General features: G+C 60.2%; 103 protein-coding genes and 3 tRNA genes. 49 read left to right on the top strand and 57 right to left on the bottom strand.

The features are described 5' to 3' along the window. The coding region (locus tag VWY34_RS12190) for a hypothetical protein (RefSeq protein WP_416544382.1) at positions 1–556 on the top strand (556 nt) is incomplete at its 5' end. 191 nt (positions 557–747) lie between these two features. On the opposite strand, the gene VWY34_RS12185 is transcribed toward VWY34_RS12190, so the two are convergent. The 4 genes from VWY34_RS12185 to VWY34_RS12170 all read right to left on the bottom strand — a co-directional run bounded on the left by VWY34_RS12185 (position 748) and on the right by VWY34_RS12170 (position 3697). Then, positions 748–1575, bottom strand: a complete 828-nt coding sequence (locus VWY34_RS12185; RefSeq protein ID WP_416544381.1) for a calcium-binding protein — start codon at positions 1573–1575, stop codon at positions 748–750. A gap of 113 nt (positions 1576–1688) precedes the next feature. Beyond that, positions 1689–2393: an SOS response-associated peptidase gene (locus VWY34_RS12180; RefSeq protein ID WP_416544380.1), complete on the bottom strand. Its 705-nt coding sequence runs from the start codon at positions 2391–2393 to the stop codon at positions 1689–1691. 419 nt (positions 2394–2812) lie between these two features. Continuing rightward, positions 2813–2889 (bottom strand) — tRNA-Arg (locus VWY34_RS12175). Positions 2890–3127: 238 nt separating this feature from the next. After that, positions 3128–3697 (bottom strand): YcbK family protein, encoded by a 570-nt coding sequence (locus tag VWY34_RS12170; protein WP_340545596.1) that lies wholly within the window; start codon positions 3695–3697, stop codon positions 3128–3130. Between the two features lie 389 nt (positions 3698–4086). Between VWY34_RS12170 and VWY34_RS12165 the strand changes: the two genes are divergently transcribed. The 4 genes from VWY34_RS12165 to VWY34_RS12150 are packed head-to-tail and all read left to right on the top strand — an operon-like array spanning position 4087 to position 8358. Beyond that, positions 4087–5706 carry a L,D-transpeptidase family protein gene (locus VWY34_RS12165; protein ID WP_416544379.1) on the top strand — a complete coding sequence of 540 codons (1620 nt, stop codon included), beginning with the start codon at positions 4087–4089 and terminating at the stop codon, positions 5704–5706. 38 nt (positions 5707–5744) lie between these two features. Continuing rightward, positions 5745–6818 (top strand): UDP-3-O-(3-hydroxymyristoyl)glucosamine N-acyltransferase, encoded by a 1074-nt coding sequence (lpxD, locus tag VWY34_RS12160; RefSeq protein WP_416544378.1) that lies wholly within the window; start codon positions 5745–5747, stop codon positions 6816–6818. A 48-nt stretch (positions 6819–6866) separates the two neighbouring features. Further along, positions 6867–7121, top strand: coding sequence for an acyl carrier protein (locus VWY34_RS12155; protein WP_340545593.1), 255 nt, complete (start codon positions 6867–6869; stop codon positions 7119–7121). Positions 7122–7149: 28 nt separating this feature from the next. After that, positions 7150–8358, top strand: coding sequence for a beta-ketoacyl-[acyl-carrier-protein] synthase family protein (locus VWY34_RS12150; protein ID WP_340545592.1), 1209 nt, complete (start codon positions 7150–7152; stop codon positions 8356–8358). A gap of 103 nt (positions 8359–8461) precedes the next feature. Here the strand turns inward: VWY34_RS12150 and VWY34_RS12145 are convergent, their stop codons facing one another. Next, complete coding sequence (locus tag VWY34_RS12145; RefSeq protein WP_416544377.1) at positions 8462–9106, bottom strand: invasion associated locus B family protein; 645 nt, start codon at positions 9104–9106, stop codon at positions 8462–8464. A gap of 545 nt (positions 9107–9651) precedes the next feature. Between VWY34_RS12145 and VWY34_RS12140 the strand changes: the two genes are divergently transcribed. Further along, the gene (locus VWY34_RS12140; RefSeq protein WP_416534926.1) at positions 9652–11196 is read left to right on the top strand and encodes a helicase HerA-like domain-containing protein; all 1545 of its coding nucleotides are present in this window, start codon (positions 9652–9654) and stop codon (positions 11194–11196) included. 111 nt (positions 11197–11307) lie between these two features. Here VWY34_RS12140 and VWY34_RS12135 read toward each other — a convergent pair whose 3' ends face one another. The 6 genes from VWY34_RS12135 to VWY34_RS12110 form a co-directional block, all read right to left on the bottom strand. After that, complete coding sequence (locus tag VWY34_RS12135; protein WP_416544376.1) at positions 11308–12630, bottom strand: ABC transporter permease subunit; 1323 nt, start codon at positions 12628–12630, stop codon at positions 11308–11310. Continuing rightward, positions 12627–13637 carry a branched-chain amino acid ABC transporter permease gene (locus VWY34_RS12130; protein ID WP_416544375.1) on the bottom strand — a complete coding sequence of 337 codons (1011 nt, stop codon included), beginning with the start codon at positions 13635–13637 and terminating at the stop codon, positions 12627–12629. The genes VWY34_RS12135 and VWY34_RS12130 overlap by 4 nt, the downstream gene beginning before the upstream one ends. Further along, a complete protein-coding gene (locus VWY34_RS12125; RefSeq protein WP_416544374.1) occupies positions 13637–13915 on the bottom strand; it encodes a hypothetical protein in 279 nt (92 codons plus the stop codon). Before VWY34_RS12125 ends, VWY34_RS12130 begins: the two co-directional genes overlap by 1 nt. A gap of 216 nt (positions 13916–14131) precedes the next feature. Beyond that, a complete protein-coding gene (locus VWY34_RS12120) occupies positions 14132–14962 on the bottom strand; it encodes an ABC transporter ATP-binding protein (RefSeq protein WP_416544373.1) in 831 nt (276 codons plus the stop codon). Next, positions 14959–15747 (bottom strand): ABC transporter ATP-binding protein, encoded by a 789-nt coding sequence (locus VWY34_RS12115; protein ID WP_340545586.1) that lies wholly within the window; start codon positions 15745–15747, stop codon positions 14959–14961. Before VWY34_RS12115 ends, VWY34_RS12120 begins: the two co-directional genes overlap by 4 nt. 99 nt (positions 15748–15846) lie before the next feature. Then, positions 15847–17040 (bottom strand): ABC transporter substrate-binding protein, encoded by a 1194-nt coding sequence (locus VWY34_RS12110; RefSeq protein WP_416534929.1) that lies wholly within the window; start codon positions 17038–17040, stop codon positions 15847–15849. Positions 17041–17526: 486 nt separating this feature from the next. Between VWY34_RS12110 and VWY34_RS12105 the strand changes: the two genes are divergently transcribed. Beyond that, positions 17527–18633, top strand: coding sequence for a PQQ-dependent sugar dehydrogenase (locus VWY34_RS12105; protein ID WP_416544372.1), 1107 nt, complete (start codon positions 17527–17529; stop codon positions 18631–18633). A gap of 60 nt (positions 18634–18693) precedes the next feature. Here the strand turns inward: VWY34_RS12105 and VWY34_RS12100 are convergent, their stop codons facing one another. After that, entirely contained in the window at positions 18694–19698 is a 1005-nt protein-coding gene (locus VWY34_RS12100; protein ID WP_340545583.1) for a GlxA family transcriptional regulator, read from the bottom strand. A 181-nt stretch (positions 19699–19879) separates the two neighbouring features. Between VWY34_RS12100 and VWY34_RS12095 the strand changes: the two genes are divergently transcribed. Then, positions 19880–21250 carry a class II 3-deoxy-7-phosphoheptulonate synthase gene (locus VWY34_RS12095; protein ID WP_416534932.1) on the top strand — a complete coding sequence of 457 codons (1371 nt, stop codon included), beginning with the start codon at positions 19880–19882 and terminating at the stop codon, positions 21248–21250. A gap of 304 nt (positions 21251–21554) precedes the next feature. Here VWY34_RS12095 and VWY34_RS12090 read toward each other — a convergent pair whose 3' ends face one another. Continuing rightward, positions 21555–22388: a PAS domain-containing protein gene (locus tag VWY34_RS12090; RefSeq protein WP_340546320.1), complete on the bottom strand. Its 834-nt coding sequence runs from the start codon at positions 22386–22388 to the stop codon at positions 21555–21557. A gap of 245 nt (positions 22389–22633) precedes the next feature. Here VWY34_RS12090 and VWY34_RS12085 point away from each other — a divergent pair, with 245 nt between their 5' ends. The 11 genes from VWY34_RS12085 to phoB all read left to right on the top strand — a co-directional run bounded on the left by VWY34_RS12085 (position 22634) and on the right by phoB (position 33524). Continuing rightward, the gene (locus VWY34_RS12085) at positions 22634–23530 is read left to right on the top strand and encodes a YicC/YloC family endoribonuclease (protein WP_416544371.1); all 897 of its coding nucleotides are present in this window, start codon (positions 22634–22636) and stop codon (positions 23528–23530) included. Between the two features lie 46 nt (positions 23531–23576). After that, positions 23577–24218, top strand: a complete 642-nt coding sequence (gmk, locus tag VWY34_RS12080) for a guanylate kinase (RefSeq protein ID WP_416534934.1) — start codon at positions 23577–23579, stop codon at positions 24216–24218. Beyond that, the gene (locus VWY34_RS12075) at positions 24215–24736 is read left to right on the top strand and encodes a gamma carbonic anhydrase family protein (RefSeq protein ID WP_416538750.1); all 522 of its coding nucleotides are present in this window, start codon (positions 24215–24217) and stop codon (positions 24734–24736) included. Before gmk ends, VWY34_RS12075 begins: the two co-directional genes overlap by 4 nt. A gap of 27 nt (positions 24737–24763) precedes the next feature. After that, positions 24764–25921 carry a trans-sulfuration enzyme family protein gene (locus tag VWY34_RS12070; protein WP_416544391.1) on the top strand — a complete coding sequence of 386 codons (1158 nt, stop codon included), beginning with the start codon at positions 24764–24766 and terminating at the stop codon, positions 25919–25921. 49 nt (positions 25922–25970) lie between these two features. Continuing rightward, positions 25971–27011 carry a sensor histidine kinase gene (locus VWY34_RS12065; protein WP_340545577.1) on the top strand — a complete coding sequence of 347 codons (1041 nt, stop codon included), beginning with the start codon at positions 25971–25973 and terminating at the stop codon, positions 27009–27011. A gap of 223 nt (positions 27012–27234) precedes the next feature. Continuing rightward, positions 27235–28290, top strand: a complete 1056-nt coding sequence (locus VWY34_RS12060) for a substrate-binding domain-containing protein (RefSeq protein ID WP_340545576.1) — start codon at positions 27235–27237, stop codon at positions 28288–28290. A gap of 144 nt (positions 28291–28434) precedes the next feature. Then, entirely contained in the window at positions 28435–29913 is a 1479-nt protein-coding gene (gene pstC / locus VWY34_RS12055; RefSeq protein ID WP_340545575.1) for a phosphate ABC transporter permease subunit PstC, read from the top strand. Next, positions 29913–31292 carry a phosphate ABC transporter permease PstA gene (pstA, locus tag VWY34_RS12050; protein WP_416540171.1) on the top strand — a complete coding sequence of 460 codons (1380 nt, stop codon included), beginning with the start codon at positions 29913–29915 and terminating at the stop codon, positions 31290–31292. The genes pstC and pstA overlap by 1 nt, the downstream gene beginning before the upstream one ends. Positions 31293–31306: 14 nt before the next feature. Beyond that, positions 31307–32104: a phosphate ABC transporter ATP-binding protein PstB gene (gene pstB, locus VWY34_RS12045; protein WP_416544370.1), complete on the top strand. Its 798-nt coding sequence runs from the start codon at positions 31307–31309 to the stop codon at positions 32102–32104. Between the two features lie 17 nt (positions 32105–32121). After that, positions 32122–32832, top strand: coding sequence for a phosphate signaling complex protein PhoU (gene phoU, locus VWY34_RS12040; RefSeq protein WP_061049310.1), 711 nt, complete (start codon positions 32122–32124; stop codon positions 32830–32832). A 2-nt stretch (positions 32833–32834) separates the two neighbouring features. Further along, positions 32835–33524 (top strand): phosphate regulon transcriptional regulator PhoB, encoded by a 690-nt coding sequence (gene phoB, locus VWY34_RS12035; protein WP_061049309.1) that lies wholly within the window; start codon positions 32835–32837, stop codon positions 33522–33524. 74 nt (positions 33525–33598) lie between these two features. On the opposite strand, the gene VWY34_RS12030 is transcribed toward phoB, so the two are convergent. Continuing rightward, a complete protein-coding gene (locus VWY34_RS12030; RefSeq protein ID WP_061049308.1) occupies positions 33599–34510 on the bottom strand; it encodes a LysR substrate-binding domain-containing protein in 912 nt (303 codons plus the stop codon). A 102-nt stretch (positions 34511–34612) separates the two neighbouring features. Between VWY34_RS12030 and VWY34_RS12025 the strand changes: the two genes are divergently transcribed. Together VWY34_RS12025 and VWY34_RS12020 are read left to right on the top strand one after the other, a co-directional pair. Beyond that, on the top strand, positions 34613–35833 hold the full coding sequence (locus VWY34_RS12025; RefSeq protein ID WP_340545573.1) for an acyl-CoA dehydrogenase: 1221 nt from the start codon (positions 34613–34615) through the stop codon (positions 35831–35833). 753 nt (positions 35834–36586) lie between these two features. Further along, positions 36587–37363, top strand: a complete 777-nt coding sequence (locus VWY34_RS12020) for an SDR family oxidoreductase (protein ID WP_416544369.1) — start codon at positions 36587–36589, stop codon at positions 37361–37363. 8 nt (positions 37364–37371) lie between these two features. Here VWY34_RS12020 and VWY34_RS12015 read toward each other — a convergent pair whose 3' ends face one another. From VWY34_RS12015 to VWY34_RS11990, 6 genes are all read right to left on the bottom strand, one after another. After that, positions 37372–38238 (bottom strand): acyl-CoA thioesterase, encoded by an 867-nt coding sequence (locus VWY34_RS12015; protein ID WP_340545571.1) that lies wholly within the window; start codon positions 38236–38238, stop codon positions 37372–37374. Between the two features lie 78 nt (positions 38239–38316). Continuing rightward, positions 38317–39528: a serine hydrolase domain-containing protein gene (locus VWY34_RS12010; protein WP_416544368.1), complete on the bottom strand. Its 1212-nt coding sequence runs from the start codon at positions 39526–39528 to the stop codon at positions 38317–38319. A 31-nt stretch (positions 39529–39559) separates the two neighbouring features. Next, on the bottom strand, positions 39560–40312 hold the full coding sequence (locus VWY34_RS12005) for an enoyl-CoA hydratase/isomerase family protein (RefSeq protein ID WP_416544367.1): 753 nt from the start codon (positions 40310–40312) through the stop codon (positions 39560–39562). Positions 40313–40455: 143 nt separating this feature from the next. Next, entirely contained in the window at positions 40456–41250 is a 795-nt protein-coding gene (locus VWY34_RS12000) for an IclR family transcriptional regulator (protein ID WP_340545568.1), read from the bottom strand. Positions 41251–41274: 24 nt separating this feature from the next. After that, on the bottom strand, positions 41275–42264 hold the full coding sequence (locus VWY34_RS11995) for a phosphotransferase family protein (RefSeq protein ID WP_416548954.1): 990 nt from the start codon (positions 42262–42264) through the stop codon (positions 41275–41277). 92 nt (positions 42265–42356) lie between these two features. Next, the gene (locus VWY34_RS11990) at positions 42357–43379 is read right to left on the bottom strand and encodes an NAD(P)H-dependent flavin oxidoreductase (RefSeq protein ID WP_416544366.1); all 1023 of its coding nucleotides are present in this window, start codon (positions 43377–43379) and stop codon (positions 42357–42359) included. 164 nt (positions 43380–43543) lie between these two features. Here VWY34_RS11990 and VWY34_RS11985 point away from each other — a divergent pair, with 164 nt between their 5' ends. From VWY34_RS11985 to VWY34_RS11975, 3 genes are all read left to right on the top strand, one after another. Next, a complete protein-coding gene (locus VWY34_RS11985; RefSeq protein ID WP_416544365.1) occupies positions 43544–44545 on the top strand; it encodes an NADPH:quinone oxidoreductase family protein in 1002 nt (333 codons plus the stop codon). A 264-nt stretch (positions 44546–44809) separates the two neighbouring features. Beyond that, positions 44810–45259 (top strand): type II 3-dehydroquinate dehydratase, encoded by a 450-nt coding sequence (aroQ, locus tag VWY34_RS11980; RefSeq protein ID WP_416544389.1) that lies wholly within the window; start codon positions 44810–44812, stop codon positions 45257–45259. Then, positions 45256–46011 carry a helix-turn-helix transcriptional regulator gene (locus VWY34_RS11975; protein WP_416534941.1) on the top strand — a complete coding sequence of 252 codons (756 nt, stop codon included), beginning with the start codon at positions 45256–45258 and terminating at the stop codon, positions 46009–46011. The genes aroQ and VWY34_RS11975 overlap by 4 nt, the downstream gene beginning before the upstream one ends. 493 nt (positions 46012–46504) lie before the next feature. Here VWY34_RS11975 and tsf read toward each other — a convergent pair whose 3' ends face one another. The 5 genes from tsf to VWY34_RS11950 all read right to left on the bottom strand — a co-directional run bounded on the left by tsf (position 46505) and on the right by VWY34_RS11950 (position 50316). Beyond that, complete coding sequence (gene tsf, locus VWY34_RS11970) at positions 46505–47380, bottom strand: translation elongation factor Ts (RefSeq protein ID WP_340545563.1); 876 nt, start codon at positions 47378–47380, stop codon at positions 46505–46507. A gap of 79 nt (positions 47381–47459) precedes the next feature. Next, on the bottom strand, positions 47460–48233 hold the full coding sequence (gene rpsB / locus VWY34_RS11965) for a 30S ribosomal protein S2 (RefSeq protein WP_340545562.1): 774 nt from the start codon (positions 48231–48233) through the stop codon (positions 47460–47462). Between the two features lie 188 nt (positions 48234–48421). Further along, on the bottom strand, positions 48422–49267 hold the full coding sequence (locus VWY34_RS11960; RefSeq protein WP_416544364.1) for a lysophospholipid acyltransferase family protein: 846 nt from the start codon (positions 49265–49267) through the stop codon (positions 48422–48424). After that, positions 49264–50025, bottom strand: a complete 762-nt coding sequence (locus tag VWY34_RS11955) for a GNAT family N-acetyltransferase (protein WP_416544388.1) — start codon at positions 50023–50025, stop codon at positions 49264–49266. Before VWY34_RS11955 ends, VWY34_RS11960 begins: the two co-directional genes overlap by 4 nt. Before the next feature lie 105 nt (positions 50026–50130). After that, positions 50131–50316 carry a DUF3553 domain-containing protein gene (locus tag VWY34_RS11950; RefSeq protein WP_061049281.1) on the bottom strand — a complete coding sequence of 62 codons (186 nt, stop codon included), beginning with the start codon at positions 50314–50316 and terminating at the stop codon, positions 50131–50133. A 28-nt stretch (positions 50317–50344) separates the two neighbouring features. On the opposite strand from VWY34_RS11950, the gene VWY34_RS11945 reads away from it, so the two are divergent. Beyond that, positions 50345–50941, top strand: a complete 597-nt coding sequence (locus tag VWY34_RS11945; RefSeq protein ID WP_340545560.1) for a histidine phosphotransferase family protein — start codon at positions 50345–50347, stop codon at positions 50939–50941. Between the two features lie 78 nt (positions 50942–51019). On the opposite strand, the gene VWY34_RS11940 is transcribed toward VWY34_RS11945, so the two are convergent. The 7 genes from VWY34_RS11940 to VWY34_RS11910 form a co-directional block, all read right to left on the bottom strand. Continuing rightward, on the bottom strand, positions 51020–52285 hold the full coding sequence (locus tag VWY34_RS11940; RefSeq protein WP_340545559.1) for a glutamate-5-semialdehyde dehydrogenase: 1266 nt from the start codon (positions 52283–52285) through the stop codon (positions 51020–51022). A 74-nt stretch (positions 52286–52359) separates the two neighbouring features. Further along, a complete protein-coding gene (proB, locus tag VWY34_RS11935) occupies positions 52360–53466 on the bottom strand; it encodes a glutamate 5-kinase (RefSeq protein WP_416544363.1) in 1107 nt (368 codons plus the stop codon). Continuing rightward, complete coding sequence (gene obgE / locus VWY34_RS11930) at positions 53454–54488, bottom strand: GTPase ObgE (RefSeq protein WP_340545557.1); 1035 nt, start codon at positions 54486–54488, stop codon at positions 53454–53456. The genes proB and obgE overlap by 13 nt, the downstream gene beginning before the upstream one ends. A gap of 108 nt (positions 54489–54596) precedes the next feature. Beyond that, positions 54597–55136 (bottom strand): GNAT family N-acetyltransferase, encoded by a 540-nt coding sequence (locus VWY34_RS11925; protein WP_340545556.1) that lies wholly within the window; start codon positions 55134–55136, stop codon positions 54597–54599. Positions 55137–55327: 191 nt separating this feature from the next. Beyond that, positions 55328–55597, bottom strand: coding sequence for a 50S ribosomal protein L27 (rpmA, locus tag VWY34_RS11920; RefSeq protein WP_340545555.1), 270 nt, complete (start codon positions 55595–55597; stop codon positions 55328–55330). 11 nt (positions 55598–55608) lie between these two features. Then, complete coding sequence (locus VWY34_RS11915; RefSeq protein WP_340545554.1) at positions 55609–56199, bottom strand: 50S ribosomal protein L21; 591 nt, start codon at positions 56197–56199, stop codon at positions 55609–55611. A 263-nt stretch (positions 56200–56462) separates the two neighbouring features. Beyond that, entirely contained in the window at positions 56463–57281 is an 819-nt protein-coding gene (locus VWY34_RS11910) for a DUF2059 domain-containing protein (protein WP_416534945.1), read from the bottom strand. 152 nt (positions 57282–57433) lie between these two features. Between VWY34_RS11910 and VWY34_RS11905 the strand changes: the two genes are divergently transcribed. After that, positions 57434–57523: transfer RNA gene (locus VWY34_RS11905), tRNA-Ser, on the top strand. A 239-nt stretch (positions 57524–57762) separates the two neighbouring features. Here VWY34_RS11905 and VWY34_RS11900 read toward each other — a convergent pair. From VWY34_RS11900 to VWY34_RS11860, 9 genes are all read right to left on the bottom strand, one after another. Continuing rightward, complete coding sequence (locus VWY34_RS11900) at positions 57763–58983, bottom strand: cysteine desulfurase (protein ID WP_416544362.1); 1221 nt, start codon at positions 58981–58983, stop codon at positions 57763–57765. Further along, positions 58976–59557: a YIP1 family protein gene (locus tag VWY34_RS11895; RefSeq protein ID WP_340545551.1), complete on the bottom strand. Its 582-nt coding sequence runs from the start codon at positions 59555–59557 to the stop codon at positions 58976–58978. The genes VWY34_RS11900 and VWY34_RS11895 overlap by 8 nt, the downstream gene beginning before the upstream one ends. Then, a complete protein-coding gene (locus VWY34_RS11890; RefSeq protein WP_340545550.1) occupies positions 59554–60039 on the bottom strand; it encodes a YIP1 family protein in 486 nt (161 codons plus the stop codon). Before VWY34_RS11890 ends, VWY34_RS11895 begins: the two co-directional genes overlap by 4 nt. Further along, positions 60039–61319, bottom strand: a complete 1281-nt coding sequence (sufD, locus tag VWY34_RS11885; RefSeq protein ID WP_416544361.1) for a Fe-S cluster assembly protein SufD — start codon at positions 61317–61319, stop codon at positions 60039–60041. The genes VWY34_RS11890 and sufD overlap by 1 nt, the downstream gene beginning before the upstream one ends. Continuing rightward, complete coding sequence (sufC, locus tag VWY34_RS11880; protein ID WP_340545548.1) at positions 61320–62075, bottom strand: Fe-S cluster assembly ATPase SufC; 756 nt, start codon at positions 62073–62075, stop codon at positions 61320–61322. A gap of 67 nt (positions 62076–62142) precedes the next feature. Then, positions 62143–62457 carry a YbjQ family protein gene (locus tag VWY34_RS11875; protein ID WP_340545547.1) on the bottom strand — a complete coding sequence of 105 codons (315 nt, stop codon included), beginning with the start codon at positions 62455–62457 and terminating at the stop codon, positions 62143–62145. Positions 62458–62495: 38 nt separating this feature from the next. After that, positions 62496–64019 (bottom strand): Fe-S cluster assembly protein SufB, encoded by a 1524-nt coding sequence (gene sufB, locus VWY34_RS11870; RefSeq protein WP_340545546.1) that lies wholly within the window; start codon positions 64017–64019, stop codon positions 62496–62498. Between the two features lie 15 nt (positions 64020–64034). Beyond that, the gene (locus tag VWY34_RS11865) at positions 64035–65078 is read right to left on the bottom strand and encodes a cysteine desulfurase family protein (RefSeq protein ID WP_416544360.1); all 1044 of its coding nucleotides are present in this window, start codon (positions 65076–65078) and stop codon (positions 64035–64037) included. A 122-nt stretch (positions 65079–65200) separates the two neighbouring features. Then, complete coding sequence (locus tag VWY34_RS11860; RefSeq protein ID WP_340545544.1) at positions 65201–65659, bottom strand: Rrf2 family transcriptional regulator; 459 nt, start codon at positions 65657–65659, stop codon at positions 65201–65203. A gap of 188 nt (positions 65660–65847) precedes the next feature. Between VWY34_RS11860 and VWY34_RS11855 the strand changes: the two genes are divergently transcribed. From VWY34_RS11855 to VWY34_RS11830, 6 genes are all read left to right on the top strand, one after another. Beyond that, the gene (locus VWY34_RS11855) at positions 65848–66501 is read left to right on the top strand and encodes an alpha/beta hydrolase (protein ID WP_340545543.1); all 654 of its coding nucleotides are present in this window, start codon (positions 65848–65850) and stop codon (positions 66499–66501) included. After that, positions 66501–66749, top strand: coding sequence for a hypothetical protein (locus VWY34_RS11850; protein WP_416535948.1), 249 nt, complete (start codon positions 66501–66503; stop codon positions 66747–66749). The genes VWY34_RS11855 and VWY34_RS11850 overlap by 1 nt, the downstream gene beginning before the upstream one ends. After that, entirely contained in the window at positions 66742–67914 is a 1173-nt protein-coding gene (locus VWY34_RS11845) for an HD domain-containing protein (RefSeq protein WP_416544359.1), read from the top strand. Before VWY34_RS11850 ends, VWY34_RS11845 begins: the two co-directional genes overlap by 8 nt. A 57-nt stretch (positions 67915–67971) precedes the next feature. Further along, positions 67972–68307 (top strand): DMT family transporter, encoded by a 336-nt coding sequence (locus VWY34_RS11840; RefSeq protein WP_340545540.1) that lies wholly within the window; start codon positions 67972–67974, stop codon positions 68305–68307. Between the two features lie 147 nt (positions 68308–68454). Then, positions 68455–70275, top strand: a complete 1821-nt coding sequence (gene typA / locus VWY34_RS11835; RefSeq protein ID WP_340545539.1) for a translational GTPase TypA — start codon at positions 68455–68457, stop codon at positions 70273–70275. Positions 70276–70393: 118 nt separating this feature from the next. Further along, positions 70394–70975, top strand: a complete 582-nt coding sequence (locus tag VWY34_RS11830) for a VOC family protein (RefSeq protein ID WP_416535950.1) — start codon at positions 70394–70396, stop codon at positions 70973–70975. A gap of 108 nt (positions 70976–71083) precedes the next feature. Here VWY34_RS11830 and VWY34_RS11825 read toward each other — a convergent pair whose 3' ends face one another. The 3 genes from VWY34_RS11825 to recA form a co-directional block, all read right to left on the bottom strand. Continuing rightward, positions 71084–71371, bottom strand: a complete 288-nt coding sequence (locus VWY34_RS11825) for a DUF1330 domain-containing protein (RefSeq protein ID WP_340545537.1) — start codon at positions 71369–71371, stop codon at positions 71084–71086. Positions 71372–71449: 78 nt separating this feature from the next. Continuing rightward, entirely contained in the window at positions 71450–74101 is a 2652-nt protein-coding gene (gene alaS / locus VWY34_RS11820; protein ID WP_416544358.1) for an alanine--tRNA ligase, read from the bottom strand. Positions 74102–74325: 224 nt separating this feature from the next. Continuing rightward, positions 74326–75393, bottom strand: a complete 1068-nt coding sequence (recA, locus tag VWY34_RS11815; protein ID WP_340545535.1) for a recombinase RecA — start codon at positions 75391–75393, stop codon at positions 74326–74328. 204 nt (positions 75394–75597) lie between these two features. On the opposite strand from recA, the gene VWY34_RS11810 reads away from it, so the two are divergent. Next, complete coding sequence (locus VWY34_RS11810; protein WP_416540188.1) at positions 75598–76191, top strand: gamma-glutamyl kinase; 594 nt, start codon at positions 75598–75600, stop codon at positions 76189–76191. Positions 76192–76255: 64 nt separating this feature from the next. Here VWY34_RS11810 and VWY34_RS11805 read toward each other — a convergent pair whose 3' ends face one another. The 3 genes from VWY34_RS11805 to guaB all read right to left on the bottom strand — a co-directional run bounded on the left by VWY34_RS11805 (position 76256) and on the right by guaB (position 81387). Next, entirely contained in the window at positions 76256–78565 is a 2310-nt protein-coding gene (locus VWY34_RS11805) for an ATP-binding protein (RefSeq protein WP_340545533.1), read from the bottom strand. A 93-nt stretch (positions 78566–78658) separates the two neighbouring features. After that, positions 78659–79870, bottom strand: a complete 1212-nt coding sequence (locus VWY34_RS11800) for an RsmB/NOP family class I SAM-dependent RNA methyltransferase (RefSeq protein WP_416544357.1) — start codon at positions 79868–79870, stop codon at positions 78659–78661. Between the two features lie 68 nt (positions 79871–79938). Continuing rightward, positions 79939–81387: an IMP dehydrogenase gene (gene guaB, locus VWY34_RS11795; RefSeq protein ID WP_340545531.1), complete on the bottom strand. Its 1449-nt coding sequence runs from the start codon at positions 81385–81387 to the stop codon at positions 79939–79941. Between the two features lie 249 nt (positions 81388–81636). Between guaB and VWY34_RS11790 the strand changes: the two genes are divergently transcribed. From VWY34_RS11790 to VWY34_RS11775, 4 genes are all read left to right on the top strand, one after another. Then, the gene (locus tag VWY34_RS11790; protein ID WP_416544356.1) at positions 81637–82812 is read left to right on the top strand and encodes a CaiB/BaiF CoA transferase family protein; all 1176 of its coding nucleotides are present in this window, start codon (positions 81637–81639) and stop codon (positions 82810–82812) included. Positions 82813–82962: 150 nt separating this feature from the next. Continuing rightward, positions 82963–85059, top strand: a complete 2097-nt coding sequence (locus VWY34_RS11785) for an ASKHA domain-containing protein (protein ID WP_416538735.1) — start codon at positions 82963–82965, stop codon at positions 85057–85059. 87 nt (positions 85060–85146) lie between these two features. After that, positions 85147–85220, top strand: a tRNA-Gly gene (locus VWY34_RS11780). Between the two features lie 135 nt (positions 85221–85355). Further along, entirely contained in the window at positions 85356–85832 is a 477-nt protein-coding gene (locus VWY34_RS11775) for an acyl-CoA thioesterase (RefSeq protein WP_416540193.1), read from the top strand. Between the two features lie 25 nt (positions 85833–85857). On the opposite strand, the gene pgl is transcribed toward VWY34_RS11775, so the two are convergent. The 3 genes from pgl to VWY34_RS11760 form a co-directional block, all read right to left on the bottom strand. Next, positions 85858–86529, bottom strand: coding sequence for a 6-phosphogluconolactonase (pgl, locus tag VWY34_RS11770; protein WP_416544355.1), 672 nt, complete (start codon positions 86527–86529; stop codon positions 85858–85860). Next, positions 86526–88010: a glucose-6-phosphate dehydrogenase gene (gene zwf / locus VWY34_RS11765; RefSeq protein WP_340545526.1), complete on the bottom strand. Its 1485-nt coding sequence runs from the start codon at positions 88008–88010 to the stop codon at positions 86526–86528. The genes pgl and zwf overlap by 4 nt, the downstream gene beginning before the upstream one ends. 278 nt (positions 88011–88288) lie before the next feature. Further along, positions 88289–88558, bottom strand: coding sequence for an usg protein (locus VWY34_RS11760; protein WP_340545525.1), 270 nt, complete (start codon positions 88556–88558; stop codon positions 88289–88291). A gap of 223 nt (positions 88559–88781) precedes the next feature. Here VWY34_RS11760 and gyrA point away from each other — a divergent pair, with 223 nt between their 5' ends. Together gyrA and VWY34_RS11750 are read left to right on the top strand one after the other, a co-directional pair. Continuing rightward, on the top strand, positions 88782–91514 hold the full coding sequence (gene gyrA, locus VWY34_RS11755; RefSeq protein ID WP_416544354.1) for a DNA gyrase subunit A: 2733 nt from the start codon (positions 88782–88784) through the stop codon (positions 91512–91514). Positions 91515–91637: 123 nt separating this feature from the next. Then, positions 91638–91988, top strand: coding sequence for a DUF6614 family protein (locus VWY34_RS11750; RefSeq protein WP_340545524.1), 351 nt, complete (start codon positions 91638–91640; stop codon positions 91986–91988). 94 nt (positions 91989–92082) lie between these two features. Here the strand turns inward: VWY34_RS11750 and VWY34_RS11745 are convergent, their stop codons facing one another. The 3 genes from VWY34_RS11745 to VWY34_RS11735 all read right to left on the bottom strand — a co-directional run bounded on the left by VWY34_RS11745 (position 92083) and on the right by VWY34_RS11735 (position 95541). Continuing rightward, the gene (locus tag VWY34_RS11745) at positions 92083–93552 is read right to left on the bottom strand and encodes a carboxypeptidase M32 (RefSeq protein ID WP_416544353.1); all 1470 of its coding nucleotides are present in this window, start codon (positions 93550–93552) and stop codon (positions 92083–92085) included. Between the two features lie 2 nt (positions 93553–93554). Next, on the bottom strand, positions 93555–94703 hold the full coding sequence (gene ctaA, locus VWY34_RS11740) for a heme A synthase (protein WP_340545522.1): 1149 nt from the start codon (positions 94701–94703) through the stop codon (positions 93555–93557). 91 nt (positions 94704–94794) lie between these two features. Continuing rightward, the gene (locus tag VWY34_RS11735; protein ID WP_340545521.1) at positions 94795–95541 is read right to left on the bottom strand and encodes an RNA methyltransferase; all 747 of its coding nucleotides are present in this window, start codon (positions 95539–95541) and stop codon (positions 94795–94797) included. Between the two features lie 207 nt (positions 95542–95748). On the opposite strand from VWY34_RS11735, the gene VWY34_RS11730 reads away from it, so the two are divergent. Then, complete coding sequence (locus VWY34_RS11730) at positions 95749–96384, top strand: thiamine phosphate synthase (protein WP_340545520.1); 636 nt, start codon at positions 95749–95751, stop codon at positions 96382–96384. A gap of 64 nt (positions 96385–96448) precedes the next feature. On the opposite strand, the gene VWY34_RS11725 is transcribed toward VWY34_RS11730, so the two are convergent. Continuing rightward, on the bottom strand, positions 96449–97672 hold the full coding sequence (locus tag VWY34_RS11725) for a HupE/UreJ family protein (protein WP_416544352.1): 1224 nt from the start codon (positions 97670–97672) through the stop codon (positions 96449–96451). On the opposite strand from VWY34_RS11725, the gene VWY34_RS11720 reads away from it, so the two are divergent. The 4 genes from VWY34_RS11720 to VWY34_RS11705 all read left to right on the top strand — a co-directional run bounded on the left by VWY34_RS11720 (position 97671) and on the right by VWY34_RS11705 (position 101214). Then, entirely contained in the window at positions 97671–98516 is an 846-nt protein-coding gene (locus VWY34_RS11720; RefSeq protein ID WP_416544351.1) for a DUF4198 domain-containing protein, read from the top strand. The genes VWY34_RS11725 and VWY34_RS11720 overlap by 2 nt on opposite strands. A gap of 48 nt (positions 98517–98564) precedes the next feature. Next, positions 98565–99527: a PfkB family carbohydrate kinase gene (locus tag VWY34_RS11715; protein ID WP_416544350.1), complete on the top strand. Its 963-nt coding sequence runs from the start codon at positions 98565–98567 to the stop codon at positions 99525–99527. A gap of 5 nt (positions 99528–99532) precedes the next feature. After that, complete coding sequence (locus VWY34_RS11710; RefSeq protein WP_416544349.1) at positions 99533–100438, top strand: pseudouridine-5'-phosphate glycosidase; 906 nt, start codon at positions 99533–99535, stop codon at positions 100436–100438. 83 nt (positions 100439–100521) lie between these two features. After that, positions 100522–101214, top strand: a complete 693-nt coding sequence (locus VWY34_RS11705; RefSeq protein WP_416538728.1) for a DUF502 domain-containing protein — start codon at positions 100522–100524, stop codon at positions 101212–101214. Positions 101215–101258: 44 nt separating this feature from the next. Here the strand turns inward: VWY34_RS11705 and VWY34_RS11700 are convergent, their stop codons facing one another. Both VWY34_RS11700 and VWY34_RS11695 read right to left on the bottom strand, forming a co-directional pair. After that, positions 101259–102287: a patatin-like phospholipase family protein gene (locus tag VWY34_RS11700; RefSeq protein WP_416544348.1), complete on the bottom strand. Its 1029-nt coding sequence runs from the start codon at positions 102285–102287 to the stop codon at positions 101259–101261. Between the two features lie 135 nt (positions 102288–102422). Beyond that, positions 102423–103196, bottom strand: a complete 774-nt coding sequence (locus tag VWY34_RS11695) for a 3-hydroxybutyrate dehydrogenase (protein ID WP_416544347.1) — start codon at positions 103194–103196, stop codon at positions 102423–102425. A 416-nt stretch (positions 103197–103612) separates the two neighbouring features. Here VWY34_RS11695 and VWY34_RS11690 point away from each other — a divergent pair, with 416 nt between their 5' ends. The 5 genes from VWY34_RS11690 to VWY34_RS11670 all read left to right on the top strand — a co-directional run bounded on the left by VWY34_RS11690 (position 103613) and on the right by VWY34_RS11670 (position 107958). Continuing rightward, on the top strand, positions 103613–105439 hold the full coding sequence (locus tag VWY34_RS11690; RefSeq protein ID WP_416544346.1) for an extracellular solute-binding protein: 1827 nt from the start codon (positions 103613–103615) through the stop codon (positions 105437–105439). Between the two features lie 111 nt (positions 105440–105550). Next, the gene (locus tag VWY34_RS11685) at positions 105551–106390 is read left to right on the top strand and encodes a helix-turn-helix domain-containing protein (RefSeq protein WP_416544345.1); all 840 of its coding nucleotides are present in this window, start codon (positions 105551–105553) and stop codon (positions 106388–106390) included. A 16-nt stretch (positions 106391–106406) separates the two neighbouring features. After that, on the top strand, positions 106407–106883 hold the full coding sequence (locus VWY34_RS11680) for an arsenate reductase ArsC (RefSeq protein ID WP_416535969.1): 477 nt from the start codon (positions 106407–106409) through the stop codon (positions 106881–106883). Then, positions 106880–107536: an aquaporin gene (locus VWY34_RS11675; protein ID WP_416544344.1), complete on the top strand. Its 657-nt coding sequence runs from the start codon at positions 106880–106882 to the stop codon at positions 107534–107536. Before VWY34_RS11680 ends, VWY34_RS11675 begins: the two co-directional genes overlap by 4 nt. Positions 107537–107727: 191 nt before the next feature. Continuing rightward, positions 107728–107958 (top strand): hypothetical protein, encoded by a 231-nt coding sequence (locus tag VWY34_RS11670; protein ID WP_014874610.1) that lies wholly within the window; start codon positions 107728–107730, stop codon positions 107956–107958. A 143-nt stretch (positions 107959–108101) separates the two neighbouring features. On the opposite strand, the gene VWY34_RS11665 is transcribed toward VWY34_RS11670, so the two are convergent. Next, a complete protein-coding gene (locus tag VWY34_RS11665) occupies positions 108102–108725 on the bottom strand; it encodes a helix-turn-helix domain-containing protein (protein ID WP_340545508.1) in 624 nt (207 codons plus the stop codon). Positions 108726–108781 lie beyond the last annotated feature (56 nt).

The following is a 108781-nucleotide window of genomic DNA, read 5'->3' as shown; positions in this document are numbered from 1 at the left end:
TGCTGGACAGACAGTTTATTTGTCGGTTTGGCGTCTGCGTCGGCCACTATCTGTTTTCGGTGCCCTTGGAAGTCGTCGAATGTGGAGCCTCAATACAAGGTTCTCCCCGGAGCAAAAGGACTATTATCGCTTTTCTTTGGAGAAATTCACTGAGAAAGTAGGAGATGATTTCTCTTATAGATATAAGCTAACTGCAGCATTTGCAGAACTTTATGCCAATGGATGGGATCCGCTTGAGGACCACATTCATACGACGGGGAAGGTTGGTATAACCTACCGATCTGTAGCTCATCGCGGGTTTCAGCAGAATGTTGCGCTAAGTAGAGAAATCTATCTGGATTATTACGAACCCATACAGTGCGTTGAGCTTTCCATTACTGATCAAATTTCTAAAAATCCCGCCGGTTTTCGCCTTACAGGGCTAGCGGATATCGTTCCAGGATATACGGGTTTTGCGCTGCATTGGAAGGACGCAATACGCTCTGATGAATGCATCCAAGCGCTGTCGCTAATTGTCAGCGTTATCGATCATCACGATGGGCCGTTAGACGATTGAATTGCAGCGCTCGGCTCGCTTTGTGCTGACGGCTGATCGACTTGGAGATCTGACCTACGCACGGCCAGTTCTCAAACCTGTCTGGGGAAGCGCGGGCGTGGCTGCACCTCTGAAAGCTCTGACAGTTTTGGTATCCCGTTACGCTGGTCGATTACGAGGGCTGATCAAAACTGTGCGTGGAGGCATCATTCCTACCAAAATACAATCGAGTCCGCGATTTCATCTGTAGTGAATGAGCCCAGAATGACAATTATCTCGATGGAGTCTGCGTTGTTAACGCGCAGCGGATCGTCAAAGTCAAACACCACTCGATCATCTTGGAAACTCGCAAATCTGTCCACCAATTGCTCAGGCGAAAGAGGCTGGAAATTCCAAAGTTCCAAATTTAGGGATAGCCTGTCGAAATTCGCGTCGAAGTCGCGAATGACGTCACGTCCGAAGTCATTGAAGAAGATGAAGTTGTCTGATCCGCTCCCTCCCCAGAATTGATCGTTTCCATCATGCCGCCCAGCATCAGTGCTTTTTCCGGTCCAGAAGGAGTCGTCTCCGCGACCGCCGCGCTGAGTGTCGTTACCTATTCCGCCACGAAAAACATCGTCGCCCCGTCCCCCGATGAGCAGGTCGTGCCCTTTGCCGCCGCTCAGTTGATCGTTGCCATAGCCGCCTTCTAGTCGATCTCTACCGCTTCCGCCGCGCAGGTTGTCATCTCCTGAGCCACCGTAGAGCCGGTCGTTCCCCCCATATCCGAAGAGGGAATCGGCCTCTCGTTTTCCTATGAACACATCCTGCAGCTGACCACCGTGAAGGATGTCGCGCCCGACCGTTCCAGTGATTGAGTATTTTTCAAATCCGTCGACATCAAAAAACGCGCTGTGCAGCGTGGTGTTTTGGAATGTGACTGCAACCGAAGTGTCTGTTTGTGCGTGAAATTGTACTGTTCCAGGGGTGAATCCGAGATAGTCACTATGGTAGTCTAAAATTAACCAGTCAACTCCGGGACCACCTGTAAGATCCTCCAATAGGTATCCTGCGTTCGTTCTAGTTACCGTCACCGGCATTTGAAGTCCCCCCAAGATTACTGAAACTGAGATCACAGTATTGACGGTCGTAGCTTCTGTCACTTTTTATCTAACTAGTGGCAGTGCGAGAAAAACTCACCAAATGGCTCGATCAGTTCCGGCCCATCGTCATCGCGCCCAAAGGGGGCAACTTTATGCGCTCTCATTCGGTCGTTCCAGGCTAGCCCTAGTTTCTGTGCTTCGTCGGCCTCTGGGGCCGCTGAGAGCCAAGGGTCGATCTGATCATCCGCAAGGATCACCGGGGAGCGTGCGTGTATCTCGCTGATCTGGGGCAACGCCGATCGCGTCAGAATAGTGCACGTGTGCAGGTCATCTCTCGGGCGCGAATAGAGCCCGGCAAAGAACAGGGCAGGGGCGTTGCTATCGGTCGTGATCCACCAGGGTTGTTTATTGCCCTTTGGTCCGGTCCATTCGTAGTAGCCTGCTGCCGGGATGATGCATCGCTGTGAACGCCACGCATTGCGGAAACTCGGCAGACTGGCCGCTGTCTCGATCTTCGCGTTGAAGGTGGTGCGCTTCCAGTCCTTTACATCACCGCGATGCCAGCTAGGCACGAACCACCAGCGGGCCGTCGTACTGAACAGCTGCTCTCCATTCAGATAAGCGATATCCACCAGCTGAGTAGGCTTGACATTCCAACTCGCAGATAGCTCAACAGCATTAGGATCGCGCACCGGTATAGGCGGGCCGAGAAAGCGGCGCTCCAACTCATATAGCTGTCGCCATGTAAGGTCTGGCCTGCCCAATCTTCCACACATGAAGTTTGTACCTCTAGCCTACCGGGTGCTGTGAGACACGATAGACCGATACTTGAATTTTGCAATTTGTTCCCGTAATGTTCCTCACGGCTAATGGAGGCGTTGAGGTGCCGCACGTAATGCATATGTGGTGTGTCTGCGGCCATGTCGGGACAATAGAGGTGTCTTATAGGGCTGATCCTGCCCCTGTTTGTGCCCGCGTGCGATGTACAGTTTGCGGGCGCCTGGGGCAGATTGAAGACATACGCATTGGCTGGACTGATGATGCGTCTTGGGAGCGGAGAAAGCGCAACAAAGGCAATGGGCTGAGCGAGGGTCCGACTAGCGATTCCAATAGGCCAAAATATGTGAAATAGCCTAGTTTCTGTTACTAGTAACAAAAACCGCAAATCTCATGACATTCTAAGTGATTGATTTTATGGCGCACCTGAGAGGATTCGAACCTCTGGCCTCTGCCTTCGGAGGGCAGCGCTCTATCCAGCTGAGCTACAGGTGCCTATATGCGTCGTATAGCTGCCGCGCGGTGGCTCTGCAATGGCAAAAAACATGGGAACCATAATTCAATTCAGGCGTTTGTGATCTGTATGATTATGCAGAGTATGGACATTGGACAGACTATGGTGCGCGCGGGAAACTCGCTGAATTCAGACGTCAGAGCACAGCAAAAAACCCATGTTGTCGGGCAACATGGGCTTGCAAAGGCTCGGGACACGAGAACAGGCGGGGCAGGCTATTTAGCCGTTCCAGCTGCGGACAACACCGCAGTCCATATGAACGAAATTCGAGCCGCTGTATTTGCCAACGCCACCGGCACGGCAGGCCATTGCGGCTTTCGCCATCTGCGATACGGAGCGCGAGGAGAGCCGCAGGTCAGCGGCCTGACCCCGCATGTGAAGCGAGTTCTTCGCAACCCCGCGCGAGCGGCTGCGCAGCATCGCGTTGGTTTTCGGGCTGCGGTAGCCCGACAGCATCATATAGGGTTCATTCACATCAAGAAGATTGTGGGAGGCGGCCATGATGTCGATCGTACGCAGGTCGATTTCCTTGACCTGATCGTTGCGCCAGTCGCGCATGAAGTGGTTCACTTCCTTGATCGCATCCTTGATGTATTTGCCGTCGATCCAATACACCATGTCGATCCGCTCACCGGTGCGGCCTGAGTACATCCGGATCCGCCGGATATCACCTGCGCCGCGCAGGAAGCCCGCTGCATTGGAGAAGGTCGGAGCGGCGACCATGGTTGTTGCCGCGAACGCACCCAATAGAGCACGACGGGAGAAACCCGATTTTTCAGTTTTAGCCATTGTCACTGCGCTGTCCCGTACGCCTGATGTCTCTGCCTGTGCCCGATGTTACGGACAGGGTGTGGTCCTGTTTCCACGCGAGAACTGTATTGCACATACAGAATCGCGCGCCAAGTTTTGAATGTTGCAGCTCGACATGAACTGTGATTTTCGGCAATTTTTTGCGCAAAAGGGAAATAAATGGTTAATTTCCCCTCAATGTGTCGTGGCGATCACGGCCCGAGTGGCGGTAATTGAGACCGATAGGACGCAGGTGCCTGTTGCCTGTTTGCGCTGTTTAAAATGTGAATGGACAGCGGGGGCTGGCGTTCACCAGTATTTCATGTAGGCAACTGCAGACTGTGAAAAGCAATTCATTTGAGGACCGTACCCATATGTCGCCTGTGTTGATGACCCGTGCCATTTCGACCGTTGGCCCGACGCTGAAGGCGGGAGTTTTTGCACTTGCACTGGGCGGGGCTGCCCTTGCCATGCCCTCCGGTGCCAGGGCAGAGGTGACGGCGTTCAAACAGGCGGTTGCCGAAGCGGCCTCAGCGAGCGACCCGGTTGCCGCGTTTTACCGCGAAACGGGCTATGCTGCGATCTGGACCGGCAGCGATGATGCCGCGCGCATCCGGCGCGCAGCTCTGTTTCGCGCCCTGCAGGAGGCCCCGGTTCACGGGCTTCCGGATCGCAGCGCCGAAATAGATGCGCTGATGGAGCTGCTGAGCCAGGTTCGGACCACCCGTGACCTCGGTCGTGCCGAAGTCGCGATGAGCCGCGCGCTGGTGGGCTATGCCAGCGACCTGCAAACAGGTCTGCTTGAACCGCGCCGGATCGACGACGGTATCGTCCGCGAGAAACACCAACCGGATTTCGCCGCCTATCTGATCGGGATCCGTGATCAGTCTCCTGTGGCCTATCTGCGCAGCCTGGCGCCGCAAAGCGCCCAGTATCAGGCGCTGCTGCGTGAGAAGATGCGACTGGAAAAGCTGCAGGCGGCCGGCGGCTGGGGCCCACGGGTTGCGGCACAGAAACTGGAACGTGGCGACAATGGCCCGGCGGTGATTGCCCTGCGCAATCGTCTTATTGCGATGGGGTATCTGCCACGCAGCGCAGCGCGCAGCTACGATGGCGCGCTGGAGCAGGCCGTGCAGGCGTTCCAATCCGATCACGGGCTGACCGCCGATGGGGTCGCCGGTGGCGGGACAATCGCGGAAATCAACAAACCGGTTTCGGACCGGCTCAAATCCGTTCTGGTAGCGATGGAGCGCGAACGCTGGCTGACCCCGGATCGCGGCAACCGTCATATTCTGGTCAATCAGACCGATTTCACCGCAAAGATCATCGACAATGGCGAAGTGACCTTTGTGACCCGCTCTGTCATCGGCAAGGACAATGCCGACCGACGCTCGCCGGAATTCTCTGACGAGATGGAGCATATGGTGATCAATCCCAGCTGGTACGTGCCCCGGTCCATCGTGACCAAGGAATATCTGCCCAAGCTGCGCAGCAACCCCAACGCGGTGAGCCATATCGAAATCACCGACAGCCGGGGCCGCAAGGTGAATCGCGCAACCGCTGATTTCTCCAAATATACCGCGCGCACCTTCCCCTTTGCCATGCGCCAGCCACCCAGCAGCAAGAACGCGCTGGGGCTGGTGAAGTTCATGTTCCCGAACAAATACAATATCTATCTGCATGACACACCGCAGAAGAGCCTGTTCCAGCGTGAGGTCCGCGCCTTCTCGCATGGCTGCATCCGGCTCGCGCAACCATTTGAATTCGCTTACGCTTTGCTGGCTCGCCAGACTGAAAACCCAAAGGATTTCTTTCACCGTATTCTGAACAGCGGCAAGGAGACCAAGGTGGTCCTTGATCAGAAGGTTCCGGTGCATATCATCTATCGGACCGCCTTTGTGTCCTCAAAAGGGCAGCCCGAATACCGTCGCGACATCTACGGTCGTGACGCCAAGGTATGGGCCGCGTTGGAACGGGCAGGGGTGGTGTTGCCGGGCGTACAAGGGTAATCCTCGGGCCCAAAGGCAACAGACCGGAAGGGCCCGACATGTTTACAGTCCGCGAAATCGCCGCCTCTCTTCAGGCAGAGGCCGCAGGAGATCTGGAACTGGTGGTGCAGCGCGCCGCTGAACCGCAGGATGCAGGCCCCGATGATCTGGCCATGGCCATGGCTCCGAAATACGCCGAAACCCTGAACGAAGGCAGCGCCCGCGTCGGATTGGTCTGGGAGGGCGCCGACTGGCAGGCGATGGGGCTGAAGGCCGCCATCTTTGCCCCGCGCCCGCGCCTCGCGATGGGCGGTGTGACCCGGCTGCTGGACCGGGGACAGGGATTTGGCGATGGAATTCACCCCAGCGCTGTGATCGACCCCTCCGCAGAACTGGGCGAGAGTGTCTCCGTCGGCCCTCTGGCGGTGATCGCCGCGGGTGCGCGGATCGGCACAGGGTCAGTGATTGGCCCGCAGTGCTACATCGGGGCGGATGTCACCATCGGCACCGAGGCCCAGCTGCGCGAAGCTGTCAGCATTGGCGCCCGTGCCATCATCGGTGATCGCTTTCGCGCCCAGCCCGGCGCACGGATTGGCGGCGACGGGTTTTCCTATGTGACACCGGAGGTCTCCGGCGTGGAGACCGCGCGCAAAACCATGGGCGATCAAGGCGATAGCAAGGCGCAGAGCTGGCTGCGGATCCATTCGCTCGGCGCAGTCGAGATTGGCGATGACGTCGAACTCGGCACCAATTGCACCATTGATAATGGCACCATCCGCAACACCGTGATCGGCAGCGGCAGTAAGCTCGATAACCTCGTTCATATTGGCCATAACACCCGTGTCGGCCGGGACTGTCTGCTTTGTGGTCAGACCGGAATTTCAGGCTCCGTCGATATTGGCAACAACGTGGTTCTGGGCGGTCAGACCGGGGTTGCCGACAATATCTTTATCGGTGACGGGGTGATTGCCGGGGGCGGAACCAAGATCCTGTCAAACGTTCCCGCAGGCCGTGTGGTGATGGGCTATCCCGCTGTCAAAATGGAGACACATACCGAGATGTATAAGGGGCAGCGGCGTCTTGGCCGTCTGATGCGCGACATCGAGGCGCTGAAGAAGGCGGTTTTCAAATAACGGCGCACCACTTACATGACGCAAAATACCACTGATCAGGGATCCCTCATGAGCACGCAGGACAAGGTCATCGCCATCATCGCCGAACAGGCTGTGCTGGAACCATCGGATGTGACACTCGACAGCACATTGGAAGACCTCGGTATCGATAGCCTTGGCCTTGTCGAGAGTATCTTTGCCATTGAGGAAGAGTTCGACATCACCATCCCCTTCAACGCAAATGAACCGGACAAGAGCGATTTCGACATCTCCAATGTCGCTGCGATCATCGTCGGCATTGATAAGCTGATCGCCGAAAAATAACGATGTTCAGCGGGGTTGGAGGCACAAGATGAACCGGGTTGTCATCACTGGCATGGGGACAATCAATGCCCTTGGCCATACGGTGGCCGACACGCTGGCCTCAATGGCCGAAGGTCGCTGTGGCATCGGAGAACTCGATTTTCGCGACGTTGACCGCCTGTCGATCCGCATCGGCGGACAGGTGCGCGGGTTTGAGGCCGAGGGCCGGTTCAACCGGCAACAGATGAGCCTTTATGATCGTTTCACCCAATTCACGCTGACCGCCGCAAAAGAGGCGATTGAGCAGTCGGGGCTGGAGTTTCACGGCGAGCTGTCGCAGAAATCCGGCGTGGTGCTTGGGACGGCCGGCGGCGGGGTCTCGACCTGGGACGACAATTATCGCTCGGTTTACGAGGACGGCAAAAACCGGGTCCACCCCTTTGTCGTGCCCAAGCTTATGAACAATGCCGCAGCCAGCCATGTCTCGATGGAACATAATCTGAAGGGGCCGAGCTTTACCGTCTCGACAGCCTGCGCCTCTTCAAATCATGCCATGGCCCAGGCGTTTCAGATGGTCCGCTCCGGGATGGCGCCGGTGATGATCACCGGTGGATCTGAATCGATGCTCTGCTTTGGCGGGGTCAAAGCCTGGGAAGGACTGCGGGTCATGTCACGGGATGCCTGCCGCCCGTTCAGCGCCAACCGCAACGGCATGGTGCAGGGCGAGGGGGCCGGGATCTTCGTTTTTGAAAACTATGATCACGCCCGCGCCCGCGGCGCCGATATCATCTGCGAGGTCATTGGCTTTGCCATGTCCTCGGATGCGGCAGATATCGTCATGCCCAGCAAACAGGGCGCCGCGCGCGCCATTGCCGGCGCGCTGCAGGACGCAAAGGTCAACCCCGAGGACGTCGGCTACGTCAACGCCCATGGCACCGGAACCGCCGCCAACGACAAAACGGAATGCGCGGCCGTGGCGGATGTCTTTGGGCCCCATGCGGATAATCTGATGATGTCCTCGACCAAATCCATGCACGGCCATCTGATCGGCGGCACCGGAGCGGTCGAACTGCTGGCCTGCATCATGGCGCTGCGTGACGGTATCGTTGCGCCAACCATCGGTTATGAGGAACCTGATCCGGAATGCGCGCTGGACGTGGTTCCGAATGAGGCACGGCAGGCCAATGTGACCGTCGCCCTCAGCAATGCCTTTGCCTTTGGCGGGCTGAACGCGGTGCTTGCTCTGCGCAAGATCTGAGCGATCGCCAGCCGCAGAGCCGAAAAAAACCGCCGCATCCTGATCCAGGGTGCGGCGGTGATCGTTTTCTGGACAGCGGCTTTCTGTTTGCCGCACCGGATGTTTATTGCTTCACAACGTCCACGACATTGTAACCGGCGGTAAATCCGCTGAGCGACAGCTCCATATTGATCACCTGATCCGGCGCTGGTGCGGGCCGCAGGCTCAGCGTGGCGATCTTGCCCTTTTTGAACGCGGCGATATCGGTCTCGGTCAGCCCGATCTGGGCGACGCAGCCCATTGGGCTACAGAAGGAATAATTATACCGCTTGCCGGGGGCGCCATCGATGGAAATGGTCAGCGCGGCCGGCAGCAAGGTTTCAAGCGGCACAATCACCGTCGCACCGGCGACAGCCTGGCTGCCTTCCTGATCAATCCGGAACAGCGAAAACTCCGCCATCGGATTGCCGCTGTCGTCGGACATGATCTGCAACAGCGAACAGGGATCGGTTTCTTCGTCGGTCTTGACGCAGGCCAGATCCCAATCGCCATGGGTTTCTTTGGAATAGCGCTGCCCCAGCTTGGGGCCATCCTGTACGGGCTGGCCAAGATCCAGAACCTCGTCGGCTTTTGGTGCCTCCGTGGCTGTGGCATCTGCGGCGGGCTGGCTCTCTTCGGTCTCGGCCGCCCCGGCGGTCTCCTGCGCCATCAGCGGCAGCGGCAGCGCCATCAGCGCGGCCAGGGTCATCGGGGTCAGGGACTTGATCATGATTGCCTCATCTATCCTGTGGTGTCGGATTCGATGTAGCATGGCCGAACCCCGGTGTCAGGCCAATAACCATGTTTGCCCGCTTCACTGGCGGGGAATTGACCGGATCGCGCGTCACGACTGGAAGCACTTGGAACAAAACAAAAAAGGGAGCATAACTGCCCCCTTCTTCGTATTTTTTCTCCCCGTCGGACTGGCCGACTTAGTTATTGGGAGGACGTTACGAAAGGGTCGGCCATCGGTCAACATGGAAAGAGAAAAAAATGTCGCAGTTGGTGGAATAATTGACGCCTACGCCCATAGCGCGCGCAATATGCACAAAACACCTGCCCGCAAGGCGCAGCTGATCGCCACGGGCCGGCCGCGAGCGCAAAAAAAAGGCCGTGCCCGAAGCACGGCCCAGTCTGACAGGGAGGAAATGTCCGCCGACACAACCGCATGATGGTCGACGGGCAATTATCACTCTCGCATTCAAAGGTTAATTTTGTATTTTCATTTGAGACCGATCGCATTTTTCGCGGGATCACAACAGTCAGGGGCAGATCATGCAGGACAAACTCTTTATCGGCGGCGGTGGCGAAGCCTATGCCGATCCACAGGCGCTGGCGCTGAAATATGCCAATCGTCACGGGTTGATCGCCGGAGCAACCGGCACGGGCAAGACGGTCACGCTACAGATCCTCGCCGAGAGTTTCTCCAATGCCGGCGTGCCGGTAATCCTGTCGGATGTGAAGGGCGATCTGTCCGGCCTGGCGAAATCCGGCAGCGCCGACCATAAGCTACATGATGCCTTTACCAGCCGGGCGACCAAGATCGGCTTTGATGACTACCGCTACCATGCCTGCCCGGTCACCTTCTGGGATCTCTACGGTGAGCAGGGGCATCCGGTCAGGACGACCGTGGCCGAGATGGGGCCATTGCTGCTGGCGCGGCTGTTGGAACTGAGCGAGGCACAGGAGGGCATCCTGAACATCGCGTTCCGTCTCGCGGATGAGGAAGGTCTGGCGCTGCTGGACCTGAAGGATCTACAGGCGCTGCTGGTCTGGGTGGGTGAAAACCGCGCGCAGCTATCGCTGCGCTACGGCAATGTCTCCACAGCCTCAATCGGGGCAATCCAGCGGCGGCTGCTGGTGCTGGAGAACCAGGGCGGGGCGCAGCTCTTTGGCGAGCCGGCCCTGGCGCTGAGCGACCTGATGCGCGGCACCGCTGACGGGCGTGGCATGGTCAATATCCTCGCCGCTGACAAACTGATGGCGGCGCCGGGACTATATGCAACATTCCTGCTCTGGCTGCTGAGCGAGCTGTTCGAGGAGCTGCCAGAGGTTGGCGATCCTGAAAAGCCCCGGCTGGTGTTTTTCTTCGACGAGGCGCATCTGCTGTTTGATGATGCCCCCAAGGCGCTCATCGACAAGGTGGAACAGGTGGCGCGCCTGATCCGCTCCAAGGGGGTGGGGATCTATTTCATCACGCAGAACCCCGCAGATGTGCCGGAGGACATTCTCGGCCAGCTTGGCAATCGCATCCAGCACGCGCTGCGGGCATTTACCGCGCGCGACCGGAAAAACCTTCGCATGGCGGCCGAAACCTACCGTGAGAATCCACGGTTCTCAACCGAGGAGGCGATCCGCGAGGTCGGCGTCGGTGAGGCGGTCACCTCGATGTTGCAGAAAAAAGGTGTCCCCGGCGTTGTTGAGCGCACGCTGATCCGCCCGCCCAGTTCTCAACTCGGCCCGATCACCGCTGAGGACCGCAGGGCAATCTTGCAGAGCTCGGACATGGCCGGGAAATATGACCAGACCACGGACCGGCGGTCCGCCTATGAAATCCTGGCGGAACGCGCCGCAAAAGCCGCCGCCGAGGCTGAGGCCGCAGAAGATTACGCCGAGGCGGCACCCGAACCGATGGCACGCGAATATAACGCCGGGCGGCGCTATTCTGGCAGCCGGGTCAGCCGGTCCTCCGCGCGGCGGGTAAAACCACGCGACAGTTTTGCCTCAGCCATGTCCGAGGCGGTCATCAAGGAATTGAAAGGAACCACAGGTCGAAGGCTTGTGCGGGGCATCCTCGGCGGTCTGTTCAAGGGGCGGTGAGCCGGCCCGACCTGCCAGAGCAAAACAAAACGCCGCCCGGGGAGCATATCCACGGGCGGCGTTTCGCGTTCCCATAGGTCCGATTGTCAGACCGGTCGCGGATCTGCGACCTCAGCGCTCGGGGATCAGGCCACGGGGGCTGAAGCGCAGCACCAGCAGCAGGATCAGCCCCATGGTCAGCAGGCGCATATGCGACGCGCTTTCCAGCAGATGAACCTTCAGCGCATTGGTGTCGGCCATGCCTGCGGTCAGGGTCTCGATCAACAGGATGCCCATCGGCTCAACCTTGATCCACAGGAACCAGATCAGCAGACCTCCCAGCACCGCGCCAAAGTTATTGCCGGAGCCACCGACAATTACCATCACCCAGATCAGGAAGGTGAAGCGCAAGGGATTATACGTGCCCGGCGTCAGCTGGCTGTCGAGCGTGGTCATCATAGCCCCGGCAATGCCACAGATCGCAGAGCCAAGGATGAAGATTTGCAGATGGCGGCGGGTCACATCCTTGCCCATCGCCTCGGCTGCCACCTCATTGTCGCGAATGGCGCGCATCATCCGGCCCCAGGGGCTCTTCAATGCCATCTGCGCCATCCACAGCAGCACCAGCAGCACAACGGTGAACAGCAGCGAGTAGCCCAGCTTGACATAGAGCGTGGAGGCCAGAACCGGATCCAGACCATAGTCCGCCGCCTTGGCGACAAACTCCGCATCATTCTGCAGATCGACCTCATAGGGCAGGGGCCGGGGCAGGCCGACGACATTTTTCACGCCGCGCGACAGCCAGTCCTCGTTCTTCAGCACCGAGATGATGATCTCGGCAATGCCAAGCGTCGCAATCGCCAGATAATCAGACCGCAGACCGAGGGCCGTCTTGCCGATCAGCCAGGCAACGCCGGCCGCCAGCAGACCGCCCGCAGGCCAGGCCAGAAGCACCGGCAGACCCAGCCCGCCTAGGTTGCCCTCCAGCGCCGGGTTGATCGCCTCGACCCCGGCAACCGCCGGATCGAAGATTGCGCGATACACCACAAAGCCGAGGATCAGCACCGCCAGCAGCACCGCAACGCGCAGCTTACCGGCAGGCACCATCCGCATGGTTGCAACGGCCGCGACCAGCGTCATCGCCCCCATGGCCAGTGCCATGATGATCCCGACACCGCCCTGGCTCCACGCGCCCGGTGTCGGAGCGGTAGAAACCAGCACAACGGCCAGACCACCAAGCGCCACGAAGCCCATGATGCCGACATTGAACAAACCGGCAAAGCCCCACTGAAGATTGACGCCAATCGCCATGATCGCAGAGACCAACCCCATGTTGAGGATCACCAGAGCCGAGTTCCAGGATCCGGAGAAAAACAGAAAGTTCGCGCTGCCCTCAAGCAGGATCAGAATACCAACAAACAGAAACAGCAGGGAGGTTTTGACTGTCTCGCTCATACCACTTTTCCTTTGAAAAGGCCCGTGGGCTTGAACAGAAGCACGACCACAAGGATCGCAAAGGACACGGCGAATTTGTAATCCGTGCTCAGAAGCTGGACGAGGCCATCAGGCTCGAACGACTCCGGCACAACATAGGTCAGCACTTTCTTCCAGGCATAGGTGATGGTCACCTCGGAGAACGCGATGATGAACCCACCAGCGATGGCCCCGACCGGGCTGCCCAGACCACCAACGATAGCGGCGGCAAAGATCGGCAGCAGCAGCTGGAAATAGGTGAAGGGTTTGAAAGACTTGTCCAAACCATAAAGCACGCCGGCAATGGTCGCGAGGGTCGCAACGATCAGCCAAGTATACATCACCACCCGCTCCGGGTTGATGCCCGAGAGCAGCGCCAGATCTTCGTTGTCGGAATAGGCGCGCATGGATTTACCGGTGCGGGTCTTGTTCAGGAACCAAAACAGCAGCGCGACAACCACCACTGCGGTGATCACGGTGATGCCTTGCGTGGTCTTGATCGCCAGCCCCTCACTCAGGCCGGTCATCGCCTTGAAATCCCGCGCGGAAATCAGAAAGCGTTCGCCGTCAGCAAACCGCTGATCGCCCGGCCCGATGACAAATCGCACAAGGCCATTCATCATGAACATGACGCCCAGCGACACCATGACAAAAATCACCGGCTTGGCTTTCTGTGTCCGGTAGAACCGATAAACGGTGCGGTCGGTGACCAGCATCAGAAGCATACAGCTCGCGATGCCAAGCGGCAGCGCCAGCAGCGCAGTCGGCAGCGGGCCAAAGCTGATGCCCATCGACTGCAACCACCAGGTCACGATGATGGTCACCATTGTGCCAAAGGCCATAGTGTCGCCATGGGCAAAATTCGAAAACCGCAGCACCGAATAAATCAGCGTCACACCCAGCGCACCAAGCGCCAGTTGACTGCCGTAAGCGATTGCCGGAACCCCGACAAAATTTGTAAGCGCCACAAGGGCGTTGAGGAAGTCCATTATTTATCCTCTTGGCAGGTGCCGGTATATGTCACTTGGGAGGGATACCTTCTGGCACTTTTTTCATCGAGTGAGACATTGTCGCCGCTCATGAGTATCATCCAGCTGTCTACGGATGTGTCGGCTGGAGGGACCTTTGCGAACCTTATGGACGAACCAAGCTCCAGAAACGGGGCAAGTGAAACAAACTCTTCCGAGTCTCCTTGTTTCCAAGCGAAACGAGCCAGACCGCCACCGGCACCCCTATCTTCTGAAAGCACCGCAAGGGTGATCTTCATTTCGATGGGATCGGCCGGACACCTTTGAACCGTCTTGCAGTCCGCAGCATCGTTGGTGGTGCATTCCAGAACAGAAGTGCACTTAGGTTCCAAGTAGCAGCTGAGGTTAGTCCCAGCTTGGTCAGCAAGAGCAGCAGCAGGGCTAAGTGCCGTACAGATAACGAGAGCTCGACTGTGGTTTATTACAGCCGATTTTCTTAGTAGAGGCATACTCGGTCACCCCCCCAAGAAAGATTTGCGCACTTCGGGATCGGCGAGCAGCTCTTGGCCGGTGCCGGTGTAGGCATTGCGGCCCTGTACCAGAACGTAACCTTTGTCCGCGATCTCAAGCGCTTGTTTGGCGTTTTGTTCGACCATCAGGATCGGCAGACCGGTACGGGCGACCTCAATGATACGGTCGAACAGCTCGTCCATGACGATGGGCGACACACCTGCTGTCGGCTCGTCCAGCATCAGAACCTTCGGCTTGGTCATCAGCGCGCGGCCGACGGCCACCTGCTGGCGCTGACCCCCGGAGAGTTCGCCCGCCGGCTGGTTGCGTTTTTCACGCAGGATCGGAAACAGCTCATAGACCTGCTCCATGGTGTCGGAAAAATCATCGGTGCGGATGAAAGCGCCCATTTCCAGGTTTTCCTCCACCGTCATCGAGGTGAAGATATTGCTGGTCTGGGGCACAAACCCCATGCCCTTGATCACCCGGTCCTGGGGGGTCAGCAGGGTGATATCCTCGCCGTCCAGACGCACGGCACCTGCGCGGACATCGAGCATCCCGAACACAGCTTTCATCGCGGTGGATTTCCCGGCACCATTGGGGCCAACGATAACGGCGATCTCGCCCTTATCGACGGCAATGGTGCAGTCGTGCAGGATATCCGGCCCTTTGCCGTAGCCGCCGGTCATCGTGTCACCGATCAGAAAGGGACCACCGTCCACCTTGCGTGTGGGGCCGCTTTTGCTGTGGGCAGGCTGCATCGTTCCAACACCATGCGGATTGGTGATCGAGGCATCACGATTGCCGTGATCGTTCTGGTAGGGATTGTCGCTCATGCTCCAGCCTCCAGTTTATCTTTGTTTTTCAGGCCGGTGCCGAGATAGGCTTCGATCACCTGCTCGTTGGCCTTGATCTGATCCAGCGTGCCTTCAGCCAGTTTCTTGCCCTCGGCCATGCAGATAACCGGGTCGCAGAGGCGCCCGATGAACTCCATGTCGTGCTCGATCACGACGAAGGTATAGCCGCGCTCCTCGTTGAGGCGCTTGATGGCATCGGCAATGGTATAGAGCAGGGTCCGGTTCACACCTGCGCCCACCTCATCGAGGAAGACGATCTTGGCGTCCACCATCATGGTGCGGCCCAGCTCAAGCAGTTTCTTCTGCCCGCCCGAGACCTGACCGGCCTTCAGATCGGCGATATGGCTGATGGTCAGGAATTCCAGAACCTCATCTGCCTTGGCCCGCAGCGCGCGTTCCTCATCCGCAATGCGCTTGCGGCCGAACCAGGTGTTCCACAGCGTCTCACCCGACTGCGCACTTGGCACCATCATCAGGTTCTCGCGGCAGGTCATCGACGCAAATTCATGCGCGATCTGGAACGTCCGCAGCAGCCCCTTGTGGAACAGCTCATGCGGCGGCAGGCCGGTGATGTCCTCACCGTCCATGGTGACCCGGCCAGAGGTCGGTTCAAGCACGCCTGCAATCACGTTGAAAAGAGTGGTTTTTCCGGCGCCGTTTGGCCCGATCAAACCGGTTATGGAGCCCTTAGCGATTTCCAGCGACGCGCCATCAACCGCATGGAACCCGCCGAAGTGCTTGTGCAAGTCCTCGACGACGATCATGTCATTTCATCCCCCACCGTCTTTTTGACGGCTTTTGAATTTGGAACAGCCCGGGCAAAACCCGGGCTGATCATCTTGGTTCGATCCGATTTTACGGGATCAGCGGAATTTCACTGTGGCGTTGGCGCCGTCCTTGACTTCGATCTCGCGGTAGGAGCCTGCGCTCTCACCGGGGCCGATCAGTTCTACGCCAGTCGCACCCTCATAGTCGATGTCGCCGCCATTCGCGAGGATTTCCAGGGCCTTGCCCAGCTCGCCGGGGTTGATCTTCTCACCGGGCGCATTGGCTACTTCAAGGATCTTGGAGCCATAGTCGGCCGGATCCTTGGAGTTTGCGGCCTGCATTGCCAGCATGAACAGCGCGGCAGCGTCATAGCTCTCCGGGGAATAGGCGGAGGTGCCGTCGAAACCTGCGGCTTTGGCCAGCTCAGCATAGATCGCCGCACCTTCGCTGTCGGAACCGGCAATCTGGCCAAAGGAGCCATCAAGATCCGGGCCGATGTTCTTGGGCAGGGTGTCACCGATCATGCCACCGGGCAGACCGAAGGTGTCATAGGCACCGGAGTCGAGCGAGGCCTGAATGATGCCCAGGCCGCCCTGATCCAGGTAGCCGGCAACAACCAGAATATCGCCGCCAGCGGACGCCAGTGCGGCGACTTCTGCGGAATAGTCGCCCTTGCCGTCTTCATGCGCGGTCACGATGGTGACTTCACCGCCGACTTCCTCAAAGGAGGTTTTGATCGCGTCGGCCAGACCTTTGCCGTAGTCGTTGTTGGTATAGGTCAGGGCGATGGAGTTGACGCCGCGCTCTTTCAGCACTTCGGCCATCACCTGGCCTTCGCGGGCATCGGAGGGCGAGGTGCGGAAGAACAGGTCGTTGTCTTCCATGGTCGACAGGCCGGGCGAGGTGGCCGATGGCGAGATCATCACCATGCCGTTCGGGATCGCGACGTTCTGCAGGATCGCGCCGGTCACGCCGGAGCAGTCACCGCCGATGATGCCGTTGACACCGTCAGCAACCAGCTTCTCGCCGTTTGCAGTCGCCAGACCATTGTCGATACAGCCGGTGTCTGCGCGCACCGGAATGACAGTCGCCGCATCAAGCAGCTTGCCGGATTTGGTCACTTCCTCCATCGCCAGCTCAGCGCCGGAACCCATGGCCGGGGCGAGGGATTCGATCGGCCCAGTAAAGCCGAGAAGCACACCCAGCTTCACTTCCTTGGCGTGGCCACCCGCAAACGCAGTGCCAGCAGTCAGGGCAGCGGCGGCTGTCGCCATCATCATTTTTTTCATTTTTGTGAACTCCCATTTGTTGGAACATATTTGTTCAAATCGGACCCTAGGCAAGCGTGGTAAAAAAGGGAAGTCCTCTAGCGCCAACATGTCGCAGGTTTTTTCGCCCCGGTTACGGAGAATGGAATGTTCCCAATGGGGTAGATGACCCAACGGCCGCTCGCCCCTTGGGCATCGGGGATCAGCGCACCGCAGCGCTCGTCGCAAGTCGCCAGATCCGCGTCGCATTTCATGCCGGGCGGCGCAAAAGCTGGCCAAATAGAAAATTCGCGCTAAATTCGGTCGAATAGCATGAATATGAGCCATTGGACCGCTCCCCCCAGGGTCTGATCACGGAATTGCGCAGGAGGCGTCATGCATATGGGGAGGTCTGTTATTAGAGTGCTCCAAGTCAACCCATCGTGTCAGGCGATGCGACCCCGGCGACGGCAATCGTCGGCTTGTCAGCCGGAAAGATCGACCAGCCAGACGCGACAGATCCGGCCGATGCTGGCATCCCTGGCACAGCGCTTTATCGCATTAACCCTGCTGGCCACCGTTGGCACCGCGGTCTCGGCACAGACGCTGAGCAGCGATCACGGAGTGTTGAAGATAGAGCGGATGGCCCACGGGCTGGATATCCCATGGGCTTTTGATTTCCTGCCTGATGGCTCGGTGCTGATCACTGAAAAAGACGGTGACCTGTTGCACCTGGCGGCGGGCCGTCTGACCCGCGTCAAAGGCACTCCGAAAGTGCTCGATCAGGGGCAGGGCGGGCTGCTGGACGTGTTGATTCCGCGCAATTTTGACAGAACCCGGCGGATATATCTCTCTTATTCGAAACGGCTTGGAAGAGGCTCTGCCACAGCGGTGGCCACCGGGCAGCTCGCCCGGCGCAACACCCAGCTTGAGGGGCTGCGGGACATCTTCGTCGCCGCGCCACCCGCCGACAGTGGGCGCCACTTCGGATCGCGGCTGGCAGAAGGGCCTGACGGAACTCTCTATGTCACCCTGGGTGATCGCGGCGACCGGCCATCTGCCCAATCCCTCACCTCACATCAGGGCAGCATTCTGCGTTTGAATCCCGACGGATCCGTCCCGCGCGACAACCCCTTTACCAAACAGAAAGGGGCGCAGCCGGAAATCTGGTCCTACGGGCATCGCAACCCCCAGGGACTGACCTTTGCCGCCGATGGCCAGCTCTGGTCTGTTGAACATGGCGCCCGTGGCGGGGATGAGGTCAATCTGATCGAGAAAGGCGCAAATTACGGCTGGCCGGTCATCGCCTACGGCCGGCATTATTCAGGGCTGAAAATCGGCGAAGGGACCACAAAGCCGGGCCTGAAGCAGCCGGCCCACTATTGGGACCCCTCGATGGCGCCCTCAAACCTGCTGGTGTATTCCGGCAGCATGTGGCCGGACTGGCGCGGGGATATCTTTGTCGGCTCGCTCAAGTTCGGCTATATCGCGCGGCTCTCCGGGCAACCACTGGCGGAGGTTGAGCAGATCAGGGGCGATGAGACAGGACGGATCCGGGACCTGCGCGAGGCCCCGGACGGTAGCATCTGGTTCCTGTCCGAGACCAATGGTGCGCTCTACCGCCTGTCGCGCTGAACCGGCGCGAACCGGACCCCGGGCCGATCCGGCATAGGCCTGATCCGACAGGGGCGCGGGTCACAACGTCGGCGGGGCCGATTTGCTGCCGCGTTCGCGATAAGGCGTCGTGTCGTAATGCGCCCGGTAGCATTTGGAGAAATGCGAAGGTGATGCAAACCCGCAGGCAAGCGCCACATTGATCACACTCATATCGGTCTGCATCAACAGGTTGCGCGCCTTCTGCAACCGCAGTTCCATATAATAGCGCTTGGGAGATCGGTTGAGATAGCGACGGAACAGCCGCTCCAGCTGGCGGGTCGACATGCCGACATTCTGCGCCAGAATGGAGGGGCTGATCGGCTCCTCGATGTTGGCTTCCATCATCTGGATCACCATAGACAATTTGGGGTGGCGCACCCCGATCCGGGTCGGGATCGACAGGCGCTGCGTGTCCTGATCGGTCCGAATCGATGAATAGATGAGCTGATCGGCCACCGAATTGGCGATATCCTCGCCGTGATCATTGGCAATCAGCTTCAGCATCAGGTCGATGGAGGAGGTACCGCCGGCTGTCGACATCCGGTTGCCGTCGATGACAAAGACCGATTTGGTCAGCTCGACCTCGTCAAACTCCTCATTGAAACTGTCGGCATTCTCCCAGTGAATCGTGGCACGTCTGCCATCCAGCAGGCCCGCGCGCGCCAGCGCATATGACGCCGTGCACAGCCCGCCAACCTTCAACCCCTTGCGCGCTTCGCGACGCAGCCACGACAGCAGTTTTTTTGTGGTGGCTTCCTGCACCGAAATACCGGAGCACAACAGAATTGTGTCATCGCGCTGGAGTTCGATCAGGTCGTCATCCACCTGAAAGGATGTTCCGGCCGAACAGCTGACCGTGCCGCCGCCTTCGGCCAAGAGCATCCAGGTGTAGACCTCGCGGCCAATCATCCGGTTGGCAATTCGCAGACATTCCAGCGCCGAGGCAAAAGACAGCATCGTAAAACGGTCAAGCAAAACAAAGGCATAACGCCGGGATTGGGGGCCTTTGGTCGGGCTTGGTGTTGGCTTGCTCTGCGTCTGCATGGCCAGCGTCCTCATTCAATATTTCTGTTCTTCGCAAGGGCGGATTTTGCGAAATTCGGGCACCGTGTTCATAGCTTCGCGGTGTCGTCAAGACTTTGCAAATCTAAACTGGTCAGCCGGAGTGTGATTTCGTATAGATGGCGTTCGTTAACTTTGAGACCTCTTATGCGGAGACACAGCTATGAGTGAGTGGCAAAAATCGACCTGGCGCCAAAAACCGCGGGTGCAAATGCCAGAATATACCAACGCCGACGCGCTGTCGGCTGTTGAGGCTCAGCTGTCAAAATATCCGCCGCTGGTATTTGCCGGTGAGGCGCGGCGGCTGAAACAACACCTCGGCGCGGCCGGCCGGGGCGAGGCATTCCTGCTTCAGGGCGGCGACTGCGCCGAAAGCTTCGACCAGTTCAGCGCCGATGCGATCCGCGATACCTTCAAGGTGATGTTGCAGATGGCGATGGTGCTAACCTACGGTGCCAAGGTGCCGGTGATCAAGGTCGGCCGCATGGCGGGCCAGTTCGCCAAACCTCGCAGCGCACCGACAGAGACCGTGAATGGCGTCGAGCTGCCCAGCTACCGCGGTGACATCATCAACGATCTGGCCTTCACCGAGGCCTCCCGCGTGCCGGACCCGCAGCGGATGCTGCAGGCCTATACTCAGGCCGCCGCGACGCTGAACCTGATCCGGGCGTTCTCGACCGGCGGTTATGCCGATGTGAACCAGGTCCATGCCTGGACGCTGGGCTTTACCGAGGGCGAGAAGGCCGAAAGCTATCGTGAAATGGCGAATCGCATCACCGATACGCTCGACTTCATGAAGGCGGCCGGCATCAACAATGATACCGCGCACACCTTGCAGTCGGTTGACTTCTACACCAGTCACGAAGGTTTGCTGCTGGAGTATGAAGAGGCGCTGACCCGTCTGGATTCGACCTCCGGCAAATGGCTGGCCGGCTCCGGCCACATGCTGTGGATCGGCGACCGGACCCGTCAACCGGATGGCGCACACGTGGAATTCTGCAGCGGCGTGCTGAACCCGATTGGTCTGAAATGTGGTCCGACCACAACGGCCGAGGATCTGAAGGTTCTGATGGCCAAGCTGAACCCGGAGAATGAGGAAGGTCGTCTGACCCTGATCGCACGCTTTGGCGCAGGCAAAGCCGGCGAACACCTGCCACGCCTGATCAAGGCGGTTCAGGAAGAGGGCGCCAAGGTGACCTGGGTCTGCGACCCGATGCACGGCAACACCATCAAATCCTCCACCGGCTACAAGACCCGCCCGTTTGAGAGCGTCCTGCGCGAGGTTCGCGACTTCTTTGCGATCCACACCGCAGAGGGCACCATCCCGGGCGGCGTGCATTTCGAGATGACCGGTCAGGACGTCACCGAATGCACCGGCGGCGTGCGCGCCGTCACCGATGAGGATCTCAGCGACCGTTATCACACGGCCTGCGACCCGCGCCTGAACGCCAGCCAGTCGCTGGAGCTGGCCTTCCTCGTTGCGGAAGAAGTCTCGCAGCTGCGCGCCCGCACCGCGGAGCGTCAAGCCGGCTGATCACCCACAGATCCACCCTGATCATCAGGATGGCACCTAGCAATGGACCCTCACCCCATCCGGGTGAGGGTCTTTTTATTCAAAGGGTTGGGAGAAGTTTCTGATGCACCTTAGCCAGAGTTTCGGCAGCGATCCGCAAGGCGCCACCAGCCCCGTGGGCGCAGTACCTTGAACATGGCGACAGGGTCGTTTGCGCATCTGACAAAAGGGAAACGCCCCGGACCTTCTGTCGCGGGGCGTCTGCTTTCTAGCTATGTCCAGTAGCGCGAAAGTATCTCGGGAATATGCTGTGCCGTCTCAGGCCTCAGTCTTTGCTGACCACCAGTCGCAGGTGGCTGCCGCGCTTCTTGGCGGGCTGTTTTTCGGCCTTTGGCGCCACGTCCTTCGCGCTCGACATCTGGCGGCTGCGCTCAATCAGCGAACGCGCTTCCGTCATCACGCTCGGCTCTGGCTCAAACCGCGCCTGGGTCTCGGCAAACCCCGGATTGGGTGTGTTGACGTCCTGCGGTTTACGCTGGGGTGCGACCGGATCAGCGGCGCGTGGCTTGGCCTTAAAGGGGGTGTCGCCCTTATGGCTGACCTGACGGATCTTTGTTTCGGTGATGGAGAACCGCTGTGACGTGCCGGTCGGGTTGCCTTCGGAGATGAAAACACCCAGCGCACGGCTGATGTCGCCCAGATCGCTGCGCAGCGGCAGCAGCAGCATCCGCGCCTCACGTGCACCGCGCAGACGGTTGTTTTCGGTCTGAAGCGTCAGTTCGATGATGGCGGGCGTGTCGAACATGGTTTCCATTGCCGCGCTCATCTGTTTGCGCGCCTCCGGTGTGAAGAAAGCGGTGATCGGCATGCCGCGCACTTCCATGCCAGCCATTTCATTCACCCGCTGTCCGGCAAGACGGAACCGGGCGATACCGGGCGCGATCCGTTCCAGAATAAAGGTCTGGGGCAGGATGTTCTCCAGCCCGCGCGGGTCAATCTGCGACCGGCTGGGAATGTCATCACCCCGGCGCAGGGCGGTCCAATAGGCCTCCGCCTGACGCATGGGCGACAGCGATCCCGCAGCACGGAACCGGTCCATTGCCACAACCTTAGTTTGACCATCGGTCTGATCGTTATCTTTGCGGCCGCCAAAAAACATCGCTGTCATCCTCGCTGGATCCGGCTGGGTCATGCGCCAAGCTAAAGTTGGTTGCCTAACGATTAATGCCGAATTGGTTATCCTGAAGTTAACATGCCACAATCTTATTCAATTTTGGACTACTTCTTTAATCAATGGTTAACACTTTAGGATAGGACCGCGCGCTTATGGACTTGTCGGCTGCCCGTTTGTAAACCTTTGACCACGCAAAACTGCGCCTTGGGCGCCTCGGAGGGCAGCAGGACATGACCATCCATTCAATGACGAGCTTTGCAGCGGGACAGGGCAGCATCGGCGCCCATAGCTGGTCGTGCGAATTGCGCTCGGTCAACGCCAAGGGGCTGGATCTGCGGCTGCGCATTCCGGACTGGCTGGAGGGGCTTGAGACCAACCTGCGTGGCCAATTGAGCAAGGCGCTGTCGCGCGGCAACGTCTCCATGACCCTGCGCATCAGCCGCAGCGAAGCCGCCGCAAGCGCGCTTGAGATCAACCAGCCGGCGCTGGCATCGCTGTTGCAGGCAATTGCCGAGGTGGAGCGTCAGGCTGATGCTGTCGGCATTGTGCTGGCACAGACCACGGCGGCCGATCTTCTGGCGCAGCGCGGCGTGTTGGAGCAGGCCAGCAGTGCCGATGATCCCGCCCCGATCGTGGCGGCACTGAGCGCAGATTTCGCCGCAATCCTGTCCGACTTTGTTAACATGCGCGCCAGCGAGGGCGCCGCGCTGAAGACCGTGCTGATGGACCAACTGGACCAGATCAGCACGCTGCGCGATGAGGCCGCACGCCGCGCCGAGGCGCGCAAGGATGAGGTTGCCGCAAACCTGCGGACCAATCTTGCGCGGGTTCTGGACAACAGCGACGGCGTCGATGAAACCCGTCTGGCACAGGAACTGGCGCTTCTGGCGGTGAAATCCGACGTCACCGAAGAATTGGACCGGCTCACCGCCCATGTTGCGGCAGCGCGTGACCTTCTGGCCAAGGGCGGGGCGGTCGGGCGCAAACTGGATTTCCTGATGCAGGAATTCAACCGCGAGGCCAACACACTCTGCGCAAAAGCACAGAACAGCGATCTGACGGCGGTCGGGCTTGAGCTGAAGGCGGTGATCGACCAGATGCGCGAGCAGGTCCAGAACATCGAATAACGACACAGAATAACAACAACGTCATAAGACATAAGGAGAGCACGCCATGGCAGATCGGCGCGGCCTGTTGATCATCCTTTCTTCGCCCTCGGGGGCCGGGAAATCCACATTGGCAAAACGACTGCGGTCCTGGGATCCCAGCATCGAATTCTCCGTCTCCGCCACCACGCGCAACCCGCGCCCGGGCGAGGTGGATGGGCAGGACTATCATTTTATCACCACCGATGCCTTCAAAACTGCGGTGAGCGAAGGCGACATGCTGGAACACGCTCATGTGTTCGGCAATTTCTACGGCTCGCCCAAGGGGCCGGTAAAGGCGGCGATTGATAGCGGGCGCGACGTGCTTTTTGATATCGACTGGCAGGGCGCCCAGCAGATCCGCAACTCGGATCTGGGCCAGCACACGCTGTCGATCTTCCTGCTGCCCCCCTCGATCTTGGAGTTGCGCCGTCGTCTGGAAAGCCGGGCGCAGGACGATGCCGCTACGATCACCCGCCGGATGGAGAAAAGCTGGGACGAGATCAGCCACTGGGGCAGCTATGACCACGTGCTGATTAACGATGACCTCGACGCAACCGAAACACAGCTGAAGACAATTATCACCGCCACCCGCCTGCGCCGGATCCAGCAGCCCCATCTGATGGACCATGTGCGCGGCCTGCAAAGCGAATTTGAGGAGCTGTCATGACCATCTATGCCCTGGGCGACAAGACCCCGAACATCCACGCCGACACCTGGGTCGCGCCCGACGCCAACCTGATTGGCCTTGTGGTGCTGGAGGAGGGGGCCTCGGTCTGGTTTGGCACCACCATCCGGGCCGATCACGAAGAGATCCGTATCGGTCGCGGCTCCAACGTGCAGGAAAACTGCGTCATGCACATTGACGCAGGCTACCCGCTGACCATTGGTGAAAACTGTACCATCGGCCACAAGGTAATGCTGCATGGCTGCACCATCGGCGACAACTCCCTGATCGGAATGGGTGCGACCATTCTGAACGGTGCCAGGATCGGCAAGAACTGCCTGATCGGTGCGGGCGCCCTGATCACAGAGAATAAAGAAATCCCAGATAACTCTCTGGTCATGGGCGCACCCGGCAAGATTGTCCGGGATGTTGACGAGGCTCTGGTGCAGTCGCTGCGCCAGAGCGCTGAGCACTACCAGGAAAACATGCGTCGTTTTCGCAACGAACTGACAGAGGTCTGACACGTGAGAAATTCCAAAGGGTCGCTGATGCGGCCAGATCCCTTGCCCTTCAGCGCGAGCCATCCGGTTGTGACACCGCTCAGCCCGTCGGTGGTCTATGCCAGCGAAACGCCAGATGCGCTTGATGACCAGTACGAAGGGCGGGTGCACGGCTATACCTACTCCCGCGAAGGCCATCCCAATGCCGATGTGGTCGCCAAACGGCTGGATGCGATGGAAGGTATGCCCGGCGGTGTCGTGACCGGCTCCGGCATGGCGGCGGTTTCGGCCGTTCTGCTGGGCCTGCTGAAAACCGGCGATCACGTGATTGGCGGCAATCAGCTCTATGGGCGGTCGATGCGCCTGATGGCCGAGGATCTGCCGCGTCTGGGCATTGAAACCACTTTGGCCAATCCCGGTGATGTGGCCGCAGTGGAGGCCGCGATCCGCCCCGAAACCAAGATGATCCTGGTCGAGGCGGTATCAAACCCGACGCTTGCCGTCGCCGATATCGACGGGCTGGCCCGGCTCTGCAAGGATCGCGATATTCTCTTGGTGGTGGACAATACCTTTACCACGCCGCGGGGCTTTCGTCCCTTTGACCACGGCGCCGATATCGTCATCCATTCAATCACCAAGCTGCTGGCCGGCCATTCCGATGTGATGCTCGGTTATGTCGTGGCCAAGGATCCTGAGATCAACACCCGTCTCAGCGTCTATGTGGTGACCACCGGCATGACGCCCAGCCCGTTCGACTGCTGGCTCGCCGAACGCGGTATGCTCTCGTTCGAGCTGCGGTTTGAACGCGCGCAGGCCACGGCGGTGACGCTGGCGGACCATCTGGCGGGGCTGCCGGGGGTGAAGCGGGTGATCTACCCGACCCGCAAGGATCATCCCGATCACGAGCGCGCAATGGCGCTGTTGGAGGGCAGGGGCTGCAATATGGTCAGCTTCGAGCTTGAGGGCGGGCGCGCTGCCGCCAATGCCTTTACCCGGGCGGCAGATGGGCTGAACTTTGCCCCGACCCTTGGCGATGTGGGCACAACGCTGTCGCATCCGGCCTCTTCCTCGCACCGCGCCCTCAGCGCGGAGGATCGCGCAAAACTGGGGCTGAGCGAAGGGTTCTTCCGCGTCTCGGTCGGGCTTGAGGATCCGGCAACGCTCTGCGCTGTCTTCACCGAAGCGGTCGCGGCTGCCATGTCATAGTTACAATTGATTTGTAACACGGCCGGCACAGCTAAAACGCGAGGGGCACATGACTGACGATCTGATTAACGGTTTCATGGAGGCCATCCCATTGCCAGCTGTGCTGGTCGATCAAAGCGAAAGGTTCATCGCCGCAAATGCGGCGGCGACCACGCTGCTGGGCGCCAATCTGGTCGGGCGCCATTTCGCCACCATCCTGCGCCAGCCCAATGTGGCCACGGCGATCGAAAGCTGCCTTTACGACCGCAGCGCCAAAACCGCGCGTCACCTGTCCAATGATGGCGCACAGGACACCACGTTTGAGGTGGCCCTGCGCTATGTGCCGGGCATCGGCGCCGTGAATGGCGGCGCGGCGCTGATCAGCCTCACGGATATCACCGAGCGCGAGCAGGCGAGCCAGATGCGGCGTGATTTTGTCGCCAATGTCAGCCATGAACTGCGTACGCCGCTCACTGCGCTTATGGGGTTTATCGAAACGCTGCGCGGTCCTGCACGCGATGATGCTGCGGCACGGGATCGGTTTTTGCAGATCATGCAGGATGAAGCCAATCGGATGAACCGGCTGGTTGGTGATCTTCTGTCGCTGAACCGGGTCGAAAGCGAGGAGCGGGTGCGCCCGCGCGAACAACTGGATCTCGGCGCTCATCTGGCCTCGACCCTGAAATCGCTGGAGCCGGTTGCAGAGGCCGCCGAGGTGCAGCTGACGCTCGACATACCGGAGACGCCAACCGCCGTTACCGGCGATCCAGACCAGTTGCAGCAGGTCTTCACCAATCTGGTTGAGAACGCGATCAAATATGGCGGTGATCACGTCACGCTGCGGTTGCGGACCCGTGATCGTGATCCAGCGGTCCGCGCCGCTGCTGTCAGGGTCGAGGTAATTGACAATGGCAGCGGGATAGACCCCGTGCATCTGCCGCGCCTGACCGAACGGTTCTACAGGGTGGATACCCACCGATCCCGAGAGCAGGGCGGCACCGGTCTGGGGCTGGCGATTGTCAAACATATCGTCAACCGCCATCGCGGCCGCCTGCGGGTTGAAAGCAGCGCCGCCACTGGCACCGTCTTTACCGTCATCCTGCCGCGCTGAGCCGGCCACCGGGGCGCCGATGTCGCCTAAGCCGCGCCAACAGCCGCCAGCGATTAACAAAAACCGGGGCACCCGGAGCGTTTTGTCACAAAAATCCGCCAGAAATCCGGGTTTGTCATACAGCTGTTACATAGCTGTCACAAAAGGCTCACGCGCCGCCCTTAGGTGAGGGCGCAAGATCATCACGGGATGATCCTGAAAATTGACACCCAAGGAGACACAGATGTCCTTTGTGAAACTCACCGCATCCGCCCTGGCCATTTCGGCTGTTTCTGCCACTGCTGCGGCAGCGCGCGATCAGGTTCAGGTTGCCGGTTCTTCGACCGTTCTGCCCTATGCCTCCATCGTGGCCGAAGCCTTCGGCGAGAACTTCGACTTCCCGACACCGGTTGTCGAATCCGGTGGGTCCTCGGCTGGCCTCAAGCGGTTCTGCGAAGGTGTTGGTGAAAACACCATCGACGTGGCCAACGCATCGCGCCGCATCAAGGACAAGGAAATCAAGGCCTGCGCCGAAAACGGCGTGACCGATATCATCGAAGTTCAGATCGGCTATGACGGCATCGTGTTTGCCAATGACATCAAGGGCAACGCCTTTGAATACACGCCGACCGACTGGTTCCTGGCGCTCTCCGACGAAATCCTGGTTGATGGCAAAATGGTCGCCAACCCGAACAAGACCTGGGCCGACGTCAACAGCGCCTTCCCGGCACAGAACATCCAGGCCTTCATCCCCGGCACCAAGCACGGCACCCGTGAAGTCTTCGAAGACAAGGTGATCCTGGCGGGCTGTGAAGCCACCGGCGCATTCGAACACCTGCTGGCCCACGCCGAAGGCGACAGCGACAAGGCCAAGAAGAAAGCCGCCGAGAAAGCCTGCATCTCGCTGCGCACCGATGGTGTGTCGGTGGACATCGACGGCGACTACACCGAGACCCTGGCGCGGATTGAATCCAACAAGGACGGTATCGGGGTCTTTGGTCTGGCGTTCTACGAGAACAACACCGACAAGCTGCAGGTTGCCACCATGTCCGGCGTGGTTCCCACCACCGAGAGCATTGCCGAAGGGGAATACCCGGTATCGCGTCCGCTGTTCTTCTACGTGAAGAAAGCCCATATCGGCGTGATCCCCGGCCTGAAGGAATATGCTGAATTCTTCGTCGCCGATGAAGTTGCCGGTCCCGATGGCCCGCTGGCGGAATACGGTCTGGTTGCCGACCCCGAGCTGAGCAAGACACAAGCCGTGGTTTCCGAAGAAGAGGTCATGGGCGGCAATTCCTGATCGCTCGGCCAGAATGAGACAACGGGCCGGGGCATCTAGGGTTGCCCCGGCCCATTTCACGACCACCAAATGAAATACCCCTGCATGTCGGCGCGTCCGACGCCGCAGGAGCGGAGTTTCCGCCCCACTCAAACGGAGTAGCTGATGCCGACAGTCTGGCTCGTTATTGCCCTGATCGCCCTTTCGGGGCTGGGCTTTGTGCTTGGGCGCAAGCGTGCGCTTGCTTCGGCCGGGGGCGACGCCAAGGCGTTGCATTCCCTGCCGGCCTACTATGGTCACAACGTGGCCTTCAGCGCGCTGGTGCCTGCCCTTGCCGTGTTGGCGATCTGGACATTGGCCCAGCCCATGGTGATCGAAAATCGCGTCTCGGCGATGATCCCCGCCGAGATGGTGCCGGAGAACTCCACTCTGGGTCTGGTGATGAGCGACGTGCGCCGTCTTGCCGACGGGCTGGATCAGGCGGTGGCGCAGGGGCTGCTCTCGCCGGATGAGGCGCGCAGCCTCGACAGCGGTGAAACGGATATTCGTGCCCGCCTCGGCGACATCGGCGTCGCCCTCGGGTCTGAAGTCCGCCCGGAGGTTCTGAGCGCGGCCCAGAGCTATCGCAGCCAGTCAAACAAAGGCCAGATCATCATGTCGGTGATCGTCGGTCTTCTGGCGATTGTCGGCTTTGCCTGGGCCTATGGCCGCACGCATAAGGATTTCCGCGCCCGCAATGTGGTGGAACAGGGGATCATGGCACTGCTGGTTCTGGCGGCCAGCCTCGCGATCCTGACCACGGTCGGTATCGTTTTCTCGATGCTGTTTGAGAGCATCAACTTCTTTGGCCTTCACGCCTGGTCAGATTTCTTCTTTGGCACCACATGGGCGCCAAATTTCCGCGGCGACAGCGATCTGTCGATCCTGCCGCTGCTGTGGGGTACGCTTTATATCTCTGCAATCGCCCTTGCTGTCGCGGTGCCTGTGGGCCTGTTTGCCGCCATCTACCTCTCAGAATACGCCGGAAGCACCACGCGCGCATTTGCCAAACCGCTGCTGGAAATCCTCGCAGGTATTCCGACCATCGTTTACGGCCTGTTTGCGCTGCTGACGGTTGGTCCGCTGCTGGTCAAGGTCTTTGGCCAGGGTGAGGATGGTCTGCTCGGCGTCGAATGGATGAGTGGTGCGACCTCGGTGCTGACCGCCGGACTGGTGATGGGCATCATGCTGATCCCCTTTGTTTCCTCGCTCTCTGACGACATTATCAACGCAGTGCCGCAGGCGATGCGTGATGGCTCGCTCGGGCTTGGCGCCACCAAATCGGAAACCATCCGCCAGGTGGTCCTGCCGGCGGCGCTGCCGGGCATCGTCGGCGCGGTGCTGCTGGCGGCCTCACGCGCCATTGGCGAGACGATGATCGTCGTGATGGGGGCAGGGGCGATTGCCAAGTTCTCGCTCAACCCGCTGGAATCAATGACCACGATCACCACCCGTATTGTCAGCCAGCTGACGGGTGATACGGATTTTGCCAGCCCCGAAACGCTGGTTGCCTTTGCTCTGGGGCTCACGCTGTTCGTGCTGACCCTCGGCCTGAATGTCCTGGCGCTCTATATCGTGCGCAAATACCGGGAGCAGTACGACTAATGACCGATATCAGCCAAAACACTCCGGGAAACACTCCTGGGCCAAACGCTGGTGCCGAACGGCGCCATGCAGGCTCGCTGTTGCAGCAATCGGATCGCACCCGCAAGCGCAACGCCGCCGAGCGCCGCTTTCGCGGCTATGGCATGGCCGCAATCGCGGTTGGCCTGCTGATGCTCGCTGTGCTGGTGTTCACCATCGTCAGCCGGGGCACCGGTGCCTTTCAACAGACTTTCATCACGCTTGAGGTGGAGCTGCTGGAAAGCAAGCTCGACAAATCCGGCACCCGTGATCTGGAGGCCATCAAGAAGGTGACCACCTTTGGCTACGCGCCGCTGATCAAGAACGCGATGGAAACCAAGGTGGCCGAGCTTGGCATCCAAACCGGTCTCAAGCCCAAGGAACTGGCGGGCCTCCTGTCCAAGGACGCCGCCGCGCAGCTGCGCAGCTTTGTGCTGGCCAACCCCGACCAGATTGGGGAAACGGTTGCGTTCCGCTTCCTCGCCTCCAGCCGTGTCGACGGCTACCTCAAGGGCCGGGTCAGCCGCGACAGCATCGCCAACGACAAGAGCATTTCCTCCGAACAGCTGGATCTGGTCGATGCCTTGGTTGCGGCGGGGATCGTGGCCAAGACCTTTAACCTGGATTTCATCACCGGTGCGGATGCGTCTGACGCGCGCCCCGAAGCCGCGGGCATGGGGGTTGCGATGATGGGGTCGCTGTTCATGATGCTGGTGGTGCTCGCGCTGGCGCTGCCGATTGGCGTAGCCGCGTCGATCTATCTTGAAGAATTTGCACCGAAGAACTGGCTCACCGACGTGATCGAGGTGAATATCTCCAACCTCGCGGCGGTGCCGTCCATCGTGTTCGGTATTCTTGGCCTTGCGGTGTTCATCAACTACATGCACCTGCCGATGTCGGCACCGCTGGTCGGCGGTCTGGTGCTGACGCTGATGACCCTGCCGACGGTGATCATCTCCACCCGCGCCGCATTGAAGGCTGTTCCACCGTCGATCCGCGACGCGGCGCTGGGAGTGGGGGCCTCGCGGATGCAGGCGGTGTTCCACCATGTGCTGCCGCTGGCGGCACCGGGGATCCTCACCGGCACCATCATCGGGCTGGCGCAGGCCCTTGGCGAGACCGCACCGCTGCTGCTGATCGGCATGGTGGGCTTCATCGCCTCCAACGCGCCGGAAACCATTGCCGACGGCCTGCTGGCGCCAAATTCCGCCATGCCCGCGCAGATCTACGAATGGGCAAAACGTGCCGATCCGGCATTTTACGAACGCGCCTGGGGCGGTATCATCATCCTGTTGATCTTCCTCGTGACCATGAACACAGTGGCCGTGATCCTGCGCCGCCGCTTTGAACGCCGCTGGTAAGAGGGGCAGCCGAAATGAACCAGATGACTGCATTGGACAGAGACGTGCACACAGAAAAAACCAAGATCGCCGCCAAGAATGTGAATGTCTATTACGGCGAGGCCCACGCGATCAAGGACGTGAACGTCGAGATCGAAGACAACACCGTCACCGCCTTTATCGGTCCGTCGGGCTGCGGCAAATCCACGTTCCTGCGCTGCCTGAACCGGATGAACGACACCATCGACATCTGCCGCGTGACCGGTGATATCTCGATCGACGGCGAGGATATCTACGACAATCGCGTCGACCCTGTGCAGCTGCGCGCCAAGGTTGGCATGGTGTTCCAGAAGCCGAACCCGTTCCCCAAGTCGATCTACGACAATGTTGCCTATGGCCCGCGCATTCACGGCCTGGCCGCCAATAAGGCCGAGCTGGACGAGATCGTCGAGAAATCCCTGCGCCGTGGCGCCATCTGGGATGAGGTGAAGGATCGCCTGGACGCGCCCGGCACCGGTCTGTCCGGTGGCCAGCAGCAGCGCCTGTGCATTGCGCGCGCCGTCGCGACGGAGCCGGAAGTGCTCTTGATGGATGAGCCATGTTCGGCGCTGGACCCGATTGCAACCGCCCAGATCGAAGAGCTGATCGACGAGCTGCGCAACAGCTATTCGGTGGTGATCGTCACCCACTCGATGCAGCAGGCCGCGCGCGTCAGCCAGAAAACCGCCTTCTTCCACCTCGGCAACCTGGTGGAGTTTGGCGCGACCGGCCAGATCTTTACCAATCCCGAAGATCCCCGCACCGAAAGCTATATCACCGGCCGCATCGGCTGATCGTGAGGACCAAAGACATGCCAGAGCAACATATCGCATCCGCCTTCGACCGGGATCTGGAAGCCATTCAGGCGCAGATCATGAAAATGGGGGGCCTTGTCGAGGCCGCCATCATGGACGCCGCTCGTGCACTCGAAACCCGCGACGAAGAGCTCGCCCAGCAGGTGCGCAACGGCGACAAGGCCATCGACGGGCTGGAAGAGCTGATCAACGAAGAAGCCGCCCGCGTCATCGCCATCCGCGCGCCTGCTGCGGTCGATCTGCGGCTGGTGCTGTCGGTGATGAAAATCTCCGGCAATCTCGAACGTATCGGCGATTATGCCAAGAACATTGCCAAACGCACCGCCGTTCTGGCGCAGGGGCCCAGCGTCTCTGAGAGCGCCGCCGCCATGCGCCGTATGGCGCGCGAGGTCGAGCTGATGCTGAAGGACGCGCTGGATTCCTACATCCAGCGCGACGTGGAACTGGCGCAGGACGTGATCGCCCGCGACAAAGACGTCGATCAGATGTACAACGCGCTGTTCCGCGAATTCCTCACTTTCATGATGGAAGACCCGCGCAACATCACCCCCTGTATGCACCTGCATTTTATCGCCAAGAACGTCGAGCGCATGGGCGATCATGTCACCTCGATTGCCGAACAGGTGGTCTATCTGGTGACCGGCGACAAGCCCGAGGATGACCGGCAGAAAGCCGACACAACATCCTCTGTGCCGCAGGAGGTCTGACCATGGCTGCCGACCAACCCACCGTTCTGGTGGTCGAGGACGAATTGGCCCAACGCGAGGTTCTTTCCTATAATCTTGAGGCCGACGGGTTTCGTGTGCTGCGCGCCGAACATGGCGAAGAGGCGCTGCTGGTTGTCGAAGAGGACATGCCCGATATCATCGTGCTCGATTGGATGATGCCCAATCTCAGCGGCATCGAAGTCTGCCGTCGGCTGAAGTCGCGCCCCGAAACCCGGAACATTCCGATCATAATGCTGTCGGCCCGTTCGGAAGAGGTCGACAAGGTGCGCGGACTGGAAACCGGCGCCGATGATTACGTGGTGAAGCCCTATTCGGTGATCGAACTGATGGCCCGCGTGCGCACGCAGTTGCGGCGGGTGCGCCCCTCGACCGTCGGGGTGCGGCTGGAATTTGACGATATCGTGCTGGACGCCGAGACTCATAAGGTCAGCCGGGCCGAAGCGCCGCTCAAACTTGGCCCGACCGAGTTTCGCCTGCTCTCCACCTTCATGGAGAAACCGGGCCGGGTCTGGAGCCGCGAGCAGCTCTTGGACCGGGTCTGGGGACGCGATATCTATGTCGATACACGCACCGTCGATGTCCATATCGGCCGGCTGCGCAAGGCGCTGACCCAACACGGCGGATCTGACCCGGTGCGGACGGTCCGTGGCGCGGGCTACGCGTTAGGGTAGCAACCTAACTACTTGAAAAATATGCGGCTTGCGGGATTGCTCGGGGCCGCGCTTCGCTGGATTGATCAGCCGATCTATCGCGGCAACGGGTCTTCCGGCTGCGCCTGACCAGCCAGCCAGTTGCGGAACTTGATCAGGGCGGGATCCTTTGACCGGGCCTCTGGCCAGACCAGATAATAGGCGCCCTTGCTCTCGGTTGCTGTCGGGTAGAGCGCCACCAGACGCCCCGTTGCGAGATCCTGCTCCACCAAATAATCCGGCATCAAAGCCACCCCAAGCCCATGCAGTGCAGCCTGGGTAATGGTTGCGAATTGGTCATACATGGTACCGGATAATCCATCCTTCAACGCGATATCATGGGTCTCAAACCATTGCTGCCAGGCCTTTGGACGGGTCTGGATATGCAACAGGGGCAGGGCGGTGATATCTCCCGCGGTCTCGATCTGCCGACCGTTTAGAAGCTCCGGCGCGCAGACTGGCAACATCTGTTCGTGCTTCAGCAGCAGCGCGTCAGTTCCGGGCCAGTCAGCAGTGCCAAAATGTATCGCCGCATCAAAGCCTTCGCTGACAAAATTAAACGGTTCAAGCCGGGTCGACATATTGATGGTCACATCCGGGTGCAGCCGGGCGAATTCCGGCAGGCGCGGCATCAGCCAGCGCATCCCAAAGGCCGGCAGAATGGCCAGGTTGAGCGTGCCGGCCAACGGCGCGGCCTGAACCCGCAACGTCGATTGCGCGATCTGATTGAGCGCCTGACGTATTTCGGCGGCGTAAGTCTGCGCTTCTGCCGAGAGCATGAGCCGCTTCTGGTCCCGCCGCACCAGATCCACGCCCAATTGTCGTTCCAGCGCCTGCAGTTGGCGGCTGACAGCGCCTTGCGTCAGAGCCAATTCATCCGCCGCGGCAGAGGCGCTGCCCAGTCGGTCCAGCGCTTCCAGCGCGCGCAGCGCGGCAATTGAGGGGAGAAAGCGTCTCGGCGTGGCCATCTATGAGCTTTTGTAATGTTTGCTTGTGGTTCTGTCGCTGTCATTCCTCTTACCGCAAGGTTAAGGTCGGCGGCAAGTTTTGGATCAGGAAGGTGATGACAAATGACCGAAAAACCCGCATTGCGCGCCAAAGATGCCCCGGATCTCGGCCAGTTCAACTGGGAAGACCCGCTGCGTCTGGATGATCAGCTGGGCGAAGATGAACGCATGATCGCAGCTTCCGCGCGGTCGTATGCTCAGGAAAAACTTCAGCCTCGGGTGCTAAGTGCCTATGAAAACGAGGAAACCGATCCCGAGATCTTCCGCGAGATGGGCGAGATGGGTCTGCTCGGCACCACCATTCCGGAACAATACGGCGGCCTTGGTGCAGGTTATGTCTCCTACGGTCTGGTTGCACGCGAGGTCGAGCGCGTTGACAGCGGTTACCGCTCGATGATGTCGGTGCAGAGCTCGCTGGTGATGTATCCCATTTACGCATATGGCAGCGAAGAACAGCGCCAGAAATACCTGCCCAAACTCTCCTCCGGTGAGTGGATCGGTTGCTTTGGCCTGACCGAACCCGATGCGGGCTCGGATCCCGCCGGCATGAAAACCCGGGCCGAGAAAACCGATGGCGGGTATCGTTTGACCGGGTCCAAGATGTGGATTTCCAACGCGCCCATCGCCGATGTCTTTGTGGTCTGGGCCAAGTCCGAGGCCCACGGCGGCAAGATCCGCGGGTTTGTTCTGGAAAAAGGCATGAAGGGGCTTTCGGCTCCCAAGATCGCCAACAAGGCGTCGCTGCGCGCGTCGATCACCGGCGAAATCGTCATGGATGGCGTCGAGGTCGGCGACGACGCGCTGCTGCCGCATGTCGAGGGGCTGAAAGGTCCGTTCGGTTGTCTGAACCGCGCGCGCTATGGCATCAGCTGGGGGGCGATGGGTGCGGCAGAGGCCTGCTGGCACGCCGCCCGTCAATACGGTCTGGATCGCAAGCAGTTTGGCCGCCCGCTGGCCAACACCCAGTTGTTCCAGCTGAAACTCGCCAATATGCAGACCGAAATCACCCTTGGGCTCCAGGCCTCATTGCGGGTTGGCCGCCTGATGGACGAAGCCAATGCAGCGCCTGAGATGATTTCCATCGTCAAGCGCAACAACTGCGGCAAGGCGCTTGAGATCGCCCGCAACGCCCGTGACATGCACGGTGGCAATGGCATCAGCCTCGAGTTTGGCGTCATCCGACATATGGTGAACCTCGAAACGGTGAATACCTATGAGGGCACACATGACGTCCACGCCCTGATCCTGGGCCGCGCCCAAACCGGTCTGCAGGCGTTTTTCTAAACAGATCGCATAACAAAACGTTTAAAAAGCGCATCGTTGTCTGACAACGGTGCGCTTTTTCGTTAACATCGTAAATCAGAGATGACTGGAGGCACGCGTTAATCAACGCCCAGACACTGATATTTCTGCAGGGCCGATTTGCAAAAACGCAAATCATGGACATCGCTTTATCCGCGCAAAGATTCTGACCGCTCTTTGCTGGGCGAGCATCCCTCTGTCGCACGCCGAAAGGTTAAAGGGAAAGACGTGACAAATCCGGTCTTTCGTTGCAAAACACACGGCTCCGCGCGCAAGTGGGTTAACGCGTTCATGAAGCGGTGCAGTCCAGAGCGACCAGGCGGGTGCGGGCACCGAGATTTTTGCACAGGGGTGTTGCAATGGGTAATAACCGTCATCGACCTGCGCCGCTGCAAAACACCAATGCCAGATCAGGGCAAAATCCGTCTGGCGGCGGGTTAATCCCATTGCTGACATGCAAACCCGGGCCAGCGTAACCTCCGATGGCCAGGCCAATCCTACCAAGCGTCCATGAAGTTCTGCATATTGGCAGGCGCAAATCTGCCAGATGGATCAACTTCCATGAACAAGCGGTAAAATCAGAATACCCGTGGTGTACGACGGGTGGTAGGACCGACATATAACACCTGTAATCAGTATTATGTATAATTTACATGATGCAGCGTCACTGTTGCAGGCTTGGCCGCAACATCGAACAGTTGCACAGCATATGTTCCAACGACAGCTGAGGCCCAAATGGATTTGCAAGGCAAAACAATTGTTATCACAGGCGCCGCTACAGGTATCGGGCGGGCTTTGGCGCTGACGATCGCCAAGCACGGCCCACGGCACATCATCTGTGCCGATATTGATGGCGCCAGTGCCCAGCATACTGCCGATGATGTTGGTGGCAGCGCCTTTGCCGTGGATGTCGGATCAGACCAGGCCATGGCGCAGATGATCGAGGCGATCGAGCGCGATATCGGCCCGATTGATGTTTTCTGTTCGAACGCAGGAATTCTCAGGATCGGCGGCCTCGAGACCTCCCTTGCGGATTGGCAGCGCAGCTGGGATGTAAACGTAATGGCGCATGTTTCCGCCGCCCGGCATCTCGTGCCAAGTATGCTCGAACGTGGCGGCGGTTATTTCCTGAATGTCGCCTCGGCGGCCGGCTTGCTGAACCAGATCGGCGCCGCCAGCTACGGGGTTACCAAACATGCCGCCGTGGGGTTTTCAGAATGGCTGGCGATCACCCATGGCGACCAAGGGATCGGTGTTTCCGTCGTTTGTCCGCAAGCGGTGAAAACTGCCATGACCGAAGGATTGGAACATAGCGCTGCGGCTGTAGACGGTATGATCACCGCCGAGGACGTCGCAAAGATCTGCGTAGAAGCCATTGAGAACGAAACATTTCTCGTGCTTCCACACCCAACGGTGGCAAGCTACATCCAGGCCAAGGCCGCCGATACTGGACGCTGGATCACCGGTATGCAGCGGTTGCGCGACAAGTTCGACGCCCCGAACTCAGAATAATGGCTGCATCAGGATTTGGCGATGGGCCGCATCAGACCTTCCTGAGCGACGCTCGCCACCAAACGGCCATCCTGCGTGAAGATAGATCCGCGATTGAAGCCGCGGCCGCCTCCGGCAAAGGGTGAATCCATCGTATAGAGATGCCAGTCGTCGAATTTCACCGGTCCATGGAACCACATCGCGTGATCGAGACTGGCCGTCATCGCCTGTCCCTTTACAAAGCTCAGACCATGCGGACGCAGCGCCGAGCCCAGCAAACCATAGTCAGAGACATAGGCCATCAGCACATGTTGCAGCTGCGGGCTGGCGTCCTTGGCGGCTTTCATCCTGACCCACATATGGTTGATATCACTGCATTTACCGGGATTGATCGGATCGCGCGGCTCAACATCGCGGATTTCGAACGGGCGTTCTCGGGAAAATTCTACGCGCAGTCGGCCATCCAGCGTTTCGGCAAGCTCACGTAGCAACACGTCACGAGATACCAGCGCATCGGGGGCCTTTACCTCCGGGATCTCATGCTGATGTTCCCAGCCCGGTTCATCAATGTGAAAGGACGCCGCGAGATTCAGGATCTGCTTGCCATTCTGCAAGGCGGTGACCCGCCGGGTGGTAAAGCTGCCGCCATCCCGCGCCGGATCCACCGCGTAAATCACCGGCTTTGACGGATCGCCCGGACGGATGAAATATGCGTGCAGCGAATGGCACAGACGATCCGGCACTGTCGCATAAGCGGCCATCAGAGCCTGAGCGATAACCTGACCACCGTAAATCCGGGTCGGCGTCTCACCACCGGATCCAATTCCGCGATAGAGGTTGCGGTCCAGTTCCTCAAGATCGAGGAGATTGAGCAAAATTTCAGCTGCGTCAGGCATTTGTTACGTCCTGTTGATCTTTGCGCGGGTCATCGGCTGTGCGTCACCCTGCCCTCATGGCGTGGCCGACAGGCAGGATTAGCCCGTTATCGCTCCGTGAACCAGCGCCTTTAGCTCCGCGCGTGCCGGATAGGAGCTGGATGGTGCCAGCTGTGTAAAAAACACGACACTCAGATCCAGCAGCGGGTCAACCCAGAAGAACGTCGACGCCATACCGCCCCAGCTGAAATCGCCCACCGATCCCGGACATCGCGCCCGCGCCGGATCAAGCACAACAGCGCCGCCGAGACCAAAGCCCATCCCCTCCATCGGCTGTTCCGCAAAGCTCTGCGGTCCCATCGACGCAATATCGCCTGGAAGGTGGTTTTGGCACATGAAATCAACGATTTGTGGACTGATCAGATGGTGTTTCCCCAACCGCCCACGCAACCGGATCAACTCAACAAAGCGCATATAGTCGTCAATCGTACTGAGCAGGCCGCCGCCGCCCGAGTGCATCTCGGTCCGGCCAAACGGCGTATCGACGTAGCAGTCAATCAGCCGCAGACTTTCGTCTCCCTGCTCTGCACCATTCAAATCCATGGCGTCGCCACTCAGCGGAGAATATAATGAAGCCAGACGGTTACCGGTTTCCGCTAAGGTGTGAAATGCGGTTTGATCCATGCCAAGCGGGTCAAATATCTCACGCTTGAGGAACGCCGCAAGGCTGTCACCGGTTACAACCTCAATCACCCGGCCAATCACGTCAATGCCAACCGAGTATTCCCAACGTTTTCCCGGTTCAAAAGCAAGCGGAAGCGAGGCCAGTTCCGTGACCTTCGTCGCAAGAATCCCCTGATCCGGTTTGAACATCAGATCTGTTTTCGACATTTCTTCTGCCAGCAAGCCCGGATTGAACGGGTAGCTCAACCCGCTGGTATGGGTCAGCAGCTCATGCAGCGTGGGCGCGCGGCAGGGCTGTGTCTGGTCAATATCGGTCGCGCCATCAATAAGACAGTGCATATCAATGAATTCAGGAAGAAATTCCGACACCGGCGCATCCAGATGTAACAGACCGCGTTCCAGCAGCAGCAGCAATGCAAGCGAGGTGACCGGTTTCGTCATGGAATAGATCCGTGTCACCGTATCGCGGGTGAATGGCAGATCTTCGGCGATATTGCGATGACCAACTGCGTAGAAATAGCATTCTTCGCCGCCGCGGTTGATCAGCAGCGAACTGCCGGCATATTTGCGGTGATCGACATAGCGATGCTGCCATCTTCTGATGTTTTCTAACCGCGCGGCATCCATGGGGGCTCCTGTCGTCAGATATCGGTAAGGTTCAGCCGATGAGCCTGGTCATCGCTGGCACGGTTTCACTGGTAAACCAGGGGGTATCATCCGATTCCGCTGCCATCGCCGCCTTGATCCTGGCGATCGTCTCGCCTCGGAGCTGCTGCTTGATCGCGCTGTAGGTTCCGGCGGGCAAGTCCGCCAGTGTCCGTGCTTCCTTCAGCGCGTATCCGAGCAGATCTTCGGCATCATCGGCAATGATATCAACGATATCAAAGTTGCGGGCTGCGATTGGCCCAATGGTCTGCCCGGTCAGCATCAAACGCCGCTGAATATTGGGGCTAAGGGTTGCCCGGGCGATCTCCAGCGGCGCCACGGGAAAATCCACCCCGGCCTGCACTTCTGCAAGACCAAACTTGGATTTAACCAGGGCGACACGCACATCACTGCAAAGGACAAAGAACAATCCACCGGCAATCGCCGCACCATTAACAGCCGCAACCACCGGCTTGGGACAGGCGTAAAGCGCGAGGAACGCCTCGTTCAGCCCATCCACGGCAGCCCGCTGACCTGCCAGATCGAAATCCTTCGCGGCTTTCAGATCGAGGCCTGCCGAGAACACCTTGAACGCGCTGGTCAACAGGATCGCACGGACGGAAGGGTCCTCTCCGAGTTCTTTGATTACATTGGCGAAATCCATCAGGAACTCGGGCGACAACGCATTGACCGGGGCCCGTGATAGTTTGAGTTCGACAACCCCGTCCCCATGTGACTGCCGGAACAACCAGTCGCTCTGTGTCATCTCTGCCTCTTCCCTTTGGGCTGGCGATCTGCTGCCAGCTGTTTGCGATATCATGCGTGGTTTGCCGACTGAGGTCGAGTATTTTGACCTACGTAAAACCACGCATAAAGCTATATCGCCCCCGCTTTGGCAAAGGGTTACCGCTAGGGGCGCATACTTAAGGTTTCGGCAGCAGAAATCAGCTGATCGGCGTAGCGCTGTTCCAGAACGGCGCGGCTTACGTGAAAGGACGGTCCACCGACATTCAGCCCGTAGACCCGTGTCCCGTTCAGCGAGACAACCGGCACCGCGATACCGTTCACATCCTCGCGCCAATCGCCATAGCCGGTGCAAAAGCCCCGTGCCGCATATTCCTCCTGCGCGCGACCCAGACAATCCTGCCGCGCCTGTTTTCCCTCAGGGTCAAGCGCGTCGGCGATCTTCAGGCTCTCCGTCCGCTGATCGGGTGACATGCCGGCCAGAATGGCGCGGCCAACGGCCGAGAAAAACAACGGCAGACGCATCCCGACATGTGCCGCAAGCGAGACATCCTCGCGCGAGCGATGCACCGCGATATAGATGACGTCAGCATGATGTGCTTCGCCTAATGCGCTGGTAATATAGGAATTTTCTCCATTCCTCAGGTCCCGCAGGATTTGCGAGGCACGGTCGCTGATATCCATTCCCGCCAGCACGCCATAGCCCAGACGCAGAACCCCTGCCCCCAACCGATACGTCCCCGACTGCGGATCCTGCACGAGGTAGCCCAATTGGCACAGGGTATAGGTCAGCCGCGATACGGTCGGCTTTGGCAGGCCTGTGCGGTCGGCCAGATCGGTGTTGGTCAGCTCCAGCTCATTGCGCCGAAACGCACGCAGCACATCCAGCCCCCGCGCCAAGGCGGTGACAAAATTGCGGTCTTTCTCCGCATCCGCTGACGCTGTGTGGTTGCTGTCCATGCCCTGTCCCCTTGGCCGCTTGGCCTAGTCAAAACTACGCGTCAACGCGGCGAGCCCGGCGCGCGCAAACTCCGGCACAAATGCGCCCAGTCGCGCTGCATGTTCGGGGTTTGACGCATTGCCATCAAGCCCTCTTTTGCGCACACCCTGCAGGATCGCAGCCATCCGAAAGAAGCTGAATGAGAGATAATAGCCAAAGTTATCAACTCCGGGCAAATCTCTGCGTTTACAATAGCTTGCAATAAAGGCTTTATCTGATGGCAGACCAAGCTCGCGCCGGTCAAGCCCGGCCAGTCCGCGCCCCTCGCGGCCGGGTGGCATCTGCCACTGCATGATGACCCCGGCGAGATCTGCATAGGGGTGGCCGATCGTCGACAGCTCCCAGTCGAGCACCGCACGACAGTTGGTTCCCTCTGCAGCAAAGATCATATTGTCGATGCGGTAATCACCGTGCACCAATCCGCGCTGCCCATCATCCGCAGGCATCTGCGCATCCAGCGCGGCGATCAGATCATCCATTTCGGCAATGGTTTCAACCTCGCTGGCGCGATACTGCTTGCTCCACCGCGCCAGCTGACGCGTGAAGTAATTGCCCTCGGGCCCGTAGTCGGACAGACCGACAGCGGTGACATCAACCCCGTGTAGCGCCGCCAGAACGCGGCTCATTTCATTCATCACCGCGCCACGCTCGGTCGGCGACAGATCCGGCAGTGACGGATCTGAGAAATTCCGCCCAACCACATGTTCCATCAAGTAAAAAGACGATCCGATGACGCTATCATCCTCGCAGAGATGATGCATCATGGCGACCGGCACTTCGGTGTTGCGCAACGCGGTCTGAACACGAAACTCACGCTCGACCGCATGGGCGGATTTCAGCAGCACACCGCGTGGTTTACGCCGCAGCACATATTGCCCCGCATCGGTCGACAACAGATAGGTGGGATTGGACTGGCCGTTCTGGAATTTGCGGGCTGTGACCGGCCCGTCAAAGCCCGGCAGCCGTCCGCGCATGTAATGCTCTATAGCGCGCAAATCCAGCGCCGCTGCGCCTTGTTCACGATCAGAGCCGCTGCGGTCTTTGCCGTTTGAACTGCCGCGTCCCATTATACGTCTCCGATTGTGGTAAACTCTGCCGCCAGCGCTCTGCCCGCGGCCTCGTAATCGGCGGCGATCTCCGCAACCAATGTGGCGACCGGCTGCACCTCTGTGACCGCCCCGATACCTTGACCGGATCCCCAGATCTCCTTCCAGGCCTTGGGCTTGGATGACCCACCGGCGAAATTCATCGCCGTCGCATCAGCGCTGGCCAGATTGTCGGGATCAAGCCCCGCCTTCTGAATGGAACCACGCAGGTAGTTACCAGAAACACCTGTAAACAATGAGGAATAGACGATATCATCGGCACTGCTGTCGACGATCATCTGCTTGTACGCCTGCTGTGCATTGGCTTCCTCAGTGGCGATAAAAGGTGACCCGGCATAGCCAAAATCGGCCCCCAACGCCCGGGCCGCCAGCAGAGAGCGGCCATTGGCGATTGCTCCCGACAGCGCAAGGGGGCCGTGAAACCAGCTGCGGATTTCGCTGATCAGCGCCAGCGGCGACAGCTGCCCGGCATGGCCGCCTGCCCCGGCGGCAACCGCGATCAGACCATCTGCGCCCTTCTCGATGGCCTTATGGGCAAAGCGATTGTTGATCACATCATGCAGCACGATGCCGCCGCAATCGTGAGCCACCTCATTCACCTCTGGTCGAGCCCCCAGTGATGTGATCCACAGCGGCACCTTCCAGCGATGACAGATCTCAAGATCACGCTCCAGCCTGGTATTTGACCGGTGAACAATCTGATTGACCGCAAAGGGTGCCGCCGGATGATCCGGGTTGTCCTGGTTATGGCGGTCCAGCGCCTCGGTGATCTGTTTTAACCAGGCCTCCAGAAGCGGCGGCTCGCCCTCAGCCTCACGCGCGTTCAGCGCCGGGAAGGACCCAACGATTCCGGCCTTGCATTGGGCAATGACGAGGTCGGGCACGGATATGATGAACAGCGGCGCGCCAATCAACGGCAGCCCAAGCCCCTGCAGGGCTTCGGGCATAGGCTGCCCACCCTGGGTGAGGTAATTTTTATTCATTTCCAGCCCCTTATCCAACAGAATTCAGGCCGCTTTCCGGTTGGAAAACAGATCGTTTGCAGAGCAGAATTGCATTTCGCAAATTCATTGACAACGCAAGATCTGCACAGAAGACTTGACGTCACACCGGCCAGGGTTCGGCCACCATGACAGGATAATCACTCATGCATGCGATGCTCTCCACCGCTCCAGGCGGCCCCGAAACCCTGCAGTGGAGCGCACAGGACGATCCCGTCCCCGGCCCCAGGGATGTGCTTGTGGCGATCCATGCCGCCAGCGTGAACTATCCTGATACTCTGATGATACAGGATCTCTATCAGATCAAACCACCGCGTCCCTTTGCGCCGGGCGGTGAAATCGCGGGCGAGGTTATCGCCCTTGGCAAGGACGTCGATAATCTGAACATCGGCGACCGGGTTCTGGCGCTGACGGGATATGGCGGGTTTGCCACCCATATCTGCGTCCCTGCCGCCAGCGCCATCAAGATTCCCGATCAGATGCCCTATCTCGATGCGGCTGGTTTTGTCTTTACCTACGGCACATCTCATCACGCGTTGAAGGAACGGGCACAGCTGCAACCGGGAGAAACCGTGCTGGTGCTGGGCGCCGCTGGCGGGGTTGGCTCTGCCGCAATCGAACTCGCCAAGGCCGCAGGGGCGCGTGTCATCGCTGCGGTGTCCTTCGCCGAGAAGGCGGCCTTCTGCGAGGAGATCGGCGCGGATGCGACGGTGATCTACGGCCATGCGCCCGACAAGGAGGACCAGATTGCCTTTGGAAAGAACCTCAAGGCGATGGCGGGGAAAACCGGGATCGATGTGGTCTATGATGCGGTCGGCGGCCCCTATGCCGAACCGGCGCTTCGCGCGATGGCGTGGCAGGGCCGCTATCTGGTTGTCGGTTTTGCCGCCGGCATCGCGAAAATGCCGATGAACCTGCCGCTCCTGAAAGGATGCCAGATCGTCGGCGTATTCTGGGGCGCCGCCGTTCAGCGGGCGCCAGAGCAGCATCGCACCAATGTCGGTGAGCTGTTTGAGCTCTATTGCAAAGGTGACATTCGACCGCGCATCCACGCGCAGTATCCGATGACCGAAGCCGCTGCTGCCCTGACAGAAATGCAAAACAGAAGCGTTCTGGGCAAGATCATCCTGACAAACACGCCAGATTGACACTGCTCGTCTAGAAGACAACGTTAGCGATAGCTCGCTTGCATATTATTCTAAAATATATATCAATATGAGCGAATTACGGCGGAGCAACCGCAGCGCTGACGGGCTGGCCAACCGATCCTGCGCCTGTCGCTTGGGCCAGCCAACGACGCGGCTGCAGGGCTGGAGACTGGCGGCCATCCCGACGAGCCCGCACCACGGCAAATGTCCTCCATTGGGCAGAAGACGGGCAATCGGGGCATCACAGAGTTATTGGATATCGACATGCACAACATCCTGGTTTTGAACGGCCCCAACCTGAACCTGTTGGGAACGCGCCAGCCTGAGGTTTACGGGCATGAAACGCTGGCGATGGTTGAACAACGCTGCATCAACCATGGCGCGACACTTGGGCTTTCGGTGACGTGCGAGCAGTCCAATCACGAAGGCGCACTGCTTGATGCGCTGCACGGGGCCCGCGGCAGCTACTCCGGGATCATCCTCAATGCAGGCGCCTATACCCATACCTCCATCGCGCTGATGGATGCGATTTTTTCCATCGCCCTGCCGGTGGTTGAAGTTCACCTGTCAAACATCCATGCACGCGAGGAATTTCGCCATCGCTCCTATATCGCGCGCGCCGCGCTTGGACAGATCTGCGGATTTGGGTCACAGGGCTATCTGATGGCACTTGATGCGCTCAACAGCCATTTGAATCAGGAAAAACCGGGATGAAGCTGCGTGCCTACATAGACTTTCTATGCGGGGCGCGGACGCTTGAGGAGCTTTGGCTGGAACACGTCAAACAGATGCAGGCCTTTCGTTTTGACCGGCTGATCTACGGCTATACGCGTCACAAGACCAAAACCTCGCTCGGTGACCCCGAAGATTTCGTGATCCTGTCCAATCACTGCACCGAATACGTGAAAGGCTTCGTAAACTCCGGCCTCTATTTCGACGCGCCGATGTTGCAATGGGCGCTGAACAACGAAGGGGCCGGCAGCTGGCGCATGGTGCAGGAGCAGATGGCAAATCAATGCCTGACACCACAGGCGCAGAAAGTGATCGATTTCAATACGGCTATGGGGGTAAAGGCGGGCTACACCGTCAGCTTCTATTCGGCCTCTCAGCGGTTCAAGGGCGCGATATCTTTGGCGGCGGAGGAAACCCTCAGCCAGGATGAGGTCGATGAGATCTGGGCAACGCATGGTCATGATATCGTTCTGATGAACAATGTCGCGCATCTGAAGATCCTCACGATGCCTTATGACCCCCCAAACCGCAGCCTGACAAAACGCCAGAGAGAGGCGTTGGAATGGGTTGGTGACGGCAAGACCACTCAGGATATAGCGGTTTTGATGGGGCTGACGCCTGCGACCGTCGAAAAACACCTGCGCCTGGCACGCGAGGCACTGGCCGTCGAGACAACAGCCCATGCGGTACTCAAAGCGGCACTTCACAATCAGATGTATATTATGGAGAACTGATAATCCCTATAATATATATTGAATATTACAGCTGATATTCAGAGAGTTTCTTCCAATTTTCGCAATCTATCTGAAATTGGGTATGGAATTCATTACTTCCCTAATAGGAGAACTACAGGCACACTTACCATGTTCCGTGAGTGGGGCTTTGGCCTGGGACGGCGCAGGGCATGACCCTTGGGATTGCAAGGCTCTCTAACCTGTCCGGTAGCTGCGCGTATTGTTCCGCGCCAGCGCCGGGATATTCTGAGGGGCTTGTTGCGGCCATTCGATGTCTTTCCCGACATGGGCGCGCGACAGGCCCCTCACCCTCTTCCGACGGTATGACTGCCAATATGATATGCGCCATGGGCTTTGCCATCTGGGCGCTGCTGACGCGCCCTGCCCCTGATCGCCGCGCCTCTCACATTGCGTTGTCACAAAGGAAAAGGCCGACGAAACGCGTTCGTCGGCCTTTAATTGTCTTACGATCGGGCGTTAGCCCGCGTCGGGCTTAGCCCTGGGCTGCCTTAGCAACCTCAGCTGCGAAGTCTTCTTTTTCGACTTCGATGCCTTCGCCGACTTCCAGACGTACGAAACCGGTGATGGTGGCGCCTGCTTCCTTGGCCGCTTCTTCAACGGTCAGGTCAGGGTTCACAACGAACTGCTGGTTCAGCAGGGTCGATTCAGCCACGAATTTCTTCATGCGGCCGACGATCATCTTCTCGATCACCTGCTCCGGCTTGCCGGATTCGCGGGCGATGTCCATCTGGACCTGCTTTTCTTTCTCAACAACAGAGGCGTCCAGCTCCGCTTCGCTCAGCGCGGCGGGGTTCACAGCTGCGATGTGCATCGCAATCTGCTTGCCGATCGCTTCGTCGCCGCCGTTCATGGCAACCAATACGCCGATCTTGCCCATGCCTGCGGTCGCAGCGTTGTGCACATAGGACACAACGGTTTCACCTTCGAGGGAGGCCATACGGCGCACGGCCATGTTCTCACCGATGGTGGCGATCTTGTCGGTCAGGGTTTCGGCAACGGTTTTGCCGCCCATGTCCGCTGCCAGCAGCGCGTCGACATCGGCTGCATTCACTGCGGTCTTGGCAATGCCGGACACCATTTCCTGGAACTCGGCGTTTTTGCCGACAAAGTCGGTTTCCGAGTTCACTTCGACGGCAACACCTTTGTTGCCTTCGACGACCACGGCGACCAGGCCTTCTGCGGCGGTACGGCCGGATTTCTTGGCCGCTTTTGCCAGACCCTTGGTGCGCAGCCAGTCAACGGCGGCTTCCATGTCGCCATTGGTTTCAGTCAGCGCCTTCTTGGCGTCCATCATGCCTGCGCCGGTGCTGTCGCGCAGTTCCTTAACCATGGATGCAGTAATTGCCATCTTAGGCTCTCCTCAATTCAAAAACGGATATGGGGCAGGTGATAGCCTGCCCCGCATGTCAACTCCGTGACAGGACGGATCAGGCGTCAGCGGCGGCGTCTTCAGCAACGGCTTCTTCTGCCGGTGCCTCTTCCAGGGCGCCAAGATCAACGCCTGCGGCGCCGAGCTGTGCGGACATGCCGTCCAGAGCAGCGCGGGCAACCAGATCGCAGTAAAGCGCGATGGCGCGGGCCGCGTCGTCGTTGCCGGGGATGATGTAGTCAACACCATCGGGCGAGCAGTTGGTGTCGACGATGGCCACAACCGGGATACCGAGCTTGTTGGCTTCGGCGATGGCCAGCGCTTCTTTTTTCACGTCGATGACGAACAGCAGGTCAGGAACGCCACCCATCTCGCGGATACCACCGAGCGAGGCTTCCAGCTTCAGCTGGTCACGCTCCATGCCCAGACGCTCTTTCTTGGTCAGGCCTTCGGCGCCGGACGCCATTTTCTCGTCGATTTCCTTCAGGCGGTTGATCGACTGGGAAACGGTTTTCCAGTTGGTCAGCGTGCCACCGAGCCAGCGGTGGTTCATGAAGTACTGAGCGGATTTCTCAGCTGCGTCTGCGATCGGCTGAGCCGCCTGACGCTTGGTGCCGACGAACAGAATCCGGCCGCCCTTGGCGACGGTGTCGCGGACAGCGTTCAGAGCTGCGTCCAGCATGGGAACGGTCTGGGTCAGGTCCAGAATGTGGATGCCGTTGCGTGCGCCATAGATGAAGGGCGACATGCGCGGGTTCCAGCGCTGGGTTTGGTGACCAAAGTGTACGCCTGCCTCAAGCAGCTGACGCATGGAGAACTCGGGAAGAGCCATGTATCTTTTCCTTTTCCGGTTTCGTGCCTCGGCGGGGGTCTCAGAGCGGATGCTCCAACCGGCGGTCTGCCAGGGATGTCTCCCCCGGTCAGGCCAATCCCCACCTGCGGATTGAATGGCGCGCGTATATGCCAGCGCTGAAGGATGCGCAAGGGCAAAAGATATATCCGCGCCCTGCCCCGGCCATTTCAGCGCGCGCCCTGCCCAATGCGCTGCCAAAGCGCGGTATGTCCGGCGCTGACCTCGGCTTCGCAGGCGGTCGCAAGGGCCTTGCGATCGGCGAAATCGGACACCCGCAGCGGAGTATGATAGTGCAGCACCACCTCTCCCTGACGCAGCGACGCCATTGTTTTCAGCAGATGTGAGCCGAAATCCATGTCTCCCCACCAACCATAAAACCGCGGATCCTCTCCATTTGGCGGGTAGAACACCACCGAAACCGGCTGGATCGAGATCATATCGCGCAGCTCGGGGTGAAAGAACGCCGCAAAAAGCGTTGTCTTGAACGGCAGCACACGCAGCCCGTCGGTCGATGTCCCTTCGGGAAAGAACAGCAGCTTGTGCCCCAGCAGCAGGCGCTGCTGGAACAATGCCGTCTGTTGGCGCGCTTCCCTTGCGTCGCGTTTGATGAACACTGTGCCCGTGGCCCGTGCCAGCCAGCCAATACCCGGCCATGAGGCAACCTCCGCCTTGGAGACGAAATAGATCCGCTTGCGGGCGTTCAGAGCAAAAATATCCAGCCATGACGTATGGTTGGCGACCACTGCGCCGCGTTGCGTCATCAATGAGCCTTCAGTGCGGAACCCGATGCCCAGAATACGAAAGGCATTGCGGCAGACACATTGCGTGATGAACGGCGTCACCGGCCGGCTGAGACCACAAAGTGGCCGTTCGATCAGGCGCACCAGCAGCAGCACCAGCAAGCCGCCAAAGACCAGCGTGCCCAGACATAGGCCGCGACCGAGGATCAACACCCATCCAATGGCGCTGATCTTGATCGGAGGCGGCGCGTCCTCTCCCTCCCAGGTGGTCATGGCTCGCTGCGCCCTGCCTCGTAGATCCGTCGCTGACGCGCGTTCATGCGTGCAGTGTCCAGCACAAGACAGATATCGGTGGTGTTGAAATCATGGTCGATATAAGCGCCATCGCCCACGCAGCCGCCAAGCCGCAGGTAGGCCTTGATCAGCGCCGGCGTGTCCAGCATGGCGCGGCGACGGTCCAGATCGCCTGCCGGGATCAGGTCCATGGATTGGTAGCTGCGTGAAACCGGCCGCAGGTCTTCCGGCGCGAGATGGTTGTGGTGCAGCGATGACAGCGCATTGGCCAGCGGCGCAACCTCCGTCCCATGAAAACTGGCAACGCCAAACAGCACCTCGATCTCATGCTCGGCCACATAGGCTGACAGCGCGGACCACAGGTGAAACATCGCGGTTCCGCCCCGATAATCCGGGTGCAGGCAGGAACGCCCCAATTCCAACAGCTTACGACCCGAAGCTGTCAGTTTAGAGAGGTCATATTCATCCTCGGAATAGAACTGCCCGGCCAAAAGCGCCTGATCGCCACGCAGCACCCGGTAGACGCCAACCACCGCATCGCGCGTCTGGTCCCAGAGCAACAGATGGTCGAAGAACGCATCGAAACGATCCTGCTCCAGCCCTGCCTCGTGATCCACCAGCGCGCCGCCCCCGCCAAGCTCACTGACAAAAACGTCGTATCTGAGCGCCTGCGCCGCGCGTAAATCCGCCGATGTCTGTGCCAGTTTGACCTGAAATGCAGGAGAACTGCCGCCCATGAGCTTGCTCATCAATGGTTTGCCTTGCGTGCAGCTAGCCTATAAGGCACGGCATGTGCAAGTTTCGTTCAAATTGGTGAACAGGCGTTAACCGTTCATCAACGCTTATGACGGATCAAAGACTGGAATAAGGGCCACCTGCGCGCTGTTGAACACCACCTTGCCCTGATCGGGAAAGTTAACGGTGATCTTGCCGGCGGCGTTGGACTGGACCTGCCCCGTCCCCCATTCCGGGTGGTTGGGGTGGGTCACGAACATGCCAGGGGCAAGTATAGCGTTGAGGTCGTTCATGCGTGATGGCCCACTTCGGAGGAAAGATATGTCAGTAGATAACGCTAATCTCGCGGCTTTGATAGGGTCGCGTATCTGTCATGACCTGATCAGCCCGATCGGCGCGATCAATAACGGGCTCGAACTGCTTGGAATGTCTGGGGATATGTCCGGCCCCGAGCTGGAGCTGATCTCCGACAGCGTGGCCAATGCCAACGCCCGTATCCGGTTCTTCCGGATTGCCTTTGGCGCAGCCAGCGAACAGCAGATCAGCCGCGCCGAAGTGGTGTCGGTCCTGGAAGACATCGGCAAGGGCGGGCGGCTGAAGTATCAATGGGCGCCGCAGGAGGCCTCGAGCAGGACCGAGGTGCGTCTCGCCTTTCTTGCGGCTTTGTGCCTCGAAACCGGCCTGCCCTATGGCGGCACGGTCAAGATCCTCTGCGCGGATGGCAAATGGACCGTCATCGGCGAAGGCAGCAAGCTGAATATCGATGATGATCTGTGGGCGCGCGTCAGCGGCGGCACCTCTTCGGCAACAGTGACCCCGGCGCTGGTCCAATTCGCCATGCTGCCCGAAGCGGCGAAGGATCTGGGGCGCACCGTGCGTGTGGAACAGACATTGGAGCGGGTGACGATCCACTTCTAACCCGCATCAGGCGACCGAAATATGAAAGCGCTGCAATCACTTGCAGCGCTTTTTTTATGTCAGATGGGTTGGATGCTGTCAGCTGCGGACCGCACCGTTCCCGCGCACCAGATATTTGAAGCTGGTCAGCTGCGCCGCGCCCACGGGGCCCCGCGCGTGCATCTTGCCGGTTGCAATACCGATCTCGGCCCCCATGCCAAATTCACCACCATCCGCAAACTGGGTTGAGGCATTGTGCATCAGGATCGCGCTGTCCAGCTCAGCAAAGAACTGCGCAACGGCGCCGTCATCCTCGGTGATGATACAATCGGTGTGCTGCGAATGATGCGCGCGGATATGGGCGATGGCCGCGTCCAGATCCTGGACCTGTCTGGCGGCAATGATCGCATCCAGATATTCGCAGCCCCAATCGGCTTCGGTTGCCTCTGTCATGCCATCCGGGCCCGGCAGACCAGCCTCGGCGCGGATTTCCACACCGGCGGCGGCCAGCGCGGTCAGCACGTCGCGCCCAATCGTATCCGCGATATCCCGGTGGATGAGCAAGCATTCCGCAGCGCCACAGATGCCAGTGCGGCGCGTCTTGGCATTCAGCACGATCTCCAGCGCCTTCTGCGGATCTGCAGCCTTGTCGAGGTAAATATGCACGATCCCCTCCAAATGCGCAAAGACCGGCACCCGGGCCTCGCGCTGGACAAGACCGACCAACCCCTTGCCACCACGCGGAACAATCACATCGACCGTATCGGTCATCGTCAGCAGCTCCTGCACCGCTGCACGGTCGCGCGTCGGGACCAGCTGGACCGCATCCTCCGGCAGATCGGCGCTGCGCAGACCCGCAACAAGGCAGGCGTGGATGGCCTGGCTCGAGTGAAAACTCTCCGAGCCACCGCGCAGGATCACCGCATTACCCGACTTCAGGCAGAGCGCGCCGGCATCGGCGGTGACATTCGGGCGGCTTTCGTAGATGACACCGATCACGCCAAGCGGTGTGCGAACACGCTGGATCTGAAGCCCAGAGGGTTGCGACCATTCCGCCAGCACTTCTCCCACCGGATCGGCCTGTGCTGCGACCGCCCGCAGACCGGAGACAATTCCGGCAATCCGGTCTTCATCCAGCGCCAGACGGTCCATCATCGCAGGCGACAGCCCCTTGGTGCGGCCGAAATCGAGATCCTTGGCATTGGCGGACAATATCTCTGCCCGCTTGTCCCAAACCGCATCAGCAGCGGCATTCAGCGCGGCGGTTTTGCATTCGGCACTGGCAACAGCCAGTTTTGCGGCGGCTTGCTTTGCACGTTTGCCGATGTCAGCCATCAGCGCAGCAATATCTTGCGTCTCATTCATCACTGGAAACCTTTTGTGGACCCACTTTGACACATCTGGTGGTCAGGCGGGGTCAGCCCTAACATAAATCACGGTTACAGCGCCATATCATCGCGGTGGATGACGGCCGCGCGCCCCGCATACCCAAGGATCGCTTCAATCTCGGCCGACTGGCGTCCCTGAATGGCGGCAGCTTCCTCAGCCGTGTACCGGCTGAGCCCCTGCCCCAGTTTTCGCCCGTCTGGGCCAAGGATGGCCAGCGGATCGCCGCGGCCGAAGTCTCCTTCGATATGTCGGATGCCCGCGGGCAGCAGGCTCTTGCCGCGACCTAGCGCCCGTGCGGCGCCTTCGTCGATGGTGATCACGCCACGGGTTTTCATCGCTGCAATCCAGCGTTTACGCGCCACCTGCGGATCACCCTGTGCCGAGAACCACGTGGACGGTGCACCGTCTTCCAGAAATTTCAGAGGGTTGTGTCGCGACCCTTCAGTGATTGCCATGGCGCAGCCAGCCGCTGTCGCCATCTTGGCGGCCAGCAATTTGGTGATCATCCCGCCCTTGGAGAGGCCAGAGACGCCATCCCCGGCCATCGCCTCGATCTCGGCTGTGATGTGATCAATCCGGTCATAACGCTGCGCAGTCGGGTCCAGCACCGGATTGGCGCTGTAAAAACCGTCAACGTCCGACAGCAGGATCAGCGCATCAGCTCCGACGGTCACCGCAACCTGCGCCGCCAGTCGGTCGTTGTCGCCATAGCGGATCTCATCGGTGGCAATGGTGTCGTTTTCATTGACGATGGGCACCACGCCAAGGCCGATCAACGTCTCCAGCGTCGCACGAGAATTCAGGTAGCGACGGCGATCGGTGCTGTCTTCGAGTGTCACCAACACCTGCCCGGTGGTGATCTCATGCGGCGCAAGCGCCTCCTCATAGGCGCGCGCGAGACGGATCTGGCCGACCGCCGCTGCCGCCTGCGATTGCTCCAGCGGCAGCTCCCGCGCGGCAAGATCGAGCACGCGACGCCCCAGTGCGATGGATCCCGAGGATACAAGGATCACGTCCTTGCCCATGGATTTCAGCCAGGCAACATCCTCTGCCAAGGCCCGCAACCAATCCGCCCGCAATGCGCCGCTGTTCCGGTCCACCAGCAGGGCGGACCCGATCTTGACGACAATACGCCGGGCGTCGGTCAGGGTTGCCACGTGCCCTGCTCCCCCTGAGGTTTCTGGCGCAGACGATCTTCGTCGATCTGCGTACGCATGGCACGCAGCACCTCGTTCAGACCCTCCCGGCTGACGCCGGACATCATGAAGACGGGACCGCCGACGGCGGCTTCCAGCTCGGCTTTGGCCTCCGCGCGTTCCTCATCATCAAGGGAGTCGACCTTGTTCAGCGCAGTGATGCGCGGCTTGTCCGCCAGCTCGCCGCCATAGGCCTCCAGCTCATTGATGATGGTCTGGTAGTCCTCCGCCACGGTTTCCGATGTCCCATCCACCAAATGCAGCAGAACGGCACAGCGCTCAACATGGCCAAGGAAGCGGTCACCGATCCCGCGCCCCTCATGGGCGCCTGCGATCAGACCGGGGATATCGGCCACAACGAACTCAACCCCGTCGATGCCAACAACGCCGAGATTCGGATGCAGCGTGGTAAACGGGTAGTCCGCGATTTTTGGCCGGGCGTTGGATGTCGCCGAGAGAAAGGTTGATTTGCCGGCGTTGGGCAGGCCCAACAGGCCGACGTCCGCGATCAGTTTCAGCCTCAGCCAGATGGTCCGCTCAATCCCGTCCTGACCGGAGTTGGCCCGGCGCGGCGCCTGATTTGTCGCGCTTTTGAAATGCAGGTTGCCAAAGCCGCCATTGCCGCCCTTGGCCAGGAGAAAACGCTCACCGACCTCCGTCAGATCCGCAAGAACGGTTTCCTGATCCTCATCCATGATCTCCGTGCCAACCGGCACGCGCAGCACGATATCATCGCCATCCTTGCCGGTGCGCTGGCGCCCCATGCCGGATTGGCCGTTCTTGGCAAAAAAGTGCTGCTGATAGCGGAAATCAATCAGCGTATTCAGCCCCTCGGTCACCTCGACCCAGACTGACCCGCCACGGCCGCCGTCGCCGCCGTCGGGGCCGCCATATTCCATAAATTTTTCACGGCGAAAGCTGACGCAGCCGTTCCCGCCCGCGCCGGAGCGAATGTAGACTTTGGCCAGATCGAGGAATTTCATGTCAGCTCCTTGCTGATGACCTGCCGCCACAGGCGGAGGGAAGATGGGTCGTGCCGCCGCTGTCGGGGGCTGTTGCCCCGACTTAACGCAAAGCGCGCGGCGCGCCAATCACAGTTTTCTGCTGTAGGTCCAGGTTGGCACCGTCGCATCGCGAGCGACCGAGAATGTTTCGGCGTCACCGAGATATTCAAAGCCACAATGGGTCAGGACACGCGCCGAGGCGGGGTTGTCCTGAAAAGCGCTGGCAAACATCGCGCTGCACCCTTGCGGATTGGTCTCGACCAGAGCCCGCAGCGCCTCGGAGGCCAGACCATTGTTCCAGAACACCGGCGCAATCCAATAGCCGACCTCGCTCTGGTCACGGTCAAGCCGCTTGAGGCTGATGATACCTTTCAGCTCTTCGCCACCATCTGCGGTGCCGTCGATGGCCCAGACATCTTCTTCGCGCTCTTCGTCGGTGGCGCGGGCAACAAATGCCTCGATCGCGCCGGGCGGCAGCGGGTGCGGAATGGCGGTGGTCATGCGGGCGACACGTTCGTCGCTCACGTAATGGGCAATCAGCCCCTCGTCGGATTTACGCAGCGGGCGCAGGACAAAACGTCCCGCATCGATCACAGGCTGTTCTGCTCTTTTATGATCCAAACTCATGCCCTCGCTCCTCTCGAAGAATACAAAACCGACCATCTGGCCGGGTAAACCTAGTGGGCCTTAACAAACTGACGCGCTCTGCCATACAGCAAAGCCGTTTAGAACTGGTTAGGGTTTGCGCCCCCGGGAAAATAAAAAGGGACCGGCGGTGTCGCCGATCCCCTGATTGTGTCTCACCTTTCAGGTTCGGCTTATTCAGCGGCCTCAGCCACTGGCAGAACCGAAATAAAGGTGCGGCCCTTGAGGCCCTTGTGGAAGGTCACAGCACCGTCGGTGGTCGCAAAGATTGTGTGATCTTTGCCCAGACCTACGCCTTCACCCGGCCAGAACTTGGTGCCGCGCTGACGAACGATGATGTTGCCAGAGATGGCCGACTGACCACCGTAGAGTTTCACGCCAAGGCGGCGACCGGCTGAGTCGCGGCCGTTACGTGAGGAACCACCAGCTTTCTTATGTGCCATTGTCTATCTCCTTAGCCTTTAGCCAATTCTTTGGCCTGCTCAACCCATTCGGGTTTCACTTTGACCGCGTCGATAGCAGCAATGTCAGCATCCGACAAGGCCGCGATCTGGGCAAAGCTGGTCAGACCGGCTTCTTCCAGTTTCTTGGCAGCAGCCGGACCAACACCGGTCAGCGCAGTCAGGTCGTCGCCCGATGCAGCCGGAGCGGCTTTCTTGGCAGCAGGCGCAGCTTTGGCAGCAGGAGCAGAGCCCTGGCCGCTGGCAGCTTTCACGCCGGACTTGTCAGCGCCGGAGGCCAGGATCTCAGTGATCTTGACCAGGGTCAGCTTCTGACGGTGCCCCTTGGTGCGCTTGGAGGAGTGCTTACGACGGCGCTTCACAAAGTGAATGACCTTCTCGCCTTTGATCTGGTCGATGACTTCGGCCTGAACCGCAGCACCATCCACAAAGGGCGCACCCACAACCGGTGCATCACCACCGAGCATCAGAATGTCGTTGAACTGGATTGTTTCGCCAGCATCAGCAGCCAATTTTTCCACGCGCAGCATATCGCCGGCCTGAACTTTGTACTGCTTGCCGCCGGTTTTGAGGACCGCAAACATATGCGTCTTTCCTTTTCTACCCGCGTCCTACGGTCCCGGATGTATCCTGCGATACGGTCGGTGTTTCGGCCCGTGGGCCACCTCGAACAGCGCGCCCCCTGGGGGCGTATGACAAATAAACCCCGGCACAGGGAATCCGGGCCGGGATGCGGGCTTATGCGGCGAATTGAGCAGCGTGTCAACCCTGCGCTGCCCCTACGCCAGTGGCCAGTGTCGCGCCGTGTTTTGCAGGGATGTTTCACACTTCGGGCGCGGATTGCCCCTTACAGATCCTGCGCCGGTTCAAGCCCCTTCAGACGATAGGCCAGAAGTTCAAAGCGGTTGGCGGTGATCTCGAAGGTAACCGCATTCAGCAGCTCATAGACCCGCTGCATCAACGGATGCTCCAGCGCGGCGATATATTGCTCCAGTTCTGCGTCGCTGAACCCCTGATAGGTATAGGCATTGGCTGCCAGATTGGCCGCCTGCATCGCCATCCGCGTCGACGCCTGCTGCTCCTTCATCAATGCACGCAGCCCATCTGCATCGAGCTGCAGGTCAATCACCCCAGCCGCGCTGGCAGCCATCAGGAAGCGGAACTGGATCTCCTGCACCGCCTTCACCCCGGTGCCATCGGAATCCAGCGCCAGCCCCATGCGTTGAAACAGATGCGGGCGATCACTGCCGTCCGCCACCAGATCGGAGATAATGCGCATGCCCGCCTGCTGCTTGGTTTCGTCATCCTCCACCATGTGAGAGGCGTTCTCCGCTTTCACCAGACGTGCGCCCAACGGGCTGGCGTAGAACTCCGCCGCATGGGACAGCGCGTCCTCCTCAAGCGTTTCCTCCAGAATGCCAAGGGCGATCTCGCGCATTTCCCTGCGGTCAAAGACATCCTGCGACAGCTCTACCCAGGCTGCGCCAAAATCACCGGCATCAACACCCAGCATACCCGGTGCCATCTCAGCCGAGAGTGCAATACTGTCCAGCGCCACGTCAAAACCAGTTGTTTCAAGGAACGCGACAACCCGGTCACGATCCGCTGCCTGCGCGCCGGAGAATGCAAATAACGATGCAAGAACAAGGCCCAAGAGCGGTTGCATCAGAAGTTTTCGGAGGGGTGAAAGCTGTTTCATACCACGAAATCTAAGGGTTTTATCGCGCGAGACAATGAAAATTCCGATTTCCTGCAGAAAGCGCAAAATCCCCCCTTGCGCGCCCAAGCTTTCCACTTTAAACGGCCCTCACCCCCCGCGGAGAGGTGCCGGAGTGGTCGAACGGGGCGGTCTCGAAAACCGTTGTTCCTTCACGGGAACCCAGGGTTCGAATCCCTGTCTCTCCGCCATTATTCCAGACCACATCCACAGACCACGCCTATGGTATAGGCTGACAGATCACCTAATGATCCTGCTGCATCGGGCGCTTCACAGCCTGATGTTGAGGCAACCGGGGCTGTCCGCAACACGGGCGATCGTTTCGGGCACTTTTCCAGCAGCCTTCACATCTTGCATCTGCATAAGCAGTAAAAAAACGTCACCCGACCGGGGGACGTTTCAGAAGCTGGGCAACATGTTGCGACGGATGCTAGCCAAATAGATCGTGGGCCAGTTCCAGGGCGTCGATCAGCACGTCGACCTCGTCCTTGGTGTTATACATGGCAAAGGACGCACGACAGGTCGCCGCAACGCCAAGGTGATCCATCAGCGGTCCGGCGCAATGTTGTCCTGCGCGTACCGCGACACCCTTCTTGTCGAGAATGGTCGAGATGTCATGTGCATGTGCCGCGCCTTCCAGTGTGAAGCTGAAAATAGCAGCCTTGTCAGCGGCTTGACCTTGGATATTGACCCAGTTCAGACCGTTCAGCCGTTCGCTGGCATAGGTGGTGATCGCCGCCTCATGGGCTGCGATATTCTCCATGCCGATAGCCATCATGTAATCCAGCGCAACACCCAGTCCGATCATCTGTACGATGCCGGGCGTGCCGGCCTCGAATTTCATCGGAGCGTCATTGTAGATCACCTGATCGCGGGCAACCTCCTTGATCATGTCGCCGCCACCCATGAAGGGGCGCATTTCAGCCATGCGCTCCGGGCGAATGTAGATGGCACCGGAGGAGGACGGCCCGTAGAGCTTATGACCGGTAATCGCATAGAAATCACAGCCCATATCCTGCACATCCACGGGCAGATGAACCGCCCCCTGCGAGCCATCAACCAGAACCGCAACGCCGCGCTGGCGGGCCTCATGGCAGATGGTTTTCACATCAACGATGGTGCCCAACACATTGGAACATTGGGTAACAGCAATAAGCTTTGTCTTTGGACCGATGGCGTCCAGCACGGCCTGCGGATCAAGGCTTCCGTCGGCTGCTGTCTCCACCCATTTCAGAACCACGCCCTGACGTTCACGCAGGAAATGCCATGGAACGATATTTGCGTGATGCTCCATCACGCTGAGAATGATCTCATCCCCGGCCTGAAGCTGCGGCATGGCCCAGCCGTAGGCGATCGTGTTGATCCCCTCCGTGGTCCCTGAGTTCATGACGATGGTATTTTCGTCGCCCGCATTCAGGAACCTTGCAATGGTGCCCCGAACGCTTTCGTATTTCTCGGTCGCGAGATTAGAGAGATAGTGCAACCCTCTGTGAACGTTTGAGTATTCCTCAGAATAGGCGCGCGTAATTGCGTCAATTACAACCTGGGGCTTCTGTGCAGATGCGCCATTGTCCAGATAGGTCAGCGGTTTGCCATTCACCTGACGAGACAGGATCGGAAAATCGGCGCGGATTTTTTGGACGTCATACATGGTCGGGAAGCCCCAGTAGTGCCGGGGCCTGCGCCCCCAAAAGCAGAGAGAGAAGAATGACGATCAAAACCGCCGACATCAGAACCGAGCCGATGGCCCGCCAGATGGATGTAAACTGATGCGCTTCCTTGATAAACAGCAGAAAGATTGCCAGCATCATGAAATTCGCGAGCAAGGCGATCAAGGATGCCGCCAGCGGCAGCACCAGATGCAGCAGCATCACCGCCACCAAAAGCGCGATCTGCACGGCATTCAGCCAGACATTGACCGCCAGAATATCGCTGAACTCCGCCTTGCCGCCAATCCAGCGACCGGTCCAGGTCAGAAGCGCCGTCACGGCCAGATGCAGCGCAAAAACCGCACCAGCATAGTACAGGGGTTGAATGGCGGCCAGTACCGCGATGTTGCCCGGAAGGATCAGATCGGCGAGCTGAAGGATCATCGTGTTGACAACCGCCGTCAACAGCAAGGCAAGAACAAGCACCCGGCGCGGCCAGTCAACGGACAGAAGAACCCGCGCCGCCGCTGTGGGAGCGCTGAAGGTAAGGCCCGCAAGTGACTGATAAGGGATCATTCTTTGCCCCAATACGCCTGAACCATCCCGCTGCCCCAGAACCACAGGAACAGCACAAACCATAGCCCGCCAACCAGATTGAGCTCCAGCCCCGGGCCGATGAATCCCGCGACAAGCCCGTTCAACAGCATCAGCGGACCAGCCGCGAGGAACGCCCAGAACAAGGCCAGACGTGCCTGCGCGCTGTCGCCAGAGCCGCCAAAGATCCGCGCGACGCCATGCGCCAGAAAGGCCACCCCGTAGAGGAGCAGCGGCGCAATGAAGATCAGCGCCAGCAGCGAGCCGCCCAGCAGCATGTTCAGCTCCTGCCCGCTCAGATGCGCCTCACGCGCCCGAGCTGGCATCTGAGCAATGAACGCCAGAGCGCAGCCGGCCATGAGCATGGCCAGCAGCCGATCTTCACGCAACCCCATGGCCAGACGCCGCGCATAAACCCTGCGCGGCCCCCTGTAGGTGGCAACAATGTCCTGACTGACGGACATCAGCGGCGCCGGGCCAGCCAGCCTTCCAGCCGGTCCACAACGCTTGCCGCAACATCGGCGTCTTCGATCTCCTCAACTGCTTCAGCAAGGAAGGCAAGGGTCATGAGATCGGTTGCTTCAGCCTGAGGAATGCCGCGCGACCGCAGGTAGAACAGACCCTCCTCATCGATCGCACCTGAGGTGGAGCCATGCGAACAGGCCACATCATCGGCGTAGATTTCCAGCTCAGGTTTGGCCAGAAACTGGCTGTCGTCATCCAGCAGAAGAGACTGAGAAATCTGATATCCATCAGTCTTTTGCGCGCCTTCCTTGACCAGGATTTTGCCCTGGAAAACACCGGTTGCCCCGTTGCGCAGAACCTTCTTGAAAACCTGGCGGCTCTCGCAGTTCACCGCATCATGGGTGATGAAGACGGTGTCATCGTGGTGGAAATCACCATCACCGACACAGGCGCCTGCGATATGCGCGACCGCATCATCGCCGGTCAGTTCAATCACCGCCTCATTGCGCGTCAGCACGCCGTTTACAGTGAGGGTGAAGGCCTTGAACACGGATTCAGTACCGAGGCGTGCAAACAGATGCGTTGCAGCCCGGCGCTCATGATCACGCCCCTGCGCCCGCACCAGATGCAGAGACCCGCCGTCGGCAACGTCGATTTCCATACATTTGTTGAACCGCGATGCAGCCGGGCCGTTTTCCAGAATGGTCGCTGATGCCCCGCTTTCAACACGGATCACGTGATGCAGGATGGCGTCTGACTCTTCTGCCGCGTGACGGTAGATCAGATTGACCGGTTTGGACGGGCTGCCGGTCACACGGATGGCGACACCATCGCTGGCAAATGCGGTGTTCAGCGCCGCCAGAGGGCGGGCAACAGGCGTCTGTCCGCGCGCTTCAAGAACGCCGTACAAATCCTTGGCCCAATGGATATCTTTGTCACAGATATCGGCGATGCGATCAATGCTGATGCCCTCCAGCGACAGATCGTCAGAGGCATCGGCATCAAAGACACCGTCAACGAACACGATCTTGATGCGATCAAATTCGTTGAACATCGGTGCTTCGCCAGCATCAAAAACTGCGGCCTTTGGTGCCACGGCGGCGGTCAGCGTGTCCGGGTGGGTGTATTTCCAGTATTCATCGCGGCGGTTCGGCAGGCCCAGTGTCTGAACCCGCGACAACGCCGCATGGCGCGCCTCGGCCAGACAGCCACCCTCCGGCATGGTCAGCGCCGCCAACCGTGCCTCGGTTTCGCTTTGTTTTCTTTCAGGAGCGGCCATTTACACACCCTCTGCCAGAATATCGGCATACCCGTTGTTTTCGACTTCCAGCGCCAGCTCGGGACCGCCGGTTTTGACGATGCGGCCGTCTGCCATGATGTGAACGACGTCGGGTTTGATGTGGTCCAGCAGGCGCTGGTAATGGGTGATCACCAAGAAGCCGCGGCCTTCGTCGCGCAGGGCGTTCACACCTTCGGCAACCAGTTTCATCGCATCGACATCCAGACCGGAATCGGTCTCATCGAGGATGCACATCTTTGGCTCAAGCATCGCCATCTGTAGGATTTCGTTACGCTTTTTCTCGCCGCCGGAGAAGCCGACGTTGACCGGGCGCTTCAGCATATCGGCGTCGATTTTCAGGGTCTTTGCCTTGGCCCGCACTTCCTTCAGAAAGTCGGAGGCGCTCAGCTCGTCTTCGCCACGCGCCTTGCGCTGCGCGTTTACGGCAGTGCGCAGGAAGGTCATATTGCCGACACCTGGGATCTCGACCGGGTATTGGAACGCCAGGAACACACCTGCGGCGGCGCGCTCTTCCGGCTCCATGTCCAGCAGATCTTCGCCAGCCAGCGTCGCCGCGCCGTCGGTGACCTCATAGCCATCGCGACCGGATAGCACATAAGAGAGGGTCGATTTGCCAGAGCCGTTCGGCCCCATGATGGCATGTACCTTGCCAGCCTCAACGGTCAGGTTGACACCTTTGAGGATCTGTTTGTCCTCTTCTTCAAGTTTGACGTGCAGGTTTTTGATTTCGAGCATTTTTTCCTCGTTTATATCTCTTCGGAGCAGCGCCCCGGTTGTTTCTGTGCCCCGAAGGGCGAATTCCTTAGCCGATCACTACGGCTGTTCCACTGGCAGAGACCATCAGCATGGACTGGCCTACCACCTCGTAATCGAGGTCGACGCCGACAACCGCATTTGCGCCCTTGGCCCGCGCACGGTCTTCCAGCTCTGCCAGCGCGGTTTCGCGCGCGTCCTGCAGCTTGCTTTCATAGGCACCGGAGCGGCCGCCGACGATGTCTGTGATCGAGGCAAAGACATCGCGCACCACATTGGCGCCCATGATCGCCTCGCCCACCACGATGCCCTTGTATTCGGCGATCTGGTAGCCTTCGACGGAGTTGGTGGTTGTGATGATCATTTTATTGTTTCCTCGCGATGATGCCCAAGGGCCTGCCATTACCCGACAGACCCTTCCAGCGAGATCGCAACCAGTTGCTGCGCTTCCATGGCGAACTCCATCGGCAGCGCTTGCAGCACGTCCTTGCAGAAGCCGTTCACCACCAGGGCCACGGCCTCTTCCTCGTCCATGCCGCGCTGACGGCAGTAGAACAGCTGGTCGTCGTCCACCTTCGAGGTGGTCGCCTCATGCTCCACGCGCGACGAGTTGTTCTTGACCTCGATATAGGGAACCGTGTGCGCCCCGCATTTGTCGCCGATCAGCAAGCTGTCGCACTGGGTGTAGTTGCGCGAATTCTTCGCCTTCGGGTGCATCGACACCAGCCCGCGATAGGTGTTCTGCGCCTTGCCGGCGGAGATCCCCTTGGACACGATGCGGGATTTCGTGTTTTTGCCCAGATGGATCATCTTGGTGCCGGTATCGGCCTGCTGCATGTTGTTGGCGATGGCGATCGAGTAAAATTCGCCCTGGCTTTCCTCGCCGCGCAGAATGCAGGAGGGGTATTTCCAGGTCACGGCAGAACCGGTTTCCACCTGGGTCCACATCACCTTGGCACGGTCGCCGCGGCAGTCGGCGCGTTTGGTCACGAAGTTGTAGATGCCACCCTTGCCGTTCTCATCACCGGGATACCAGTTCTGGACGGTGGAATATTTCACCTCGGCGTCTTCTTCGATGATGATCTCCACGACGGCTGCGTGCAGCTGCGCGATATCGCGGGCCGGTGCAGTACAGCCTTCCAAGTAGCTGACATAGCTGCCTTTATCGGCAATGATCAGGGTGCGCTCGAACTGACCGGTGTTTTCCGCGTTGATGCGGAAATAGGTCGACAGTTCCATCGGGCAGCGCACACCCGGCGGCACGTAGACAAAGGAGCCGTCCGAGAACACGGCTGAGTTCAGCGTGGCATAGAAGTTATCGGAGACCGGAACCACGGTGCCGAGGTATTTCTTTACCAGCTCGGGGTGTTCGCGGATCGCTTCGGAGATCGAGCAGAAGATGACGCCTGCCTTTTTCAGCTCGGCCTGGAAGGTGGTGCCGACCGAAACGGAGTCGAACACCGCGTCAACTGCGACCTTGCGACCTTCGGCGGGCATGTTTTCAGCCCCCTCGACGCCCGCAAGGATCATCTGTTCTTTCAAAGGGATACCGAGCTTTTCGTAGGTAGCGAGCAGTTTTGGGTCGACCTCATCCAGCGACTTTGGCTTCACCTCCATCGATTTCGGACGGGCATAGTAATACTGGTCCTGAAAATCGATTTCAGGATAGTCGACCATCGCCCAGGTCGGTTCTTCCTTCTGAAGCCAGCGATCATAGGCCTCAAGCCGCCAGTTCAGCATCCATTCCGGCTCCTCGTTCTTTTCCGAGATCAGCCGCACGATATCGGTGGTCAGCCCCTTGGGCGCGTATTCCATCTCGATATCGGTTTCCCAACCGTATTTATAGGCGCCGCCCACCTCGCGGACCGCATCGACCGTTTCCTGGTCAACGCCTTCTTTTACCTGAACATCATCCAATGCTGTCATGGTCATCTCCTGCACTCACGCCACCCGGGCGCGATGTTTCTTTTGTTTGGCGCACCAGCTTTCGGCAAAGCGCAGCACATCCGTTTCTGTTGTGTTCTGCCCAAGCGAGACGCGCACGGCGCTCTGGGCGGTTAACTCGTCATATCCCATGGCGGTGAGCACCGCGCTGGCGCGGACCTTGCCGCTGGAACAGGCGCTGCCGGCGCTAATGGCAAATCCGGCCAGATCCATCTGCATGACCTGGGTTTCGCCTTTCCAGCCCGGCGTGGCAAAACAACTGGTATTGGGCAGGCGCGCCGCTGATGTCCCAACAAAAATAGTGTCAGGGCTGCCCGCTGCAAGGGCGGCCTCCATTGTGTCGCGCAGCTCTGCCACACGTTCCCAGACACCATCCGCCAGCGCCCTTGCCGCAGCTTCCGCGGCCGCTCCGAACCCCGCGATCCCTACGACATTTTCCGTGCCGGAGCGACGCCCCATCTCCTGACCGCCGCCGGTGATCTGCGCCGCCAGATCGGTTCCCCGTTTCAGGACCACCGCGCCCACGCCCTTTGGCCCGCCCAGTTTGTGCGCCGAGATCAGCGCCATCGTGGCCCCCATCCAATTGAAGGCGACAGGCAGCTTGCCGAAGGCCTGCGTCGCATCGGTCACCGCCAGCCCTTCGGGCAGCTTCTGGATAACGCCGGTTTCAGAATTGGCCAATTGAACGGAGGAGCGCTGCGGATCAATCACCGCAACAGCGCCATCAGGTGAAACCTGCAAATCTTCGACGGACCAGGACCTTACGGCGTCATGCTCAACTGCTGCACCATGCAGATCGCGGCCGCTCATTGCCAGCGCGGCCCCTTCTGTCGACCCGGAGGTGAACACGATATCAGCACCATCCGCCCCAAAAGCCGAGGCGATCTGCGCCCGCGCGCGTTCAACCAGCGCCTTGGCGGCACGGCCTTCGGCGTGAACGGAAGAAGGATTTCCGCAAACCTCCATCGCGGCAACCATCGCGGCCTTTGCAGCATCGCAAAGCGGCGTGGTGGCGTTATGGTCAAGATAGACACGCGACATCGGCGGTGCGGATCCTTCTGTCTTGTCCCTCGCACCCATCAGGATGCTGTAACGAGGGCGTTCTTAAATCTACGAAACAGCGCAGGCCGCGCCGGGGTTAGAGGGGCGGATATCTCGGGCCGTCAGTCGTCGACCACCGCAAACAGGCTGGGCACCGCCGGACATGGCGCCAGATCGTTCTTGATCACGTCAGACAGGCGGGTCTGATGCAGGAACACATAGACATGGGCGCTCAGCCCTTCCCAGAGGCGGTTGGTCAGCGATTGCGCGCGACTCCCGGACAAGGCACCGGATGCGCCTGCGCCCTTGTGCATCGCATCAACCGTTTCATCAACTGCGCTCAGCACATCGACGATGCGAATGTCAGAGGGCGGATGCGCAAGACGGTAGCCCCCACCCGGACCGCGCACAGAGACCACAAGCCCGCTCCGACGCAGCTTCACAAACAGCTGCTCCAGATAGGGCAGCGAAATATCCTGACGTTTGGAGATATCGCCCAACACCACCAGACTGCCCTCCGGCTGCAAGGCGATATCTGCCAGCGCCACCATTGCATAGCGTCCCTTGGTCGAAAGTTTCATATTTTCAAATCCTCCGACCCTGGCGGCACAGCGAAAAGATTGACCTTGAACGCTGCAATGCGTATCTCAGCGAGACGGCAGCGAAACTTGACCTCTGCCATCAATTAGAACCGTTCTAAGGTGCCTTACGGAATTCGTCAAGTATTCCAGTCGGCATCCCCGAAAATAAGAGTAGGATCCACCCACCCATGCCTGAGGTCATTTTTCCCGGACCCGAAGGCCGCCTGGAAGGCCGCTATCACCCGCAAAAAGAAAAAGACGCCCCGATTGCCATCGTTCTGCATCCGCATCCGCAGTTCGGCGGCACGATGAACAACAAGGTCGTCTACAATCTGCATTATGCGTTCTACAACATGGGCTTTACGGTTCTGCGGTTCAATTTCCGCGGCGTTGGCCGGTCGCAGGGCGAATATGATCAGGGTGTTGGCGAATTGTCCGACGCGGCATCGGCGCTGGATTACCTCCAGTCGATGAACAACAACTCCAAACATTGCTGGGTCGCCGGTTTTTCCTTTGGGGCCTGGATCGGTATGCAGCTGTTGATGCGCCGCCCGGAAATCACCGGCTTCATCTCGGTGGCACCGCCAGCCAATATGTATGACTTCTCGTTTCTGGCGCCCTGCCCCTCCTCGGGTCTGATCATCAATGGCACCGCAGACCGCGTGGCGCCGCCCGCCGATACGGTAAACCTGGTGAACAAGCTGCACGAGCAGAAGGGGATCACCATAACCCATACCGAAGTTGAAGGCGCCGATCACTTCTTCCAGGACCCTTATATGGATCCGATGATCAGCAATGTCTCCGACTATGTGAAACGGCGGCTGACAGAAAGCTCCCGCTGATGAGCACGATCGAGACGCTGGCCCAGAAACTGGCCGCCGACACGCTGAAGGTTCAGGACGCCACTGGCGAAGAGCGCCTTTACATGGAGGTGAGCGAGGTTCTGGGGGCAGCGTCTCAGTCGCTTGAGGAAGCCTTCCTCACTGAAATGCGGGTCCGCCTTGCCGAGCGCAAAGCGCGTGCCTTTCTCAACAGCAAGATCAGCGCCGCCAAGGCCAAGATCGCATCCAGGGCCCCAGAGAATGACTGACCAATCGACGCGGCTTGCCAGCCAGTTCCGTTTCTTGCTGGAGGCGGACAAGCTGCGCCGCGTGGAGCGTCAGAACCTGATCCTGGATGGCTCACGCTGCGAAAACTCCGCCGAACACAGCTGGCACCTGGCGGTTTATGCGCTGGTGCTGGCCCCCTTTGCGCCTGCTGATGTCTCGGTTGAACGGGTCGTACAGATGCTTTTGCTGCATGATCTCGTCGAGATCGACGCAGGCGATCACCCGATTGATGGGGATGTTGACTGGGAGGCGGTTGCCAGCGCTGAAGCGGTGGCCGCAACCCGGCTGTTCTCGCTCCTGCCAGCCGATCAATCAGCTTTTCTGCATGGGCTCTGGCGCGAGTTCGAGGCCAGCCAGACACCTGACGCCCAATGGGCAAAGCGGATTGACCACTGCCAGCCGATTTTCCAGACGCTCTACAACGAAGACGTGCCTGCGGCACATATCGAGGTGGTGCGCGGCAATCTCTTTGGCGGACGCGCTGCGGCACTGCAGGACGCCTTTCCCGAGGTATTTCACCACGCCGTCGCCTGCCTGGAAGGCTTGCAGCCACAGGATCCGCTCACCGCACCTCTCAGCTTCCTAAATGAGGTCGACGGGCTGAAGACGGTCCTGCGCGCAACGACGCTTGCCGATGGCAGCCGCCGCGAAAACTCGGCCGAGCACAGCTGGCATATCATGCTCTATGCCTGGGTGCTGGCCCAGCACAGCCACGCGCCCGTCGACATGGCCAGGGTGCTGCAGATGCTGATGCTGCATGACATCGTGGAGATCGACGCGGGCGATGTGCCGATCCACGCAACCCTGTCGGAGGCTGATCAGGCCGTGATCGCCGCCAATGAACAAGCCGCCGCAGAACGGATTTTCGGCCTGCTGCCCGCCGCGCAGGGCGAGGTCTTTCACCGTATCTGGACGGAATTCGAAGCCGCCGAAAGCCCCGAAGCGATCTATGCCAAGGCGATTGACCGGGTACAGCCTGTGCTGCTGAACCTGATGTCAGGCGGCGGCAGCTGGCGCGCGTATAATGTCACGCTGGAGCAGCTGGAGGCCCGTGTCGGCCACAAGGTCGCCCGTGGGGCACCGGCGGTCTGGGACCATGTGCGCGCCGCTGTCGCTCCCTGGTTTGCCGAAAATACCAGCGCCTGACCCCGGCGCTGCGCGGGCTGGTTCCGCGCGCAGCCCATCCTCAGCGGAGGCCTGATCATGCCACTCCATTATCTCTATCTTGTGCTGGCGGTTGCGGCAGAGACCATTGGCACCACTGCGCTACAGGCCAGTCAGCAGTTCACCCGGCTTGGCCCGTCACTGCTGGTGGTGGTCGGCTACGGGCTGGCCTTCTATCTGATGGCCCTGACGCTGCGCCACATGCCGGTCGGGATTGTCTACGCGATCTGGTCCGGCCTCGGGATTTTCCTCATCGCCATCATCGGCTGGGTCGTCTTTGGCCAACGGCTTGATTTGCCAGCGGTTCTGGGGCTGCTGTTGATCCTTGCCGGGATTCTGGTGATCCATCTGTTCTCCAGCACAACCGGCCACTGACGGCGCAACCGGCGCGTCACCGAATAGCCGCACACCGCCGGACGACCCACCGGATCGCCCCTGCGCGCGCAAAAAGATGTATTTCCTCTGGTCTTTGGCCAACGATCACGCTATGCGCGCGTCAACTTCCTTACAAAGGCTGACGTCATGGACCTGCGCAACATTGCGATCATTGCTCACGTGGACCACGGGAAAACCACCCTGGTTGATGAGCTTCTGAAACAATCCGGCGCCTTCCGCGAAAACCAGGCTGTGGCGGAACGCGCCATGGACAGCAACGATCTGGAACGCGAGCGGGGCATCACAATTCTGGCCAAGGCCACTTCGGTGGAGTGGAATGGCACCCGGATCAACATCGTCGACACTCCCGGCCACGCCGATTTCGGCGGCGAGGTCGAGCGGATCCTGTCGATGGTCGACGGGGTGGTGCTGCTGGTTGACGCCGCCGAAGGCCCGATGCCGCAGACCAAGTTCGTGACCTCCAAGGCGCTGGCCCTCGGCCTGCGCCCGATCGTGGTTGTGAACAAGGTCGACAAGCCCGACGGCGAGCCTGACCGCGCGCTGGATCAGTGTTTCGACCTCTTTGCCAACCTTGGTGCAGATGATGATCAGCTGGATTTCCCGTCCATGTATGCCTCCGGTCGCGCCGGTTGGGCCGACATGGAGCTGGACGGCCCGCGCAAGGATCTTTCTGCGCTGTTTGACCTGATCGTCAAACACGTCCCCGCCCCAAAGCAGATCGAGCAAAAAGGCGAGCCTTTCCGTATGCTGGCAACCACGCTGGGCGCGGATCCTTTCATGGGCCGTATTCTGACCGGTCGCGTTGAATCCGGCACCCTGAAGGCTGGCGACAGCCTCAAGGCGCTGAGCCGTGACGGTGAGCTGATCGAGAACTTCCGCTGCACAAAAGTGCTGGCGTTCCGTGGCCTCGGTCAGCAGGCCATCGACGTGGCGGAGGCCGGCGATATCGTCTCCATCGCGGGGATGACCAAGGCCACCGTGGCCGACTCGCTGGTGGATACTTCGGTGACGGAGGCGCTGCCCGCCCAGCCGATTGATCCGCCGACCATCACCGTGACCTTTGGCATCAACGACAGCCCACTAGCCGGTCGCGATGGCAAAAAGGTTCAGTCCCGTGTGATCCGTGATCGCCTGATGAAGGAAGCAGAATCCAACGTCGCGATCCAGATCTCCGACACCCCCGGTGGTGAAGCGTTTGAGGTGGCCGGTCGCGGCGAACTTCAGATGGGTGTTCTGATCGAAAACATGCGCCGTGAAGGCTTCGAGCTGTCGATCTCGCGCCCGCAGGTTCTGTTCAAGGAAGAAGACGGCGTTCGCATGGAGCCCGTCGAAGAGGCCACCATCGACGTTGACGATGAATACTCCGGCGTTGTGATCGAGAAACTCACCGGCCACCGCAAAGGTGAACTGGTCGAGATGAAGCCCGCAGGCGCTGGCAAGACCCGCATCATCGCGCATGTCCCCTCACGCGGTCTGATCGGCTATCACGGCGAGTTTCTGACCGACACCCGCGGCACCGGCGTTCTGAACCGTGTGTTCCACGGCTGGACCCCGCACAAAGGGTCCATTCCCGGCCGTCGCGCTGGTGTTCTGATCTCCATGGAGAACGGCACCTCGGTGGCCTACGCCCTGTGGAACCTCGAAGAGCGCGGCAAGATGATGATCGGCGCACAGGAAGACGTCTACACCGGCATGATCATCGGCGAGCACAGCCGCGACAATGATCTGGAAGTGAACCCGCTGAAGGGCAAGAAGCTGACCAACGTCCGCGCCTCCGGCACCGATGATGCCGTGCGTCTGACCACGCCGATGAAGCTCTCGCTGGAAGAGGCGATTGCCTATATCGACGATGACGAGCTGGTAGAGGTAACCCCGAACTCCGTGCGTCTGCGCAAGCGCTACCTGGATCCGCATGAGCGCAAGCGGATGGCCCGCGCCAACGCCTGATCCTGACCGCTCAGCTGGAAAAAACAAAGGCCGCCCGGCAATATGGGCGGCCTTTTTGCTATCTGCTGCCTGCGTGCTACCCTTTGCAAAATCAGGCGTTTAACCAGGGAGAGACAGCATGCGCAAGCTACAGGTTCAAGGCGTCCACCACATCACCTTGACCGGCGCTGACCGGCAGACATCCATTGATTTCTGGGAAGGTGTCCTTGGGATGCCCTTCATCTTTGACCAACCCAATCTGGATGACCCGGACGAGGGGCATCTCTATTTTGATCCCGGCGATGGGCGCCTGATCACCGTCTTCACCAACAAGCGCCGTACAGCTGACCGTCGCCGCACCCCGACGGAGCCGGGATGCGTCCATCATCTGGCTTTCAACGTCTCAAAGGCGACATTTGCCCAGGCGGTCGAGCGGCTGGACGAACGCGGCATCGGGCATTCAGGACCAAAGGATCGGGGATTTATGGATTCGATCTACTTCAAGGACCCGATGGGGCTTCTGATCGAGCTTGCCTGCTATAAATTCGAACCGCCAATGGGATGCTCCCACGCCGATGTGATGATCACCGCGCATCGTGTCCGGGTGGCCGCAGGGGACGCCCATATTCAGGAAATCCATCTGGCCGAGGCGATTGAGCAGCTTGTTCAGCAGCGCCAGCCCTCGCTGTCGGATAACCGCGCGCCACGCGATCCCTATTGATCGACCGGCCGGGCTGGCGCAAATGAAAAAAGAGCGGCCAGAAGCCGCTCTTTCATCGTTCCTGGAGGCATCGTCCCTTAGGGGATCCGACGCGCAGGTATGTCGCGCTCATTCGGTGATTTCGACCACCATCAGCTCCCGCTCGGAGGCGTCGCGCGCATGGCTCAGCGCCTCCTGGTATTCTGGGCTGTTGTAGCAATCCACCGCCGCATCGACGCTGGGAAAGCGGGCTACCACATTGCGCGGGCGTTCCTTGCCTTCCAGCTGTACAAACCGACCGCCACGGGCAATGAACTGCCCTCCGTGTTTGGCAACGGCCGGTCCCGCCAGCTCGGCGTATTTGCCGTAGGCCTCGGCATCGGTGACGGTAACATGCGCAATCCAGAGTGCGGGCATCTGAGCCTCCTTTGGTGATGATCTTCCCGGCAGCTTAGGCAGATTGCGGGAAAGACCAAGGTTTTTTTGACCAGTTGGTCAGCCTGCCAGCAGCGCCTCGGCCGCCTTGATCGCCTCTTCGGCGCCTGAGAAATCCTTGCCGCCGCCCTGCGCCATATCGGGACGACCACCGCCGCCCTTCCCGCCAACAGCCGGAACCGCCGCTTTCAGCACATCTACGGCAGAGATCTCGCCGGTCAGATCGTCGGTGACACCCGCGGCGACCGCGACCTTGCCGTCATCATTGGCAATCAACAGGATCACGCCTGAGCCGATCTTTTGCTTGTGGGCATCTATCAACCCGCGAAGATCCTTGCCAGAGACGCCTTCCAGCGCCTGCCCGAGGAAGGTTTTACCGCCGATTTCCTTGGTTGCGGATCCGCCTGCCGCGCCGCCGCCCATGGCGACCTGCTGTTTCAGCTGGGACACCTCGTTCTGCAGCGCCTTGCGTTCATCCATCAAGGCTTTCAGCCGGTCCATGACTTCGGCCGGCTGGGCCTTCAGGACGCCTGCAACCTCGGCCATACGGCCTGCTTCACGCTCCAGATGCTGCACCGCTGCCGCACCGGTCAGCGCCTCGATCCGGCGCACGCCGGCTGAGGATGCGCTATCGCCCAGAATGACAAAGGTGCCGATGTCACCGGTCTGCTTCACATGGGTGCCGCCGCACAGCTCAATCGAATAGGTATCGCCGTCCTGACCCTTACCCGTCGCTGCGCGGCCCATGGAGACAACGCGGACCTCATCGCCGTATTTCTCGCCAAACAACGCCTGCGCACCCAGCGCGCGCGCATCATCCGGGGTCATGATCCGGGTCGAAACCGGCGTGTTCTGACGAATGAAATCGTTCACCTCGGCGCCGACCTTGGTCAGTTCCTCTGCGCTCATCGCCTTGTTATGGCTGAAGTCGAAGCGCAGCCGGTCCGAAGCATTGAGCGAGCCCTTCTGCGCGACATGTTCGCCAAGCGCGTTGCGCAGCGCCTCATGCAGCAGGTGGGTGGCCGAGTGGTTGGCGCGGATCTTGCTGCGGCGGTCGTGATCCACTTCCATCGCAGCACCCTGCCCGACGGCGATGTCGCCCTCGGTCACCTCGGCGATGTGCAGGAACAGCCCCTCTACTTTCTTGGTGTCGGTGATGCGGGCTGCACCGCCCTCAACCGTCAGGACGCCACTGTCGCCAACCTGACCGCCGCTTTCGCCGTAGAACGGCGTCTGGTTCAGGATGATCTGCACCGTGTCGCCCTTAGCGGCGGTTTGGAGCTGAGCACCGTCCTTGACCATGGCCATGATCTGGCCCTCGGCTTTCTCGGTTTCATAGCCGAGGAAGTCAGTTGTACCGACCGCGTCAACAATGTCGAAGTAGACCTTCACATCCGCCGCTTCGCCAAGACCGATGCCGCCAGCACGGGATTTCTCCTTCTGCTCCTTCATCGCCGCATCGAAGCCATCGGTATCGACCTCGATCTCCTTGGCGCGCAGGGCGTCCTGAGTGAGGTCGAGCGGGAAACCGTAAGTGTCATAGAGCTTGAACGCAGTCTCACCCGGTAGGACGTCGCCCTTGCCCAGATCGACGGAGGCTTCGTCCAGCAGTTTCAGGCCACGGTCCAGCGTTTTGAGGAAGCGGGTTTCCTCCTGCTCGAAGGTCTCTTCGATCAGCGCCTGGCCCTGGCCAAGCTCAGGATAGGCGGCACCCATCTTCTGCACCAGCGACGGCACCAGCTTGTGCATCACCGGATCGGTGGCGCCCAGAAGCGAGGCATGACGCATCGCCCGGCGCATGATCCGGCGCAGCACATAGCCGCGGCCTTCGTTCGACGGAAGCACGCCTTCGGCAATCAGGAAGGAGCAGGAGCGCAGGTGGTCCGCGATCACCCGGTGATGCACGTTGTGATCCCCGAATGGGTCGGTGTTCGTCGCGTTCGCGGACGCCTCGATCAGCGACCTGAACAGATCCGTTTCATAGTTGTCATGGGTGCCCTGCAGCAACGCCGCGATCCGCTCCAAACCCATACCGGTGTCGATGGACTGCATCTCAAGATCGACCATTGAGCCATCGGCGAATTTCTCGTTCTGCATGAAAACGAGATTCCAGATCTCGATGAAACGGTCGCCGTCTTCCTCCGGCGAGCCCGGAGGGCCGCCCCAGATGTGGTCGCCGTGGTCGTAGAAGATCTCGGTGCAGGGACCGCAGGGACCGGTGTCGCCCATCTGCCAGAAGTTGTCAGAGGTCGCGATGCGGATGATCCGCTCCTCCGGCACACCCATCTTTTTCCAGATCTCAAAGGCTTCGTCATCGGTGTGATAGACGGTGGTGTAGAGCCGGTCCTTCGGAATATCGAATTCCTTGGTGATCAGCTCCCAGGCAAAGGGGATCGCTTCATGCTTGAAATAGTCGCCAAAGGAGAAGTTGCCGAGCATCTCGAAAAACGTGTGGTGGCGCGCGGTATACCCGACGTTGTCGAGGTCGTTGTGCTTGCCGCCGGCGCGCACGCATTTCTGCGCTGTGGTCGCGCGCTTGTAGTCGCGGGTTTCCACGCCGGTAAAGCAGTTCTTGAACTGCACCATGCCCGAGTTGGTGAACATCAGGGTCGGGTCGTTGCGGGGCACCAGAGGGCTGGAGTCAACCACCTCATGCCCCTGTTTGGCAAAGTAGTTCAGGAAGGTGGAGCGAATATCATTGAGCGTCGGCATAATCGGGATCTCTCGGCTGGCTGTCTCAGCGGTTCGGGAAGATGTATCCGGCCCCAGTGAGCCTGTCCAGCGCCGCGGTGCGGAAAGGCGCCGTGAAACCCGCATGAAAAAGGGCGCGGAGTGATCCACGCCCTGATTTGATCAGATTTTTCAGCCTGCGCCGGTGTTTATCGAGCAACCGCTGCCCTTTTCATCACCCGGCAAGAGGCGTCATCAGCCTTGTGTCAGGCTTCCAGAATATCGTCATCGGCGCCGTCAGGACGGTGGAACTCCAGCCCGTGCGCCGCGCGGATCTTATCCTCGATGTCATAGGCGATATGGGGGTTCTCCCGCAGGTATGTCTTGGCGTTTTCACGCCCCTGCCCGATCCGTTCATCACCATAGGAGAACCAGGCCCCGGATTTCGCGACAACACCAGCCGCTACGCCCAGATCCAGCAGTTCGCCCATCTTGGAGATGCCTTCGCCATACATGATGTCGAATTCAACCTGTTTGAACGGAGGCGCCACCTTGTTCTTCACGACCTTGACGCGGGTTGCGTTGCCGACCACCTCGTCACGGTCCTTGATCGCGCCGATGCGGCGGATGTCCAGACGCACCGAGGAGTAGAATTTCAGTGCGTTACCACCGGTTGTTGTTTCCGGCGAGCCGAACATCACACCGATCTTCATGCGGATCTGGTTGATGAAGATCACCATACATTTGGAGCGGCTGATGGAGCCGGTCAGCTTGCGCATCGCCTGGCTCATCAGGCGAGCCTGGACGCCCACATTGCTGTCGCCCATGTCGCCTTCCAGCTCCGATTTCGGAGTGAGGGCTGCCACGGAGTCCACGATCACCATGTTCACCGCGCCGGACCGCACCAGAGTGTCCGTGATTTCCAGGGCCTGTTCGCCGGTGTCGGGCTGCGAGATCAGCAGCTCATCAAGGTCAACACCCAGTTTCGCCGCATATTGCGGGTCCAGCGCATGTTCCGCATCCACAAAGGCGCAGACGCCACCGTTCTTCTGCTGCTCTGCAATGCAGTGCAGAGTCAGCGTTGTCTTGCCCGAGCTTTCGGGACCGTAAATCTCGATAATGCGGCCCATCGGCAGACCGCCAATGCCAAGCGCAATGTCCAGCCCCAGCGATCCCGTTGAAGAGGCCTCAATCTCGGCCAGGGGATTACCATCGCCCAGCTTCATGATCGAGCCCTTGCCAAACTGCCGCTCAATCTGCGCCAGAGCGCTGTCCAGCGCCTTTTGTTTGTCGCCGCTCTTCTTATTGTCTTTCATGGTCAAAAGATCCGCCATAGTCCCTTGTCCCTTTCTATGTGTCACACCCGCGACCGGGCGGCAATCACTGCTTTGTTCGCCTCTTGTTCTATATGAGATCAAAAAGAGAACATTGCAACGGAAATCTTACATGATCACTCCCATACCGATCTGGTGGCCAAGAGGGTTAAGAGAGTGTTATCCAAGGGAGACACCGATCATTTGCTGCGGAAATTTCACGCTATGCTCATCTTTTTCAAGGAACGGCTGGCTCTGCTGAGCGTGCCCAAAACCGGGACAACCGCCTATCACGCCGCTCTGGCCAGCCGTGCCGACATGGTGTTTGCCAATCCGCCGCAGCTGAAACACGCGCCGGTCTATCGCTACAATCGCTGGATTCGCCCGATGCTGGCAAAGGTCTGTGACGCCGAGATGGAGCTGGTTGCCGTCATGCGTGAACCTGTCAGCTGGCTGGGCAGCTGGTACCGGTTTCGTCAGCGCGACGATCTGCGCGATCATCCCAACAGCACCCAAACCATCAGTTTTGACGATTTTCTGCGAGACGCCTGCAAGGGCAAGCCGCCAGCCCATGCCGACGTCGGCAGCCAGGCGAAATTCCTCGAGCCGCAGCCCAATGGCTGCGCGGTCACTCATCTGTTTCGCTACGAGGCCCCAGAGACTCTGCAGTCATTTCTACAGGAGCGGCTACAGACCCGCATCGACCTGCCCAGACTGAATGTCAGCCCGAAAGCGCAGTTACGCCCAAGCGAGGCGGCGCTGGAAATTGTCCGGCGTAAACGCGCGGCGGAGTTCGACCTTTACGACAGCCTGACCTAAGACACGCGGGCGACCGGCCAAAAGGGGCGGCAGACGCCACCCCGGGCCGCTCCGGGGGGACTGCCTAGTGTAGCTGCTCATGTACGGTTTCGGTCAGCTGGTTCAGCGAGAAGGGTTTGGGCAGGAACACCGAGTTCGGCACCGACGGCTCTGCCTCGCCAAAGGCCCCCTCGGCGTAGCCCGAGACAAAGACGACGCGGGTGTCGGGCCGTGTCTTCAGCGCCTCACGCACCCAGCTCGGCCCATCCATTCCCGGCATCACCACATCGGTGACAAATACATCAACGGTCAGACCCGGATCTTCGAGCGTGCGCAGCGCGTCCTCAGCGGATTCGGCTTCGAGAACCGTATAGCCGCGCATCCGCAGAGCCCGCGAGGCAAAGGCCCGCACCGGCGCTTCGTCTTCGACCAGCAGAACAACCCCCTCGCCGTGCTGTGCCGCAACCGGTTTGGCAGCTGGGTTCACGGTGACTGTGGCTTCTGGTTCGGGCTGCGTGTTGACAGGGAAGAACAGAGTGAACTGAGTCCCCTGATCCTTGATCGAGTCGACAAAGATGTAGCCGCCCGTCTGTTTGATAATCCCATAGGCGGTTGAGAGACCCAGACCGGTCCCCTCACCTGTCCGTTTGGTGGTATAAAACGGCTCGAACACCTTCTGCAGCTTATCCGGCGCGATACCGACACCCTCGTCGGAGACTTTGACTGTGACCCAGTCACCGGCGGGGACCACCGCACGGTTGCGCTCCAGCGGTTCATCCAGAACCACCGCTTCGGTCTCGATACGGATCTCGCCGCCCTGTGGCATCGCATCACGTGCGTTCACCACCAGGTTCATCAGCACCTGCTCCAGCTGCCGTTTGTCGGCGCGGATCGACCGCATCACCGGATCATGGCTGAGCGTCAATGTCACCTTCTCACCAACCAAGCGATTCAGAAGATGGGTCAGATCCGACAGGGTATCGCGAACATCCAGCACTTCGGGCTGCAGCGTCTGCTTGCGTGAGAAGGCCAGGAGCTGGCTGACCAGAGCGGCCGCGCGGTTGGCATTCTCGTGGATCTGGATCAGGTCGCCGAAATCCTGGTCGCCCTGATCGTGCCGCAGCAGCAGCAGGTCGCAATGCCCGGAGATGGCTGTCAGCAGGTTGTTGAAATCATGCGCCACACCGCCGGCCAACTGACCAATCGCCTGCATCTTCTGGCTTTGAACGAACTGCGCCTCAAGCGTCTTCAGCTCGGTGGCATCGTTCAAGACCGCAATCAGAACGGTCTCACCCTCTTCGATCACACGGGTGAGTGTCACCTGAACAAAGACTTCCTTGTCACGGCGGGTGAGACGCAGGAATTCGGATTTATGCGAGGCCTGACCCTCGGCGGTATCGCGCAGCCAGTCCGACATCGGACGGCCAAGTCCATCCATCAGCTGGCCGATATTCAGGTTGCCGCAGGAGCTGATACCAAGCAGGTGCATCCCCATTTTATTCGCCGAAAGCAATGTTCCCTTGGGATCCACCTTGACGAAGGGCACCGGCAAGCTCTCGAGCGAGGCCTGACCGACTGAGGCTTCGCTGGCATCCAGCTGCAGAAAATACAGTTCGCTCCGACCCTGGCTGCGGTTCTTCTCGCAGACCAGAACCTCGATCAGCCCGCTTTTGGTGCTCATCGTGTTGATCTGCCCGGACAGCACCGGCAGCGAGGGGAAAAGACGATCAGTGGATTTGACCCGTTCCCCGATCAGGCTGCGCGCGGCTTCATTCATGAACAGGACGGCGCCGGTCCGGCCAATGGTCAGCATCGGGATCGGCACCGCATCGGCGCCACGGCTGGTTGTCGGACGATCGGTGATTTCTTCGACCCGCCACAGGAAGCTGCCGCCCTGCATCTGATGGACCGCCAGCCGCACATGGCCGCGTCTTGTCACGATATCCTCGCGCGCCGCGCCATCGACACGCGCGCGGCTCTGCATCCGAAAGAGCACGGCCGAAGGATTGGCCAGGATGGACCGCAGTGTCCCTGCCAGCGTTTCGGTATCAACATCGGCAAAACGCTTGCGCGCGGCCCCGTTCGAAGCATGGATCATACCGTCATCGTCACAAACGAAGGTTGCGGTCGCATCCTTGTCGATAAAGCCGGTAAGAAGCGCTGTCGCCACCGCCCGTGCGCGCAGACGTGTGCGGGCCTGTATCAGCATCATCAGGGCCACCGCAATCAGCGTCAGGCCAACCGTGACCAGCCCGCGGGTGATCCAGTCCGGGGTCTGTAGCAGCCAGGGCGCCGTGATGACCATGGCCGACAACAGCAAGACCGCCGCCAGACGAGCGTGTTCTGGCGTGTAGACGCGCAATTGGGGAACGGGTGAAGCTTGGCGACCGTTCATTGCGGCTCCCTCGATGAATTGATCTGCTTATATCGAGACGAATTAAGTTAAAACTGCGTTAAGAATGCAGCGTATGGCTTGCATATAGCGTGGTCAATCGTCGCCCAAACGGACCATCACGGCAACATAGAAACCGTCGGTTCCATTGTGGACCTGCCAGCCGTGATCCTGTTGCAACTGCCAGCCCGGATTCTCGGCCAGAAACCGATCCACCTGCGCGCGGTTTTCCACATCCAGCATCGAGCAGGTTGCATAGGCCAGCACACCGCCAGCGCCAACCAACTGGCTGGCATCGCTGAGGATCTGCGCCTGGATCCCGCAGAGCTCATCCAGTTTCTCCTGCGTGAGCCGCCACTTGCCCTCGGGCGCACGCCGCCATGAGCCGGAGCCGGAACAGGGCGCGTCGCAGAGCACCAGATCGAAGGGCGCGCGGGCTTCCACGTCACCGGGGGCGAGCAACGTGATGGCGGCTCCGGCACGCGCAGCACGGGTCGGGAGATCCTTCATCCGCTGAGGCGCGATGTCATGGGCAAAGACGTCCAGACTGGCCCGGGCCGCCATGGCCAGGCTCTTGCCGCCGCCGCCTGCGCAGAAATCAAGGACGCGCAGGCCATCCGCCAGCGGCAGTGCTTCGATCACCGCCTGGCTTGCCGCGTCCTGCAACTCGACCAATCCGTTTGTATAGGCATCGCTGTTGCGCAGCTTGCGAGCGCCTTCGGTCACAGAGAGGGCCGTGGCCGCCGCCGGATGTGGTTCAGCAAGGATGCCCTCTTCTGCCAGTCGCGCAATCGCTGTGGCCTGATCAGGATGGCTGCGGTTGACGCGCAGATGCACCGGGGCCCGCTCCTGCAATGCGCGTGCCGCAGTCTCGGCGGCGCTGCCAAGGCTGGCTTCAAATGCAGGCCAGAGCCAGTCGGGCATGTTCAGCTCTTCAGCCTGCCCCATCTGCGGCGCGGTCTGCAACAGCGCCTGTTCGGCGGCGTCCAGCGGCGCCGGTGCGTGGCCCACGCCGGTGAATATATCGGCCGGATCAACCTCTTCTGCGCGCAGAGCCCCCAGCATCAGCTGTCGACCGGTCGTATTGCCGTCAGAGACAGGTGCGGCACCACCGCCGCCACCAAGGGCTGCATAGGACCGCAGGCTGCGCAGCGCGTCAAAAACATGATCCCGCACCGCTGCCCGGTCCTTGGACCCCGCAAATCGGCTCCGCCGCGCCCAGGCCGTCAGCTCCTTCTCGGCAGGCTGTCCCGTCAGGATCTGATCAAGGATCTCAATCGCGGCCTGACGGCGGGCAGCCGGGGTCATACCCCGGCCTCTGGGTAATGGCGGTTGGTCATGGCGACGATGGTCATCGGGGGATCTCCCTGGCTGGCTCAGCCAATACGGTAGTTCGGGCTTTCGCGGGTGATCTGCACGTCATGAACGTGGCTTTCCTTCAGACCAGCGCCGGTGATGCGAACAAATTCGCAGTTCTTGCGCATCTCGTCGACCGTGGCACAGCCGGTGTAGCCCATGGCGGCCCGCAACCCGCCAACCAGCTGATGGATCACCGCCCCGGCCGAGCCTTTATAGGCCACCTGCCCTTCGATGCCCTCCGGCACCAGCTTGTCGCTGGCCGCATCCTTCTGGAAGTAGCGATCCGCAGACCCCCGCGCCATTGCGCCAAGCGAACCCATCCCGCGATAGGATTTGAACGAGCGCCCCTGATACAGGATCACCTCACCGGGGGACTCATCCGTGCCCGCAATCATCGAACCGACCATCGCGCAGGACGCCCCTGCCGCGATCGCCTTGGCAAAATCGCCGGAGAATTTGATGCCACCGTCGGCAATGATCGGAATATCACCGGCAGCGCCTGCGCAATCCATGATCGCGGTCAGCTGCGGCACCCCGACACCCGCCACCATACGTGTGGTGCAGATGGAGCCGGGACCAATGCCGACCTTCACGGCATCCGCACCAGCATCAATCAGCGCCTTGGTTGCGGCGGCTGTGGCGACGTTACCTGCCACGACCTGCACCTTGGAGGACAGCGCCTTGATCCGCTTCACCGCGTCGATGACGCCTGCCGAATGGCCATGGGCCGTATCCACAACGACGATATCAACACCTGCATCAATCAGCGCCTCGGAACGGGCAAAGCCGCTGTCGCCGACCGAGCTGGCCGCCGCGACACGCAGGCGCCCCAGATCATCCTTGCAGGCGGTGGGGTTCAAAACCGCCTGTTCAGTATCCTTGAGTGTCAGCAGACCTGTCAGCTTGCCAGCCTTATCGGTGACCAGCAACTTTTCGATGCGACGCGCCTTCATCATCGACTTGGCCTCTTCCAGCTCGGCCGGCTCATGCAGCAGCGCGAGATTGTCAGAAGTCATCATCACCGAAACCGGCGTATTGTCGTCAGTGGCAAAGCGCATATCGCGGTTGGTCACGATGCCAACCACACGGCCGTCATTGTCCACAACCGGGAAACCGGTGACGCGGTAGCGCTCCTGCAGAGCCTTGGCATCCGCCAGGGTCTGATCGGCGGTCAGGGTGATCGGGTTGTAGACGATGCCGCTCTCGAAGCGTTTCACGCGGCGCACCTGGCGGGCCTGCTCTTCGAGGTCGAGATTCTTGTGAATGACACCCATGCCGCCGGCCTGCGCCATGGCGATGGCCATACGCGACTCTGTCACCGTATCCATGGCAGAGCTGAGCAGCGGTATGTTAAGGGAGATGCCACCGGTCACCCGCGTGCGGGTATCCGCAGTGCTCGGCAGAACGCTGGACGCAGCCGGTACCAGAAGAACATCGTCGAATGTGAGAGCCTCACGAATCTGCATTTGTCATCCCCATGCAAAACCCCGTTTGGCGATGACCCTATGGCACAGAAGCCGAAGGGGGAAAAGAGGCCGAACCGGAAAATCGGAAGAATTGCGCGGGTTTCTCTTGCCGGTGACGAACGGCCCTTGGCGTGACTCTACGCCCCGACCGCGCCTCCGCACACCCGTCGCCCGGCTGATCTGTATCAAGGCAGGCCCGCCGCCAATCCGCCACCAAGGGCGCGCGGACAGAGCAAACAGGAGACCCCGATGATTTACCCGCTATCCGGCATTGTTGTTCTTGACCTCACCCATGTTCTGGCAGGTCCCTATGCCTCGATGACGCTCAAGGATCTCGGCGCAAGGGTCATCAAGGTGGAGCGACCGGGCCTGGGTGATGATACCCGTGCATTCCCGCCCTTCAAGGACGGCGAAAGCGCCTATTTTGCCACCATCAACCATGGCAAGGAAAGCATCGCGCTGGACCTGCGCGCCGAGGAAGATCGCGGTATCTTCGATCAGCTGCTGAACGAGGCCGATGTGATCCTCGAGAACTTTCGCCCCGGCGTGATGGAGCGGCTGGGCTACGGCTGGGAGGCGTTGCACAACCGGTTTCCCAAGCTGGTTTATGGCGCCGTCTCGGGCTTTGGTCACAGCGGGCCTGACCGGCTGCGCCCGGCCTACGACATGGTGGTGCAGGCGCGCGGGGGTGTGATGTCGATCACCGGCGAGCGCGACCGCGAACCGGTTCGCGTCGGCGCCTCCATCGGGGATATCGCGGCTGGCATGTTTCTCTGTCAGGGGGTTCTGGCCGCGCTTTATGCGGTGCGCGGCGGCGCGCCGGGGCAGAAAGTGGATATCTCGATGCTCGACAGCCAGCTTGCGCTGCTGGAACATGCAGTGGCAATCACCTCCGTAACGGGTCAGCCGCCGCGTCCTTCGGGCGCCCGCCATCCGTCGATCACCCCGTTTGAAACCTTTCACGCCAGCGACGGTTTGTTCGTGATTGCTGCCGGGAATGACGCGCTCTTTGCCACCCTCTGCACCGCGCTGGAACTGCCGCTGGCCAATGATCCGCGCTTTGCCGACAATCAGTCGCGCTGTGAAAATGCCCGTCTCCTCAAACGGTTGATCGAGGCGGTCACGCTGGATCAGCCGGCGAGCCACTGGATCGACCTGCTTCAGCGCGCAGGTGTGCCCACCGGCCCGATCCAATCGGTGGCCGAGGTAATGCAGGACCCGCAGATCCTGGCGCGCAATATGCTGGTGGATGTCTGCGACAAAGACGGCACACCGAGGTTCAAGGCCGCAGGCAATCCGGTCAAACTCTCCGAGCTGCCCGATGCAACGACCCGCAGGCCCGCTCCGAAACTGGACGAAGACCGGGCCGACATCCTGCGCTGGCTGGCTGCGACTACGGGCGAGTCTCCGGCACGGACCCCTTAGATCGCCGTGACGCCGCCAAAGGGGCGCCAGTTTTGAGCAAATGCGCTCAGAAATGACGCCCGGAGACCGCAAAATGACGCGCGCCGCCTTCCCTCGCGCAAAAAACGCCATATGCTCCGCCCAAACCGCGCAAGCAAGATAGGTACAGGCATGGCAAACGATCCCGTCACCGAGATCCCGACCGAGACCGCAACTGATCCCGCGTCCCATCCGCTGGTGGTCTTCACCCCCTCGGGCAAACGGGGCCGGTTTCCGGTTGGCACCCCGGTTCTCACCGCGGCCAGACAGCTCGGCGTCGATCTGGATTCGGTCTGTGGCGGCCGAGGCATCTGCTCGAAATGCCAGATCACGCCCTCTTATGGTGAGTTCTCCAAACATGGAGTCACCGTCGCCGATGATGCGCTGACCGAGTGGAACAAGGTCGAACAGCGCTACAAGGACAAACGCGGGCTGATCGACGGGCGGCGGCTGGGCTGTCAGGCACAGGTGCAGGGCGATGTGGTGATCGACGTGCCACCTGAAAGCCAGGTCCACCGCCAGGTGGTGCGCAAACGCGCAGAGGCCCGCGAAATCACCATGAACCCCTCCACCCGGCTCTATTATGTCGAGGTGGAAGAACCCGACATGCACAAGCCCACCGGCGATATGGAGCGGCTGATCGAGGCGCTGGACAGCCAGTGGAACTTGAAGGGGGTCAAAACCGACCTGCATATCCTAAGCGTGTTGCAGCCTGCCCTGCGCAAGGGCGGCTGGAAAGTCACCGTGGCCGTGCATCTGGGCGATGCAAACCACCCGCCCAAGATCATGCACATCTGGCCCGGCTTCTACGAAGGCTCGATCTACGGGCTTGCTGTTGACCTCGGTTCCACCACCATCGCCGCGCATCTGTGTGATTTGCAGACCGGCGAGGTCGTGGCCTCCTCCGGCATCATGAACCCGCAGATCCGCTTTGGCGAAGACCTGATGAGCCGGGTCTCCTATTCGATGATGAACAAAGGCGGCGATCAGGAAATGACCCGCGCCGTGCGCGAGGGCATGAATGCGCTGTTCACCCAGATCGCGACTGAAGCGGGTATTGACAAGGCGCTGATCGTCGATGCGGTCTTTGTCTGTAACCCGGTGATGCACCACCTGTTCCTTGGCATTGATCCGTTTGAGCTGGGCCAGGCGCCCTTTGCCCTGGCGACATCCAATTCGCTGGCTCTGCGCGCAAGCGAGCTGGAGCTGAACATCCACCCGGCTGCCCGTGTCTACCTGCTGCCGTGCATCGCTGGCCATGTCGGCGCTGATGCTGCTGCGGTGGCGCTGTCGGAAGCCCCGGACAAATCCGAGGATCTGGTGCTGGTGGTCGATGTGGGCACCAACGCCGAGATCCTACTGGGCAACAAGGAAAAGGTTCTGGCCTGCTCTTCCCCCACCGGCCCAGCCTTTGAAGGCGCGCAGATTTCGAGCGGCCAGCGCGCCGCGCCCGGTGCGATCGAACGTGTCGAGATTGATCCCGTCACCAAGGAGCCGCGGTTTCGCATCATCGGCTCTGAGCTCTGGTCCAATGAGGACGGTTTCGCCACGGCTGTCGCCACGACCGGGATCACCGGCATCTGTGGCTCCGGCATCATCGAGGCCATTGCCGAGATGCGACTTGCGGGCATTCTGGATGCCTCCGGTCTGATCGGATCTGCCGAACAGACCGGCAGCACGCGCTGCATTCAGGACGGGCGCACCAATGCCTATCTCCTGTGGGATGGCTCGGCCGACGGCGGCCCGACCATCACCGTGACCAACCCGGATATCCGCGCCATCCAGATGGCAAAGGCCGCGCTCTACTCTGGCGCGCGACTGCTGATGGACAAATTCGGGATAGACAAGGTGGACCGGGTTGTCCTTGCCGGTGCCTTTGGCGCGCATATCTCAGCAAAACATGCGATGGTTCTGGGCATGATCCCGGATTGCCCGCTCGACAAGGTTACCTCGGCCGGCAATGCGGCAGGCACCGGCGCACGGATCGCGCTCCTCAACACCGCTGCCCGCGCCGAGATCGAGGCCACCGTGCAGCAGATCGAGAAGGTCGAAACCGCTGTGGAACCACGCTTTCAGGAGCATTTCGTGAATGCCTCCGCAATCCCCAATTCCATGGAGCCATTCCCGATCCTCAACAGCATCGTCACCCTGCCGGATGTCAACTTCAACAGTGGCGGCGGTGACAGTGGTGACGACGGCGGACGCCGTCGCCGCCGGCGCCGTGGCTAGCGTCTGTTGACGGTTCAAATTTGCTGGTTGGAGGGCGGTTGTGCGCTTGACCCTCCCCGGCGAAACCGGTAATCAGCCCTTATTGGCGCGGGTATGGTGAAAAGGTATCACGGCAGCTTCCCAAGCTTTAGTTACGAGTTCGATTCTCGTTACCCGCTCCAAAGTCTCCCAGATCAGAACACTGCGCCAAGCCATTGATCTTTCGCTGGATTTTGCGGCGCGTGATTGGCGTTTCCCACATAGTTACGCCGCAAGTCGACTTGCGACCTGCCGCCATTCCTTCTACCGACAGGGCCATGGATCTGATTTTTCACACCCCGCTCAGCCCCGAAGCGCAACGCCATCACGGGCTGGAGACGCCGCAGCCGCTTGCCATGGCGGATCGGGTGCGGTTCTCTGAATTGGACATTCTGCACCACGTCAATAACAAGGCCTATCTGAGCTGGTTCGAAACCCTGCGCGTGGCCTATTATGATCGGTTTTTTGCGCCCCATTTCACGGGCATGCCCACGCCACGCAATGTATTGCGCAACGCCAATGTCCATTATGTCAAAGAGATGGTGCTGGATGAGAGCTATATCGCCACCGCCCGTGTGGTGTCGTTCCGGCGCACTTCATATGTCATGGAACAACAGATCTGGTCAGGCGATCTGCGTGCCAGGATGACAGGAGTCATGGTGCTGCGCTCGCCAGATGGACGCGCAGGCTATCCGCTCCCCGACAGTTTGCGCGCCGCCCTGATGGAGCAGGACGGCGCAGTCGCAGAGGCCTGAGCCGAGCAGCAGATGGTCACATCACTTAAGGCGCCCAATGCACTGTCATTTCTGACAAAACCGCCTGAATCGGCGCCTCTTCGGGCGGCAGAGATTTTGCCCGTTCCAATGCCTCACGCTTGGCATCGCCATAAATCACCAGATGTTTTGCAATCGCAGCGTCCAATACACGCGCCGACAGGCTGACACGCGGTTCGGGCTGGCTGTCGGGCCGCATCACCGCCAAAATCGGCGCATCCGCAGCCAGAGCCTCGGCCAGCCCGGAGACGCCGGGAAACAGCGAAGCGGTATGCATGTCCTCGCCCATACCAAGCAGCACCACCGACAGCGGCAGATCCGGCTGGATCTGGCTTTCGACTTCGGCCAGCACCTCCTCGGGCGCGCGCGCGGGCACATGGAACGGCAGAAACCTCGCCGCAGCGGCGCGGTTGACCAACAGCCGTTCACGGATCATCCGGGCATTGGAACGCGCGCTGTCAGACGGCACCCAGCGTTCATCTGTCGCCATGAGGCGCACCCGCGCCCAGTCAATATCGGCAGCGCAGAGGTCGTCAAAAATCGGCGCAGGCGTGGTGCCGCCCGCAACGGCAAAAGACGCGCTGTCATGATGCAGCAGATGGGTTTTCAGGTCACCGGCCAGTTGATTGGCCACATCAATGGCCAGCATGTCCCGATCAGCATATTCGATAATATTCATGGGTTGATCCCCCGCCATTCCCGTTGATCGCGCCGCATCAGAAGATCCGCATCCCCCGGCCCGGTGCTACCGCTATCATAGGGTTTTGGCACATCTCCGCGCGATGTCCAGCCCGCAATGATGGGATCGGTCCAGGCCCAGGCCGCTTCGACCTCGTCGCCGCGCATGAACAACGTCTGATTGCCCCGGATCACATCGGTGATCAACCGCTCGTAAGCATCCGGCGCGCCGTCGATATCGGCCCCCAGCGCCTGGGCAAAGCTCATATCCAGCGGCACGTCGATCAACCGCATACCGCCCGGCCCCGGCTCCTTGATGGTCACCTTGAGGGTGATGCCCTCATCCGGTTGCAGGCGAATGGTCAGCAGATTGGCATGGCGCCCGGCATCAGCACCAAAGATCGAATGTGGAGCATCCTTGAAAAACACATTGATCACCGAGGATCGCGCCACCAGCCGCTTGCCGGTGCGCAGATAGAACGGCGTGCCCGCCCATCGCCAATTGCTGATATGCGCCTTCAGCGCCACATAGCTTTCGGTGGTCGAGCGCGGATCACCGGCGGTTTCGCGATAGGAAAGATCCGCACCCGGCTCCGCCCCCTCAACAGAGGTATATTGGCCGCGCACGATATGGTGCGGTTCCACCGGTTCCAGCGCCCTGATCACCTTAAGCTTTTCGTCACGTACTGCGTCGGGATCAAACTTCGCCGGAGGCTCCATCGCAATCAGGCAGAGCAACTGCATCAGATGGTTCTGCATCATGTCACGCATCGCGCCGGATTTGTCGTAATACGACTCCCTGCCGCTTACACCCACCGATTCAGCCACTGTGATTTGAATATGATCAACATACTGGCTATTCCACAGAGGCTCAAAAAGCATATTGCCGAATCGGATCGCCATCAGGTTCTGCACTGTCTCTTTGCCCAGGTAGTGATCAATACGGTAGATCTGGCTTTCATCGAAATGGCTGGCGAGCGTACGGTTCAGCGCCTTGGCCGAGGCAAGATCATGCCCGAACGGCTTTTCCACCACGATTCGGGTGTGATCATCGGCCAGTTCATGGGCCCAGATCTGTTCGGCCAGCGGTGCAAATAGAGTTGGCCCGACGGAAAAGTAGAACACCCGCACACGGTCCGTCGTCGGCCGGCCCAATTGCTGCGCCAGCGCGCGCCAGCCTGCTGTCTCGGTGGCATCAATGGCAAGATAGTCCAGCCGCGCCAGAAACCGCTCAAGCTCAGCGGCGCGCATCGCCAGATCTGTGGCGCCGCTCTCATCCTGCAAGGCGCGGCGGACCAGATCGCGATACCCGTCACTGCCAAGGTCGCCCCGCGCCGCGCCCAGAATACGGGCATCCTGTGGCAGCTGGCCCGCGCAATGGCGCCGGAACAAGGCGGGCAGAATCTTGCGCTGCGCCAGATCGCCGGTACCGCCAAATATGACCAGATCGAAGGCCTGAACCGGAATAACACGAGAAACCATGATGCGCCTTCTCTCACCCCTGAGATTCCACGCCGCGGCGAGATGCGCCTCAGGCACATGCACGCGGCCGCAAACCGTCACAGAAGCGGGCGCCAACCAGCTGGGCCCACCTGTTTTCGGTTCTATTCGGCGCCAGTATAAGCAGTTGCCAGTGAAAGAAAACAGCTCTCCGGCACGCCGAAGTAACAGCAGCACAGCTGGAAAGCGGCCGCAGGTAAGATGGCTCAGCTCTGCTCAGCCCCCAGCGTCTTCACCGGGGACCGTGCAATGGGGCGCTGTCAGTGGATCTGCAACACGCCTTTGACGTGGCGCCACTCTCCGGGGCTGATCATCTTGCGATGGGTAAATCGGACAGAATGAAGCGGGCCGTCGATCTCACGGTGCCAGAATTCAATGAATTTGAACAATCGCGGATGGTCCGGTGCAAGATCATAATCCTGCCAGATAAAGGTGTTCAGGACATGGGTGTGATCCGGCATATGATAGGTCATCTCTGCCGTGGTCAGACCGTAACCCTTCAGCATCAGTTCGGTTTCGCTTTCCTTCATTTCAGGTCTCCCTTACGGATCCCCCCATTCCACACTAGCACGCAATGGGTTAATTCTGAACGAATACAGCTCCTTGCCCAAAAACATCGGTCATTGACCGGGTGAAAACCCCTGCTTGCTTGCGCCTTATATGCCCTGTCTGTTAAGGTGCTGGCACAATATATAGACCCAATAATAACAACGGGCAGCCAACGTGAACGATACGCCGGAAACTCCTGAAAACATGGACGAAAACAAACCCGCAAGGCCCAAATACGACGGCCCGACGGTGTCCATCGAATCCGAGATGCGCACATCGTATCTCGATTATGCGATGTCGGTTATTGTCAGCCGCGCCATTCCCGACCTGCGCGATGGTCTGAAACCGGTTCATCGCCGGATCCTCTACGCCATGCATGAGGTCGGAAACTCGCATGACAAACCCTATCGCAAATCGGCGCGTCCGGTTGGTGATGTCATGGGTAAATACCACCCCCATGGTGACTCCGCGATCTATGACGCGCTGGTGCGAATGGCGCAGGATTTCTCCATGTCGCTGCCGCTTCTGGACGGTCAGGGCAACTTCGGCTCGATGGACGGCGATAACCCGGCGGCCATGCGTTACACCGAGGTGCGGATGGACAAACCCGCAGCCTCGCTGCTGGCGGACATCGAAAAAGAGACGGTCGATTTTCAGGACAACTACGATGGCAAGGACCGTGAACCCACGGTACTGCCCGCGCGTTTCCCGAATATGCTGGTCAATGGCGCTGGCGGTATTGCCGTCGGCATGGCCACGAATATCCCTCCTCACAACCTCGGCGAGGTGATCGACGCCACGCTTGCGCTGATCGAGGATCCCGATCTGACCAGCGAGCAGCTGATCGATTATATCCCCGGCCCCGACTTTCCGACCGGCGCGCTGATGCTGGGTCGCTCCGGTGCCCGCAAGGCCTATCTTGAGGGGCGCGGCAGCGTCATTATCCGTGCGAAGACGCGGGTCGAGGAAATCCGCAAGGACCGCTATGCCATTGTCGTGGATGAGATTCCCTATCAGGTGAACAAGGCCGCGATGATCGAGAAAATCGCCGAGCAGGTGCGCGAGAAGAAGATCGAGGGCGTCGCCCACGTGCAGGACGAATCTGACCGCAACGGCGTGCGTGTGGTCGTGGAACTGAAACGCGATGCCACCGCCGAGGTGGTGCTGAACCAGCTCTACCGGTTCACGCCGATGCAGACGCATTTCGGCTGCAACATGCTGGCGCTGAACGGTGGGCGTCCCGAGCAGCTGACGCTGCGCCGGTTCCTGACCTCCTTCCTTGATTTCCGCGAAGATGTGATTGCCCGGCGCACCGCCTATGATCTGCGCAAAGCGCGTGAACGCAGCCATATTCTGTGCGGCTTGGCAGTTGCTGTCTCCAATGTGGATGAGGTGGTTGCGACCATCCGTGCCTCTGCGGATGCAGCCGAGGCGCGGCACAAGCTGATGACCCGGCGCTGGCCGGCCGTAGATATTGCGCCCTATATCCGTCTGATCGACGACCCGACCCATACGATGAATGACGATGGCACCTATAACCTCTCCGAGGTTCAGGCCCGCGCCATTCTGGAACTGCGGCTGCAGCGTCTGACCCAGATCGGCGTCAAGGAAGTCACCGACGAGCTGGAACAACTGGCGGGTAAGATCAAGGAATACCTTGAAATTCTCTCCTCGCGTGAGCGGATCCTTGGCATCATCTCCGACGAGCTGCGCGAAGTGCGTGACAATTTCGCGGTTCCCCGTCGCACCGAGATCGTCGACTGGTCCGGTGATATGGACGACGAAGATCTGATCGAACGCGAAGACATGGTCGTGACGATCACCAGTGGCGGCTATATCAAGCGGACCCCGCTTGCCGATTTCCGCGCGCAGAAGCGCGGCGGCAAGGGTCTGTCAGGGATGCAGACAAAGGAAGAGGATGTTGTCACCAACCTTTTTGTCGCCAATACCCACACGCAGCTGTTGTTCTTCACCACTGATGGCATGGTCTACAAGCTGAAGACCTGGCGTCTGCCACAGGGCGGCCGTACCTCAAAAGGCAAGGCAATCGTCAATATCCTGCCGATCCCCACCGGGGTGTCCATCGCGGCGATCATGCCCGTCGATGTGCCGGATGACGAATGGGAAAACCTGCAGGTGGTCTTTGCCACCAGCGGCGGTGATGTGCGCCGCAACCGGCTGTCGGATTTCACCAATGTACGCCGCAACGGCAAGATTGCGATGAAGCTGCCCGAGGATGGTTCGGTCAAGCTGGTCAATGCCCGGATCTGCTCCGAAGATGATGACGTGATGCTGTTCACCGACTCCGGTCGTGCGATCCGCTTCCGCACCACTGATGTGCGGGTCTTCAACTCACGTGAATCGACCGGTGTCCGCGGCATCCGCCTGACTGGTGATGACCATGTGGTGTCGATGTCGGTGATCCGCCATTTCGAAGCCTCGCCCGAGGAACGCGCCGCCTATCTCAAGATGCGCCGCGCGGTGGCAGGTCTGACTGATGATGGCGAAGGTGACGAGGAAGAGGCCGTCGCAGGCGCCATCAGCCAGGAGCGCTATGCCGAGATGTCGGCCTCCGAGAACCTGATCCTGACCATTACCTCCGGCGGCTCGGGCAAGCTCAGCTCCAGCCATGATTACCCGGTACGTGGCCGCGGTGGCATGGGTGTCACCGCAATGGACAAGGCGATGCGCGGCGGTGCCATTGTTGCCTCCTTCCCGGTTGAGATGGATGACCAGATCATGCTTGCCACCTCCAAGGGGCAATCGATCCGGGTGCCGGTTGATGGCATTTCCTTCCGGTCGCGCTCCGCCGGTGGCGTGCGGGTGTTCAACACTGCCAAGGGCGAAGAGGTTGTCTCGGTTGCCTGGATTGCCGAGCAATCCGACGATGACGACGATCTGCCAGACGCGGATACCGCCGCCAGCGCAGAGGCCTGATCCCGCCCGGGATCATCTGCCAAAACTTCAAAACGCCACCCTCGGGTGGCGTTTTCGTTAATCAAAACCTAAGCAGTGTCTGTCATTCTTCCTCCCACAAACGCCATCGCGAAGGGAGGCACCATGAACCTCTATCACTGCTCGATCGACCTGCATCATGAGGCCAAGGCGCTTGCCTTTGCCAACGCCGTGGACCAATGGATGTCTTATCTGCGCGAGCGTGAGGTGATCCAAGGCTGGCGCCTGCTGCGCCGCAAGCTGAACCTCGCCAGCGACAAGCACCGGGATTTCCTGCTGGAAATAGAATTCGCCAATATGACCCAACTGGATCAGGCGTTTCGGGTGCTGGGCGAATTGGACGAGCATGTCGAGCGGCTCTACGCAAATGTGAATGCGCTGATCGCCTCGGCTGATTTCGGGCTTTATCGCCCCTTCCCCGATCCCGAACGTGCCGAGCGGATGGCGCTGATCTGACTGGCAGGACTCCGGCCGGAACAGACAAATAAGCCCCCGCCAGTTTTCGGCGAGGGCTTTGAATTACTGCGCAGGATCTTGAACCAATGCGCGCTTACAGCCCGTAGAGCGCGCCGAACTTCTGTTCCAGATAGGACAGCAACGGCTCCGGGCTGGGCGCCATGCCCGCAGCATGAGTGATCGTCTCGACCGGGCTACGCAACCCGCCATGGGTCTGCAGGTTATCCCGCAGCCAGCTGGTTGCCGCCACGGTATCACCCGTCGCCAGCTGCGCTTCCAGATCCGGCACTGCCTGACGCAGCGCGTCATAAAGACAGCCGGCATAGACATTGCCCAGCGAATAGGTCGGGAAGTATCCAAACAGCCCCACCGACCAGTGCACGTCCTGCAGGCAGCCGTTGGATGGCTTATCAACGGCATAGCCAAAATCAGCGGCAAAACGGTCGTTCCAGGCTGCCTCCAGATCCTTAACCTGCAAATCGCCGGACATCAGCGCCCGTTCCAGATCAAACCGCATCATCACATGCAGGTTATATTGCAACTCATCCGCCTCGGTGCGGATATAGCCGTTATGCACCGCATTCACGGCCGCATAGAAGGCATCAGCATCCGCAATGCCGAAATCACCAAACTGCAGCACCATCTGATCGAACAGCCAGCCGGTGAAGGCACGGCTGCGGCCCAGCTGGTTCTCGTAGATCCGGCTCTGGCTTTCGTGCACCCCCATCGACACGCCACGCCCCAGCGGCGTGAACAGATAGGCATGGTCAATGTTCTGTTCATAGGCGGCATGGCCCACTTCATGGATGGTCGAGTAGAAGCAGTTGAACGGATCCTCATCGCTGGTGCGGGTGGTGACGCGCACATCAAGCCCGCTGCCGGAACAGAAGGGATGCACCGCCTTGTCGACCCGGCCGTGGCTCATCTGATAGCCGAAGGTCTCGGCCAGCGTGGTGGTCAGGGCCATCTGTTTATCGGCATCGAAATGACCGCTGACGCCTTTGGGCGTGGGGCGGTCCAGCACGCGGGCGCGCAGCTCCACCAGACGCGGGCGCATGGCATCAAACAGCGTCGCAATTTCCGCCCCTGTGGTGCCGTGTTCATAATCCGCAACCATCGCGTCATAAACATCGCCCCCGGCGGCGAGTGCCTGCCCCTCTTCGCGCTTCAGGGCAACCACCTCTTCCAGCACGGGCAGGAAGGCTTCGACATCCTCGGCGGCACGGGCAGCCGCCCATTTGCCCTGCGCCTCGGAGGTAACGCGGGCGATACGTTTGGCGAGATCTCCGGGCACTTTCACGGCGCGCTCGTAGCTTCGGCGGATCTCGCGCAGCTGGGCGGCACCGATCTCATCGGGCGCCTCGGCCTGCTCCAGCCAGTCAGCGACCTGCGGATCAGAGCGGCGGGCGTGCAGCACAGCCTCGATGGCGGCCATTTCCTCGCCCCGCTGAGGCGCGGCACCGCGCGGCATCATCGTCTCCTGATCCCAACCCAAACGGCCGGCAATCTGGCCAAGCGCCTGGGTGTCACGCTCATAGGCCATCAAATCGTCAAATGCGCTCATTCTCAGTGATCCTTAATCGAAGTTGCAATCGGATAGCCCGACAGATACCGCGCCCTGAGGATCAGGACCCAGAGGCAAACAGCCATCAGCTGATGCAGGATCGCAACCTGCCAGGGTGCGGCATAGAGCACGGTGACAATACCCAGAACCATTTGCAACAGCAGCGCCGCAAAGACCGCGTTAAAGGCAAAGCGCGTCCGCGGATGGGCGCTGCCTCTGCCCCGCAGCCAGACAACAACGCCAAAGGCCAACAGGAGATATCCGCTGACGCGGTGAATGAACTGCACAAGGCCGGGGTTTTCAAAGAAATTGGTCCAGAGTGGCTCCAGCATGAAGGGCTGCGGCGGCAGGATCTGCCCCCCCATCAGCGGCCAGTCGGTGTAGGAACGGCCCGCATCAATACCGGCGACCAGCGCGCCCAGAAGGATCTGCAAGAAGCTGAAATGCAATAGCCCGGTCGACAGGCCGAACAGCTTGGCCTCCTTAGCGCGACGCGCCTGCATCAGATCGCGATCCTCGCGCCCCAGCAGGAACATATACCAGGAAATGAACCCCAGAATGACAAAGGCGAGCCCCAGATGCGTCGCCAGCCGGTAAGAGGCAACCGAGGTCATGCCTTCACCCTGCGTGACACCCGATTCCACCATCCACCAGCCGATCGCGCCCTGCACGCCGCCCAGAACACCCAGTAGCGCCAGACGTCCGGTCCAGCCGACCGGGATCTGCCGCGCCAGCGCAAAACCTAGGAACCCCAGCGCCCAGACCAGACCAATAACGCGGCCCAGTTGGCGATGGCCCCATTCCCACCAGTAGATTTCCTTGAAGTCGGCCAGCTGCATCCATTGGTTGGCAATGCGCCACTGGTCGATTTCCTTGTATTTGTCGAACTCCGCCTGCCAGTCTGCCTCGGTCATGGGGGGGATCGCGCCGGTGATCGGCCGCCATTCGGTGATCGACAGACCGCTGTCGGTCAGGCGCGTCAGCCCGCCCACCACGATCATTGCCACCACCAGCGCAAAGAGCACCGCAAGCCACGCGCGGATTGCCCCCCTTGCGCCACGGCGGGCACGGTCGATGCCGCCCGGTTGCGCCTGCGGGCGCTCCTGCGGCTCATTGCCGGACACCTCTTCGAAAATGCTGCGCTTGCTCATGCTTGCCTCTTCCAATTTCCCGTCAAGCTAGGCCGCAGACGCGACCCCGTCCAGTGGGCGACTATGGCGCAAATCGGCCCGAAGTCGCGTCTCAGTCGCGTTTTTCTTTCCAGCGGACCATCTGTCGCATGATCCCGTGCAGCATCTGCACATCGGCGCGGGTCAGCGGCATCCGGCTGAACAGGTTGCGAAACACCGTCTTCATGCTTGGGGCCTTGTCCGGCGGAAAAAAGAAACCAGCCTCGTCCAGCCGTTCCTCATAGTGATTGACCAGCGCATCAACATCGCCATGAGTGGCCCAATCCGATTTGCCAAGGTCGGTGACAACCGGCATCACCTCAGTCACCTGCCTGCGCCATTCATAAGCGGTGAGCAGGACGCATTGACCAAGGTTGAGCGAGGCGAAATCCGGGTTCACCGGAACCGATATGATGGCATTGGCTCGGGCGATGTCCTCATTCTCAAGGCCCGCCCGTTCGGGTCCGAACATCACGGCCACCCGTTCGCCAGCTGCAATTTTCTCCGCAGCCAGCTTCATCGCCGCCTCGGGGCTGTAGACCGGTTTGGTCAGCTCACGCGGGCGCGCCGTCGTCGCAAAGACAAAATCGCAATCCGCGATGGCGCCTGCCAGATCTTCGGCCAGCTGCGCCTCATCCAAGAGCCGCCCAGCACCAGAAGCCATGGCCACCGCCTTGGGGTTCGGCCAGCCATCGCGCGGGGCCACGATGCGCATCCGGTCCAGCCCGAAGTTCCACATCGCCCGGGCGGCGGCGCCGATATTCTCGCCCATCTGCGGGCGCACGAGGACAAAAGCGGGTTGAGGGGTGTCGCTGGGCATCCGTTTCTCCAAAAAATCTGCTCTGCTCTAATCGGCGCGGGCCTGATGGGCAAGGCTCGGTCGCGGGACTTCTGTGCAAACGCTGCTATATTCCCGCATAATGAGCGTAGCATCACACGGAAATATCCCACCCGGGATGTCGCCAAATCCTTGCGTCCAGTGGCAGATGCGCTAAACACCGACAACCACTGAACAGGAGCCCTCCCGATGGACAGCCCCGCTGACGCCCCCGAAACGCCGCAGATCTATCTGACGACACCTCCCAGTTTTGAGCTTGGCCGGTTTCCCGACCAGCTGGCGCGGGTGCTGGATGAAGTGGAGATCGCCTGCGTCCGGCTGGAGCTGGCCAGCCGCGATGAGGACACACTGAGCCGTGCCGGCGATGCGCTGCGCGCTGTCGCCCATGCCCGCGATGTGGCGATTGTGATCACCGATCATCAGATCCTCGCCGAGCGTCTCGGCCTTGACGGCGTGCATCTCTCCGATTCAGCCCGCCCAGTGCGCGCCGCGCGCAAGGCGCTTGGCGCCGATGCCATTGTCGGCAGTTTCTGCGGTGCCTCACGCCACGACGGGCTGACCGCTGCCGAAGCCGGCGCTGATTACGTCAGCTTTGGCCCGATTGGCACCTCCGGGCTTGGCGATGGCAATCAGGCGCAGAAAGATCTGTTTGAATGGTGGTCGCAGATGATTGAAGTGCCCGTGGTCGCCGAAGGCGGGCTGACCGTTGATCTGGTCCGTGATCTGGCACCCTATACTGATTTCTTCGGTATCGGCGATGAGATCTGGCGCGAGGAAGATCCTCTGGCGAGTCTGCGGCAGCTGATGGCCGCAATGGAAGGCTGAGACCGCCCATTTTGTCTGGCCAAGGCCACATATCGGAAACGAAGCTGACCGGCGCCACCGCCGGTCAGAGGAACAGACGCTCCACGCACCAGTATCCGCCGATCAGCGCGATGGTGAAACTGGCGGGGATGGCAACCCGGCCGCGGTATTTCGGATGCCGCCAGAACCAGAACCCCAGCAGCCCATAGGCCGCGCCGACAACGGTCAGCTGCCCCAGTTCAACGCCAACATTGAACCCCAGGAGTGCCGGCAGAAACTGCGCCTCAGGCAGGCCGAATTCGTCCAGAACCGAGGCAAATCCCAAGCCGTGCAACAGGCCAAAGCCAAAGATCACCAGAGTGCGCCAGCTGTGCAGCTTGCGGGCAAAGATATTCTCAACCGCGACAAACACGATGGATCCTGCGATCAGCGGCTCAACTATGGCCGGGTTGATCTGCACCAGCCCCAATGCCCCGAGCGCCAGCGTGATTGTATGCGCTACGGTAAAGGCACTGATCTGCCATATCAGCGGCCGCAGCCGAGTGCTGAAGAAGAACAACCCCAGTACAAACAGAATATGATCCAGCCCCTTTGGCAGGATATGCGTATACCCGACCGGCACATAGTCGACGAAGGCCTCGCTTGGCGTCTTGGCCAGCCCGCCGGACAGCGGAATGGTTGGCGTGGTCTCGCCACCTTGCAGATAGCCGGTATAAGGACCTTCCACACCGTTCTGACGCAACACCACACCGCCTGATCCCTTGGGCCAGCCGATCTTCAGCCCGCGTGCACCGGTGGGAACCTCGCCCGACAGCTGCAGGATACTGCTGCGCGGCAGGCTGACGTCACCCGGCTCCGGGATCACGATCCCGACCACCTCCAGTGCGATATCGCCACCCGCCTCGATCCGCAGCGCCTGCAGCCAGTCTTCGGCAAAGACCTGAACCATCGGTTTCAGCTCATCCGGGCCAAGCCCGCGCAGGTCGTCATAGTCCCGCGCCTGATCAACGGTATCCGTATCGGCCACACCATCAAGATCGATGCCTGCGACAAATGCCTCGGCGTTCAGACGCAGGTCCATCTTCAGCCGCCCGTCGGCAATTTCAAAATCCGCAATCGTCGGCGTGACTTCATGCGCAAAAACACTAGAGTAGGAGAGGCTCCAGAAGAGCCAGACCAGCAACAGACGGCTCAGCTGGGGGAGCCTGCGACCGGCGTGGCTAAGACATCGCACCGGAGCCTCCATCGACGCCGCGCGTTGCCCGTCTCTGTCATCCTTCGTCCCAGCCAGAGGTCCCATCTGCGCCATGCGTTCTGTCCACCCTGTTGTTCTTATTCTGCTCACGCTCGCCACCAATATCATCGGCGGCCGCGCCCTTGCCCATGAGTTTTGGATTGCGCCAGAAAAATATCAAGTAAAATTAGGCGCCTCGGTGCAGGCAGATCTGCGGAACGGGCAGATCTTCAGCGGGTCGCGCCTGGCGTATTTCGACCGCAATATCGCCCGCTTCGAGGTCTGGGATCAGCTCGGTGCCCACCCCTACGCTGGCCGGATGGGAGATATGCCGGCATTGCAGCTCGAGCCACCGGCCGAGGGGCTGCTGATGGTGGTCCACGAAACCACGCCGGACACGCTGACCTACAAGACCTGGGAGGAGTTCGCAAAATTTGCGGCCCATAAGGATTTCGCCGATATCAAGTCCCGCCATGCCGCGCGCAACCTGCCGGATGCGGGCTTTGCAGAGCGCTATACCCGCCACGCCAAATCGCTGGTTGCGGTGGGCAACGGCGCCGGGGCGGATCGCGCAACCGGTCTGTTGACCGAGTTCGTCGCGCGGGCCAACCCCTACAACGACGATCTCACCGCTGGCCTGCCGGTTGAGCTGCTGTTCGAGGGGACCGCGCGCCCCGACGCCCAGATCGAAGTGTTCGAGCGCAGCCCAGATGGCAATGTCGCTGTCACATTGACCCGCAGCGATTCCCAAGGGCGGGCGACGATCCCGGTCAAATCCGGTCACGTCTACCTGCTCGACGCCGTGGTGCTGCGCAGTCTGGACGCCGAGGCGGGTGCGTCCGATGATGGCGCTACCAGAAGAGGCCCCATACCGGTCTGGCAAACCCATTGGGCGGCGTTGACTTTCGCCGTTCCCTAGATCGGTTGCGCCTTGCGGGGGCGGGAAAAACGCGGCAATACGGGATTTATGACACAGGTTCCGCACTCTCCCGCTTCACCTAGATCTGAGGCTCCGGCCGCCTTGGGCGTCGGCACCGCCGCAGATCAGCCTGACATCCTCTGCATTGGCTCCGTCCTCTGGGACATTATCGGCCGCTGCACGGCTGAAATGCAGCGCGGATCCGATATGCCCGGACGTATCAGCCGCCTGCCCGGCGGTGTTGCGATGAATATCGCGATGACACTGGCCCGCTTTGGTCTGCGTCCGGCCCTGCTCAGCGCAATCGGGCGCGACCCGGAGGGTGACGAGCTGGTCCATGCCTGTGCCCATCTCGGCCTGATCACCGATCATCTCTACCGCTCGGAAGATCTGCCCACCGACCGCTATATGGCCGTCGAAGGTGCCAACGGTCTGATTGCCGCGATTGCCGATGCCCATTCGCTTGAAGCCGCAGGTGCCAAGATCCTGCGACCGCTCAGCGATGGTACTCTTGGCAGTGCGGAAACGCCCTATACCGGTCCCGTCGCGCTTGATGGCAATCTGACGCTGTCGCTGCTGGACGACATCACTGCCGACCCGATCTTTGCCAAGGCGGATCTGCGCGTCGCGCCCGCCTCTCCGGGCAAGGCCGAACGCCTGCGCCCCTTTCTGCTGCGCAGCTGTGGCACGCTCTATGTGAACCTCGAAGAGGCCGGCCTGCTCTGTCAGGACGACTTCACCGACAGCGCCACCGCCGCCCGCGCCATGCTGGATCGCGGCGCAGCGCGGGTACTGGTCACCGATGGTGGCAGCACCGCCACCGAAGCCGACCACAACGGCCTGATCACCCAGGCCCCGCCGCGCGTGACCGTGGCGCGCGTCACCGGCGCCGGTGACACTTTCATGGCCGCTCATATCGCGGCCGAGGCCCGCGGCGAAGACCGCGAAACCTCCCTTGCGTCGGCATTGAAAGCCGCTGCCACCTATGTTTCAGGAGAACCACCCCTTTGATCAATATGACATTTTCCGCCGAGGTCGCCGCCGCCCGCGACTCCGGCCAGGCCATCGTTGCGCTTGAAAGCACCATCATCACCCATGGCATGCCCTATCCGCAGAACGTCGAAGTCGCCGCTCAGGTCGAAGACGACATTCGCGCCGCAGGCGCGGTGCCTGCCACCATGGCCGTGATCGAGGGCGTGCTGCACATCGGCCTTGAACCCGATCAGCTGCAGGCGCTTGGCCAGGCAAAGAACGTCGCTAAGATCTCGCGCGCGGATATGCCGGCCTGTATCGCCACAGGCGGCACCGGGGCAACAACCGTCGCAGCCACCATGATTGCCGCACGGCTGGCCGGGATCAGCGTCTTTGCCACCGGTGGCATCGGCGGTGTCCACAAAGGCGCCGAGACCAGCTTTGACATTTCCGCCGACCTTATGGAGCTGGCCCAGACCCCGGTAACCGTGGTCGCCGCAGGCGCCAAGGCGATCCTCGACATCCCGAAGACGCTCGAGGTGCTGGAAACCCAAGGCGTGCCGGTCATCGCCTATGGTCAGGACAGCTTCCCTGCGTTCTGGTCCGCAACCTCGGATCTGGCCGCCCCCCTGCGCATGGACAGCGCCGCAGAGATCGCCCGTGCCCATGCCACCCGTCAGGCGATGGAGCTGCCCGGTGGCCAGCTGATCGCGAACCCGATCCCGGCAGCAGACCAGATCGCAGCCGAGGATCTGGCCCCGGTTCTGGCCCAGGCCCAGTCCGAAGCGGACGCGGAAGGCATCAGCGGCAAGGATGTAACCCCCTTCCTGCTGCAACGTATTTTTGAGCTGACCGAGGGCCGCTCGCTCACGGCCAATATTGCCCTGGTGCGCAACAATGCCCGTCTCGCAGCGGAAATCGCCAAGGAATTGGTCAACTTGAAGCAATAAAAGGTCTTTCTGCGCAGCTGCCCATTGCGGTTGCGCAGTTCCCTGCCTAGCTTCCTTACGTTCCTCTTTGGTGAAACGCACAGATGACCACGCCCTTCGACGACGAAACCACCCCCCGCCGCCCCGGCCTTTTTGCCCGGCTGCGGTCGTCCTTCTTTACCGGCATCGTGGTCATTGCCCCGGTTGGCTTGACCATCTGGCTGCTATGGACCGTGATGGGCTGGATCGACGGGGTTGTGCTGCCGCTGGTGCCGCATACCGTGCGGCCAGAACAGTATATCGGGATCAACCTGCGCGGCGTCGGGCTGATTATCTTCCTGCTGTTCACCATTGTGGTTGGCTGGATCGCCAAGGGAATCATAGGCCGTTCGCTCATCGGCTTTGCCGAGAGCCTGGTGGATCGCATGCCGGTGGTGCGCTCGATCTACTCCGGGATCAAGCAGATCTCGGAAACCGTGTTTGCCCAAACCGAGCGCAGTTTTGATACCGCCTGCCTGATCCAGTATCCCCGCCGCGGCATCTGGGCGATCGGCTTTGTCTCCACCACGGCCAAGGGCGAGGTGGCCGACCGCGCTGAAACCGGCGGCAACCTTCTGTCGATCTTCGTGCCGACAACGCCGAACCCGACCTCCGGCTTTCTGCTGTTCTTCCCCGAAGAAGACGTCATCATGCTGGATATGAGCGTGGAAGAAGCTGCAAAACTGGTGATTTCCGCCGGGCTTGTCTATCCGAACGCCAAGGATCCGACCAAACCTGTCGACCCCAGCGCAGATTAAGCCTCCGCTTAAGCCCCGGCCGTTTCCTTGACGGGCGGCCGCATTTAGCCAAACATCTCGGCCAGATCCACTGTCGATGTGACGCCGATGGCGGCGCAATCCTGTTCCAGAAAGCGCTCCGCTGCGGCCCGGCCTGCCGCCTTCAGCTTTGCCAGGATCTGCGGGATCGGGATCAGCTTGGTATTGACCGATAGCTGCCGCATCAGATCATCATCAGCGATCATATGCACCAGCACCCGCTTCATCTGTCCCGGCTCCAGATGCCCGTCGGCCAACAGCCGCTGAACAAAGGAGATCGCCCGCAACTCACGCAGCAGCGAGGAATTGAAGCTGATTTCATTCACCCGGTTCTGGATCTGCTGCGGCGTCCGCGGCAGCTCATCGCGCTCCAGCGGGTTGATGCTGACAATCACCACATCCGACGGCAGCTCAGGCCGATACAGCGGAAACAGCGCCGGATTGCCGGTATAGCCGCCGTCCCAATATGGTTCCAGACGCCCGGTCTTGGGGTCCTCTATCTCGATCGCCTGAAACAGGTTGGGCAGGCAGGCCGAGGCAAGAATTGCATCGGTTGTGACCTCGTCACCGGAAAAAACCCGCACCTTTCCGCTGCGCACCGAAGTGGCGCAAATAAACAGCTGCGGCCCCTGATCCGCGCAGACCTCGGCAAAATTGAATGCCTCCACGACAGGCGTCAACGGATTGCGATAAAACGGCCCGTAGCTGTAAGGCGACAGGATCTGCCCCATCGCCTCACGCGGGGAAAACGGCGCGATCCAGTCCAGCGCTCCGAGCAAAGGCGCCGCATCAAGCCCCGCCAGCCAATGGGCAAAGCGCAGATCGCCGACCGCTCCCATCCGCTGCCAAAGCTGATCGAGACAGGCGCGCGCACCGGCAGGACCGCCATGCACCAGCCCGGATTTCAACGCAGCCCCGTTGAGCGCTCCGGCAGAGGTGCCGGTGATGGCAGCAATCTCCAGCTCGTCGCTTTCAAGCAGCCGGTCCAGCACCCCCCAGGTGAACGCCCCATGGGCGCCACCGCCCTGAAGGGCCAGGTTGATCCGCTTCGTCATCTCTGCCTCCCGATCGGCGCGTCCCCGCCGCGGAGCCATGCCCGCTGCGTGTCACCTTTCTCAAAATACTCCGGGGGTGAATTGCCCTGAACAGGTGCAAGAGGGGGCGGGCCCCCTCCCCGGTTTCCGCGCGGCCTACAGCGCGGTCCAGCCACCATCGACGCTGAGCGTGGTGCCTGTCATCTGGGCTGCCGCATCAGAGCAGAGGAACACTGCCGTGCCACCAAGCTGCTCCACGGTCGCAAACTCGCGTGAGGGCTGGCGTTCCAGCATCACCTTCTTGATGACCTCTTCGCGTCCCATATTGTACTTTTCCATGGTGTCCGGGATCTGCGCCTCGACCAGCGGGGTCAGCACGTAACCGGGGCAGATTGCATTGGCGGTGATCGGCTCTTCTGCGGTTTCCAGAGCCAATGTCTTCGTCAGCCCGACAACGCCGTGCTTGGCTGCGACATAGGCGGATTTGTAGGGCGACGCCGTCAGCCCATGCGCCGAGGCGATGTTGATCACCCGGCCCCACCCCGCAGCGCGCATCATCGGCAGCGCTGCCGCCGCCGTGTGGAACGCCGATGACAGGTTGATCGCCAGGATGGCATTCCATTTGTCGATCGGGAAGTCCTCAACAGGTGCGACATGCTGGATGCCCGCATTGTTGATCAGAATGTCGCAGCGCCCAGCCGTGGTGATCAATGCCCGGCAGGCCTCTGCATCGGACATATCGGCCTGAATGTAGCGCGCCTTGACGCCGAATTCTTCGGCGATCCCAGCTGCCAGCGCATGGTCCTCATCCCGGTCGGTAAAGGAATTCAGCACCACATCCGCCCCGGCCCGCGCCATTTCCCGCGCGACCCCAAGCCCGATGCCGGAATTCGACCCGGTAATCACCGCGCATTTGCCCGTCAATGTCATCTTGCTCTTCCCTTCCTGTAAAAAACCTGATTGGTGCAACTGTGACATGCTGCACCTGCAAAGGGAACGGCAATCCCGGCCGGAAAGTTGCGAGAAACCGCGGCAAAACGGTCCAGATGCTGGCCCGTGCAACAACCGCGTGCAAGAGATGTGTGCCGAAAGGGCACCGCCACCGGGGCCGACCATCGTCCGGCAAGCCCGTCAAATATATCGCGAAGCACCGCACAAAAAAACGCCCGCACGAAGCGGGCGTTAAGTTATTGAGGCAGGTTTCATACAGGCAAGAAACCTATCGAGCAGTGAGACCTTTATAAGCAATTTCCCCCGCTCATCCAAGCTAAAAGTTTGAATTGACGCGGCAGCGCCGTTAGCGTTGGTGTTCATGAAAATAAGGCCAGAGCGGGATTGTTGCAAAAGTGCGTCCAGATTTTTTCTTTAGAGTTCGACCGGCCTTGGCCGGAATCATCCTCAGCGCATGCGCAAATTTTGCACAGGCAGAATCAGCGCATGGCATAGCTATGTATGGGGACCCGGCACTACCACCGGATTTTGTGTCTTTACCCTATGCAAATGCCGATGCCCCCAAGGGCGGCACCGCGGTCTTCGGCAACACCGGCGGTTTTGATACGCTGAACCCGTTTGCCCAAAAAGGCACCCCGCCCTGGCAGCTCCGTTTCTGGGGATATGAGAGCCTGATGGGGCGCTCGGCGGATGAACCTTTCACCCTCTACGGGCTGCTGGCCGAATCGATTGAGGTGCCAGAGGATCGCGCCTGGGTTGAATTCACCCTGCGCCCCGAGGCCCGATTCTCCGATGGATCGCCTGTCACGGTCGAGGATGTCATCTGGTCCTACCAGACCCTCGGCCAGGAAGGGCATATCCGCTACCGCCGGTTCTGGACCCAGATCGACAGCATCGAACAGACCGGAGAGCGCAGCCTGCGCATCACCTTCAACGAAGACAACCGCGAACTGGCGCTGATCGCCGGGCTGCGTCCGATCCTGAAAAAGGCGCAGTGGCAAGGAAAGGATTTCGCCGAGTCCGGCCTGCAGGAAGCCCCGATCGGCTCTGGCCCCTATACGGTGGCGGATTTCGAACCCGGTCGTTTCATCCGTTTTTCCCGCAACCCGGAGTACTGGGGACAGGATCTGCCGCTGCGGCGCGGCACCAATAATTTTGATGAGATCCGGCTCGATTTCTATGGCGACCAGACCGTCCTGCTGGAGGCCTTCAAGGCCGGGGAAATTTCTGCGATCCGCGAATTCAACGCCGCCAAATGGGACAAGGCCTATGATTTTCCTGCGGTGACCTCCGGTGAGGTGATCAAGACCGTCATCCCCAATGGCAACCCTTCGGGCATGACCGGTATCGCTATGAATACCCGCCGTGCCCCATTCGACGATTGGCGGGTGCGCGAAGCGCTGATCCAGGCGTTCAACTTCGAATATATGAACGAAACGCTGACAGGTGGCACCCAGCCGCGGATTTCTTCCTATTTCTCGAACTCCTATCTGGCCATGCAGCCGGGAGCTGCCGACGGCAAGGTGCGCGAGCTCTTGACCCCGTTCAAAGACAGCCTGCTCCCCGGCGTGATGGAGGGCTATACGCTGCCGGTCAGCGACGGGAGCGAGCGCAATCGCAAGAACCTGCGCACCGCAACCAAACTGCTGGCGGAGGCCGGATGGACGGTCCAAGACGGCATCATGCGCAACGCAGATGGCGAGGCGCTTGAGATCAAGGTGCTGTTGACCCCCGGCAATCTGGGCGAAGGCGAGATGCGCTCGGTCGTGGAAATCTATGCCCGCGCTCTGGAACGTCTCGGTATCGCGCTGGAGGCCGACATGGTGGACAGTGCCCAGTTTGTCGAACGTCAGCAGGAATTCGACTACGACATGACCTTCTTCCGCCGCTCGATGTCGCTCAGCCCCGGCAACGAGCAATATCTTTACTGGGGCAGCGACGCTGCGCAGCAGCCGGGATCGCGCAATCTGATCGGGATCGAGGACCCTGCCGTGGATGCAATGATCGACGCCATGCTGACCTCCAAAAGCAAAGAGGATTTCACCGCCGCCGCCCGCGCGCTTGACCGTCTGCTGACCGCAGGACGCTATGTGATGCCGGTCTGGCAATACGCCGAAGGCCGCATCGCCCATCGCAAGGAGTTGAAATTCCCCGAGCGTCTGCCCGTCAGCGGCGATGGTATCAGCTACATGCCAGAGGTCTGGTGGTATCAGGCCGACTGACCAAGCCACAGCAAAAGCTGACAGAAGCCCGCCCCGGTCATCGGTGGCGGGCTTTTTTTCGGCGAGCCAAAACGGTTGACGCAGGAATAGTATTTCCGTATTTCGTGAAATATGGAAATAAAGCTTACATCACAGCTTTCCGCCTTGGCCCACCCCCAGCGGCTGGCGCTGTTTCGTCTGCTGATGCGGCGATATCCCGATGCGGTTCCCGCAGGCGAAATCGCGACGGCGCTGGCACAGAAGGCCAATACCGTTTCCGCTTATCTTTCAACGCTCAGCGCGGCGGGGCTGATCCTGTCGCAGCGGCAAGGCACGTCTCTGCTCTATCAGGCACATCTGAACGGGCTGCGCGGGGTGTTTGATCAGCTGCTGTCCGACTGCTGCCAGAACCGCCCGGATATCTGCACCCCGCCGGATCACGAGACGGCGCTCATCCCCACGGCTGAGCGCCCGCTGAATGTCCTCTTCATCTGCACCGGCAACTCAGCCCGGTCGATCATGGCCGAGGCGATCCTGACCCAGGAGGGGCATGGCCGCTTCATCGCGCATTCTGCTGGCAGCCAGCCCGCGACAGCCCCACGACCCGAAGTTCTGGCGCTGCTGCGCGCCAAGGGTCATGACACCGCCACCTTGCGCTCCAAACATCTCAGCGCGGTCTCCGGCGAGGCTGCGCCGCAGATGGATTTCGTCTTTACCGTCTGCAATCACGCCGCAAATGAAGCCTGCCCAGCCTGGCCCGGTCAGCCCATGAGCGCCCATTGGGGCCTGCCTGATCCCGTGATGACCAAAGGGACAGAGGCGCAGAAACAGCTTGCCTATCAACAGGCCTACGGGCTGCTGCGAAATCGCATCCGGGCCTTTGCGGCGCTGCCTTTTGACACACTCAACCGACTGTCGCTGCAACATCATCTGGATGATATCGGCCGTCACAAAGCCACCGAACGCTCCTAAGAAACGGGTTTCCCATATGAATATCCTCGTCCTCTGTACCGGCAATTCAGCGCGGTCTATCCTGCTGGAAACGCTGCTGAACACCCATGGGAATGGCCGTGTCCGCGCCTTTTCCGCCGGATCCAAACCCGCCGGAAAAGTGCATCCGCAGTCATTGGTTCTGCTGAATGAGAAAGGCCATGACACAGACGCGGCCCGGTCAAAAAGCTGGGACGAATTTGCAGGCCCCGATGCCCCTGAGATGGACCTTGTGATCACCGTCTGCGCCTCCGCCGCAGGCGAAACCTGCCCGATCTGGCCCGGCGCGCCGCTCCGCGCCCATTGGGGTATCGAGGATCCGGCCGCCGCCGCGGAGCCAGATTGGGACGCTGCCTTTCAGACCGCCTATGCGCGGCTGGAGCGCCGCGCGCTGGCCTTCCTTGATCTGCCGCTGGAGACGCTGGATCGTGACAGCCTGCGCCAGGAGCTGACACGCATCGGAGAGCTGCCATGACCACGCAGAAGCTGATGGCCGAGGGGCTAGGCACCTGTTTCCTGCTGATTGGCGTCGTGGGCTCCGGCATCATGGCCGAAACCCTGTCGGGCGGAAATGTCGGGCTGGCGCTGCTGGCCAATGCGGTGGCAACCGGCGCGATGCTCTATGTGATCATCACCACGCTGGGGCCGATCTCGGGCGCGCATTTCAATCCGGCTGTGACGCTGGCCTTTGCGCTGCGCGGTGACCACAGCTGGCGCGCGGTTCCGCCCTATCTGGCGGCGCAGATCATAGGGGGCATCCTCGGCGTCTGGGCAAGCCACGTGATGTTCGATCTGTCGATCCTGCAAAGCTCCAGCACAATGCACCGAACCGGTATGGCCCAGTGGTTCTCCGAAATCCTCGCGACATTTGGATTGCTCTTCGTGATCTTCGGCGGGTTGCGATCGCGGCCCGAGGCCGTGCCGACGCTGGTCGCCTTCTACATCACAGGTGCCTATTGGTTCACTTCCTCCACCAGCTTTGCCAATCCGGCGGTCACCATTGCACGCGGGTTCAGCGACACCTTCGCCGGGATCTACCCCGGCCATATCCTGATGTTCATCGTGATGCAGGTGATCGGCGTCGGGCTGGCGCATCTCCTCTTGCCGCGCCTGTTCCATCCCAGCTGACCCTGCCCCTGACGCGAACCCGGATCCCGGCAGAGATCGGCACCGATCCCGTCAGCCGCCTCTTGCTATTGCTGCGCCCCGGCCGGTCCACCCCGTGCCGGGGCGCAGCACGTCTGACGCGGACTTTCTTTTTTTGCAAAAAATGCTAGCATAAATACCCACGCGCAATTTTGACCCGGAGGGACCCCCCCATGCCTGTTCAAACAGCCCGCGCCAGCTGGTTCGACAGGATGCCCCGTCTCAAGCAACGGTTTCCGCATCTGCAAACTCGCTCGGCCCCATCCCTGTTCGACGACAAGGATAAGTTTGTGGCTTATCTCGCCCGAACGCACCATCTGACGCTGACCGAAGCGCGTGAGGAAGTGGATGATTTTCTCTACACGGAAAGCCTGCACCGCGAGCTGGAGCATCAGCTGAACTGATCTCTGATCCCGCATGGCTTAGGCACGCGCCAGGCGATGGCGGTTGCCTTGGTGGCGCGCGAACGTCTGCAACCTAAATCATCCTGATTGCATCAGGCTGAGCATGGTCCGGCAGCGCGCGGCCCTCGCTGCGCCTGCGATGATCAGGACAGGGATGTCACCCAGAGGATACTGGCGTCTTCGTCGCTGAGCGAAATCACGTTATGGCCCATCGCCGCATCATAATAGGCGCTGTCACCGCGCCGCATTTCGATCGGTTCATAGAACTCGGTATAGAGCCGCACGACGCCGGTCAGCACGTATAGGAATTCCTCGCCATCGTGGCGCACCCAACCATCAAACTCGTCCATCGAGCGCGCCCGAACGCGGGCGCGATAAGGCAGCATCCGCTTGCGCGTCAGGCTGTCGGCCAAGAGTTCATGTTCGTAGGTGGTGGTCGCATGGGCAGACCCCTGACCGGTCTTTGTGACCGTCAGACGCCCGTTCACCTGATCCCGCTGCGGCTGCGTAAACAGCTGTGGAACCGAGATCTGAAGCCCGACGGCAAGCTTCTTCAACGCCTCGTAAGTCGGTGACATCTGGCCATTTTCGATCTTTGACAGGGTCGATCGGGCCAGGCCGGCCTGATTGGCCGCATGTTCCAATGTCCAGTCCCGCGCCTTGCGCAGCTCACGCACACGGGCGCCCAGATCCAGCGGCTCGGTTTCGGCAGCCTCGCCCGACGCACGAGCAATAGTGATGAGCGATTTTGGATCACGAGAGGTCATGCTTTTTCCTATAGGCCGGGGCGCGCCATCTTGCAACGCGTGGATTGCCAAGTTAG

The sequence above is a fragment of the Phaeobacter sp. JH20_02 genome, assembly GCF_048056915.1.
Taxonomy (GTDB): Bacteria; Pseudomonadota; Alphaproteobacteria; order Rhodobacterales; family Rhodobacteraceae; genus Phaeobacter; species Phaeobacter bryozoorum.
This window is presented reverse-complemented; position numbering and strand designations above follow the sequence as displayed.

Bases quoted from the DNA above. Each gene is read 5' to 3' on its own strand.
- VWY34_RS12180 (WP_416544380.1), bottom strand. From the start codon at position 2,393: ATGTGTGGAAGATTGGGCAGGCCAGACCTTACATGGCGACAGCTATAT.
- VWY34_RS12170 (WP_340545596.1), bottom strand. From the start codon at position 3,697: ATGGCTAAAACTGAAAAATCGGGTTTCTCCCGTCGTGCTCTATTGGGT.
- VWY34_RS12165 (WP_416544379.1), top strand. From the start codon at position 4,087: ATGACCCGTGCCATTTCGACCGTTGGCCCGACGCTGAAGGCGGGAGTT.
- lpxD (WP_416544378.1), top strand. From the start codon at position 5,745: ATGTTTACAGTCCGCGAAATCGCCGCCTCTCTTCAGGCAGAGGCCGCA.
- VWY34_RS12155 (WP_340545593.1), top strand. From the start codon at position 6,867: ATGAGCACGCAGGACAAGGTCATCGCCATCATCGCCGAACAGGCTGTG.
- VWY34_RS12150 (WP_340545592.1), top strand. From the start codon at position 7,150: ATGAACCGGGTTGTCATCACTGGCATGGGGACAATCAATGCCCTTGGC.
- VWY34_RS12145 (WP_416544377.1), bottom strand. From the start codon at position 9,106: ATGATCAAGTCCCTGACCCCGATGACCCTGGCCGCGCTGATGGCGCTG.
- VWY34_RS12140 (WP_416534926.1), top strand. From the start codon at position 9,652: ATGCAGGACAAACTCTTTATCGGCGGCGGTGGCGAAGCCTATGCCGAT.
- VWY34_RS12135 (WP_416544376.1), bottom strand. From the start codon at position 12,630: ATGAGCGAGACAGTCAAAACCTCCCTGCTGTTTCTGTTTGTTGGTATT.
- VWY34_RS12130 (WP_416544375.1), bottom strand. From the start codon at position 13,637: ATGGACTTCCTCAACGCCCTTGTGGCGCTTACAAATTTTGTCGGGGTT.
- VWY34_RS12125 (WP_416544374.1), bottom strand. From the start codon at position 13,915: ATGAAGATCACCCTTGCGGTGCTTTCAGAAGATAGGGGTGCCGGTGGC.
- VWY34_RS12120 (WP_416544373.1), bottom strand. From the start codon at position 14,962: ATGAGCGACAATCCCTACCAGAACGATCACGGCAATCGTGATGCCTCG.
- VWY34_RS12115 (WP_340545586.1), bottom strand. From the start codon at position 15,747: ATGATCGTCGTCGAGGACTTGCACAAGCACTTCGGCGGGTTCCATGCG.
- VWY34_RS12110 (WP_416534929.1), bottom strand. From the start codon at position 17,040: ATGAAAAAAATGATGATGGCGACAGCCGCCGCTGCCCTGACTGCTGGC.
- VWY34_RS12105 (WP_416544372.1), top strand. From the start codon at position 17,527: ATGCTGGCATCCCTGGCACAGCGCTTTATCGCATTAACCCTGCTGGCC.
- VWY34_RS12100 (WP_340545583.1), bottom strand. From the start codon at position 19,698: ATGCAGACGCAGAGCAAGCCAACACCAAGCCCGACCAAAGGCCCCCAA.
- VWY34_RS12095 (WP_416534932.1), top strand. From the start codon at position 19,880: ATGAGTGAGTGGCAAAAATCGACCTGGCGCCAAAAACCGCGGGTGCAA.
- VWY34_RS12090 (WP_340546320.1), bottom strand. From the start codon at position 22,388: ATGTTTTTTGGCGGCCGCAAAGATAACGATCAGACCGATGGTCAAACT.
- VWY34_RS12085 (WP_416544371.1), top strand. From the start codon at position 22,634: ATGACCATCCATTCAATGACGAGCTTTGCAGCGGGACAGGGCAGCATC.
- gmk (WP_416534934.1), top strand. From the start codon at position 23,577: ATGGCAGATCGGCGCGGCCTGTTGATCATCCTTTCTTCGCCCTCGGGG.
- VWY34_RS12075 (WP_416538750.1), top strand. From the start codon at position 24,215: ATGACCATCTATGCCCTGGGCGACAAGACCCCGAACATCCACGCCGAC.
- VWY34_RS12070 (WP_416544391.1), top strand. From the start codon at position 24,764: ATGCGGCCAGATCCCTTGCCCTTCAGCGCGAGCCATCCGGTTGTGACA.
- VWY34_RS12065 (WP_340545577.1), top strand. From the start codon at position 25,971: ATGACTGACGATCTGATTAACGGTTTCATGGAGGCCATCCCATTGCCA.
- VWY34_RS12060 (WP_340545576.1), top strand. From the start codon at position 27,235: ATGTCCTTTGTGAAACTCACCGCATCCGCCCTGGCCATTTCGGCTGTT.
- pstC (WP_340545575.1), top strand. From the start codon at position 28,435: ATGCCGACAGTCTGGCTCGTTATTGCCCTGATCGCCCTTTCGGGGCTG.
- pstA (WP_416540171.1), top strand. From the start codon at position 29,913: ATGACCGATATCAGCCAAAACACTCCGGGAAACACTCCTGGGCCAAAC.
- pstB (WP_416544370.1), top strand. From the start codon at position 31,307: ATGAACCAGATGACTGCATTGGACAGAGACGTGCACACAGAAAAAACC.
- phoU (WP_061049310.1), top strand. From the start codon at position 32,122: ATGCCAGAGCAACATATCGCATCCGCCTTCGACCGGGATCTGGAAGCC.
- phoB (WP_061049309.1), top strand. From the start codon at position 32,835: ATGGCTGCCGACCAACCCACCGTTCTGGTGGTCGAGGACGAATTGGCC.
- VWY34_RS12030 (WP_061049308.1), bottom strand. From the start codon at position 34,510: ATGGCCACGCCGAGACGCTTTCTCCCCTCAATTGCCGCGCTGCGCGCG.
- VWY34_RS12025 (WP_340545573.1), top strand. From the start codon at position 34,613: ATGACCGAAAAACCCGCATTGCGCGCCAAAGATGCCCCGGATCTCGGC.
- VWY34_RS12020 (WP_416544369.1), top strand. From the start codon at position 36,587: ATGGATTTGCAAGGCAAAACAATTGTTATCACAGGCGCCGCTACAGGT.
- VWY34_RS12015 (WP_340545571.1), bottom strand. From the start codon at position 38,238: ATGCCTGACGCAGCTGAAATTTTGCTCAATCTCCTCGATCTTGAGGAA.
- VWY34_RS12010 (WP_416544368.1), bottom strand. From the start codon at position 39,528: ATGGATGCCGCGCGGTTAGAAAACATCAGAAGATGGCAGCATCGCTAT.
- VWY34_RS12005 (WP_416544367.1), bottom strand. From the start codon at position 40,312: ATGACACAGAGCGACTGGTTGTTCCGGCAGTCACATGGGGACGGGGTT.
- VWY34_RS12000 (WP_340545568.1), bottom strand. From the start codon at position 41,250: ATGGACAGCAACCACACAGCGTCAGCGGATGCGGAGAAAGACCGCAAT.
- VWY34_RS11995 (WP_416548954.1), bottom strand. From the start codon at position 42,264: ATGCGCGGACGGCTGCCGGGCTTTGACGGGCCGGTCACAGCCCGCAAA.
- VWY34_RS11990 (WP_416544366.1), bottom strand. From the start codon at position 43,379: ATGAATAAAAATTACCTCACCCAGGGTGGGCAGCCTATGCCCGAAGCC.
- VWY34_RS11985 (WP_416544365.1), top strand. From the start codon at position 43,544: ATGCATGCGATGCTCTCCACCGCTCCAGGCGGCCCCGAAACCCTGCAG.
- aroQ (WP_416544389.1), top strand. From the start codon at position 44,810: ATGCACAACATCCTGGTTTTGAACGGCCCCAACCTGAACCTGTTGGGA.
- VWY34_RS11975 (WP_416534941.1), top strand. From the start codon at position 45,256: ATGAAGCTGCGTGCCTACATAGACTTTCTATGCGGGGCGCGGACGCTT.
- tsf (WP_340545563.1), bottom strand. From the start codon at position 47,380: ATGGCAATTACTGCATCCATGGTTAAGGAACTGCGCGACAGCACCGGC.
- rpsB (WP_340545562.1), bottom strand. From the start codon at position 48,233: ATGGCTCTTCCCGAGTTCTCCATGCGTCAGCTGCTTGAGGCAGGCGTA.
- VWY34_RS11960 (WP_416544364.1), bottom strand. From the start codon at position 49,267: ATGACCACCTGGGAGGGAGAGGACGCGCCGCCTCCGATCAAGATCAGC.
- VWY34_RS11955 (WP_416544388.1), bottom strand. From the start codon at position 50,025: ATGGGCGGCAGTTCTCCTGCATTTCAGGTCAAACTGGCACAGACATCG.
- VWY34_RS11950 (WP_061049281.1), bottom strand. From the start codon at position 50,316: ATGAACGACCTCAACGCTATACTTGCCCCTGGCATGTTCGTGACCCAC.
- VWY34_RS11945 (WP_340545560.1), top strand. From the start codon at position 50,345: ATGTCAGTAGATAACGCTAATCTCGCGGCTTTGATAGGGTCGCGTATC.
- VWY34_RS11940 (WP_340545559.1), bottom strand. From the start codon at position 52,285: ATGAATGAGACGCAAGATATTGCTGCGCTGATGGCTGACATCGGCAAA.
- obgE (WP_340545557.1), bottom strand. From the start codon at position 54,488: ATGAAATTCCTCGATCTGGCCAAAGTCTACATTCGCTCCGGCGCGGGC.
- VWY34_RS11925 (WP_340545556.1), bottom strand. From the start codon at position 55,136: ATGAGTTTGGATCATAAAAGAGCAGAACAGCCTGTGATCGATGCGGGA.
- rpmA (WP_340545555.1), bottom strand. From the start codon at position 55,597: ATGGCACATAAGAAAGCTGGTGGTTCCTCACGTAACGGCCGCGACTCA.
- VWY34_RS11915 (WP_340545554.1), bottom strand. From the start codon at position 56,199: ATGTTTGCGGTCCTCAAAACCGGCGGCAAGCAGTACAAAGTTCAGGCC.
- VWY34_RS11910 (WP_416534945.1), bottom strand. From the start codon at position 57,281: ATGCAACCGCTCTTGGGCCTTGTTCTTGCATCGTTATTTGCATTCTCC.
- VWY34_RS11900 (WP_416544362.1), bottom strand. From the start codon at position 58,983: ATGTATGACGTCCAAAAAATCCGCGCCGATTTTCCGATCCTGTCTCGT.
- VWY34_RS11895 (WP_340545551.1), bottom strand. From the start codon at position 59,557: ATGATCCCTTATCAGTCACTTGCGGGCCTTACCTTCAGCGCTCCCACA.
- VWY34_RS11890 (WP_340545550.1), bottom strand. From the start codon at position 60,039: ATGTCCGTCAGTCAGGACATTGTTGCCACCTACAGGGGGCCGCGCAGG.
- sufD (WP_416544361.1), bottom strand. From the start codon at position 61,319: ATGGCCGCTCCTGAAAGAAAACAAAGCGAAACCGAGGCACGGTTGGCG.
- sufC (WP_340545548.1), bottom strand. From the start codon at position 62,075: ATGCTCGAAATCAAAAACCTGCACGTCAAACTTGAAGAAGAGGACAAA.
- VWY34_RS11875 (WP_340545547.1), bottom strand. From the start codon at position 62,457: ATGATCATCACAACCACCAACTCCGTCGAAGGCTACCAGATCGCCGAA.
- sufB (WP_340545546.1), bottom strand. From the start codon at position 64,019: ATGACAGCATTGGATGATGTTCAGGTAAAAGAAGGCGTTGACCAGGAA.
- VWY34_RS11865 (WP_416544360.1), bottom strand. From the start codon at position 65,078: ATGTCGCGTGTCTATCTTGACCATAACGCCACCACGCCGCTTTGCGAT.
- VWY34_RS11860 (WP_340545544.1), bottom strand. From the start codon at position 65,659: ATGAAACTTTCGACCAAGGGACGCTATGCAATGGTGGCGCTGGCAGAT.
- VWY34_RS11855 (WP_340545543.1), top strand. From the start codon at position 65,848: ATGCCTGAGGTCATTTTTCCCGGACCCGAAGGCCGCCTGGAAGGCCGC.
- VWY34_RS11850 (WP_416535948.1), top strand. From the start codon at position 66,501: ATGAGCACGATCGAGACGCTGGCCCAGAAACTGGCCGCCGACACGCTG.
- VWY34_RS11845 (WP_416544359.1), top strand. From the start codon at position 66,742: ATGACTGACCAATCGACGCGGCTTGCCAGCCAGTTCCGTTTCTTGCTG.
- VWY34_RS11840 (WP_340545540.1), top strand. From the start codon at position 67,972: ATGCCACTCCATTATCTCTATCTTGTGCTGGCGGTTGCGGCAGAGACC.
- typA (WP_340545539.1), top strand. From the start codon at position 68,455: ATGGACCTGCGCAACATTGCGATCATTGCTCACGTGGACCACGGGAAA.
- VWY34_RS11830 (WP_416535950.1), top strand. From the start codon at position 70,394: ATGCGCAAGCTACAGGTTCAAGGCGTCCACCACATCACCTTGACCGGC.
- VWY34_RS11825 (WP_340545537.1), bottom strand. From the start codon at position 71,371: ATGCCCGCACTCTGGATTGCGCATGTTACCGTCACCGATGCCGAGGCC.
- alaS (WP_416544358.1), bottom strand. From the start codon at position 74,101: ATGCCGACGCTCAATGATATTCGCTCCACCTTCCTGAACTACTTTGCC.
- recA (WP_340545535.1), bottom strand. From the start codon at position 75,393: ATGGCGGATCTTTTGACCATGAAAGACAATAAGAAGAGCGGCGACAAA.
- VWY34_RS11810 (WP_416540188.1), top strand. From the start codon at position 75,598: ATGCTCATCTTTTTCAAGGAACGGCTGGCTCTGCTGAGCGTGCCCAAA.
- VWY34_RS11805 (WP_340545533.1), bottom strand. From the start codon at position 78,565: ATGAACGGTCGCCAAGCTTCACCCGTTCCCCAATTGCGCGTCTACACG.
- VWY34_RS11800 (WP_416544357.1), bottom strand. From the start codon at position 79,870: ATGACCCCGGCTGCCCGCCGTCAGGCCGCGATTGAGATCCTTGATCAG.
- guaB (WP_340545531.1), bottom strand. From the start codon at position 81,387: ATGCAGATTCGTGAGGCTCTCACATTCGACGATGTTCTTCTGGTACCG.
- VWY34_RS11790 (WP_416544356.1), top strand. From the start codon at position 81,637: ATGATTTACCCGCTATCCGGCATTGTTGTTCTTGACCTCACCCATGTT.
- VWY34_RS11785 (WP_416538735.1), top strand. From the start codon at position 82,963: ATGGCAAACGATCCCGTCACCGAGATCCCGACCGAGACCGCAACTGAT.
- VWY34_RS11775 (WP_416540193.1), top strand. From the start codon at position 85,356: ATGGATCTGATTTTTCACACCCCGCTCAGCCCCGAAGCGCAACGCCAT.
- pgl (WP_416544355.1), bottom strand. From the start codon at position 86,529: ATGAATATTATCGAATATGCTGATCGGGACATGCTGGCCATTGATGTG.
- zwf (WP_340545526.1), bottom strand. From the start codon at position 88,010: ATGGTTTCTCGTGTTATTCCGGTTCAGGCCTTCGATCTGGTCATATTT.
- VWY34_RS11760 (WP_340545525.1), bottom strand. From the start codon at position 88,558: ATGAAGGAAAGCGAAACCGAACTGATGCTGAAGGGTTACGGTCTGACC.
- gyrA (WP_416544354.1), top strand. From the start codon at position 88,782: ATGGACGAAAACAAACCCGCAAGGCCCAAATACGACGGCCCGACGGTG.
- VWY34_RS11750 (WP_340545524.1), top strand. From the start codon at position 91,638: ATGAACCTCTATCACTGCTCGATCGACCTGCATCATGAGGCCAAGGCG.
- VWY34_RS11745 (WP_416544353.1), bottom strand. From the start codon at position 93,552: ATGAGCGCATTTGACGATTTGATGGCCTATGAGCGTGACACCCAGGCG.
- ctaA (WP_340545522.1), bottom strand. From the start codon at position 94,703: ATGAGCAAGCGCAGCATTTTCGAAGAGGTGTCCGGCAATGAGCCGCAG.
- VWY34_RS11735 (WP_340545521.1), bottom strand. From the start codon at position 95,541: ATGCCCAGCGACACCCCTCAACCCGCTTTTGTCCTCGTGCGCCCGCAG.
- VWY34_RS11730 (WP_340545520.1), top strand. From the start codon at position 95,749: ATGGACAGCCCCGCTGACGCCCCCGAAACGCCGCAGATCTATCTGACG.
- VWY34_RS11720 (WP_416544351.1), top strand. From the start codon at position 97,671: ATGCGTTCTGTCCACCCTGTTGTTCTTATTCTGCTCACGCTCGCCACC.
- VWY34_RS11725 (WP_416544352.1), bottom strand. From the start codon at position 97,672: ATGGCGCAGATGGGACCTCTGGCTGGGACGAAGGATGACAGAGACGGG.
- VWY34_RS11715 (WP_416544350.1), top strand. From the start codon at position 98,565: ATGACACAGGTTCCGCACTCTCCCGCTTCACCTAGATCTGAGGCTCCG.
- VWY34_RS11710 (WP_416544349.1), top strand. From the start codon at position 99,533: ATGACATTTTCCGCCGAGGTCGCCGCCGCCCGCGACTCCGGCCAGGCC.
- VWY34_RS11705 (WP_416538728.1), top strand. From the start codon at position 100,522: ATGACCACGCCCTTCGACGACGAAACCACCCCCCGCCGCCCCGGCCTT.
- VWY34_RS11700 (WP_416544348.1), bottom strand. From the start codon at position 102,287: ATGACGAAGCGGATCAACCTGGCCCTTCAGGGCGGTGGCGCCCATGGG.
- VWY34_RS11695 (WP_416544347.1), bottom strand. From the start codon at position 103,196: ATGACATTGACGGGCAAATGCGCGGTGATTACCGGGTCGAATTCCGGC.
- VWY34_RS11685 (WP_416544345.1), top strand. From the start codon at position 105,551: ATGGAAATAAAGCTTACATCACAGCTTTCCGCCTTGGCCCACCCCCAG.
- VWY34_RS11680 (WP_416535969.1), top strand. From the start codon at position 106,407: ATGAATATCCTCGTCCTCTGTACCGGCAATTCAGCGCGGTCTATCCTG.
- VWY34_RS11675 (WP_416544344.1), top strand. From the start codon at position 106,880: ATGACCACGCAGAAGCTGATGGCCGAGGGGCTAGGCACCTGTTTCCTG.
- VWY34_RS11670 (WP_014874610.1), top strand. From the start codon at position 107,728: ATGCCTGTTCAAACAGCCCGCGCCAGCTGGTTCGACAGGATGCCCCGT.
- VWY34_RS11665 (WP_340545508.1), bottom strand. From the start codon at position 108,725: ATGACCTCTCGTGATCCAAAATCGCTCATCACTATTGCTCGTGCGTCG.